Here is a 112,572-nt window from a genome sequence, read left to right as displayed (position 1 = left end):
CGCATGCTGCCCGGCGGCGTCGATGGCGTCAGGCTGGTGGAAACGCTCCGCACCCAGGGCAACCACACGCCGGTGCTGTTCCTGTCGGCGCTGGCCGGGGTGGATGAGCGGGTGAAAGGGCTGAAGGCCGGCGGCGACGACTACCTGGTGAAGCCCTTCGCCTTCGCCGAGCTGCTGGCGCGGGTCGAGGCGCTGGGGCGCCGCCCGGCGGTGGATGCGCCCGCCACGCGGCTGCGGGTGGCCGATCTGGAGCTGGACCTGCTGTCCCGCACGGTGACGCGCGGCGGCAAGAAGATCGACATCCAGCCGCGCGAGTTCCGCCTGCTGGAGCACCTGATGCGCCATGCCGGCCAGGTCGTCACCCGCACCATGCTGCTGGAGAAGGTCTGGGACTACCATTTCGACCCCCAGACCAACGTCATCGACGTGCATGTCTCGCGCCTGCGCCAGAAGCTGGACAAGGGCTTCGACAAGCCGCTGATCCACACCGTGCGCAACGCGGGCTACATGATCCGGGGCGAGGGCTGACCGCATCGCCATGCTGGAAGCCCGGCCACGCCGGCAGCATCCGGGGCCGGTCTGGCGGTTGTTCTCCTCCGCCGGCTTCCGCTTCGCGGCCTTGTTCGCCGCCGTGTTCCTGCTGGCCGCGCTGGCCTTCGGGGGGGTGCTGTGGTGGGGCACCGCCGGTGCGCTGGAGCGGCAGACCGATGCCGCCATCCGGGCCGATGCGCACGCCCTGACCGAACGCTGGCGTGACGACGGATCCGGCTCCGTGGCGGAGGCCATCGAGGAACGCCTGGCCGTCGATGCGGAAGGCCAGACCCTGTACCTGCTACAGGACGCCAGCGGCGCGCGCTTGGCCGGAAATTTGGCCGAGCTGCCGCAGCGCGACGGCAATTCCGCCTGGCAGAGCGTCACGCTGAATCATGAGGATGGCCCGCCGGGTGATGGCCGGCTGCTGCTGGTGGAACTGCCGGATGGCGGCCGCCTCGCCGTCGGCCGCGAGGTGGGCGAGAAGCAGCAGCTGCGCGACCTGCTGACCGAGGGCCTGGCTTGGGCCACCGGCGCCGCACTGGTTTGCGCCGTGATCGGGGCGTGGCTGATGCGCCGGGCGCTGGAGCGCCGGCTGGCCGCGGCCTCCGGCACCGCGGTGCTGATCGCCGGCGGCGACCTGTCGCCGCGCGTGCCGCTGTCGCCACATGATGATGAATTCGACCGGCTGGGCGCCAGCATGAACACTATGCTGGACCGCATCGCGCAGCTGATGGATGGCGTGCGCGGGGTTTCGGACGCCATCGCCCACGACCTGCGGCACCCCATCGCCCGCGCCCGCAACGGCCTGGAGGAAGCGCTGCTCGACGAGCATGACGATCCGGCGGCGCTGCGTGGCGCGATCGAGCGGGGCATTGCCGACCTCGACAACGTCACCCGCGTCTTCCAGGCGGTGCTGCGCATTGCCGAGGTGGAGCATGGCGCGCGCCGCGCCGCCTTCGCGCCGCTCGACCTCGCCCTGCTGCTGGCGGATGCGGCGGAGTTATACGGCGCCTCCGCCGAGGCGCATGGCCAGGTGCTCGAAACCGAGTGGCCGGACACGCTGCCCCTGCTGGGCGATCGCGACCTGCTGCTGCAGGTGCTGGCCAACCTGCTGGACAACGCCGTGAAGTTCAGCCCGCCGGGTGCCACCATCCGCATCGCCGCAGTGCTGAACGGCGGTTCGGTGCTGGTGCGGGTTGCCGATCAGGGACCCGGCCTGTCGGTGCCGGACCGGGCCCGGGTCGGCGAGCGCTTCTTCCGCGCCGATGCTGCGCGCACCACGCCGGGTTCCGGCCTCGGTCTCTCGCTGGTGCGGGCCGTGGTGCAGATGCATGGGGGCACCTTGTGGTTCGCCGATGCCGGCGGCCCTCCGGAGCGGCCCGGCTTGGCGGTGCTGTTCCGCCTGCCTGCCGCGGCGGAGCCTGCCGCGGCCGAGGCATGACCGAGGCTTCATCCCCCAACCATCGCCGGGCAATTCGGGAAGCGCCAGATTGCGCGGCATGTCGATGCTGCCGCCCGGCATGCTTCTGCTGTTGCTTCTGGCCGGCTCCGCGGCGGCGCAGGAGGTTCGGGTTCTTTCGCCCACCAGGATGGATTGCATCTCGCTCGCCGACCGGCTGGCGCGTCACCCGCGCGGGCGGGTCGAACCCGCGCTCAGCCTGGGCCTGGAAGGGCAGGCGCTCTGCCAGGCCGAGCATTTCCGGGCCGGCGCCACGCGGCTGCGCCGCGCCCTGCGGGCCGCGCGGGAAGAGCCGGTCCCCGGCCTCGCCCGGCCCTGATCCATGCCGCCCGGAGAAGCGGGCGTGACGGAACCAGCCGTGGCGGCGCGTCCGCCGGTGGCCGCATGGCGCACGCCGCTGGCCGGGGCTGGCAGCCTGTCGGTGGGGGTGGGGCTGGCCCGCTTCGCCTATGTGCCGCTGTTTCCGGCGCTGGTCAGCGCCGGCTGGTTGGATGGGGCCGGGGCGGGGCTGCTCGGCGCCTGCAATTTCTTCGGCTATCTCCTGGGCGCCCTCGGCGGCCGGGCAGTTGGGCGCAGGCTGGGCGTGCCGGCGGCGCTGGACCTCGGCATGGCGCTGGTGGTGCTGTCCTTTCTGGCCTGTGCGCTGCCCTGGGGACTCGGTTGGATGGTTCCGTGGCGCGGTCTCGCCGGCCTGGCAGGTGGCCTGATGATGGCGCTCGCTGGGCCCGCCGTGCAGGCGGTGACGCCGCCGGAGCGGCGTGGCGCCGCCGGCGGGCTGGTGATGTCCGGGGTGGGCTGCGGCATCATGCTGGGGGCCCTGGCGGTGCCGGCGCTGCTGGCCGCCGGCGTGGTGGCGGCCTGGCTGGGCCTGGCGGGGCTCGCGGCGCTGATCTGGCTGGCCCTGCGCCCTGCCTGGCCCACGCCGCCGCCGGGCCTGACCCGGCTGCCATCCGGGCTGCGGGCGCCGCCGGCAGTGGCGCTGCTGGCAGCCTATGGCCTGTCCGGGGCCGGCATGGCGGCACCCATGGTGTACCTGGCGGATTTCGCGGTGCGGGGCCACGGCCTGAGCGGCGCGCTGGTGGCCCTGCTCTGGGTGTTGTTCGGATGCGGCGGCGTCGCTGGAACGCTGATCGGGGGAAGCCTGGCGGGCCGGCTCGGCGGGCGCCCGGCGATGCTGGCCTGGATGGTGGTGCAGATGCTGGCGCTAGGGGTGAGCCTGGTGCCGGGCAGCATCGCGGTGCTGCTGGCGGCGCCGCTATGCGGCTTCGCCGGCGTCGGCATCTCCGCCGTGGCCCTGACCGCCTCGCGCGAGCAGGCGGGGCCGGCGGCGGGGCTGCTCTGGGCCCGCGCCACAGCGGTATACGCGGCGGCGCAGGCGATCAGTGGCTTCGCGCTGGCGGCGCTGTTCCGCGCCACCGCGGAAAGCCACGCCGCGGTGTTCGGCGCGGCGCTGCTGGTCTCGGCCGCCGGCTTCGCCATGGCGGCGCTGATCCGCCGGAAGGGTGCGGCTGCCGGCTGACAGGCTGCTTGGTCAGGTCTTCGGCTTGGCGGGCAGCGGATCGCCGGTCCATTCGTCGGTGATCAGTTCCTGCGCCTCGCTCACCTTGTTCTGCTCGTCCTCGCTGGGCGGGCGCGGGATGTAGGCCTCACTGGCTTCCTCGGCAGAAAACCGCGCTTTCGGCCCTTCCTTCGGCTTCTCGGACATGAAGGCCCCTTTCCTGGCTGGCTCCGGTTCCAACGCCCGGCGTGGCCCTGGCGTTCCAATCGCCTCAGGCGAAGAACGCCGCCACCCGCTCGGGCGCGGGCCGCCAGCGCGGCGCATTGTCCTTATCCACCAGCACCGCGCGCACGCCTTCGGCGAAATCGGCGTGGCGAGTGACGCGACGTGTAAGCGCCAGTTCCATCTCCAGGCAGTCCGGCAGGTCCAGAGTGGCGCCGCGCCTCAGCAGCTCCAGCGTCACCGCGACCGAGGTGGGCGACACCCGGTCCAAAATCGCCAGCTGCTCGGCGGCCCATTCCGTGCCCTCGGCCCGCAGCGCCGCCTCGATCGCCGGGCGGCGGTCATGCCGGAAGCAACGGTCGATGGCCGGGCGCAGCGCGGCGATGCGGCCCGGCGGCACCGGAGCGGCGAAGCGCCTGATGGCCGCCGGGTCACCCTCCGACAGCAGTGCCGCGCGAAGCTCCGGCAGGTGCTCCGACGCAACGAAATGGGTTGCCAGCCCGGCCTCCACCGCCTCGGTGCCCCGCAGCCGCGCGCCGGTCAGCGCCAGCCACCGGCCGACCCCGCCGGGCAGGCGTGGCAGCACATGGCTGGTGCCCACGTCCGGAAACAGGCCGATGGCGGTTTCCGGCATGGCCAGCAGCGCCCGCTCGGACACCACGCGGTGGCTGCCATGCACCGAGACGCCGATGCCACCCCCCATGCAGACCCCGTCGATCAGGCTGACCCAGGGCTGGGCAAAGGCGGCGATGGCACCGTTCACCGCGTATTCGGCGGCGAAGAACGCCTCGATGCCGGCCGTGTCGCCCGCCAGCGCCAATTCGCGGACGCGCCGCACGTCGCCGCCGGCGCAGAAGGCGCGGCCGCCGGCGCCTTCCAGCAGCACCATGCGCAGCGACGGGTCGGCGCCCCATGTCCGGATTGCCGCCGCGAAGCCGTCGATCATCGCCATGTCGAGGGCGTTCATGGCGCGCGGCCGGTTCATCAGCAGGCAGCCCACGGCCCCCTCGCGTCGCGCGGTCAGGCTGGGTTCTGTCATGCGGATCCTCCTTTGCTTCGGAATGCAGCGTCGCGGCGGGGCAGCCGGTTGACAAGCCGCCCCGCCTGCCGCGATGCAACCCGGCACGGGCTCAACAGGAGATGCGGGGATGGCCGAGGCGCTGGTGCGGTTCGAAGGCGTGCGCAAGGCCTATGGCCCGGCGGCATCCGGCTATGCGGTGAAGCAGCTCGACCTGTCGGTGGAGAAGGGCGAGCTGCTGACCTTGCTCGGCCCTTCCGGCTCGGGCAAGACCACCACGCTGATGATGTTGGCGGGGTTTGAGCTGCCCAGCGAAGGCCGCATCCTGCTGGAAGGGCGCGACATCGCCCGGCTGCCGCCGCACAAGCGCGGCATCGGCGTGGTGTTCCAGTCCTACGCCCTGTTTCCGCACATGTCGGTGGCCGAGAACGTCGCCTTTCCGCTGGAGGTCCGGGGCGTGCCGAAGGCCGACCGCGCCGCCCGCGTCGCCCGCGCGCTGTCGATGGTGCGGCTGGACGGCTTCGGCGAGCGCCGTCCGTCGCAGCTGTCGGGCGGCCAGCAGCAGCGCATCGCCCTGGCGCGCGCGATGGTGTTCGAGCCGCCCATCGTGCTGCTCGACGAGCCGCTCGGCGCGCTCGACAAGGCGCTGCGCGAGGAGATGCAGTACGAGATCCGCGCCCTGCATCAGCGGCTTGGCTTGACCATGATGTATGTCACGCACGACCAGGCCGAGGCGCTGACGCTGTCCGACCGCATTGCCGTGTTCGAGGGTGGGCTGGTGCGGCAGCTGGCGGCGCCGCGGCGGATCTACGAGGCGCCGGCCAATGCCTTCGTCGCCGGCTTCGTGGGCGAGAACAACCGGCTGCCGGGCCGCGTCATCGGCTCGGACGGCAACATGACGCGCGTGGCCCTGGATTGCGGGCCGGTGGTGGAGGCGCGCATCGTCGACACCGGCGGCGCCGGGGACCGCTGCATGGTGGCGATCCGGCCCGAGCGCATCGCCGTGGCGCCGGTGAACGCCGAGGATCTCGGGGAAGGGGCGCTGCCCGCCACGCTGCAGGAAGCGATCTTCCAGGGCGACCACATCCGGCTTCGCCTGTCGATCGGGGATGGCGGCGAGATCCTGGCCAAGCGGGCGGTGGGCGGCGGCGCCCTGCCGGAGCCGGGTGGCGCGGCGGCGGTGGCATGGGATTCCCGCCATGCCCATGCCTTCGCCACCTGAGACGGCCTGCCGGTTCGTCAACGGAGCTCTCGCCCCCTGACTTCCCCGGATCCTGCGCCGCCGTTAGGGTGATCCGCATGCGGACGCGGCCGGACACCTGGCGGGCGTTGGGACGGGAGATGCTGTGCGTCCTCTTGTCCCTGTCGCTGTTCCTGCAGCTCATGGCGGGTGCCGAGGCGGCGATCCCGCGCGGCGCCCCGGTCAATCCTTCGGTGCTGTGCAGCCTGCATCCGCCGAAAAGCGAGGCGCCGCAGGAGCACCCCGGGCGCGACCAGCACGCCCTGTGCTGTATCCTGGCCTGCGGGATCGCCCAGGCCGGCCTGCCGGCGCTGCCGCCGGTGGCGCCGCTGCTTCCCGCACCGGCCGGCCGCCTGCTGTTCCACGGCTGGCCGTCGGCGCAGCCGCTGCCGGCGGGCGCCCTCCGCACCGCCTATGGCGCGCGCGCCCCACCCTTCGACGCCTGACGTCTCATCCCCCCGACCTCCGGGCCCTGCCACTCCGGCGCGGCCGCCTTCTTCCGGGATGTTCTCAGGCATGTTGTTCTCATCCAAGGCTGCGTCCGGGCGCCCGGGCGGCGTTCCCGACCTGTATCGCGCTGTCTGGCGCTGGCACTTTTATGCTGGCCTGCTGGTGCTGCCCTTCCTGATCCTGCTCGCGGTCACCGGGGCGCTCTACGCCTTTCACGGCGAGCTGGACGCGCTGATCCACCACGACAAGCTGCGGGTGGCGGTGCAGGACGCGCCGCGGCAGTTGCCGCAGCAACTGGTCGCCGCCGCGTTGCGCGCCGAGCCGGGCACCGCTTTCCGCTACACCCCGCCATCCCGGCCCGACGCCTCGGCCGAGATCGCCATCCGCAATGCGACCGGCGAGCGCAGGGTGGTGTATGCCGATCCCTATTCCGGCCGGGTGCTCGGCGCCATCGCCGAGAAGGGCACGGCGATGGGCATCGTCCGCCGCATCCACTCCCTGGCTTTCTTCGGCCCCGTCGCCAATGGCCTGATCGAGATCGCCGCCGGCTGGAGCATTCTGCTGGTCGGAACCGGCCTGTATCTCTGGTGGCCGCGGCCCGCGCGGGAGAAGGGCGGGGTGGTGACGCTGCGCGGCACGCCGCGCCGGCGGATCTTCTGGCGCGATCTGCACGCGGTGACCGGTGCCTTCGTCGGCCTGGCCCTGGTGTTCCTGGCCGCCACCGGCATGCCATGGTCGGGCGTCTGGGGCAGCGCGGTGAACCAATGGGCCAACGGTCACGATTTCGGCTACCCGGCCGGGCTGCGCGTGGCCCTGCCGATGTCGGACGAGCATCTCGGCCACAGCGCCCCCACCAGCTGGTCGCTGGAGCAGGCGCGCCTGCCACGATCCACGCATCCTGCGGCGGAGCCGATCGGGCTGGATGCCGCGGTGGCGGAGTTCGACCGGCTGGGCTTGGCGCCGGGCTACGCCGTGTCCCTGCCGGCCGGGGGCAGCGGCGTCTATTCCGGCTCCGTCTACCCGAGCGACCTGGCGCAGCAGCGCGTGGTGCACCTGGACCAGTATTCCGGCCAGCCGCTGCTGGACATGGGCTATGCCGATTACGGACCGGCCGGCCGGGCGCTGGAATGGGGCATCAACGTGCATCTGGGGCAGGAATGGGGTTTGGCGAACCAGCTCGGGCTGGTGATCGTCTGCCTCGGCATCGTGGTGCTCTGCGTCAGTGGCGCGGTGATGTGGTGGAAGCGCCGGCCGCGCGGGGCGCTGGGCGTGCCGCCCTTGCCGCGCGAGCGGCGGGTGCTGCGCGGCGTGGTGGCGATCCTGGTGCTGGGCGGGATCGTGTTTCCGCTGGTCGGGCTGTCGCTGATCGTGATGCTGGCGGCAGACCGGATGCTGGTGCGGCTCGGCGACCGCGCGCGAATGCGCGAGCCGGCGTGAGCAGCCCGGGCAGGGCGGCCTGGGCCGCCTTTGCCCGGGTTCAGCCGGTGCGTTGGGCGACGAGGCGCCGGATACGGTCCAGCCCCTCGTCCTGCAGCCCCATGCCGTCCAGGTGCTCCACGGTCTGCATCAGGTATTCGGCACAACTGCCGAGCGGTCCGGTCGCCTCGGCGATGCGGGCGGCGCTCTCGGCGTCGTCCAGGCCGTCGGCATAGGTGTCCTGCGCCCGGTCGGCGACAAAGGTGATGGCGGCCACCGGGCCTTCCGCCGTGTGCAGCGTCACCCATTGCGCGAGGTAGCCGACCGCCGCCATCTCGCGCATCCAGACCAGCCGGAGTTCCTGTTCCTCGGTGCCGGCGGCCAGCCGGAAGGCGACGCCGTCGGTGTGGCCGCCCCGGTCCAGCGCCAGCATCAGCCCGGGATGCTCGGCCGACGCGCGGCCGGCGCGCAGCCACATGCAGAAACGGCGTTGCCATCCCTGAAGCGTGGCGCGCCGCTGCTCGGCGAAGTGGAAGCTGGGGTTCCACATCAGCGAGCCATAGCCGAACACCCAGACCGGCGCCCCGGACGGGCGTGCCGCCAGGCTTTCGGCCAGGGTCGCGGCCATTTCCGCGTCGCTGCGCAGGGTCAGGCCGGGCGTGGCCCGCACCGCCGCCAGCAAGGAGCCGTCGAGCAGCGTTTCGCGCGTGATGCTGCGCATCGGCGGTGGGCTGGCGACGTCCTGGTCCATGCGCGACTCCCGATCATTCCGCCGGCTGCATCGCCGCCGGCTGCCGCTGCCGCCGCGCCATGGCGCGGGCGAGCACGTAGAACACGGGTGTAAACACCAGGCCGAAGATCGTCACCCCCAGCATGCCGGCGAACACCGCCGTGCCGAGGCTCTGCCGCATCTCCGCCCCGGCCCCCGTGGCGATGGCCAGCGGCAGCACGCCGAGGATGAAGGCCAACGAGGTCATCAGGATCGGCCTGAGCCGCGTCCGTGCCGCCGCTTCGGCGGCCTCCCACCGCGTCATGCCCTCGCTTTCCGCCTGCCGCGCGAACTCCACGATCAGGATGGCGTTCTTGGCGGCGAGGCCGATCAGCACCACCAGGCCGATCTGCACCAGCACATTGTTGTCAAGGCCACGCCACACCACGCCGGACAGCGCTGCCAGCGCCGACATGGGCGCGATCAGCACCACCGCCAGCGGCAGCAGCCAGCTTTCATACAACGCCGCCAGCAGCAGGAAGACGAACACCACGGCGAGGCCGAAGGCGATCGGCGCGGTGTTGCCCTGGGTGGTTTCCTGCAACGCGATCTCGGTCCATTCGTAGCTGTAGCCAGGGGGCAGTTCCTTGGCGAGAAGCTCCTGCATGGCGGCGATCGCCTGGCCGGTGGAAACGCCCGGCGCCGCCGCGCCCTGCACCTCGGCCGCCGGGTAGAGGTTGTAGCGCGGCACGCGGTAGGGTCCGGTGTCCGGCTCCAGCGTGGCGACGGAGCCGACCGGCACCATGTCGCCGGCATCATTGCGGGTGCGCAGCAGCGACACGTCGCGCGCGTCGCGGCGCTGCGCTTCCTCCGCCTGCGCCGTGACGCGGTAGGTGCGGCCGAGGATGTTGAAGTCGTTCACATAGGCCGAGCCGAGATACACCGACAGCGCTTCCGACACGCGGTCAAGCGGCACGCCCAGCATCTCCGCCTTGGCGCGGTCCACCTCGGCCCGAAGCGTCGGCGTCGCGGTGTTGAACAGGGTGAAGGCCATGGCGATCTCGGGCCGCCCGAAGGCCGCGGCCACGACGCGGTTGGTCACCGCCTCCAGTTCCCGGGGGCCGCGGTCGCCGCGGTCCTGGATGTACAGCTTGAAGCCGCCGCCGGTGCCGATGCCGGACACGGAGGGCGGCGGGATCACCAGCCCCATCGCCTCGCGCTGCGTCGCGACGGCGGCCTGCACCGCGCCGATCAGCCCCGGAAAGGTGATGCCGGCGGCCCGGCGCTCCTCGAAGCTGTCCAGCGTCACGAAGATCACGCCGGTGTTGGGGGCGTTGGTGAAGGTGGCGCCGTCGAAGCCGGTGAACATCACCGTGTTGCCGACGCCCGGAACCTTCATCATCTGCTCCGACGCCGCGCGCATCACCGCGTCGGTGCGGCCAAGGGTTGCGCCCGGCGGCAGTTGGAAGGCGGCGATCAGGTAGCCGCGGTCGAGCGGCGGGATCAGCCCGGTCGGCGTCGCGCGGATGGTCTGCCCGGTCAGCAGCAGCAAGCCGCCGAACAGCAGCATGACGATGGCCGACATGCGCACCAGCCGCCGCGTCATCGCGCCATAGCCGAGCGACAGCGCGTCGAACACCTTGTTGAAGCCGCGGAAGAACAGGCCGAAGGGTGCGCCCACGACCGCCCGCCAGCCAGTGGCCCGGTGATGCGAATGCGGCCGCAGCAGCAGCGCCGCCAGGGCAGGGGAAAGGGTCAGCGACACCAGCGCCGAGAGCAGCGTGGCGACGGCGATGGTAACGGCGAATTGCTGGTAGAAGGCGCCGGCCAGCCCCTCGATGAAGGCGGTGGGCACGAACACGGCGCACAGCACCAGCGCGATCGCGATCAGCGCGAAGCCGACCTCGTCCATGGTGCGGCGCGTGGCGGTCACGGGGTCGAGGCCGTTCGCCAGGTGCCGCTCGACGTTCTCCACCACCACAATGGCGTCGTCGACGACGATGCCGATCGCCAGGATCAGGCCGAACATCGATAGCGAGTTCAGCGAGATGCCGAGCGCCCCCATGAAGGCGAGCGTGCCGATGATCGAGATCGGGATCGCCACCAGCGGAATGATCGAGGCGCGCCAGGATTGCAGAAACAGGATCACCACCAGCACAACCAGGATGATGGCTTCCACGAAGGTATGGATCACCGCCTCCATCGACTGCTCGATGAACTGGGTGGTGTCGTAGACGATGCGGTAGTCGACGCCGGGCGGGAAGTCGCGCTTCGCCGTCTCCAGCGTCCGGTGCAGGGCGCCGGCGGTGGCCAGCGCGTTGGAGCCCGGGCGCTGGAACACGGGCATGGCGACGGCGCTTTCGCCGGTAAGGTAGGCGCGCAGGGTGTAGTCCTGGCTGCCCAGTTCGACCCGCGCAACATCCTTCAGGCGCAGCGCGGCGCCGCCCTCGCCGGTGGCGACCACGATCTCGCCGAATTCCTCCACCGAGCGCAGCCGGCCGAGGGCCGAGATGTTGAGCTGGAACGCCTCGCCCGAGCTGTTGCTGGTCGGCGCCTGGTTGAGGCCGCCCGCCGCCACCTGCACGTTGGCCCGGCGCAGCGCCGCCACCACCTCGCCCGGCGTCAGGCCGCGCGCCGCGATGCGGGCGGGGTCGAGCCAGACGCGCATGGCGTAGTCGCCGCCGCCGCCGAACAGCTGCACGTCACCGACGCCGTCGAGCCGCGCGAGGCGATCCTTGATGTTCAGCGTGGCATAATTGGCGAGATACTGGTCGCTGCGGGATTTGTCGGGCGACACCAGATGGATCACCATCATGATGTCGGGCGAGGCCTTCCTGACGATCAGCCCGAGGGTGCGGACGTCGGCGGGCAGGCGCGGCTCGGCGATGGCGACGCGGTTCTGCACCAGCACCTGGGCCTGGTCGATGTCGGTGCCCTGCTCGAACACCACGTTGACCGTCAGCCTGCCATCGCCGGTTGACTGGGAGGAGACGTAGAGCATCCGCTCGACGCCGTTGATCTCCTGCTCGATGGGGGAGGCGACCGTTTCCGCGATCACGGAGGCGGAGGCACCCGGATATTGCGCCGTGATGGTCACGGTGGGCGGCGCGATCTCGGGGTACTCGCTGATCGGCAGCCGGGTCCCGGCGATGACGCCGATGATCAGGATGGCGATCGAGATCACCGCGGCGAACACCGGCCGGGCGATGAAGAACTGGGCGAAGCGCATGGCGCCGTTCCTTTCTCAGCGCGCCGCGGCGAGGCGGCCGTCGGGTCCGCGCGCCTCCGCCGTGACGCGGCCGCCGGGACGTGCCAGGTGCAGCCCGGCGGTGATCACCCGGTCGAGCGGGGAAAGGCCCTCCCGGACCACGCGCAGCCCGTCGACGAGCGGGCCCAGCGTCACCGGCTTGGCCACCACCGTGCCATCCTCGGCAACGGTCATCACCACGCGGCTGGCCTGGTCGGCGGCGATGGCGGCATCGGGCACCAGCAGCCGCTCGCCCTGGCCGGCCGGCAGGCGCAGCCGGGCGAACACGCCGGGCGTCAGGAACAGGTCGGGGTTCGGCAGCAGCGCGCGGGCGCGCAGGGTGCCGGAGCGGGCGCTCAGCTCCGTGTCGAGGAAATCGAGTTGTCCGCGCCGGTCCCAGTCGGTTTCATCCGACAGCTTCAGCCGCACCTCCGGGGCCGCGGCGTCCTGCCGCGCGCCGCCGCCGCGCGCCAGGCGCAGGTAATCGGCCTCGCTGAGATCGAAGCTGGCATAGATCGGGTCCAGCGTCAGGATGGTGGTCAACGGCGTTTGTCCCGCCTGCACCAGATTGCCGGCATCGACGCGACGGTCGGAGGCGCGGCCGGGCTGCGGCGCGCGCACCTCGGTCCAGGTCAGCTCCAGCTGCGCCTCATGGAGCCGCGCCTCGGCATCGGCCAGCTCGGCCTCAGCCTGCCGCTCCGCGGCGCGGCGGGCATCGAGCTGGGCCTGCGGGGCGATGCGCCCCTCGATCAGCGGCAGGGTGCGGCGGATATCCTGCCGTGCCAGCTCCAACCTGGCACGGGCGCCGTCCCGCGCCGCCTCGGCACTTTGCACGGCGATGGCGAAGGGGCGCTTGTCCAGGGTGAACAACAGGTCTCCGGCGCGCACGATCTGGCCATCGCGGAAATGCACCTGTTCCACCAATCCGGAGACGCGGGGCCGCAATTCCACCCGCGCCGAGGGTTCCAGCCGGGCGATGTGCTCCTCCCACTCCGTCAGCTGGCGGCGCTGCGGCTGCTCGACGGTCACGGTGGGCGGCGCGGGCTGGGCGAAGGCGGGGGTGGCGAGGGCCAGCGAAAACAAAGGAAAAGCCAGAAAGGTCTTGCGAATGAGGGTCGGCATTGCCTATCTCCATGGCCGGATGATACCGACCGGTTCGTACCATTGATACGAACCGGTCGGTCACATTGCAAGATGCCGCGAAACACCAGCCGCGGCACATATCCAGCGGGAGTGGGAAAACAGCCGTGTCCGAAACCCCGAAAGCCGGGAAACGCGACCCCCGTTCGGCCGCGGAGCGCCTCAAGGACGTGGCCAAGGAATTGTTCTACAAGCAGGGCATCCGCGCCACCGGCGTGGAGGAGCTGTGCCGCGTCGCCGGCACCACCAAGATCAGCCTGTACCGCGCCTATCCGTCCAAGGACGAGCTGATCGCCTCCGTGCTGCGCGATGACTGCAGCGCCGATGCCTGCTGGTTCGATAAGACGCGTGACGAGGCGATCCCGCCGCGCGAGCGACCGCGGGCCTATCTGCTGGCGGCGGCCGAGGCGATGCGGGTGAACGGGTATCGCGGCTGCCCCGTGGGCATGGCGATCGTCGAATTTCCGGATCCGGAGCACCCAGCGCGGCGGGTGGCCGATGCCTACAAGCTGAAGGTGCGCCAGGCCATCCATGGGATCTGTGCCGAGGCGGGCGCGGCGGAGCCGGAAGTGCTCGGCGACGCGCTGTTGATGATGATCGAGGGCGCCTACGCCTCAGCACCTTACCTTGGCCATCTCACCGCTGCGGATTCCCTGCAGCGCACCGGGCTGAAGCTGCTCGACGCCGCGCTGCCGCCCGAGTGAGGTGGCGGCGCCCCTTCGCAAGTGTCGCGTTCCGGCTCTAGGATCGTTCCGCACCAGGCGCCGGCCGGCGCCCATTCGGGGGGGAGTGCGGAACGATGCTGCGACGGGGTATGGGCGCCATGCTGGCGCTGGGTGCGGTGTTGCTGGCCACCGGAGGCGCCCACGCTCAGGGCGGCTCGGGACGGGACTTGACGGTGGTGTCCTGGGGCGGCGCTTATCAGGACGCGCAGCGCGACATCTTCTTCCGCCCCTTCCAGCAGGACACCGGGAGCCGCCTCCTGGAGGAAACCTGGGATGGCGGCGTCGGCGTGTTGCGCGCCAAGATCCAGTCCGGTGCCAACAACTGGGACGTGGTGCAGGTCGAGAGCGAGGAATTGCTGATCGGCTGCGAGGAAGGCCTGTTCGAGAAGATGGACTGGTCCGCCATCGGCGGGAAGGAGCGCTTCATTTCCTCTGCCGTCAGCGAGTGCGGCGTCGGCAACATCCTGTATTCCTTCATTCTGGCCTATGACAAGGCGCGCACGCCGACCGGCCCGGCCAATTGGGCCGAGTTCTTCGACACGCAGAAATTCCCCGGCAAGCGCGGCCTGCGGCGTGGCCCCAAGGCGACGCTGGAGATCGCGCTGCTGGCCGATGGCGTGGCGCCCGGCGAGGTCTACAAGGTGCTGGGCACCAATGCCGGCGTGGACCGCGCCTTCCGCAAGCTCGACAGCATCAAGGGCGACCTGATCTGGTGGGAGCGCGGCAGTCAGCCGGCGCAGCTGCTGGCCTCGGGGGAGGTGGTGGCCACGGTGGGCTATAACGGCCGCATCACCGCCGCCAACCAGGGCGATGGCCGCGATTTCGGCATCAGCTGGACTAACAACCTGTTCACCCTCGACAGCTGGGTGGTGATGAAGGGCACGCCGAACAAGAACAAGGCGCTCCAGTTCATCAACTTCGTCACCCAGCCGGCGCGGCAGGCCGAGTTGCCGCCGCGCATCCCCTACGGCCCCACCGCCAAGGGTGCCCAGGACGGGTTGTCGCCTGCCGTGCTGGCCAACCTGCCGACCGAGCCGAAGAACGCCGAGGGCTCGCTGCAGATCAGCGACCAGTTCTGGCTGGACAACCTCGACAAGCTGAACCAGCGCTTCAACACCTGGGTCGCGCGGTGACGCGGAGCCGGTCCATGGCGGTGCGATGAGCGCCCGCTGGAAGGCGGCGGCGCTGGTGGCGCCGCTGCTGCTGTTTCTGCTGGCCGTGTTCGTGGCGCCGATCGGCGCCTTCCTGCTGCGCGCGGTGCAGGAGCAGGACGTGGCGCCGGTGCTGCCGCGCACCGTTGCCGCCCTGTCGGACTGGGACGGCGCTGCACTTCCGGGTGATGCCGCCTTCGCCGCCCTGGCCGAGGATCTGCGCGAGGCGCGCGCCCGCGACCAGGAAACTAGCGCCGGCGCGGTGGCACGGGCTGCGGCGCGGCTCAACGCCGACTGGCCCGGCTTCCGCTCCCTGCTGCCGATGACCGCCCGTCGCATCGTGGCGGCTGAGGGGCCCCCGCGGGACGCGTTGCTGTCGATCTCCGAAGATTGGGGCACGCCCCTGCCCTGGGGGGCCATCCGCCGTGCCGGCGGCCCGGTGTCCGATTTCAACCTCCTGGCCGTGCTGGACTTGAAGCGCGATGCCGCCGGCGACATCGCCGCCGCGCCGGCCGGGGAAGCGATCTTCCGCAGCGTGCTGTGGCGGACCTTGTGGATCGGCGGCTTGGCGACGCTGATCTGCCTCGCCATCGGCTATCCGCTGGCCTGGCTGATGGCCACCGCCCCGCCGCGCTGGGTGCCCTGGCTGGTGGCCGGGGTGATGCTGCCGTTCTGGACCAGCCTGATCGTCCGCACCGCGGCCTGGATGGTGCTGCTGCAACGCGAGGGGGTGGTGAACGCCGCCCTGCAGGCCCTGCGCATCACCGCGGAGCCGCTGCCCCTGCTGTTCAACCGGGGCGCCGTGCTGCTGGCCATGGTGCACATCCTGCTGCCCTTCATGGTGCTGCCGATCTACGGCAGCCTGCGGGCGCTGGACTGGCGGCTGCCGCGCGCCGCCATGTCGCTCGGCGCCTCGCCGCTGCGCAGCTTCCTGCGGGTGTCGCTGCCGCTGTCGATGCCGGGGGTCGGCGCGGGCTGCCTGCTGGTGTTCATCCAGGCACTCGGCTTCTACGTCACCCCGGCGCTGCTCGGCGGCGCCAATGACCAGATGGTGCCCTATTTCGTTGCCTTCTATGCCTCGCGCACGGTGAACTGGGGCATGGCGGCGGCGTTGTCGGTGCTGCTGCTGGTGGCGGTGGCGCTGGTGGTGGCGCTGTACGGAAGGCTGGTCGGCTTCGGCAAGGTGCGCACCGCATGACGCCGTCACGCATCCTGCTGTGGTGCTTCGGCACCCTGGCCATCCTGTTCCTGATGGCGCCGGTGCTGGCGGTGCTGCCGCTGTCCTTCTCCTCCGGCTCCTTTCTGTTCTACCCGCTGCCAGGGCTTTCGCTGCGCTGGTACGCCGATTTCTGGAATTCGGAGTTCTGGCTGCCGGCGCTGTGGAACAGCCTGAAGGTCGGCACCGGGGCGGCACTGGTGGCGGGCAGCCTCGGCACGCTGGCAGCCTTTGGCCTGTGGCGTGCCGAATTTCCGGGCAAGAGCCTGGTGATGGCGGTGCTGCTGGCGCCGATGGTGGTGCCGGCCATCATCGTCGCCGTGGCGCTGCTGCTGGCGTTCGGCCCGCTCGGCCTGACCAACAGCTTCACTGGGCTGATCCTGGCGCATGCGGCGCTGGGCGCGCCTTTCGTGGTGGTCACGGTGCTGGCGGCGCTGCAGCAATTCGACGCCGTGCAGCTGCGCGCCGCATCCTCTTGCGGGGCCTCGCCGCTGCGCGCCTTCCTGCGCGTCTGCCTGCCGCAGATCCTGCCGGGCGTCGCGGCGGGGGCGGTGTTCGCCTTCGCCACCTCCCTGGACGAGGTGGCGGTGGCGCTGTTCATCAGCGGCCCGGCGCAACGCACCCTGCCGCGGCAGATGTTTTCCGGGCTCAACGATTCGATCAGCCTGACCATCATGGCCGCGGCCATGGTGCTGGTGCTGCTGTCCGCGCTGCTGCTGCTGGCGGTGACGCTGTTGCGTCGCCGCAGCCCGTGACAGCGGCCCCGCTCTGTGGCAAAAGCTCCGCGCCTCACTGCGGGTGTGGCGGAATGGTAGACGCGACGGACTCAAAATCCGTTTCTGGCAACAGAGTGTCGGTTCGAGTCCGACCACCCGCACCAAGACTTGGCCATTTTCCGCAAACGGCATCGGCACCACGCCGCCATCCGACACTGCGGCCCCATCATGGCCCTGAGGGACGGCGCAGCAACGGCCAACGGTGGGCAACAGCTCGCCCCTGACTTGCGGTCACCTCGCGGAGGCTAGCCCGCGATCACCTTGCCACCGGCCGCGGGGCCGGAGCGGGCCGAAGGATCAGCGATCGGTGAGGCGAAGCTCGATGCGACGGTTGCGGGCCAGTGCCTCGGGCGAATCGCCCGGATCCAGGGGCTGGTTGTCGCCGAAGGCGGCGGCGGCCACGTGGTTGGCCGGCAAGCCCTCGCCGATCAGGAACTGCGCCACGGCGATGGCCCGCGCCGCCGACAATTCCCAGTTCGAGGCATAGCGGCCGCCGCCCCGCACTGGGTTGCGGTCGGCGTGGCCGTCGACCCGCAGGATCCAGGGCAGGTCGGCCGGGAAGCGCTGGCTGACATCCTTCAGGACCCCGGCCAGGGAGCGCAGCTGGGTGCGCCCCGCATCTGACAGCTCGGCGCCGCCCACCGGGAACAACACCTCGCCCTGGAACACGAAGCGGTCGCCGACCACGCGGATTTCCGGCCGCTCGCCCAGCACGTCGCGCAGGCGCCCGAAGAAGTCGGAACGGTAGCGCTGCAACTCCTCCACCCGCGCCGCCAGGGCGGCGTTCAGCCGCTGGCCTAGCGAGGTGATCTGCGCCTCCTTGTCGCGGCCGGCGGCTTCCTCGGCATCCAGCAGCCCGGCGATGCGCGACAATTCGGAGCGCAATTCGGACAGCTGCCGGTTCAGCAGCGCCACCTGGGCGCGGGCGCTGTCGGCGAGGCGGGTTTGCTCGGCGGCACCGATCTCGGCCTGCTGGCGTGACCGGGTTTCGCCCTCGGCGCGGGCCAGCGCTTCGGCGGCGCGGCGCTCCAGCTCGTCGCGCAGCGCGGTGAGGGCGCGGATCTGGTCGGCCAGGCGGGACAGCTGCTGCGCCTGCTCGGCATTGCTGGCGCGTTCGCTCTGCAGCTGCTGGCGGGCCTCGGTCAGTTCGCGCACCGTCTGGGCCGTGCCGCCGCCCAGTGCCTCGGCGCGGGCCTGCGCCTCGGCGAGACGCTGCTCCAGGCCGGCGATGCGGGTGCTGGCACCGCTGCTGGAAAGCTCCAGGTCGGACAGCCGCGCCTGCAGCCTCGTGCGCTCCTCCAGCAGGCGGTCGCGCTCGGCTGCCTGGCGATCACGCTCCTCGCCCAGCGCGCCGGCCTGGGCCTGCGCCGCCTCGCGCGCCGCCGTGGCCAAGCGCAGTTCCTCGGTCAGCCGTCCGACACTGGCGCGCAATTCGCTGCCCTGGCCGCGCTCCAGCGCCAGCAGGTCGGTCAGCTCGGCGACCTGCCGGTCCAGCCGGTCCAGCGCCTGATCGCGCGACGACAGCGTGGCGGACAGGAAGCCCTGCGCCAGCACAAACACCAGCAGCACGAAGATGATGACCATCAGCAGGGTGGACAGCGCGTCCACATAGCCGGGCCAGGCATTCGGCTGCTCGCGGGCGCCGCGGCGACGACCGAGCGGCATGCTTCAGGCCCTCCCGCCCGAGGCCGCGCGGCTCACGGGTTTTCCTCGGCCAGCGCCGCGATGGTGCGCGCCAAAACCTTGATCTCGCTGCGGATCTCGGCGGTGGACTGGGCACGGCCATGCGCCAGATCCTCGCACAACCGGGCCATGTAGACTTCGAGGTTGCGCAAATGGGTGCGGGACGCCTCGTCCAGCGCGCCATGCGCCTGGATGTGGTTCTGCGCCTCGGCCAGCCGCTGCAGCGCGGGCACGAGGCCGGCCTGATGCTCGGCGAAGCGCTGCATCTGCGCCTGTTGCGCGCGCATCTGGTCCGCCATGGCAGCCAGCCGGTCATTGAGGCTGTTCAGCGCCTGGATGGTGGTGGCGCGGCCTTCCTCGCCCCGCGCCAGGATCGATTGCAGGTTTTCCAAGTTCTCGGCGGTCTGCTCGAGCAGCGCATGAACATAGGCGGGCACCGAGCCGCCCAGCTCGCCATCGCCGCCGATGGCGCCCGTGGACAGGCGGGTGACGCCGGCCAGCCATTCCTCCAGCTCGTTATAGAAGCGGCCCTGCGCCTGCCCGGCGGTGAGATCGAGGAAGCCCAGGACCAGCGCCCCGGCAAGACCCAGCATGGAGGAGGAGAAGGCGACCCCCATGCCGGTCAGCGGCTGCGCCAAGCCGGATTTCAGCTGGTTGAACAACTGGTTCAGGTCGCCGGAGCCGACCGACATGGTGTTGATCACCTCGGCCACCGAGCCGATGGTCAGGATCAGACCCCAGAAGGTGCCGAGCAGGCCGAGAAAGATCGACAGCCCGGTCATGTAGCGCGACAGCTCGCGCCCCTCGTCGAGCCGTGCGCCGATGCCGTCCAGCACCGAGCGCATGGAGGAGGCCGACAGCGCCAGACGGTCGCCGCGCCGCGTCGCGAACATCGAGGCCATGGGCGCCAGCAGGCGGGGAGGCGGGCGCGTTCCGGCGCCCGGGCGCGGCGCGCGGAAGCCTTCCAGCCACTCCACCTCCCGCTTCAAGGCCATCACCTGCCGAATGTTCCAGGCGATGCCCAGCAGCAGCACCGCCAGGATCACGCCATTCAGGATCGGGTTGGCCGCGAAGGCGCTCAGCAGCGTGCCCGACAGCACCGCCACCAGCACCAGCACGGCGGCCAGGAACAGCACCATGCGCATCAGGAAGTGGGTCGGGCGTGTCATGCGCTGGCTCACGGTTGGCGGGCGCCGCTCTGGCGCTCCGGCGGTTGGTTCCGGTCCTGGTTCCGCTGGCCGGGGGGCAGCAGCTCGATGCTGTCGCGCGCCTCGGCGGTGCGGCCGAGCGGGCGAACATCGATGCGGGTGCCATCCAGCCCGGCTTCTTCCAGCGTTTGCCGGATCGCGAGGCCGTGGGCCAGCGATTCGCGCCGCGCCACGGAGAGATCGTCCTCCGGCCCTGCCACCTGCGCCGACACGGTGACGCGGCCGGTGGTGGACTGGTCCAGCCAGCGGGCGATCTCGGCCATGCTGGCGCGGGCGGCGGCGTCGAGGCGGCCCTGCGCCAGCGCACCGTTCAGCCGCCAGCCGCCGCCAGGCAATGCTTCCATCCCGCGCGCGAGGCTGATGCCCGGCTGCGGTAGGGAGGTGGCGGGCCGCGGCGGCCGCGTCAGGTCGGGGGGCGTGGGGGCGGAGGCTGCGGGGTCGGCCGGCAGAGGCTGCGCCGGAAGCGGCGCGGCAGCCAGCAGCAGAACCGGGACGAGGCGACGGACCAGGACAAGGCGAGGCAGCATGATGGCGCCACCCTAGAGCAGATCGCGCCCAGGCGGAAACGGCAGCGGAGACGGCGGCGGAAACGGCCGCAGGCAGGGTGGCGGCTGCGGCGCTGCCGAAGGCTCCGCAGCCGCTGCCGGGATCAGCCCTCGCTGCGGGCGCGGCTGACCGCGGCGATGCCTTCCTGCACCACTTCGCGCAGCTTCGGCTGCAGGAAGGGGTTGCCGGCCACCACATTGCCGGTGGGGTAGGGGTCGTTGCCTTCCGGGTCGGTGCAATAGCCGCCGGCTTCCTTCAGGATCACCATGCCGGCCGCCATGTCATATTTCTGCAGCCCGAGTTCCCAATAGCCCTCGTAGCGGCCGGCGGCGGTCCAGGCGAGGTCGAGCGCCGCGGCGCCCATGCGCCGCACCCCGGCGACCTGCGGCATCAGCTTGGCCAGCGTGGCCGAGAACTCCGCCTTGCGCTGCACCTTGGCGAAGGGGATGCCGGTGGCGAACACCGCCGACAGCATGTCCCGCCGGCCGGACACGCGCAGCCGGCGGTCGTTCAGGAACGCGCCCACGCCCTTCTCGGCCCAGAACAGCTCGTCGGCGGCGGGGTTGTAGATGACGCCCGCCATGATCTCGCTCGTGGATTCGCCGGTGCGCTTCTCGATGCCGATCGAGACGCACCAGTGCGGGATGCCGTGCAGGAAGTTGGTGGTGCCGTCCAGCGGGTCGATCACCCAGCGCCATTCCCAGTCGGCGGCACCGGTCTCGCCCTGCTCCTCGCCGAAGAAGGCGAAGTTGGGCCGGGCGCGGCCGAGCTCGGCGCGCAGCGTTTCCTCGGCCCGCAGGTCGGCCTGCGACACGAAGTCGCCGGGGCCCTTCATGCTGACCTGCAGCTGCTCCACCTCGCCGAAATCGCGCAACAGGCGGCGGCCGGCCTTTTGGGCGGCGGCGACCACGACGTTCAGGGCGGGGGAAAGGCGTGCGGAAGGAGCCATCTCGGGGGGAACTCCGGTGCGGAATGGGGCAGGCGCCCCGCCGGGACACAGACAGGCCCGGCCAGGAGGCCACCAGGGCGGGGCCGCATGGCCCCCGCGATCGAACAGGTGCCGGGGCCTGCGGCCCGGCAGGGTCCGGCGGGCGTCGCGCCCGCCGCGGCGGATCAGCCCTTGGCGCGCTCGACGTAAGAACCGTCCTCGGTCTTCACCACGATCTTCTCGCCGGCGGTGACGAAGGGGGGCACCAGGGTCTTCACGCCGTTCGACAGCAGGGCCGGCTTGTAGGAGGAGGAGGCGGTCTGCCCCTTCACCACCGGATCGGCCTCGGCCACTTCCAGCACCACGCTGGCCGGCAGCTCCATGCCCACCGGGTCGCCCTCGATCAGCTTCACCGACACCGTCATGTTCTCGACCAGGAAGGGCAGGCGGTCGCCCAGGATGGCGGCCGGCACCACGGTCTGCTCAAAGGTCTCCGGGTCCATCAGCACGAGGTTCTCGCCATCGGCGTAGGAGTAGGTGAACTCCTTGTCCTCGGTCATCAGCCGCTCAACCGTGTCGGCGGTGCGCCAGCGGTCGTCCTTCTTGGTGCCCGTCTTGATGTCGCGCATCTCGACCTGGATGAAGGCGCCGCCCTTGCCCGGGGTGATGATCTGGATCTTCAGCACCGTCCAGCGCCGGCCCTCATACTCGATGACCTGACCGGGGCGCATCTGGTTGGCCTGCTGCTTCATGGGCGGGGCACCTGCTTCTCGATGGACTGAATGAACGAACCGTTCCGCACGTTGCGGGCGGTGGCCCGGGCGGGTAGGAGCGCGGGCGCCTTTACTCCCGCCGGCAGGGGCTTGCAACCCGCCGCCCTCGGCGAGCAGGGGGCGTACCTTAACCAAGTTGGAAGAAGTGGCGGCCTAAGCTGCGGCCAGATGCGCTCTGCTCCGGTGCCGCATCTTGAACGGGAGAGGCGCCATGGTTCCGACGGGAATGCGACAATATGTCGTGCAGCGATCCACGAGCCGGATGCCCGCGGTGAGCCAGCGCATGGCCGACGCGCTGCTGTCCTTCATCCTCTCGCTGATCACCTATGCGGCGGCTGTCTGGTATGACGGCTTCGAGGCGCTGACGGAGCTGATCGCCGCGCACGAGGAATGGCAGATCGACGAGATCCTTCCGGCCCTGTTGATCTCGCCCCTTGGCCTCTTGTTCTTCGCCTGGCGGCGTGCCCGCGAGGTGCGGCGGGAGGTGGCGCTGCGCACCGGCGCCGAGGAGGAGGCGCGGCGGCTGGCGGCGCATGATGCGCTCACCGGCCTGCCCAACCGCCGCCGCCTCGGGCAGGCGCTGGAACAGGCCCTGGCCGGAGATGCGCCCGCTCTCGGGCAGCGGGTGGCGCTGTTCGTGATCGACCTCGACCGCTTCAAGCCGGTCAACGACCTCCATGGCCATCCTGCCGGGGATCGCCTGCTGCAACTGGTGGCGGAGCGGCTGCTCGGGCTGGCGCGGGAACAGGACACCGTGGCGCGGCTGGGCGGGGACGAGTTCGCCATGGTGGTCTGGCTGCCGATCGACGGCGCCGGCCCGGTCAGCCTAGCCGCGCGGATCGTCACCGCGCTTCAGACCGAATTCGACCTGGGCGGCGGCACAACCGTGGTGGTCGGCGCCAGCGTCGGTGCCGTCCTCGCACCGGAAGATGGGCAGGACGCGGCGCAGTTGCTGCGCCAAGCGGACATCGCGCTGTTCCGCGCCAAGCAGGAAGGCCGTGGCTGCTTCCGCTTCTTCGAAAGCGGCATGGACGCCCAGTCGCGCGAGCGCCATGCGCTGCAGCATGATCTGCGTCAGGCGATCCGCAGCGGCGTCATAAGGCCTTATTTCCAACCCTTGTTCGAACTCGCCACCGGCCGCCTCTCCGGCTTCGAGGTGCTGGCCCGCTGGACTCATCCGGACCGCGGCGAGGTCCCGCCCAGCACCTTCATTGCCATCGCGGAGGATGTGGGACTGATTGTTCCACTCACGGAAGACATCCTGCGGCAGGCCTGCCGGGAGAGCCTGAACTGGGCGGCCGGCCCGACCATCGCGGTCAACCTCTCGCCCATCCACCTCAGCGACCGGGCGCTTCCCGCCATGGTACAGGGCGTGCTGGACGATACCGGCTTCCCGGCCGGGCGGCTGGAACTCGAGCTCACCGAGAACGCGCTGATCGCCAACGCGACCCAGGCCTTGATCAACATCCGCGCCTTGAAGCAGATGGGGGTGCAGCTGGCGCTGGACGATTTCGGCACCGGCTATTCCAGCCTCAGCCATCTGCGGACGCTGCCCTTCGACAAGATCAAGATCGATGCCAGCTTCATCCGCTCCATGGCGTGCCACCCGGAGAGCCGCAAGATCGTTGCCGCGGTGGTGGGGCTCGGCCAGAGCCTGGGGCTGCCCACCGTCGCGGAAGGCATCGAGGACGCGCCGCAGGCGGAGGCGCTGCAGGCCATGGGCTGCAATGTGGGGCAGGGCTGGCTGTTCGGCCGCGCCATGCCGGCGGCCGAGGCGGCCACGATCGCCGCGCAGGGCTGCCCCGGCGTCCAGGGCGCGGCGCCGGCGCTGGCTGCGCCGGCCTGACTCAAAACGCGGCGCGGCCGAACACGGCGTGCAGCAGCATGAACAGCGTGCCGCCGGCCAGGAACCCGACCAGCGTGCCGTTCACCCGCACATATTGCAGGTCCCGCCCGACCCGCAGCTCGATCTTGTCTACCACGGTGGCGGTGTCCCAGCGCGCCACCACCCCGGCGATGAAATCGGCGATCTTCGCCTGGGCCGAGGGCAGCGCGCCACGCAGCATCCGTTCGACGCCGCCATTCAACTGGTCCCGCATGCGCGCATCCTCGGCCAGCATGGCGCCGAGATTGCTGAACAGCCCGGCGATCAGGGAAACGCCGCGCCCATCCGGCCGGGCGGCATCCGCGGCCAGCGCCGCCTTCATGCGGTCCCACACGTCGAGGAGCCAGACCGAGACGGTGGGATGCGCCAGCGCCTGTCGCAGGGCCCGGCCGACGGCCCTGGCCCGTTCCGGGTCGTTTTCCAGCCGGTCGATCTCGCTGTTCAGCCAGGCCTCGAAGGCGGCGCGCAGCTCGCTGTCGCCGGGTTCCACCTTGTTCAATTCGGCATTGATGCTGGCCAGGATGCGCCGCGCCACGGTGCCTCCCGCCAGCCAACCGACCAGCGCGCCACCCTCGGCGCGGACACGGGTCTGGATGGCGTCGCGCAGGTCGGTTTCCTTGGCCGCCAGCAGCACCTTGATCTGCGCCAGGGCCAGCCCGAACACCGCCTGGTGCTGGCCTCCTGCCATCATGGTGCGGAGCGTGCGGGCCAGCAGCCGGGCGGCGGCCGGGCCCGACACCATGCGTGGCAGCAGGCGCAGCAGCAGGCGGCGGGCCCGGCCATCCTCCAGCGACACCAGCAGGCGCGGCAATTGCGCCGCCAGCGCCTCAGCGGCCGGGCGGGTGGTGGCCGGGTCGCTCAGCACGCGGCGCAGGATGCCGGCGACGTCGATGCGCTGGAGCAGCCGGCCCAGCTCGGCTTCCGTCAGCACATGGTTGCCGACAAAGCGCCCGAGGCCGCGGCCCAGCCGCTCTTTCTGCAGCGGAATGATGGCGGTGTGCGGGATGGGCAGGCCGAGCGGCCGGCGGAACAGCGCGGTCACCGCGAACCAATCGGCCAGGCCGCCCACCAGCCCCGCCTTGGCGGAGGCCTGCAGCACGTCGGTCCAGTAGCCGGGCGGCAGCGCGTAGGTGCCTAGCATCAGCCCGCCCATCAGCACCAGCAATCCGGTGGCGAAGCGGCGATGAATGCGCAGCCGGCGGCGCAGATCGGCCTCGGAATCGGCCAGGGGTGACAAAGGGGCGGGAGGGGTCATGCCGTGCATCCCGGCCAACGTAGTGCGCCGGCGCCCGGGCGGGGAGGCGCGTTGGCGAAACAATGCGGATCCAACAAACCCTTGAGCCCTGCGACGTCTATGTTATGTCATAACATACTATGCCCCAACGCTTGTTTCCTCCCCTCTCCGACCCGCTCGCCCTGTCCGCGGGATCGGGGGCCCGCCTTCTGCTGGCGGCGGCGGTGTTGGCCGTGCTGTGGGCCGGCGTGGCCTGGGCGTTGCTGGCGTGAGCGCGCCGGTGATCCTGCGCGATGTGACGCTGCTGCATGGCCGGCGCCCGGCGGTGCATCATCTGTCGGGCGACTTCGCGGCCGGTAGCCTGACCGCGGTGATCGGTCCGAATGGGGCCGGCAAATCCACCCTGCTGCGCGCCATCGCCGGGCTGCACCCGGCGCAGGAGGGCCGGCTCAGCGTGGCGCGGGAGCGGATCGCCTTGTTGCCGCAGGCGGCCGCCACCGACCGGCAGTTTCCCATCTCCTGTCTGGAGGTGGTGCAGCTGGGCCATTGGGGACGGGCCGGCGCCTTCCGTGCCTTGGGCCCGGCGGAGCGGCGGGCGGCGCACGACGCCCTGGCCGCCGTGGGGCTGGAGGGCTTCGAGCGGCGGCCGGTGGGCAGCCTCTCGGTGGGCCAGTTCCAGCGGGTGCTGTTCGCGCGGCTGCTGGTGCAGGATGCGCCGGTGATCCTGCTGGATGAGCCGTTCAACGCCGTCGATGCCCGCACCGCCGCCGACCTGCTGGCTTTGGTGCGCCGCTGGCATGGCGAAGGCCGCACCGTGATCGCCGTGCTGCACGACCTCGACCTGGTGCGGGCGCAGTTTCCGCGCACCCTGATCCTGGCGCGCGAGCCGATCGCCTGGGGACCCACCGCGGAGGTGTTGACCGCCGAGAACCGGCTGAAGGCGCGGATGATGTCGGAAGCCTGGGACGCCGACGCCGAAGCCTGCGGCCTCGCAGCCTGAGCGCCGCGTGTTCGACCTGATCTTCTCGCCCTTCGTCGAGTTCGGCTTTCTCCGGCGCGCGCTGGTGGGCTGCCTGGCCCTGTCCGTGGCGGCACCGCCGCTCGGCGTGTTCCTGATGCTGCGGCGGATGAGCCTGACGGCCGAGGTGCTGGCACACGGCATTCTGCCCGGCATCGCCGCGGGCTTCCTGGTGGCCGGGTTGTCGGTCACCGCCATGTCGCTGGGCGGGCTGCTGGCCGGGCTGGTGGGGGCGGTGGGGGCGGGGGCGGTGTCGCGCGCCACGGGCGGGCGCGAGGACGCGGCGCTGGCGGCGCTTTACCTGGTGGCGCTGGCACTCGGCGTGACCCTGATCTCGACCCGGGCCGGCTCGATGGAGCTGTCCCACCTGTTGTTCGGCAGCGTTCTCGGCGTCGACGATCCGGCCCTGTTCCTGATGGCCGGCGTGGCCAGCATCACCTTGCTGGCCCTCGCCTTCGCTTGGCGGCCGCTGGTTCTGGAATGTTTCGATCCGGGCTTCGCCGCCGCCGCCAGGGCGCATGGCGGGGCGTGGCACATGGTCTTCCTGGGGCTGGTGGTGCTGAATGTGATGTCCGCCTTCCAGGCCCTGGGGACGCTGATGGCAGTCGGATTGATGATGCTGCCTGCCGTGGCGGCGCGCCACTGGGGCCACAGCGTCGGCGGCATGACCTATGCCGCCGTGCTGATCGCGCTGCTGTCGAGTGTCTCGGGCCTGCTCGCGTCGTACCATCTTGACCTGCCCACCGGGCCCGCCATCGTCCTGGTGGCCGGCGCGCTCTGGGTGGTGTCCGTGCTGCTCGGCCCGGCGGACGGGCTGCTGGCGCGGCTGTGGCGGCGGCCGCACCTCGCCGGCTAAGGGGGTCGCCCGGCGCGGCGCGGCATGGCAGCCTCGGCGTCCTCAATTCAACAGGAAAGGCCGCCGCATGCCCGATACCATCCGCCGTCTCGCTGAGGAGCAGCGCCTGTGCGGCGCCACCGTCGCCAATGGCTTCGTGTTCCTGGCGGGGCAGGTGGCCGATGACGCCTCGCTCGATGCCGAGGGGCAGACCGCCGACATCCTGGCGCAGATCGACGTCCTGCTGGCCGAGGCCGGCACCGACAAGCGCGCTCTGCTGCAGGTGAATATCGTGCTGACCGACATCGATGATGCCCCGGCGATGAACCGCGCCTGGGACCGCTGGCTCGACCCCGCGCACAAGCCGGCCCGCATGACCATCCAGGGCAAGCTGGTGGATCCGCAATGGAAGGTGGAGATCACCGGCATCGCGCTGGCGCCGCGCTGATCCGCCCGCCAGGCCGCGGCCGGCATCCTGGCCAGGCAACATGTCCTTGATTTCAGCTTTCGGACATGTGCCCGGAAGCCGTTCATAACAAACGGCTTTCGGGGGGCGGTGCGGGATCGCGCGCGGGGCCGTGAAGGCCGCCCGGGCCCGTGGCCATATTGCCCGGAAAGCGAAGGCGCTAGGCCCCACCGCACGGGCAGCGCCCGCCATGCGGAACCGGGCATCCTGGCGGCGTGGCGGCGCTGCGCGCCAGGAACTGACCGCCGCCGCCGCCGCCCGCGCTCCCCCGGCACCGCAGCCGTGCCGTCCGGACGTTCCCGGCGGTCTGCGCGGTGGCGCGTGGATCGAGGAACCGGATCGATGGTGAGGCGCTGGCTGGGCCTGCTCTATGTACAGGTGTTGATCGCGATCGTGCTGGGCGTGCTAGTGGGCGCCATCTGGCCCGCAACGGGGGCGGCGCTGAAGCCGCTCGGCGATGGCTTCGTGAAGCTGATCAAGCTGGTGATCGCGCCGGTGGTGTTCTGCACCGTGGTGCACGGCATCGCCAGCGTCCGGGAGGCCAGCAAGGTCGGCCGCGTCGGGCTGAAGGCCATCCTGTATTTCGAGGTGGTGTCCACCTTCGCCCTGGCCATCGGCCTGATCGTCGCCAAGGTGTTCCGCACCGGGCAGGGCTTCAACATCGACCCGTCCCAGCTCGACGCCCGTGCGGTGCAGGGCTTCACCCAGAAGGCCCAGGGCGACAGCCTGGTGGCCCACCTGATGGGCATCATTCCCGACACCTTCTTCGAGGCCTTCGTCAATGGCGACCTGCTGCAGGTGCTGTTCATCGCCGTGCTGACCGGCTTCGCCATCAACGCCCTGCCGGAGCGGGCGCGGGTGCCGGTGGCGCATGCCGTGGACCAGATGGCGGCGATCTTCTTCGGCATCGTCGGTATCGTGGTGAAGGCGGCTCCGGTGGGCGCCTTCGGCGCGATGGCGTTCACCATCGGCCAGTATGGCATCGGCTCGCTGCTGCGCCTCGGCGAGCTGGTGGCCACCTTCTACATCACCGCGGCACTGTTCGTGCTGCTGGTGCTGGGCAGCATCGCGCGGTTCTGCGGCTTCTCCATCCTGCGCTTCATCAACTACATCCGGGAGGAGCTGCTGATCGTGCTCGGCACCTCCTCCTCCGAGAGCGTGCTGCCGCAGATCATGCGCAAGATGGAGAGGCTCGGCTGTTCGCCCAACGTGGTCGGGCTGACGGTGCCGCTGGGCTATTCTTTCAACCTGGATGGCACCAACATCTACATGACGCTGGCGACGATGTTTCTGGCCTACGCCACCAACACGCCGCTGACGCTGGGGCAGGAGCTGACCATCCTGCTGGTCGCCATGTTGACCTCGAAAGGCGCTTCGGGCGTGACCGGGGCGGGCTTCATCACCCTGGCGGCGACGCTGTCGGTGATCCCCGACATCCCGATCGCGGCGCTGGCGGTGCTGATCGGCATCGACAAGTTCATGAGCGAGTGCCGGGCGCTGACCAACCTGATCGGCAATGGCGTGGCCTGCGTCGCCATCAGCCGTTGGGAAGGCGAGCTGCACCCCGAGCAACTGAGGTCGGAACTGGCGCGCGGGCCGCACAGCCACATCGTCGATGATGCCGTTCCGGCGCCGGCGCGCGGCGCGGCCGAATAATCCCGGAACGGGGCGCCACATCCGGAAGATCATGCTCTCGCGTATGTGATAATGACTTCATTTCGCGGGCGGGGCAGGGCATGCTCCGCGCGCGGCGGGCGCCTTGCCCAGGCTCTTCGATGGCCCTGCTTCCGCCGCAAAGCCTGATCAAGGTCCGGTGCAATGCCGGTCAACCGCCTGGAGCAGCGTGACGATGCTGGTGCCGCACCCCGAACCCTGCCACGCGGGAGCCCGCGCGTGAGCGGCTTCTCCTGGTCGGGCCGTCATGTTCTGGTCACCGGCGGCGCCGGCTTCCTGGGCAGCGGGCTGTGCCATGCGCTGGACGCCGCGGGCGCCCGGGTCACCGCGCTGGACGCCATGCTGCCGGACAGCGGGGCCAACCCCGCCAACCTCCACGGTTGCGGTGCCCGGCTGGTGGTAGCGGATCTGCGCGATGCTCCTTTGGAGCCGCTGACCGATGGGCTGGACGCGGTGTTCAACCTGGCGGGGCAGACCAGCCACGCGGGCAGCATGGCCGATCCCTTCACCGACCTGGCGGTGAACGCCACGGCGCAGCTGCGGCTGATCGCGGCGCTGCGCGTCGGCTCCCCCGGGGCGGTGGTGGTGCACGCCTCGACACGGCAATTCTACGGCCGGCCGCGCTACCTGCCCGTGGATGAGAACCATCCGCTCAGCCCGCCTGACGCCAATGGCGTGTCGAAGCTTGCCGGCGAGCAGTACTGGCTGATGGAGAGCCGCGTGCAGGGCCGCCCGGTGGTGTCGCTGCGGCTGACCAATTGCTACGGCCCGCGGCTGCGGGTGAAGGATGCGCGGCAGACCTTTCTGGGCATCTGGTTCCGCCGGCTGCTGGAAAGCGAGCCCTTCGAGGTCTGGGGGGGCGACCAGCTGCGCGACCTGGCCTATCTGGACGACGTGGTGGCCGCCTTTCTGGCCGCGGCCGCGACGCCGGGTTGCGCCGGGCGGTTCTTCAACATCGGCGGCGCACCGCCGGTCTCCCTGTTGCAGCTTGCCGAGGCCGCGGTGCAGGCGCATGGCGGGCAGGGCGGCTTCACCGTGCGCGATTTCCCCGCCGAGCGGGCGCCAATCGACATCGGCAGCTTTCATGCCGATGATTCGGCCTTTCGCGCCGTCACCGGCTGGGCACCCCGCGTTCCGCTGGCGGAGGGGCTGCGCCGCAGCCTCGACTGGTTCCGCCCGCGCCTTTCGCAATACCTATGAACGCCGCAGGAGTTGCGCCGATGGACGTGCCCTCGATCACTGTTCCGCAGGCCGATCCCGGTGCCGCTTACCGGGCGCAGCAGGACGCCATCGACGCCGCAGTGGGCCGCGTGCTGGCCTCGGGCTGGTACATCCTGGGCGGTGAAGGCGCCGCATTCGAGCGGGAATACGCCGCCTGGATGGAACAGAAGCGCGCCATCGGCTGCGCCAACGGCACCGACGCGCTGATGCTGATCCTGCGCGGCCTCGGCATCGGGCCGGGCATGACGGTGGCCACAGTGTCGCACACCGCCGTCGCCACGGTGGCGGCGATCGAGATGGTGGGCGCCACGCCGCTGTTGCTCGACATCGACCCCGACACCTACACCATGGACCCGGACGAGCTGGTGGCCGTGCTGGAGGACCCGCCGCCGGGCCTGCCGCCGATCCGTGCCGTGATCCCGGTGCACCTGTATGGCCATCCCTGCGACCTGCGGCCGATGGTGGTCGCCTGCCGCGCTGCCGGGGTGGCCGTGATCGAGGATTGCGCCCAGGCGCATGGCGCGCTGCTGGAGGGCGGCCGGGTCGGGCGGTTCGGCGATGCCGCCGCCTTCAGCCTGTACCCCACCAAGAATCTCGGCGCGCTGGGCGATGCCGGCGTGCTGACCACCGATGACGAGGCGCTGGCCGAGCGCATCGCCGCGATCCGCCAATATGGCTGGAAGCAGCGCTACCTGTCGGACACCGTGGGGGTGAACAGCCGGCTGGACGAGATGCAGGCCGCCATCCTGCGGGTCCGGCTGCCGCTGCTGGAGGCCGCCAATGCTCGCCGCCGGGCCATCGCCGCCGCCTATGACGCGGCCCTGGCAGGCGGCCCGATCGCCGCGCCGTCCTGCCGACCGGGCGTGGAGCACGTGTACCACCAGTATGTTGTGCGCAGCCCGGACCGCGAGGCCCTGGCGGCGCGGCTGCGGGCCCGGGGCATCGCCACCGCCGTCCATTACCCGGCGGCGGTCCACCAGCAGCTGGCTTATTTCGGCCGGATCGCACTCGGCCCCGCCGCCTGCGCCGAGACCGAGCTGGCGGCGCGCGAGGTGCTGAGCCTGCCGATCTATCCCGAACTGACCGACGAGCAGGTGGAGACGGTCTGCGCGGCGCTGCGGGCAGAGGCGCGATAGCGGCCGATGGAATCGTGCGAAGGGCGGGGCTATATGGCGCGGCACTGCCCGACCCTCGCTCTTCCAGGTGGATAACAACCCCCCGATGCTGCGACTGACCGAACTGAAGCTGCCCCTCGACCATCCGGCGGAGGCGCTGCGCTCCACCGTGCTGGAACGCCTCGGCCTGGCCGATGACGCGCTGCTGGAGATGCGGGTGTTCCGCCGCGGCTACGATGCGCGCCGCAGATCCGCGATCCACCTGATCTACACCCTCGACCTCGTGCTGCGGGACGAGGCATCGGTGCTGCGTCGCTTCAGCGCCGACCCGCATGTGAACCCGTCGCCGGACATGCGCTACCGCTTCCTCGGCCGCGCGCCGGAGCACCTGCCGCGCCGCCCGCTGGTGGTGGGCGCCGGGCCCTGCGGCCTGCTGGCGGCGCTGATCCTGGCACAGATGGGCTTCCGGCCGATTATCCTGGAACGGGGCAAGGTGGTGCGGGAGCGCACCAAGGACACTTGGGGCCTATGGCGCCGCTCCGAGCTGAACCCGGAATCCAACGTGCAGTTCGGGGAAGGCGGCGCCGGCACCTTCTCCGACGGCAAGCTGTACAGCCAGATCAAGGACCCGCAGCATCACGGCCGCAAGGTGCTGGAGGAGTTCGTCAAGGCCGGCGCGCCGGAGGAGATCCTCACTGTCTCCAAGCCGCATATCGGCACCTTCCGCCTGGTGACCATGGTGGAGAGCATGCGCGCCACCATCGAATCCCTGGGCGGCGAATACCGGTTCGGCAGCAAGGTCGCCGAGCTGCTGATCGAGACCGGCGCGGATGGCGCGCGGCAGATGCGCGGCGTCGCGCTGGACAATGGCGAGGTGCTGGAAGCCGACCACGTGGTGCTGGCGGTGGGACACAGCGCCCGCGACACCTTCGCCATGCTGGAGCGCTGCGGTGTTTACCTGGAAGCCAAGCCCTTCTCGGTCGGCGTGCGGATCGAGCATCCGCAGGGCATGATCGACCGCTGCCGCTTCGGCGACTTCGCCGGCAACAAGACGCTGGGCGCGGCCGACTACAAGCTGGTGCACCACGCCTCCAACGGCCGCGCGGTGTACAGCTTCTGCATGTGCCCAGGCGGTACGGTGGTGGCGGCCGCGTCGGAGCCGGGCCGCGTCGTCACCAACGGCATGAGCCAGTATTCGCGCGCCGAGCGCAACGCCAACGCCGCGCTGGTGGTCAGTGTCGGGCCGGAGGATTATCCCGGCGGCCCGCTCGCCGGCATCGAGTTCCAGCGCCGCCTGGAGGAAGCCGCCTTCCGCGCCGGCGGCAGCGATTATCGCGCCCCGGCGCAGACGGTGGGCGATTTCCTCGCCGGGCGCCCCTCCACCTCGCTGGGGGAGGTGGTGCCGTCCTATAAGCCGGGCGTGACACCGACCGACTTGGCCGCGCTGCTCCCGGATTTCGCAGTGTCCGCGCTCCGCGAAGCGATCGGGGCCTTCGACCGTCAGTTGAGAGGCTATGCCCGGCCCGATGCCGTGATGACTGGGCTGGAAACCCGCACATCTTCCCCCGTCCGGGTGCGGCGCGGCGCCGACGGGCACAGCCTGAACACCCGCGGCCTGTTTCCGGCCGGGGAAGGAGCAGGCTATGCGGGCGGCATCCTGTCGGCCGGCGTGGATGGCATCCGCACGGCGGAGGCGGTGGCGCGCAGCCTGCTCGGCCGGTCCGTAGCGGCGCAGGCGGCCTGAGCCAATTCTGTGCGGAATTCAGCTTTTTGAAACGAAACCTCTCGCTTTTGGCGAAGATTTCGCGCAGGTTTGCTGAGCCATGACGATGGCGCGCCTGCCGGATCGCCGGACCGGGCGGAGAGGGGGGTAACCGCGTGACCTACAGCGTTCCCGGGGGGCCGCAAGGCGTGTTCCCCGGACAGCGCCGGCTGCGTGCCGGCCAGCTGACAAACTTGGCATGCCTCGGCATCGTGGCGCTGACGGCGGGGGTGGTGCTGTTCACCCTGCTGCGCACGCCGATGAAGGATGATCTCGCCTGGCTGATCTGGGTGGCACGGCAGTGGCTGCGCGGCGACGAGCTGTATGTGGACATTGTCGAGGTCAATCCGCCGCTGATCGTCTGGATCAGCGCGCTGCCGGTGCTGCTGGCGGATGTGCTCGGCGTAACCGCGAAGCAGATCGCCATTCCGTTGTTCGGTGCCGCCGCCATGCTGTCGGCCTGGGTCAGCGCCCGGCTGCTGCAGGGTGTCGGTCCGGTTTTCGCGCGCCCGGTGCCGGTGTTCACCGCCATCGCCTGCGTGCTGCTGTTGATGCCGGGCGTCGAGTTCGGCCAGCGGGAGCACCTGCTGGTGATCGGCATGCTGCCCCACCTCGCCATCCTGATCCGCGGGCTGGAAGGCCTTCCGGTGCACCCGGCGGCCTCGGCCGGGGGCGGGCTGCTGGCCGGCCTCGCCTGCGGGCTGAAGCCACGCTACCTGCTCTGCGTCGCGGCGGTGGAGTTGGCAGGATGGCTGCATCGCGGCTTCCGGCTGCGGCTGGCCCCGCTGATGGCGCTGCTCGCCGCCGGGCTCTACGCCCTGTCCATCCTGATCTGGTACCCCGCTTTCATCGAGCGCGCGGTGCCGCTGGCCCTGACGCTGTATGGCGGCACGGATTCCACGCCGCTGCAGCTGCTGGCGGAAAGCTGGATGCTGCTGCTGGGCCTCGGCGCCTGTGTCGTACTGGGCTGGCGCACGCCGCGCGGCACCGCCGCCTCCGGCGTCATGCTGGTGCTGACCGCCTTCGCCGCCGCGGCCACGGTGGCGATGTTCCTGGACGGCAAGAACTGGTTCTACCATCGCATCCCGGCGTTGATGGCGGTGGTGTTCGCGCTGCTGTTCTGGTGCGCCGACGTGGCGTTGCACCGGGCCCACAGCGTGAAGCTGCGGCCGGCGTTGCTGGCCCTCGCGGCGCTGCCCCTGCTGCTGTTCGCGCAGGACAGCTCCGCCCGGTTCTACGGCCGGCTGGTGCTGGCGGTGGAGCCGGACCAGACGGTGGAGGTGCGGCTGGAGCGGCTGATCCGGCGCGAGAAGGTGCGTTCCTACGTCGCCTTCTCGGAATGGATCGGCCTGGGCTTCCCGGTGGTCAACAACACCGACGTCACCTGGGCCTCGCGCTTCGACAGCATGTGGGCCTTGCGCGGCGAGTTGTGGAAGGCGCGGCGCGACGGTGTGGCGCCGGAAGAATGGCCGATCCGCCACTGGGTGGTGCAGGACTTCATGGAAGGCTGCCCTGACCTCGTGGTGGTGGACCGGCGCGGCGAGGCGATCAACTACCCCGCCATCCTGTCGCAGGCCAATCCCGGCTTCGCCGCCGTCTGGGCCCGGTACCGGCAGATCGCCACCGTGGACGGGCTGCAGGTCTACCGGCGGCAAGGCGAGGGCTGCGGCGCCGCGGCCGGCCTGGGCTGAGCCCGCCGCCGGCCGCGCGGCGCCTCAGGCCGGCTTGAAATCCATCGCCACGCCGTTGATGCAGTAGCGCAGGCCGGTGGGCGGCGGCCCGTCCGGAAACACGTGGCCGAGATGGCTGCCGCACCGGCTGCAATGCACCTCGGTGCGGATCATGCCGTAGGATCGGTCGGTGGTGGTTTCCACCGAGCCCTCCATCGGCTCGCCGAAGCTCGGCCAGCCGGTGCCGCTCTCGAACTTGCCGTCCGAGGCGAACAGCGCCTGGCCGCAGCCGGCGCAGGTGAAGCGGCCCTGGCGCTTCTCGTGCAGCAGGGCGCAGCTGCCCGGGCGCTCGGTGCCATGGCGCCGCATCACCTGGTACTGCTCTGGCGTCAGCCGCTCGCGCCATTCGGCATCGCTGAGGGTGAAGGGATAAGTCTTTTCGGCGATGGACATGCCGTTTTGCCTCCAAGCGGGGGTATGGCTGCCCATATGGGGTGGCGGGGCGGCACTGCCACATCCCCGCCGTCCGCCTAGTGGGCCGGCCGGCTCAGATCCCGGCCGCGTCCAGCTTCAGGATGGCCCGCGCCAGCGCCTGGGCGCGCGGCACCAGGGTCGCGACCTCCAGATATTCCTCCGGGCTGTGGGCCTTGCCGCCGACCGGCCCCACGGCGCACAGCGTCGGCGCACCCTGGGCGGCGGTGAAGCCGCTGTCGGCGCAGCCGCCGGCGAATTCGGGCTGCGTGTTGAGGCCGCTGGCCGCCGCCGCTTCCTTGTAGAGGGCGAACACCGCCTCGGTGCCCGGATTCTGCGCCAGCGGCAGGAACTCGCCGCGAATGGCCAGCTTGGCGCGGGTGCCGGGAACAAAGCTCTGCTCGACGATGCCGTGGATGCGGCCCATCACCTCGTCGCGGTCCTCGGGGTGGATGTAGCGCAGGTCGATCTGTCCCTGCGCCCAGGGTGCAACCGTATTGACGCTCTGTCCGCCGGAGATGAGGCCCACATTCAGGGTGATGCCGCGCGGAATGTCGGTCAGGGCGTGGATCGCCTGCACCTTGCGCGCCAGCTCTTCGATGGCGCTGATGCCGTTCTCGAAATTGCCGCCGGAATGCGCTGCCTTGCCTTCGATGTCCATCACCATGAACACGCCGCCCTTGCGGCCGGTGACCACGCCGCCGGAGGGGCGGCCTGGCTCGGAATTGAACACCACGCGGGCGGAACGGGCTTCCCGCTCGATCACCGGACGGCCCTCCGGCGAGCCGATTTCCTCGTCGCCGGTGAACAGCCCGACCAGCGGTCCTGGCGCGCCGCCGAACCGCGCGAAGGCGGCGAGCACGAACATGTTCTGCACCAGCCCGGCCTTCATGTCGCAGACGCCGGGGCCGGTGGCGATGCCGTCCTTCACCGCGAAGGGGCGGCGCTGCGGCTCGCCCTTGGGGAAAACGGTGTCGCGATGGCCCATCAGCACGATGTTCTGCCGGGCATTGCCGGATGCGAGCCCGTCCCCACCTGCCACGGTGGCGCGCAGGCAGTCCCCATGCCTGTCGCCGGGGATGGTTTCCACCGCGATGTCGTGGCGGGCGCAGAAGTTCCTGACCCGCTCGCCGACCGCATCGACGCCGGCCTTGTCGTAGCTGCCGCCATCGATGTTCACCATGGCTTCCAGCTCCGCCAGCATGGCGTCCTGCTGGGTGGCCAGCCACTCGGCGATGGGGGTTTCGGTGCTCGGCATGCGGAGTCTCCTGCTCGTCACGGGCAGGAAGGGTGGCGGATTGGCTCCGCGCCGTGAAGACGCCTTACGGTGGAATATGCCAATGATGGACAGCGTCGCGGAATCTGGCTACCGCCGTGGCATCATGGAGCAGCCGGTCTTGAGTTCAGGCAACATACCGACAGCGGCGCCGGGCGGCGCTTCCGATCCGGAAACGCAGGCGGGCCGCACCGGCTGGCCGCTGGGCACCCGCATCCTGGTGGTCGAGGACGACCCGCTGATCAGCATGAATCTGGTGCAGATGCTGGAGATGCTGGATTTCGAGGCCCATTCCGTGCCGCGGGCCGAGGCGGCGCTGGACTGGATCAACAAGAACGGCCCGCCGGCCCTGTTGCTGACCGACCTGCGGCTGCCCGGCATGAACGGCGTGGCGCTGGCGCTGGAGGTGCGGCGCGGCCATCCGGACCTGCCGGTGCTGATCACCACCGGCCAGTCGGCGGATTCGCTGAACCTGCCCCCGGAGCTCACGCAGGGTGTCGGCTTCCTGGGCAAGCCCTATGCCATGCGGCAGCTGGAGGCGGCGGTGGCGCAGCTGCGCCGGTGAGCCGCCGCGGCGCGGCGATCAGGTCGTGACCGGCGCTCCGATCAGGCGGCACCGGATGCAGCGGCGGGATCGAGGCTCGCCATGAAGCGCGCGATATCCTGCTGCACCGGCGCGGCCGCCAGACCGACACGCCGCAGCGGCGCGGCCAGGGCGGCGATGATGCCGACATGCCCGACGCCGGCATAGTCGACGCGATCCACCCGGCCGCCGACCCGGAGCAGCCGTGCCGCCAGCTCCCGCGAGCGTTCCGGGCTGACGGTCTGGTCGTCCAGGCCGTGCAGCAGCAGCACGGGAGGCGCGCGGGCCAGGTCGGCATCGGCGTCCGGCGCCGCCATGGCCCGGCCGCCGGGGGCGGCGGCGAAGGTGGCCACGTATTCCGGCTCCTCCGGCTGAAACGCATAGGGGCCGGCAAGGCCGATGGCACCGCTCAGCGCATCGCGCCGCGCCCGGCCTAGCCAGCGCGGATCCGTCGCCAGCGCCAGGGCGATGAAGGCCCCGGCTGAATGACCCATCGTCACCAGGGGCCGCCCAGCGCCCGGGCCGTCGGCCACCCACTGCAGCGCGGCCGCCCCGTCCTGCAGGAAGCGGGGCCAGGCGCCCCCCGGCATCAGCGTGTAGTCGGAAATCGCGACCGCGTAGCCCAGGCTGGTCAGCGCTTCGGCCGCGAACCGGTAGTCGCCGCGCTCCCCGCTCTGCCAGCCGCCGCCATAGAAAAACACCACCAGGGGCGCGGTGGCCCGCGCATCCTTGGGCTCGTAAAGGTCCAGCAGGCCGCGCGGCCCGGGTGCGTAGCGCAGACCGTCCCGCAATGCGTAGCCGCTGGACGGGGTCAGCGCATTGGCCAGCCTGGCCGGTGAGCAGCCGCCGAGCAGCGGCGCCAGCAGGGCCAAGGCCCGTCGCGAAAAGGTCATGCGGTGCCCAACGCCCGGCCTGCCAGGAGGCTGCCGGTCAATGGTGATGATGGCCGCAGCCCTGCGCATCCGCCGTTGACCCGGGGAAGGCGACCGGAATCGCCACCGCCTGCTCGATCACCCGGGCGGCGCGGAAGCAAAGGTCGTCGCGCAGCTGCGCCGCGGCCAGCTGCACGCCGCGCGGCATGCCGTGCTCATCCAGCCCGAAGGGCACGGTGATGGCGGGCTGGCGGGTCAGGTTGAACGCGAAAGTCCAGGGCGCCCAGTCCCGCCACAGCGCCTCAGTCGGCTTCAGCGTCGGCGCATCCGCGGCGAACGCGGCGGTGGGGGTGGTCGGGCACAGCACCAGATCGTATTTCAGGTGGAAGCGGGCCATGGCGTGCGCCGCCTCGGTGCGCAGCGCCTCGGCTCCCAGGAAGTCCACCGCCGACATGCCGCCCTCGCGCTCCGCCACCTCGTGCAATCCCTGGTCCAGCAGCGCCCGCTGTTCCGGCGCCATGGTCTTCACCAGCCGCGCCAGCGCCACGCCCCAGACGCGGCCGAACACCTGCCGCGTATCCGGCAGCTCGGGATCGGCATCCTCCACGATGGCGCCCTGTTCCGACAGGATGCGGGCGGCGGCCAGCACGGCGGCCTCGCCCTCGGCGTCGACCGGCGGGGCATAGCCGAGGCGGCGCACCACGGCGACCCGCAGCCCGGCCACGCCGTCCTCGATGCCGGCGCGCCAGTCGCGCGGCTCCTCATGCACGCAGAACGGGTCGCGGATGTCGGGCTGCGCCATGGCCGACATCATCAGCGCCGCGTCGCGCACCGAGCGCGTCATCGGCCCGGCACAGGATACTTGGCCAAAGGCGCTGTGCGGCCATTGCGGAATGCGGCCATAGCTGGGCTTCAGGCCGACCAGCCCGCAATAGGCCGCGGGAATGCGGATCGAGCCGCCGGCATCGGTGCCGACATGCAGCGGCCCGAAACCGGCCGCCCCCGCCGCGCCGGCGCCGGAGGAGGAGCCGCCCACGGTGCGCTCCGGATTCCAGGCATTGCGGCTGATGCCGTGCAGTGGGCAGTCACCCGGGGTTTTCCAGCCGAACTCGGTGGTGGTGGTCTTGCCGAAGATCACCGCGCCGGCCGCCTTCAGGCCCAGCACCGCCGGGGCATCCTCGGTGGCGGGGGTGCTGGCGGTGGTCTTGCTGCCGCGCCGCGTCGGCATGCCCTGGACGTTGAGCAGATCCTTCACCGTGACCGGTACGCCGTCGAGCAGCCCGGCGGGGCGGCCCGCAGCCCAGCGCGCTTCCGACTCGCCGGCCTGCACCAGCGCCTTGGGGTTCAGCATCGCGAAGGCATTGACCCAGGGATTGTAGCGCGCCACCCGCTCCAGCACCGCCTGCAGCGCCTCCACCGGGGACAGGCGGCGGCTGGCATACCAGGAAACGAGCTGCTCGGCAGACATCAGTGCCGGATCGGTGTCGGACATGGGAAAAGGCCTTCCACAATACGTCCTGCCCATTAGCGCCGGCCCGGCCCCCGCGGAAAGTCTTGCCGCGGAAGGATGCGGAACTGGTTGCAAATCCGAAACAGGGACGCCTTCATGGTGGCGGCTCTGCGTGCAGGGAATCGCAGAGCACAACCAGGAGAGGCAGAATGTCTGATCATCCGGCACAAGGCCCATCGCCGTCGGGCGCCGCGCAACGCACCGAGGCCCTGCGCCGCATCGGCCAGTTGCTGCAGGTGGAGAAGCCGCGGGACGGGCTGGAACTGGAGGTCAGCGGCATGATCGGCCATGCCCTGGGTGCCGCGCGGGCCGGCTACGCCCAACTCGATGGCGGTGCCTCCACGCTGCGCATCCGCGACGACTGGGCCGCGCCGCCGGTGGCCTGCATCGCCGGCAATTATTCCACCGAGCTGTTCATCGAGACCATCAACCGCTTGGCCGCGGGGCAGGTGATCGCCGTGTCCGACATCGCCGCTTCGCCATGGCTCGGGGGCGATGCCGGCGCCTATGCCTCGATCGGCGCGCGCGCCTTTATCAAGGTGCCGGTGCGGCGCTACGGGAGGTTGTGCGGCATGCTGTTCGTGCATGCCGACCAGCCACGGGATTGGAGCTTCAGCGAGGTCGATTTCATGCGGGAGGCGGCGGAGCGGCTCAGCGCCGCGCCGGTTCCCCCGGCCGCGCCGGAGGCCTGACCCGTCAGGCCGCCTGCAGCAGGTGCGCGCGGCTGCGCATCAGCGGCTGGATCTGTCGCCCGAACTTGTCGAGACCCTCCACGAAGTCGTCAAAGGTCAGCATCAGCCCCTTCACGCCCGGGATGCCCGCCGCCTCGTCCATCAGCCGGGCCACCGTGGCGTAGGAGCCGACAAAGGTGCCGATGTTGAGGTTCACCGGGGAGGAGCCGCGCACCATGGCATCCGCCGTGGAACCGGCTTCCGCCTTCTTGTCTTCGCCGGTTTTCAGCCCCAGCCATTCCAGCGCGGCCTGGTCGGTGCCGGCGACGTAGTGGTCCCACTTGGCCCAGGCCGCCTCATCGGTGGGCTCGGCGATGATCATGAACAGCATGTAGGAGCCGACATCCCGGCCCGTCCTGGCCGCCGCCGCCTGCATCCGCGCCGCGATCGGGGCTGCCTTTGCCGGCTCGTTCATGCCGAGGCCCAGGCAGAAATTATAATCGGCATGCTGTGCCGAGAACTCCATGCCGCGCCCGCTCTGCCCGGCCGAGACCACCTTGATCGGTGCCGCGGGACGGGGGCTCAGCTTGCAGCGGTCCATCTGGAAGAAGCGCCCCTTGAAGTCGGATTCACCCTCTGCCCAGAGCTCGCGCATGATCTGCACGTATTCGGTGCTGTAGTCGTAGCGGTGGCCGAAATAGTCCTCGCCCGGCCACAGGCCCATCTGGCTGTACTCGCTGCTGTGCCATCCCGAGACGATGTTCACCCCGAAGCGGCCGCCCGAAATGCTGTCGATGGTGACTGCCATGCGCGCCACGATGGCGGGGGGCAGGGTCAGCACGGCGGTGGAGGCATAGAGCCTGATCTTGCTGGTCACCGAGGCCAGGCCGGCCATCAGGGTGAAGCTTTCCAGCCCGTGGTCCCAGAACCCGGTCTTGCCGCCGAAGCCGTGCAGCTTGATCATCGACAACGCGAAATCCAGGCCGTAGGCCTCCGCCTTCTGCACGATCTGCCGGTTCAGCTCGAAGCTCGGCATGTATTGCGGGGAATGTTCCGAGATCAGCCAGCCATTGTTGTTGATCGGAATGAACACGCCGACATCCATCAACCCACCCTCCGGTTTCCTGCGCAACGGGTCCAGCAACGGGCGTGCCACAGGCCGGGGGGTTTCCCCGGGGCGCAGGGCGGCGCAGAATCTCGGCTTCTCCTGGATCAAAGGATTTCACGCCATGGCCGACAGCAATGCTCCCAAACCCTGGGAATGGCCGGAAGAACAATGGCGCCGCATCGTGGGCCGCGCTTATGGCGGGCGCAGCCTGTCGCCCAATGGCTGGCCGAACGGTGCCCGCTGCTGCGTGGCCCTGTCCTTCGATGCCGACCACGAGACCATTCCGCTGCGCGACGCGGATGAAAGCCCGATGCGGATCAGCCAGGGGCAGTATGGCGCCCGCCGGGGCGTGCCGCGCATCCGCGCGCTGCTGCGGCAGCACGGCATCCGTGCCAGCTTCTTCTACCCCGCCGTGTCGGCCTTGCTGCACCCGGAGGAGGTGCGCGAGGTCGCCGGGGAGGGTCACGAGATCGGCATCCATTCCTGGATCCACGAGGCCAACACCAGCCTGCCGCCCGGCGTCGAGCGCGAGCTGACCCTGCGCGCCGCCGACACGCTGGAAAAGGTGTCCGGCATCCGCCCGGTGGGAATCCGCACCGCGAGCTGGGATTTCTCCGCCGACACGCTCGACATCATCCGCGAGATGGGACTGCTCTACGACAGCTCGCTCATGGCCGATGACGAGCCCTATGAGCTGCTGGCGCATGGCGAGCCCACCGGCATCATCGAGCTGCCGCCGGAATGGATCCGCGACGACGCGCCCTATCTGAACATGCTGCGCTTCTCGGCCATCCGGCCCTACACGCCGCCCTCCGCCGTGGAGGAGATCTTCCGTGTCGAGTTCGACGGCGCCTATGCCGAGGGCGGCACCTTTCTGCTGACCATGCACCCGCACATCATCGGCCACCGCAGCCGCATCGCCTTGCTGCGGCGGCTGATCGAGCACATCAAGGGCCATGAAGGCGTGTGGTTCGCCACCCATGCCGAGCTGGCGCAGCATTGCAAGGACCAGGCGGGCTGACGGTCGGCGCCCTGGCGGGCGCGTTTTCCCTGACGGGGGCGGCTGTCGCCGCCCTGGCCGCGGGAGCCTCAACATCAGTTCCGGGCCACGCTGATCCTTGCCGTCGGCGCGGGGCAGGGGCAGGCTGCGGCGCATGACCGAGCGCCACGCCTTTCGCCTGTTCCCCAACCCGCGCCACGGCACGCCCGGCGTGGTGGTGCTACCCGAAGGCGGCTTCCGCCGCGCGGCCGCCGAAATCACCTCCTGGCCCGGCTACGCGCCCACGCCGCTGCGGCCGCTGCCGGACCTGGCCGCCGCGGCCGGCGTCGCGGCCCTCCACTACAAGGACGAGGCGGGGCGGTTCGGCCTCGGCAGCTTCAAGGCCCTGGGCGGTGCCTACGCGGTGGGACGGCTGCTGGCGGCGGAGCTGGCGCGGCGCGGCGTGGCCGATGCCGCCCGCCTCGCGGCACTGGAGGCCGGGCAGCATGCCACCGCAACCCGCGGCATCACCGTCACCTGCGCCACCGATGGCAATCACGGGCGCTCCGTCGCCTGGGGTGCGCGGCGCTTTGGGGCGCGTTGCGTGATCTTCGTGCATGAGCATGTCAGCCAGGGCCGGCGCGACGCCATCGCCGCGTATGGCGCCGAGATCCGCGTGGTGCCCGGCCATTACGACGATGCGGTGCGCGAGGCCGCCGCGGTGGCGGAGCGCGAGGGCTGGTTCGTCATCTCCGACACTTCCTGGCCCGGCTACACCGAGGTGCCACGGGACGTGATGCAGGGTTACCGGCTGATGGCGGCGGAGGCCCTCGATGCCCTGGACCTGCCGCCGACCCACGTGTTCGTCCAGGGCGGCGTCGGCGGCGTGGCGGCGGCGGTGTCGGTGCAGTTGCGCGCGCGCCACGGCATCGATGCACCGCGCCTGGTGGTGGTGGAGCCGGATCAGGCGGCCTGCCTGCTGGCCAGTTCCGAGGCCGGCGGCCTGACCAGCGTGCCCGGCGAGCTGGACACGCTGATGGCCGGCCTGGCCTGCGGCGAGCCCAGCCTGCTGGCCTGGCAGGAACTGGAGCGGGCCGCCTTCGCCTTCATGTGCATCCCGGACGATGCGGCGGTGGACGGCATGCGGCGGCTGGCATCCTGCGGGATCACGGCGGGTGAAAGCGCCACGGCGGGCTTGGCGGGCCTGCTGCTGGCGGCAGGCGATGCGACGGCGCGCGGCGATCTCGAGTTGCGGCATGACAGCCGCGTTCTCGTCTTCGGCACGGAAGGGGCCACGGACCCTGCGCTCTATGATCATCTGGTGCCGATGCATCTTCGTAGCGTCACAGGGCTGTAAAGCCACTGTCACGAAGCGGCTTTAAGTCCCCGCACCATCGGCCCGGCACCCATCGGGCCATATTGGTAAATGCGGGAGTCTGTCATGAAGTTTCCGGTGACGGCGCTGGCCATCGGCGCGGTCCTGAGCCTGGGCGCCGCGCGCGCCGAAGCGCAGGAAAAGCAGAAATTCACCTGGTGGTACGGGCTGACGGGCCAGCTCGGCGAGGTGATGCAGAGCTATTGCCGCAACTTCAATGCCTCGCAGAACCAGTTCGAGATCACCTGCACCGGCCAGGGCGAATATGCCGACGCGCTGCAGAACACCATCGCGGCCTTCCGGGCCGGCGCGCACCCGACCATCGTGCAGGTCTACGACGTTGGCACCACCGACCTGATGCTGTCCGGCCAGTACATGCCAGCGCGGCAGCTGATGTCGGAGAACGGCTACCAGGTGAAGTGGGACAACTACATCTCCTCGATCGGCAACTACTACGCCACCAGCAAGGGGGAGATGCTGAGCTTCCCCTTCAACTCGTCCACCGCCGTGATGTACTGGAACAAGGGCACCTACCGCGCCGTCGATCAGGAGGCGCCGCCGGCAACCTGGCAGGGCGTGGAGAAGGCGGCGCGCGCGCTCAAGGCGCAGGGCCATGCCTGCCCCATCGCGATCGACTTCGATTCTTGGCAGCACTGGGAACAGTTCAACGCCATCCATAACCTGCCGATGGCCACCAAGGGCAACGGCTTCGGTGGCCTGGATGCCGAGATCCAGATCGCGCCGCTGTTCCGTCAGCACGCCAACACCCTGTTCCGGTGGTACAAGGACGGTCTGGTCCAGGTGCGGACCAAGGCCGGCGGCCGCACCCTGCCGGAAAGCTTCGCCTCCGGCGAGTGCGCCATGATGATGGCGTCCATCGCCAACCACGCGGCGATCACCCGCACCGCCCGGGAAGGGCTGGACTGGACGCCGGCGATGCTGCCGCTCTACGAGGGCCACAGCCGCACCAACAGCATGGTGGGCGGCGCCTCGCTGTGGGTGCTGAAGGGTCGCCCGGCCGGTGAGTACAAGGGCGCCGCGGCATTCCTGAACTTCATCGCCCAGCCGCAGCAGGAGCTCTTCATGGCGCAGAACACCGGCTACATCCCGGTGACGCGCGCGGGCTACGAAGGCATCAAGCAGAGCGGCTTCTACAACAAGCCCGAGAACCACGGCCGCGACATCGCCGTGGAATCGCTGCTTGCGACGGAGCCGACCGAGAACACGCGCGGTCTGCGCCTCGGCAACTTCACCCAGGTCCGCGCCCTGTACGCCAACGAGATGCAGGCGGCCTTCTCCGGCCAGAAGACGGTGGACCAGGCGCTCGATGCTATCGCGACGGAAGGCAACAAGCTGCTGCGCCGTTTCGAGCAGACCTATCGCGGCAAGACGCTGCCCTGATCCATGCTGCGCCGCGCGGGGGCCTGCCCGCGCGGCGTTTCCGTTTCCATCCGGTAAGGTCCTGATCCCGTGGAACGCCGCGCCACCTTTCGTGCTCCCTTGCTGCCTTGGCTGCTGGTGCTGCCGCAGCTGCTGATCGTGTTCGTGTTCTTCTACTGGCCGAGCGGGGAGGCTTTCCGCTGGGCCTTCACGCTGGAACAGCCCTGGGGCGGCGGGCGCGAATGGGTCGGCTGGCAGAACTTCCTCGAGATCTTCGTCAGCACCCATTACTGGGCTTCGGTGCGGGTCAGCATGATCTACGCCTTCGGCACCTCGGCGCTGGCCATCGTCATCGCCCTGCTGCTGGCGTTGTTCATCGACCGCGAGGTGCGCGGCAGCCGCGGCTGGCGGGTGGCGCTGATCTGGCCCTATGCCGTCGCGGCCCCGGCCATCGGCATGATCTTCCGCTTCGTGTTCGATGCCCGTGCGGGCGTGTTCAGCCTGCTCAACGCCGTTTCGCCCGGCTTCTGGGACCCGTCGATGAACGGCACCCATGCCATGGTGATGCTGATCTTCGCCGGCTCCTGGCAGTTGATCGCCTACAATTTCGTGTTCTTTCTCGCCGGCCTGCAAAGCATCCCGCGCCCGCTGACCGAGGCTGCGGCGATGGATGGCGCCGGGCCGCTGCGCCGCATGCGTGACATCCAAGTGCCGCTGCTGGCGCCGACCTTTTTCTTTCTGGTGGTGATCAACCTGACCGACAGCTTCACCAACAGCTTCGGGCTGGTGGACATCATGACCGGCGGCGGCCCGGCGCGCGCCACGGACATCATGGTCTACAAGATCTATTCCGACGGCTTCAAAGGCCTCGATTATTCCGGCGCGGCCGCGCAGAGCGTGATCCTGATGCTCCTGGTTGTTGCGCTGACCTTTATCCAGTTCCGCTTCGTCGAGCGGAAGATGCGTTACCGCTGAGGGGAGGGGGATCATGGTTGAGCGCCGTCCCTGGCTGGATGTTTTCACCCATGTGCTGCTGTTGTTTTCGGCGCTGGCGCTGCTGCTGCCGGTGTGGCTGGCCTTTGTCGCGGCCACGCACGACCTGGCTGGCGTCAACCGGGTGCCGATCAACTGGCTGCCCGGCCCGTACCTGCTGGACAACCTCGCCGCCGCCTGGCAGCGGGGCAGCTTCGCCACACGCTTCGGCACCAGCCTGATCGTCGCGGTCGGCGTGACCGCCGGCAAGATCCTGCTGGCCATGCTCGCGGCCTTCGCCCTGGTGTTCTTTCAATGGCGTGCCAAGATCGTGGTGTTCTGGCTGATCTTCCTGACGCTGATGCTGCCGCTGGAGGTGCGAATCGTGCCGACCTATGCGGTGGCGGCCAACGCCCTGGCGCCGTTCCAGGCGATCCTCGACGCAACCGGGATCACCACGCTGGTCGCGGCGGTCAGCGGCATCGAGATCAGCCTGCAATGGCAGATGCTGAATTCCTATGCCGGGCTGATCCTGCCGCTGATCGCGACCGCCACCGGCACCTTCCTGTACCGCCAGTTCTTCCTCACCATCCCGGAGGAGCTGGTGGAGGCGGCCAAGATGGACGGTGCCGGGCCGCTGCGCTTCCTGCGCGACGTGCTGGTGCCGCTATCGCGCACCACCATCGCGGCGCTCGCCACCATCCTGTTCGTGTATTCCTGGAACCAGTACCTTTGGCCATTGCTGGTCACCACCGAGCCGGACCGCGCCACGGTGATGGTGGAGTTGTCGCGCATGGTGCCGCGCGGTGACAGCATCCCCGACTGGAACGTCGTCATGGCCGGCGCGCTTCTGGTCATGCTGCCGCCGCTGGCGGTGGTCATCTTCATGCAGCGCTGGTTCGTGCGCGGCCTCGTGCAGACGGAGAAGTGAAAGCCATGTCCGCCATCGACCTGATCGGCGTCCGCAAGGATTACGGCAGCCAGACTGCCATCCATGGCATCGACCTGGCCCTGCCGGAAGGCGCCTTCATCGTCATCCTGGGCCCCTCCGGCTGCGGCAAGTCCACGCTGTTGCGCATGGTGGCGGGTTTAGAGACCATCACTGCCGGGGAGCTTCGCATCGGCGGCCACCGCATGAACGAGCGCGAGCCCAAGGATCGCGGCTGCGCCATGGTGTTCCAGAACTACGCGCTGTACCCGCACATGACGGTGGCGGAGAACATCGGCTATCCGCTGAAGGTGGCCGGGATGCGGCGTGCCGAGCGCCAGGCCCGGGTCGCGGAGGTCGCGGCATCGCTGGAACTCGGCGCGCTGCTCGGCCGCCGGCCAGGCGAGTTGTCCGGTGGCCAGCGCCAGCGTGTCGCCATGGGCCGTGCCATGGTCCGGCAGCCGCGCGTCTTCCTGTATGACGAGCCGCTCTCCAACCTCGATGCGCGGCTGCGCGTGCAGATGCGCCTGGAACTGCGCCGGCTGCACGAGAAGCTGGGCGCCACCTCGGTGCTGGTGACGCATGACCAGCAGGAAGGCATGACGCTGGCCGACCATCTGGTGGTGATGAAGGACGGCCGCGTGGAGCAGGCCGGAACCCCGCGCGAGGTGTATTCCCGTCCTGCCAGCCTGTTCGTTGCCGGCTTCCTGGGCTCCCCCTCCATGAACCTGCTGCCGGCCGAGGTGCTGGAAGGCGGCGATACCCTGCGCCTCGCCGGCGGCCACCTGGTGCGGCTGGCGGAGCCGCTGGCGGAACGCGGCCGCGTCACCCTCGGCATCCGCCCGGAACACGTCACCACCGGCGGGTTGCCGGCGCGGGTGGAGATGGTGGAAGATCTGGGCGCCTCGGTGCTGGTGCACGCGCAGCTCGAGGGGGGCGCCGCGATCGCCTTCCACAGCCCCGCGGAAGCGGCGCCGGCACGCGGGGAGGAGCTCGGACTCGGCCTGCCGCCGGCCCGGCTGCACCTGTTCGATCCCACCACGGGGCGCCGCCTGGCGGCGGTTGCCCGGGCGGAATCGGCGCATCGAGGGCTGGACTTTCCCGTGGCCTGAAGATGATAAAGCGTCCACCTATCCACCGGGAAGTGAGTTCATGATGCTGCACCGCCGCAACCTTCTGGCGCTGGGCACCGCCCTCGCGGCGCCGGCCCTGATCCCCGCCGCGGCGCGGGCGCAGGCAACGTTTCCGCGGGAGCCGATCCGTCTCGTAGTGCCGTTCTCGCCCGGCGGCCCGACCGACATCCCGGCGCGTCTGATCGCCGACGAGCTTTCGAAGATGCTGCCGCAGCGGGTGATCGTCGAGAACCGCACCGGCGCCGGCACGGTGATCGGTGCCGACGCGGTGGCCAAGGCCGCGAAGGATGGCCACACGCTGCTCTACACCACCATCGCCCAGGCGGCGATCCGCGCCATCTACCCGAGCCTGCCCTTCGACCCGGTGAAGGACTTCCAGCCGGTGGCGCTGACCGGCACCATCCCGATGCTGCTGATGGTGAACAAGGATGTCCCGGCCAACAGCCTGCAGGAGCTGATCGCGCTCTTCAAGAAGGAGCCGGGCGAGTATGATTATGCCAGCACCGGCAGCGGCGCGGCGCTGCACCTGGCGAGCGAGCTGTTCCTGAAGCAGGCCGGCGGGTTGAAGGTGAACCATATCCCCTACCGTGGCTCGGCCGCCGCCATGCCGGACGTGCTGAACGGCACGGTGGCGATGATGCTGGACGTGGCGAACAGCGGCCTGCCCTTCGTGCGCGAAGGCTCGGTGAAGGCGCTGGCGATCTCCTCCAAGCAGCGCCTGCCGCAGCTGCCGGACGTGCCGACCTTCGACGAGGCCGGTGTGCCGGGCTACGAGGCCTATACCTGGCACATGGTGCTGGCGCCCGCCGGGACGCCGCAGCCGGTGGTCGCGCAGCTGAACGAGGCCATCAACAAGGTGATGGCAATGGACAGCGTGAAGGCGAGGCTGTCGGACCTGACCATGACGACCCGCAGCGACAGCACGCCGGACAGCACCAGGAAATGGCTGACCGACGAGATCGCCAAATGGGAGCCGGTCATCAAGGAAGCCGGCATCAAGGCCGACTGAGTTCGACGCGGGCGGGGAGCGATCCCCGCCCGCTTCATTTCGCCAGCATGGCCTTGACGGCGCCGCCACGCCGCAGGACCCTGGCTCGCCGGCTCCAGGAGGACACCCGCAGCATGACTGACCTGCCCCGGCAGATGCGCTTCATCGATCATGGTCAGGGCGGCGAGCCCTCCGTGCTGGTGCCGGCCACCGGCCCGGTGCCCCTGCCAAAGCCGGACGAGGTGCTGATCCGCGTCCAGGCGGCCGGGGTGAACCGGCCGGACGTGCAGCAGCGCAAGGGCCTGTATCCGCCTCCGCCCGGCGCCAGCCCGGTGCTCGGCCTGGAAGTGGCGGGCGAAGTGGTGGCGGCCGGTGCCGAGGTGCGCCGCTTCAGCGTCGGTGACCGCGTCTGCGCGCTGACCAATGGCGGCGGCTACGCCGAATACTGCACGGCGCCCGAGGCGCAGACCCTGCCCTGGCCCAATGGCTTCGATGCGCTGCGCGCCGCCGCGCTGCCCGAAAACCATTTCACCGTTTGGGCCAATCTGTTCGGCCATGGCCGGCTGTCAGCCGGGGAGCGGGTGCTGGTGCATGGCGGCACCTCCGGCATCGGCGTCACCGCCACCATGCTGGCCCGCGCCTTCGGGGCGCACGCCATCGCCACGGCCGGAAGCGCCGACAAGTGCCGCGCCTGCGAGGGCTTCGGGGCCGAGCTGGCGATCAACTACCGCGAACAGGATTTCGCCGAGGCCGTGCGCGCCCATACCGATGGCCGCGGCGTCGACGTGGTGCTCGACATGGTCGGCGCCGACTATTTCCCGCGCAACCTGAAGGTGCTGGCCCGGGATGGCCGCCTCGTCATCATCGCCTTCCTGCAGGGGCACGAGGTCGAGAAGGCCGACCTTCGCCCGATCATGCTCAAGCGGCTGGTGGTCACCGGCAGCACGATGCGGCCCCGCACCACCGCCGAGAAGGGCGCCATCGCCGCGGCGCTGGAAGACAAGGTCTGGCCGCTGCTGGCGCGGGGCGAGTGCCTGCCCACCATCCATGCCAGCTTCCCGATGCAGGACGCGGCGGCGGCACACGCGCTGATGGAAAGCAGCACGCATATCGGCAAGATCATCCTGACGGTGGGTGACAGCACCGCCTGATGCTGCGGCTTGCCGATCTGCGCCTTCTGCTGGTGGCGGTGACGCTGTTCGGCGGTGCCTGGCCGATCACCAAGGCGGCGCTGGCCGATGCCACCCCGCTCTGGTTCGCCGTGTCCCGCACAATGCTGGGCGCCTTGGTGTCGGGGCTGGTGCTGGTGGTGCTGCGCCGGCTCAACTGGCCCTCGCCGCGCGACTGGCCGGCCATGCTGGGGGTCGGCCTGCTGCAGCTCGGCGGCTTCTTCGCCCTGACGCACCTGGCCGTGGCTCTGGTGCCGGCCGGGCGCACCGCGGTGCTGGCCAACGTCACCATCTACTGGTTGGTGCCGATGTCGGTGCTGCTGCTGGGCGAGCGGGTCTCGGCGGGACGCTGGCTGGCGGCGGCGCTGGGGCTGGCCGGGGTTGCCGTGCTGGCGGGGCCCTGGTCGGTGGATTGGCGGCAACCCGGCATGCTGGCCGGGCATATGATGCTGCTGCTGGCGGCGTTTTTCTGGTCCTGTGCCATCATCGTCACCCGGCGCTACCCGCCGCGCCACACCATGCTGGAAACCCTGCCCTTCAGCTTCCTGCTGGGCGGGTCGGTGCTGGTGCCGATGGCGGCCCTGCTGGAGCCGGATGGCGGCATCGGGCCGGGCGCGTTCTGGCATGCGGCCGTGATCGGCGGCGTGGTGGCCCCGCTGGGCACCTGGGCGGTGATCGAGGCGGGCCGGCGCCTGCCGGGTTCGGTGGCGTCGGTCGGCTTTCTGCTGGCGCCGGTGATCGGGGTGGTGGTGTCCACCCTGTGGCTGGGCGAGCCGGTCGGCCCCGACGTGATCCTGGCCGGGTTGCTGATCGGTGCCAGCGTCGTGGTGGCGACGCGCGGCTGAGCCTCGCAGCCCTGCGGGGCCGGAGGCGGGGGATGGCGTGCACGGACAAGGAAGGGCAAATGCGGCTCAAGGCAGTGGAGATGGGCACGGGAGAAGCGGACACCCTGGTGCTGCTGCACGGGTTGTTTGGCCAGGCGCAGAATTTTACCTCGGTGCAGAAGGTGCTGGCCGGTTCCCGCAAGGTGGTGGCGCTGGACCTGCGCAACCATGGCAACTCCCCGCATGCGACAGGGATGAGCTATCCCGCCATGGCGGAGGACGTCGCCGAAACACTGCAGGCCTTGGGCACCGGCCCGGTGGCGCTGCTCGGCCATTCCATGGGCGGCAAGGTGGCGATGACGCTGGCGCTGGCACGGCCCGCGCTAGTGTCGCGCCTCGTGGTGGCCGATATCGCGCCGGTCGACTATCCGCCGGCCTTCCGGCCCTATGCCGAGGCGATGCTGGCACTGGAGCTCCGGTCCGGCCTCGACCGGCGGCAGGCGGATGCGGCGCTGGCCGGCGCCATTCCCAATGCCGGCGTGCGGGGTTTCCTGCTGCAGAACCTGCGCTTCGGCGAGCCGGCGCCATCCTGGCGCAACGGCCTCGCCGAGATCGCCGCCGCGATGCCGGAGATCGAGGCGGCACCCGGCTTTCCGCCCGATGCGCGCTACGAGGGACCCACGTTGGTGCTGTCCGGGGAGCACTCCGACTACGTCCGGCCGGAACACCGGCCGGTGTTCCGCGCGCATTTCCCCGCCGCCCGGTTCGGCACGGTGAAGGGGGCCGGCCATTGGTTGCACGCGGAAAAGCCGGACGGCTTCGTCGCGGCGCTCACCGCCTTCCTGGGCTAGATCGCCACGGGGGCCTTGAAGCGGCCTTCCTTGTTCAGGTCCGCGGCCCGCCACAGGTACCACGCCGCGGCCGAGCGATAGGGCGACCAGCGGAGCCCGATCTCCGCCAGCGCCCTGGGCTTCGGCTGCGCATCCAGCCCGGCGGCGAGGCGGTAGCCTTCGCGCACCCCGAAATCATCCACCGGCAGGATGTCGGGGCGGCCAAGGGTGAAGATCAGCAGCATCTCCACCGTCCAGCGGCCGACGCCGCGCAGCGCCACCAGCCGCTGGATCAGCTCCTCGTCCGGCAGCCGCGCCGCGGCACGGCGGTTCGGCACCAATCCACCCACGGTCTTCAACGCGATGTCGCGGATGGCGGCCTGCTTGGCGCCGGAAAAGCCGCAACCGCGGATCGCGCCCTCGGGCAAGGCCAGTACGCCCTCCGGATGAGGGAAATCCTGGCCGGGAAACAACGCGATCAGCCGGCCCAGCATCGCCTCGGCGGCGCGGCCATGCACCTGCTGGTGGGCGATGGCGCGCACCAGCGCCTCGTAGGGCTCGCGCTGCAGCGGCTTCAGCCGCAACGGGCCGACCTGGCGCACCACCGGGCCGAGCACCGGATCGGCGGCCAGGGCAGCGCGCGCCTGGCGCGGCGCCAGCTTGCGGGCAGGAGCGGCGGGAGCCAGCATCAGCCAGGCGTTCATGCGCAGGGCCAGGGGTGTCGGGGGCGAATCGTCCGGTGGGTCACGGAGGCAGGCTAGCCGCCGCCACCTCCAAGCCGCAACGCTGCCGCCACCGTGACGTTGACCGGCGCAGGGACGAAACCCAGGCCGCCGGGGAAAGGAAGCCGATGTCGCGAAACAGCGCCCAGCAGGGCGAGGTATTCGAAACCAGCGTGCCCGCCCGGCTGGATCGCCTGCCATGGGACCGCTTCCACTGGCTGGTGATCGCCGCGCTGGGCATCACCTGGACGCTGGACGGGCTGGAGGTGACGCTGGTCGGCTCCCTGGCCGCCGCCATCCACGAGAGTCCCTCTCTCAGGCTCAGCGAAACCCAGGTGGGGCTGACGGCCTCCGCCTATCTGATCGGCGCGGTGGCCGGGGCGCTGTTCTTCGGCTGGCTGACCGACAAGCTCGGGCGACGGAAGATCTTTTTCGCCACCGTCATCGTCTACATCCTGTCGAGCATCGCCACCGGCTTCTCCTGGGATTTCTGGTCCTTCGCGTTTTTCCGCATGCTGACCGGGGCGGGCATCGGCGGGGAATATGCCGCGGTGAATTCGGCCATCCAGGAGATGATCCCGGCCCGCAAGCGCGGCACGGTGGATCTGGCGGTGAACGGCACGTTCTGGGCCGGCGCCGCCCTGGGCGCGGCCTCGGCCCTGGTGGTGCTCGACCCCGACGTGGTGGACCCCGAGATCGGCTGGCGCGCCGCCTTCATCGTGGGCGGTATGCTGGCGATCGTGATCATGTTCCTGCGGCGCTGGGTGCCGGAGAGCCCGCGCTGGCTGATGACCCATGGCAAGCCGGGCGAGGCCGACCGGGTGGTGGACGAAATCGAGGCCGGCGTTGCCGCACGCTACGGCAAGCCCCTGCCGCCGCTGGAATACGGGCCGGTGCGACTGAAGCGGCGGGGGCAGGCGACCATGCGGGAGGTGCTGCACATCATGCTGCACCACCACCGGGAGCGCACGGTGCTCGGCATCACGCTGATGGCCTGCCAAGCCTTCTGCTATAATGCCATCTTCTTCACTTACGCCCTGGTGCTAACCAAGTTCTACGGCATCGCCTCCAGTCAGATCGGCTGGTACATCCTGCCCTTCGCGCTCGGCAACCTGCTCGGGCCGTTGGTGCTGGGACCGCTCTTCGACAGCATCGGGCGCCGGGTGATGATTACCCTGACCTATGCCATCTCCGGCATCCTGATGCTGATCTCCGGCTATGCCTTCCAGCAGGGGTGGCTGACCGCCTGGGAACAGACACTGGCCTGGACGGTGATCTTCTTCTTCGCCTCGCCCGCCGCCTCGGCCGCCTATCTGACGGTGGGGGAAAGCTTTCCGCTGGAGATGCGCGCCCTGGCTATCGCCATGTTCTACGCCTTCGGCACGGCGGTGGGCGGCATCGCCGGACCGGCGCTGTTCGGCTGGCTGATCGAGGGGGGCGAGCGGATCTACATCGCCGGCGGCTTCGCCTTCGCCGCCTGTCTGATGCTGGTGGCCGCGGTCACCGAATGGAAGCTGGGATTCTCGGCCGAACGCCGATCGCTGGAATCCATATCGGCGCCGCTCGCCGCCCGGCATTAGCCCGAGGCTCGGGCCGCCCGCCGTCCATGCGCCGCGACCTGCCACATGGTGCAGATCAAGATCCGCACCGCCGAACCCGCCTCGTTGCTGCGGAACGCGATAGCCCGGACGGCGCGGCGGTGGCGGGTTGCTGGATGGAGCCTTCGGCTTCGGCTCGAACCGGAAGAAAGCCGCGTCCGATCTTTTTGGGCCGAACCTGGGGTGCCGCGCGATGACAAGCCATCGCCGCGCGTTCATGCTGCAACGCAAGAACATCCCGCCCGGACCTCATGGCCGACAGACGCCACGCTTCATCCCGCGACATCCCGTTCATCCGGCGCGGCACGGCCGAGTTCCGCCGCACCAACTTGGCCTTTCTGTGCGCCGGCTTCGCCACCTTCGCGCTGCTGTACTGCGTGCAGCCGCTGCTGCCCGCCTTCGCGGCCGCGTTCGGCGTCAGCCCGGCGACCAGCAGCCTGTCGCTTTCCCTGCCCACCGCGGTGATGGCCTGCTGCCTGCTGGTGGCCGGCGCGTTATCGGAGACGCTGGGCCGCAAGCCGATGATGGTGGCGTCGGTTCTGTTCTCGGCGGTGCTGACCCTGGGCTGCTCCCTGGCGCCGGGCTGGGAAGCGCTGCTCACCCTGCGCGTGCTGCTCGGCATCGCCCTGAGCGGGCTGCCCGCCATCGCCATGGCCTACATCACGGAGGAGATGGAGCCCTCCGCCAGCGGCTTCGCCATGGGGCTCTACATCAGTGGCACCGCTGCCGGAGGCATGGCGGGGCGGGTGATCACCGGCCTGCTGCTGGACTGGGGAAGCTGGCACTGGGCCATGGGTGCCATCGGCCTGCTCGGCCTCGCCGCGGCCGTGACCTTCTGGTGGGCGCTGCCGCCGTCCCGGCACTTTGAGCCGCGGCCGCTGGCGCTCGGGGGGCTGCTGGCCAATTACACGTTGCACCTGCGCGATGCCGGTTTGCGCTGGCTGTTCCTGGAAGGCTTCCTGTTCATGGGCAGCTTCGTCACGCTCTACAACTACATCGGCTTCCGGCTGATCGCGCCGCCCTTTGACCTCGGCCAGAGCGCGGTGGCGCTGGTGTTCACCCTCTACATCGTCGGCATCGGCGCGTCCACGCTGGTCGGGTGGCTGGCCGACCGCTACGGCCGGCGCACCATGCTGTGGTCGATGGCGCTGCTGATGCTGGCGGGGCTCGGGCTCACCCTCCCGCCCTCGCTGCCGCTGACGGTAGGGGGGATCGCGGCGATGACCTTTGGCTTCTTCGGCGCGCATTCCCTGGCCTCGTCCTGGGTCGGCCGGCGGGCCCAGTCGGCGCGGGCCCAGGCTTCGTCACTCTACCTGTTTGCCTACTACATGGGCGCCAGCATCATGGGCGTCGCCGGCGGATGGGTCTGGGCCCGGGCGGGATGGACCGGGATCGGCTGGATGCTCGGCGGCACGCTGACCCTGGCCCTGCTGGTGGCGGTGCTGCGGCTGGCGCGTCTGAGGCCGGCTGGTCGCGGCTGAGGCCGCGCCGCCCTGCTGCTACTTGCCGGGTCGCACCGGTGGCGGCATCTCCCGGGTGCGCTCCGTTTCGCCGTCCAGCTTCTGCCCGGCCGAAACCGGACGCGGCTTGCGTTCCAGCCAGGGGTTGCGCGGCGGCGTGCCCATCTCCCGATGCGTGCTCTCGCTGCCGGTGGTGTCGGTGCCTGGCGTGCGTTCCTCGGCCATGCGGGGTTCTCCTGTTCGATGTTCCTCCCCTTGCAACGATCCGCCCGGGCCTGGGTTCCCAGCCAAGGCCTGACGGAGGTGCCGCGATGCTGACCGGAGGCTGCCACTGCGGGCGGGTGCGCTACGAGGCCGCGGGTGAGCCGTTTCATGCGGCCTGGTGCCATTGTACCGATTGCCGGCGCAGCAGCGGCGCGCCGGCCATGGCGTGGTTCAGCGTGCCGGTGTCCGGCTTTCGCCTGGTTTCCGGCCGCCTGCGGTGCCACGCATCCAGTGATCGGGCGCGGCGCGGCTTCTGCGCCGATTGCGGCACCAGCCTGACCTATCACGGCACCGGGCTGCCCGAACTGGACATCGCGACCGCGACGCTGGACGATCCGTCCCTGCAGCCACCGGGCGACCATATCTTCTTCGGCAGCCGCATCGCCTGGGTCATCCCCGGCGATGACCTGCCGAAGCACGATCGCGAGCGCGGCGCCTGAGCGCTCAGCCCGGGCGCGGCGCCAGCAGGATCACCGCCGCGCCCGCGAGGCAGATCAGCGCGCCGGTGAGGTCCCAGCGATCCGGCCGCATTCCCTCGGCCAGCCAGAGCCAGGCGAGGGAAGCCAGGATGTACACGCCGCCATAGGCGGCATAGGCGCGACCGGCCGCCGCGCTGTCCACCAGCGTTAGCAGAAACGCGAACAGGGCGAGGCTGGCCATCCCTGGCAACAGCCAGAACGTGCCCTGGCCGAGCCGCAGCCAGGCCCAGAACGCGAAGCAGCCGCCAATCTCGGCAAGGGCCGCGGCGAGGTAGATCAAGAGGTTCCGGCTCATGCGGCGCAGTGTGGCGCCGGCATCAGAAGGCGGGAAGCCAGAGCCGCACCCAGCCAACCAGCAGCAAGGCCAGCATCGAGGGCCAGAGGTGCCGCCAAAGGTCCAGGGGGCGGGTGTTCCCGCCCAGTAACCCGGCGATCATGGCGGTGACGCCGATGCTCATGCCGGCCGCCGCCGCGCCGATGGCGTTGTGCAGTCCCGCCGCCAGCAGCGCCGGCAACCCCGCCGCGGAGCCCAGCGCCACCTGCACCGGCATCAGCGCGGCGTTGGACGCGACATTGCTGCCGGTCACGAGTCCCGACACCAGCGCCATGGGCGGCAGGGCGTAGACGGCCAGGGGCCCCAACATCGTGGCGGCGCTGTTGGCCAGCGCCGAGGCCATGCCGCTGCCGGCGAGCCAGCGGCCGAGCAGCACGTATAACAGCATGGCCAGGGCCGGCCGGGCGGCGCGGCGCAGCGACTGCCGGGCCGCACGGGCCGCGCCGGCCGGCCGCAGTGCCAGCAGCATGGCCGCCACCAGCCACAGCACCACCGCCACATGGCTCACCGGCAGCGGCGGCAGGTCGGGCCAGGGCTGGAAGGCGGGCGCGCTGCGCCAGCTTCGGGCCAGCAGCAGCATGACGGTCAGAAAGGTCCAGGGTGCGAGGGCCGCGCCGGCCCGCCACCATTCCTGCCGGCTTCGCGGCGGATCGAGCCGCCACAACACCCCGAGCAATGGCAGGCCGCTGGCCACGATGCCCGCCACCTCGAAGGGCAGCCAGCGATTAGCCAGCAGCAGCAGCATCGCCATGCCGGCCACGATGCTCCATTGCGCCCGCTTCTCCGCCGCCGACACGGGCAGGCCCGCCAGGGCGCACAAATGCCAGAGCAGAAAGGGCAGGCAGAGCAGCCAGGCCGCATGGGGCAGGGCGGTGGCCTGCGCCAGGACCTGCGGCGGTAGATGCACCAGCGCAGCCCCCAGCGCGGTGCCGGGCCCCAGCCCGCCCCACGGCACCATCGCCAGCGCCAGCAGGGCCAGGGCGCCGGCCGGTGCGCCGCCGATCCCCATCCGGCGCAGCGCCGCCAGCGCGAACACGGCGCCGACGGCGAAGCCGGTGACACTTTCCACGAAGCTGCCGCCCAGCAGCGTCGCCGCCAGCACGCGGCGTGGCGTGGCCGCCGGCGGGACCCCGTCCTGCCGCTGCAGCCGTGACACCGCCAGGTGGAACACCAAGCCGCCGGTCAGCACGGCGACCGGCTGCAGCCCCAGGAACACCGCGCGCGCGGCTTCTTCCAGCAGAAAAGCCGGCGTGGCTGCCGGACCTCCTGGCAGCGTCAGCGCCAGGCCAGGCAAGGCGGCGACCAAGGCTGCCAGGCAGGCCCCAACCGGCCCGGCCCGGCCCGAGGCCAGCAACAGGAGAAGCAGAGTAAGCGGAGCGGATTGCAGCAGGGCCATGGCGGGGTCATCCTGACCCGCCCGGCCGGCACAGCCCAGGGCCGGAAACGCTGAATGGGCGGCTTGGTCAGCCGGCCGCGATGCGCCGGGGCGACACGCCGCCCATGGGCGAACGGCTGCGCCAGGCCCAGGCCCAGCCCGGCAGGGCGGCAGCGGCCAGGGGGCGGCTGACGGCATAGCCCTGCACATGATCGGCGCCAGCCGCCGCGACGGCGCGCCACAGCCGGGCATCGGAGACGCCTTCCGCCGTCACGGTCATGCGCCGGAGATGCGCGCGGCCGACCAGACGGGACACTTCGGCGCGGGCCCGGCGGCTGGTGGGCATCGCCGCGACCAGGTGCCGGTCCAGCTTAATGCCCGCGAAGGGCAGTTCCATCAGGGCGGCACGGTCATCCTCCAGCCCCATGTCGTCGATCAGCACCGGCACACCGGCGCTGGCAAGACGGCGCAGCGCCCGCCGAAGGGCGGAGCGGTCCCGCACCGGCGTGGTTTCCGTCAGTTCCAGAACCAGGGCCGAGGCGGGAAAGCCGTGCCTGGCCATCAGGCGCCGTAGCCAGCACAGCACGTCCCGCTCCAGCAACAGCGCCAGCGGCAGGTTCAGCGTGACCGAGGCGCCGAGACGGGCAGGGGCGGCCGCCATCTCGCGGAAGGCGGCGTCGGCGACGGCCTCGGTCAGCGCGCGGCTCTGGCCGCTGCTCTCGGCCAGCGGCACGAAGCAATCCGGCCCCACCGGCATGGTGCTGGTGCGGTGCCAGCGGGCCAGTCCCTCCAGCAGCACCGGACGATGGTCGGCGATGCGCAGGATGGGCTGGTATCGCACCGTGATCTCCCCCCGCAGCAAGCCGGACGCCAGGTCGGCGGCGTCCGTCAGGGGCGGGGCAGCTGGATGAGCGTGGCCCTGGCCGCGCAGCGCCGCCGCCAGATCGGCGGCATGCGGGCGTACCGAATCGATGCCGGTGATCGGCATGCCATCTTCCAGCACCACGACGATCCCGGACTGCCCGAACGGATCCCGCGCCGCCGCCAGCAGGGCCGGCCAGCTGGAGCCGGCCGCGGAAGGCTGGCAGACCAGCTGCCGCCGCGTTCCGCCGCCCGCGAACAGGTGACGCAGAGCCTCACGCCCTGAAGCGATGCGCTGCGGCGCAACGCCGGCCATTCCCATCACCGCGGCCTGGGCGGCAGTGACGATGGCAGGATCGTCCGCCAGCAGCAGCGGCGGTTCGAGGTCAAGGGAGTTCGGCGGGATCTGAAGGGTCATCATCCTCCCCTTCGCGGAGAAGGGCAGGGGAGATGTTAGGGACGCATCACCTAAAGTAAAGATCTGGTTAATAATTAGACAAAGCGCCCGACTGTGTCAGGAGCTGAAACAGGGCATCCCACAGCCCGGTGCGCGTCAGGTTCCGGATGCGGCACGTGCGGCGGGGCTCGGCGCCTCCGTGACGCGGCGCAGCCGGTTCTCGCCCAGGAACAGCAGCATCGGCGCGGCGATGAAGATGGAGGACGATGTTGAGGCGACGATGCCGAACACCATGGTCCAGGCAAATCCGGCCAGCGTATCGCCGCCGAACAGCGCCAGCGGCAAGGCGGATAACAGCAGCGTGACCGAGGTGCCGAGGGTGCGATTCAAGGTTTCGTTGATCGATTTGTCGATCAGCTGCCGCAACGGCATGGTTTTATACTTGCGGAGATTTTCGCGCATCCGGTCATAGACCACGACCTTGTCGTTGACCGAGAAGCCGATGATCGTCAGCACCGCCGCCACCGTGGTCAGGCTGAACTCGATGCGGGTCACCGCCAGGAAGCCGACCACCTTTGTGGTTTCCAGCAGCAGCGTGACGATGGCGCCCACGGCGAACTGCCATTCGAAGCGGAACCAGATATAGGCCATCATCGCCAGCATCGAGAGGCCGAGCGCGATCAGGCTGCCGGTGAACAGTTCGTCGCTGATCCGGTTGCCGACCGCCTCGGTGCGCAGCAGCCGGGCGCCGGGGGAGACCTGCTCCAGCGTGGCGCGCACCTGGTTCACCGCCGTCTGGGTGGCGCCCTCGTCACCCTGCACGGGCAGGCGCAGCAGCACGGTGGAGGCATCGCCGAATTCCTGCACCCCGGCTTCGCCGAGGCCGAGACTGCCGATGCCGGAGCGCAGCGCGCCGAGGTCGGCCGGGCCGCTGGTGCGCACCTCCATCAGGATGCCGCCGCGGAAGTCGATGCCTTTCTCCAGGCCTGGGTAGAAGGCGAGTACAACCGACAGCACCGACAGGATGATCGAGAAGGCGATGCCGAGCTTGCGCCCCTTCATGAAGGGGATCGCGGTGTCGTCGCGCACCAGCCGGAACAGGGGACGGGCCAGGAACATGATCGGATTTTCCCTCAGACCGGCAGCAGCTTGGGCCGGCGGCGGCGATACCAGATCGAGACGAACAGCCGCACCAGCGTGGTGGCGGTCCACATCTGGACGATGGTGCCGATGGCCACTGTGACCGCGAAGCCGCGCACCGGGCCGGAACCGAGCGCGTAGAGGCAGGCCATGGCGATCAGGTTGGTCAGGTTGCTGTCCATGATGGTGCCGGACGCCTTGGTGAAGCCCGCCTCCAGCGCACTGGCCGGTGGGCGGCCGAGGCGGGTTTCCTCGCGGATGCGCTCGTTGATCAGGATGTTGGCGTCGAGCGCGGTGCCCAGCGTCAGCACGATGCCGGCGATGCCGGGCAGGGTGATGGTGGCCTGCAGCACCGACAGCGCCGCCAGCATCAGCAGCAGGTTGACGAGCAGCGCGATGTTGGCGAACCAGCCGAGCAGGCCATAGGCCAGGCCCATGTAGAGAAACACGAAGCTGGCCCCGACGGCGAGGCTGATCAGCCCGGCGCGGATCGCATCGGCCCCGAGTTCTGGCCCGATGGTGCGCTCCTCCACCACGGTGAGCGGTGCGGGCAGGGCGCCGGCGCGCAACAGCACGGCGAGATCGTTGGCCGATGCGGCGTCGAAGCTGCCGCTGATCTGCCCCTGGCCACCGGTGATCGGCTCACGGATCACGGGCGCGGTGATCACCTTGTTGTCCAGCACCACGGCGAAGGGCCGGCCGACATTCTGCCGCGTGATGTCGGCGAAGCGGCGCGTGCCGACGGAATCGAAGGAGAAGTTCACCACCCACTCTCCGGTCTGGCCGTTCTGCCCGGCACGGGCATCGGACAGGTTGGCGCCGTCCACCTCGATGCGGCGGCGCACCGGGTAACGCTGGCCGGGAGTCTCGCCTTCCAGGAACTCGACGCCGGGGGGCGGCACGGCAGCCTGGAGATTGGCGTTCTCGTCCAGCAGGCGGAAGGTCATGCGGGCGGTTCGGCCGAGCAGCTCCTTGATCCGGTTCGGATCCTCGACGCCGGGCAACTGCACCAGGATGCGGCTCTGCCCCTGGCGCGCGATCAGCGCCTCGGAGGTACCGGTCTCGTCGATGCGGCGGCGGACGATCTCCAGCGATTGCTCCACCGCACCGCTGGCCCGTGCCCGCAGCGCCGTCTCGCTCAGCGTCAGGGTCACGGTGCCATCCTCGGCGGAGGTCACGTTGACATCAGCCGGCACGCCGGGCGCCGCGGCCGTGCCGGCCGGATTGGCCATCTCGCGCAGGGCGGCAACGGCGGCCGGCACCTGGGCCGCGTCCCGCACCCGCAGCGTCAGGCGCTCATTGGCCGGGTCGGCGGCGAGGTTCAGGTAGCCGATATTGGCCTGCCGCAACCGCGTGCGCGCGCCATCCGCCAGGCCCTCCAGCCGTTCCCGCACCACCGCGGCGAGGTCGACCTCCAGCAGCAGGTAGGAGCCGCCGCGCAGGTCGAGCCCCAGCGAGATCTGGCGGGCCGGCAGCCAGGATGGGATGCTGGCGCGCGGAAACAGGTTGGGCAGAGACAACAGCACACCCAGCAGGATGACGCCGGCAATGGCGGCGACCTTCCACCGCGCGAAGTACAGCATGGCCGCAAAGGCCCCCCAAGCTCAGAGGGTGCGGAAAATGCTGGCTGGACGGTCAGGATGCAACCCACCATGCGCACCCGGCCACACTCTGCTACACGCCGCGCCAGATCGATCGAGGCAAGAGGCGGAACCATGCGGTTGAAGCTGGGCATCCTGGGCGCGGGACATTTCGGACGCTTCCACGCGCTGAAGGCGGGCCGCGGGCCCCGCGTCGACTTCGTGGGTCTGGCCGATGCCGACCCCGCGCGCGCTGCCGCCGTGGCCTCCGAGGCGGGGTGCCGCGCCTGGGATGGCGACGAGCTGATGCGGGAAGCCGATGCCGTGATCATCGCCGCGCCCACCGCCTTCCACCATGGCCTGGCCTCCGCCGCCCTCGCGGCTGGCTGCCACGTCTTCGTGGAAAAGCCGATCGCGGCCACCCTGGCCGAGGCAGATGCGCTGGTGGCCGAGGCCGCCGCCGCCGGCCGGGTGCTGCAGATCGGGCATATCGAGCGCTTCTCCGCCGGGATGGCGACGCTGCGCGGCAGCGCCGGCGTGGGGCGGCCACTCTACATGGAGGCGGTGCGCATCGCGCCGTTCCGGCCGCGCAGCCTCGACGTCACGGTGATCCTGGACCTGATGATCCATGATCTGGACTTGGTGATCGGGCTGGCCGGATCGGAACTGGTGGCGGTGGAGGCGGCGGGAACCGCCGTGGTGTCGGACAAAATCGACATCGCCAATGCCCGGCTGCGCTTCGCCAACGGCGTCCAGGCCACCGTCACCGCCAGCCGCGCCAGCCTGAAGATGGAGCGCCGGCTGCGCGTCTTCGGCACCGAGGGCTATGCCAGCCTGGACTTCCTGGGCCGCGAGATGAAGCTGGTGCGCAAGGGACAGGGCCAGCCGCTGGAGCAGATCCCCGGACATGGCATCGACAGCCTGTCCTGGACCGAGCACGACAATCTGGAGGCCGAGCAGGCCGCCTTCGTCGATGCGTGCCTGGATGGCAGGCCGCCCCACCGCCTCACGCTGGCAGCCGATGGTGTGGCCGGCCGCGCGGCACTGGATGCCGCCCTGCGGATCGAGACCGCGGTGGCCGAGGCGCTGCGCCCGACCTCGGCCTGATCGCGGGCCTGAGCGGGACGGCCGGGCTTCGGGAGAATCGCTTCCCCCGAAGAAGGCGTCACCAGCGGCCACGACCGCGCGGCGGCGGACCGTAGGAGCGCTGCTGCGACTGGTCGTACAGGTAGCCGGCACCGGCGCCGGCTCCTGCGCCCAGCAGCGCGCCCAGGCCGGCATTGCCGCTGAACGAGCCGACGATACCGCCCAGCGCGGCGCCGCCGGCGGTGCCGCCGACAACGTTGCGGGCCTGCGGATTCATGCTGCCTGGTGCGCAGGCGCCGAGCGACAGCACGGCGAGCAACGGCAGGGCGAAGCGGGCGTGGCGGATCATGCGCGGGCTCCTCATCTCAGCGGCGGCCACGCGAGGCGGGGGCCTCGGGGCAGGGATAGGTGGCCTGCGCCCAGCGGAACAGCCCGTCGATCGGCGTGTCGTTGGCGTATTGTGTATTCTGGCGCACCCAGGCGGCGAAGCCGAGGCCGGATTCGGCAATGGTCGGCGGCGGGCTCGGCAGGCAGAACAGCGGCCGGCGGGTTGAGTTGGGCGGGTTCAGCGCGGCGTGGAACTGCCCGGCGGACGTCATGTATCCCTGGCAATAGGCGATCGACTCCAGGCGGCGGGGATTGTCGGGCGCCGGGTCGCAGAGCGCGGCGAGGTCGCCCGCCGTGCTGGCATGAGTGATGATGCCGCCGGGTGCGGGGGCGGAGCCCGTCTGCGCCAAGGCCGGAGCCGCGACGAGCGCGGCCAATGCCGCCGCCAAGGTGAATGTCCGCATGTGGTTTCGTTCCTCGCGGTTGTCGGTGCCACCCCGGGGCGGCCTGGAGCGGCCGGGCCCGGGGTGACACGGAACGGCATGCCTGGACGGCGTCGCCCAGGCAATGCCGTAGGTTGAAACCGCCAAGCCTTCGATGGTTGCGGCAGCCTAGCGGCTGCGCAGCACCGTGACGGGCAGACGGCCGCCCAGTGACAGCCGGGCCGAGGCGGGCAGATCGGTGCCGCTGAGCACGCAGCGCCAGCCACGGCCGGCCCATTCGCCCGGCAGTTCCAGATCCACCGCCGCCGTTCCTGCCAAATCCGCTTCGCCCAGCCCGGCCGGATGGCGCAGCGCCACCCGCACCAGCAGCGCGTCGTTCCCGTGTTGCCGGAGAAAGGCCAGCTGACCCTCCGGCGCCGGTAGGGGCTGGTAACCACCCTGGGCAAACAATGCCGGGGCGGCATTGCGCTCCGCCAGCAGGCGATGGATCACCGCCTGCTTCACCGCGCCGCCCTGCCATTCGCCCAGCAGCGCTTCCGGCGCCAGATTCGCCTCCAGCGCGGCGCGGCGCGCGGCGTAGTCCACGGGGCGACGGTTATCGGGGTCGACCAGCGATTCGTCCCAGAACTCGGTGCCCTGGTAGAGGTCGGGCACGCCGGGCAGGGTGTAGCGCAGCACCACCTGGGACAGGCTCTTGGCCGCGCCGCCGCGCGCCATGCGGCCGGCGAAATCCTGCAGGCCGCGGGCCAGCTCCGGAAAGCGGGACGGATCGACCACGCCGCGCAGGAACTCCAGGCTGGCTTTCTCATAGGCCTCGTCGGGCATGGCCCAGCCGGAACGGCGCTTGGCTTCCCGCATCGCTTTCTGCTGCCAGCCGCTCAGCCGTTCCATCCAGCGGTCGACGCCGGCACGGTCGTCCACCGACAGGCCAAGCGGCCAGGATGCGAGCACCATCTGCAGAAACATCACGGCATCGCCGGGCTCCGGCGCCGGGCCGGCGGCCTGGTCCTGCACCAGCGGCTTCGCCTGGTTGAGGAAGCCGCGCAGCGCGGCCGGCCACTCATCCGGCATCTCGGACAACAGGGCCAGTCGCAGGCGCAGATCTTCGCCGCGCTTGTGGTCATGCGTGGCGGTGGCCAGCATGGCGCCGGGCGTTGCCTCGCCGCGCGCCGTGGCGGCTTGGTGGAACCCCTCCGGCGACAGGCTGAACTGGCCGGGACTGGAGCCGACCTCGTTGCGCGACAGCAGCCGGCCGTAGCGGTAGAAGGCGGTGTCCTCCACCGACTTGGCGGCCGTTGGCGAGGAAAGCTGCTGGAACCGTTGCCGGGCCGTCAGCAGGGCGTGGCGCGCATCGCCGCGCGGCAGGTCGCGCGGCGAGATCTCGGCCAGCCACAGCAGCACCTGGGACAACAGCATGTGGTCGGTTGGCGCCAGCATCGCCCGCGCCGCGTCCGCCGCCTGGCGCAGCACCGCGACGTCCTGCTCCGTCGGCGCGCCAACGCGGACATAGACGCGGTAGACCGGAAAGTTCAGCAGCAGCGCGTGGAGCACGCGGCGGATGGCGTTGAACGAGAAGTCGCGGGACCGGATATGGCCGCGCGCCAGGTGATGCAGCGCCCGGGTGCAATTGTCGAGTTCCGCCGCCAGGCTGTCGCGCAGGATCTGCGCGCGCGCCGCGATCTCCTCGGCATGGAAATCGAGGGCACTGCCGCTGGTCTCGCGCCACAGGGCAGAGAAGGGAGCCTCGCCAGCGGGATCGTGCAACACGGCGCCGACCTGATCCATGAAGTCATAGCCGGTGGTGCCGTCGGTCTGCCAGCGCGCCGGCAACGGCTCCCCTGGGGCCAGGATCTTCTCCACCAGGATGTAGGGCTCGCCAGCCGGCGCGCCGGCCGGGCGGCGGGCGCCGGCGATGGCCATGCGGCGGCGCAGCTTGCGGCAATACGCACCCGGATCGGCCAGGCCATCCACATGATCGATGCGCACGCCGTCGATCAGCCCCTCGGCATAAAGGCGCAGGATCAGCTCATGCGTCGCGTCGAACACTTCCGGTTCCTCGGCCCGCAGCCCGGCAAGCCCGGTGACGTCGAAGAAGCGGCGCCAGTTGATCTCGTCCGTCGCGGTGCGCCACCAGGCGAGGCGGTAATGCTGCCGTTCCAGCAATGCATGCAGCCGCGCCAGGCCGTTCAACGAGGCCGGGTCATAGGCCGTCAGGCCGTCGCGATCATCGAGGATGGTGTTGGCGTCGCGCGGCGCGATCGGGAAACGGTTGTCGTAATACGCGACCGACAATCCGGTCGGGCCATCGGCCACCAGGGACAGCTCCCCATCCGCCAGCGCCTCGCCATAAGGCTTGCCGAGGAAGGGGGCCAGCATCTTGCCGGCCAGCGTCGGGTCCTTGTTGTCCCAATCGATGTCGAAGAAGCGGGCGAACCGGCTGTCGCGGCCATTCGCCAGCACGTCCTGCCACCAGGCATTGTGCGGCCCGTCCACGCCCATGTGGTTGGGCACGATGTCGATCAGCAGCCCCATTCCCTCGGCCCGCAACGCCGCCACCAGCCGCCGCAGCGCCGCCTTGCCGCCAAGGGCCGGGTTGATCGCGTCATGCGCGGTGATGTCGTAGCCATGCATCGACCCGGGCGCCGCCGGCAGCAGAGGCGAGGCGTAGAGGTGGCTGATCCCAAGCCGCGCCAGGTAGGGCACGACGCCGACCGCGTCATCCAGCGTGAACTCCGCATGGAACTGGATGCGGTAGGTGGAGCGCGGGGTGGTGCCGGCGGGGGGAGGAACGGGCGGCGTCATGGGGCTCTCCGCGCCCGCGCCAAGCCGCGCAGGCGCTGTTCGATGGCGGGGTCCGCAAAGAGGCGCTCGACGGGTGGATCGAGCCGCCGGCGCCAGTTCGGATGCTCGTCAACGGTGCCGGGGAGGTTGGGTTGCTCCACCGCCGCGACGGCGTCCTCCAGCGGCAGCAGGGCGAGGTCGCATTGCGCGCGGCCGATGAAGGCAGCGGCAGCATCGGCAACCTGGGCGGCATCGGCCAGCGGCGGCGGTGCGCCCTTCGCCACGCCTGCCTGGCGGAAGGCGGCCCATAGCTTACCGCGCTCCGCCACACGCGTCTGCGCCTGATCCTTGGGGCCGCCGCCCAGCTTGTTCCGCCAAACCAGATCGGCGCCGGACCACCAGCCGGCTACGGTGGGCAGGTCATGCGTCGAGGTCATCGACACCGCTTCCCGCGACCAGCGCTGCGGCGCCTTGAAGCCGCGCGAGGTCTGCTCGAACCACATCACCCGCATGCCGGCGACGCCGGTTTCCTGCAGCCGCGGCCGGAAGCCCTCCGGCACGGTGCCGAGGTCCTCGCCGATGGCGATCGCCTGGTGCAGATGCGATTCCAGGGCCACCAGCCGCAGCAGGTCATCCATCGGATAGCGCAGGTAGCACCCATCGGCGGGCGATGCGCCGGAAGGCACCAGCCACAGGCGCCGCAGCCCGAGAACATGGTCGAGGCGGACGCCGCCCGCATTGCGGAACGCCGCGCCGAGCATTTCCCGGAAGGCGGCGAAGCCGTTGGCCACCAGCCCGTGCGGCGAATAGGTGGTGATGCCCCAGCCCTGGCCGCGCGTGTTGAAGATGTCCGGCGGCGCGCCGATCTCGACGCCCGAGAGGAACTCGGTCTGGCGGGCCCAGGCATCGCTGCCGCCGCCATCGACGCCGATGGCGAGGTCGGCGATCAGCCCGATGCGGGCGCCCTTGTCCCGCATCGTCGCCTGCGCGGAGGCGAGGCCGCGATCGGCCAGGAACTGCAGGAATATGTGGAAGCCGACTTCCTCGGCCTGGGCTTCGGCGAAGCGGGCCACCTCGGCACTGTCCGGGTCGCGCAGTGCGGCGGGCCAGTCCCGCCAGTTCCAGCGGGACGGATCCTCGGCCAGCTGCGCGGCGTGCAGCGCCTCGAACCGCGCATGGTTCTCCAGCGAGGTGCCGCCCAGGGCACGGAATGCCTCCAGCGCGTCGCGCAACGCTTCCTGCGGCGCCTGCAGCTGCGCGGCATAAAGCTGGCGGGCGCGAAGGATGCGGGCCCGTGCCACATCCGGCCATTCCACCAGGTCCAGCGCCTCCAGCCGGGACCATTCCTCCGCCAGCCCCGGCGCAAAGGCGGGCGCGTGCGGCACCAGTGTCTCGCCCTCGGCGTAGCGCACGTCGAGCCAGAGCCGGCTGGAGGGCGCGTAAGGGCTGAAGCGCGACGGATCGGCGGTGAATTGCGCATGCACCGGGCTGATCGCCACGGCATCGGCACCCTGCGCGGCGGCGCCCTGGGCGAAATCCTGCAGCGCGCGATAATCGCCGACGCCGCCATCCCCGATGCGCTTCAGGGAATAAAGCTGCACCGCGAGGCCCCACGCCTTGTCGCCGCCGCAGGCATCGCTGATCCGGTGGCCATGCGGGGGTGCCACCGCCAGGGTCAGCGTCCGCTCACCGTTCTCCAGCGTGTAGTAGCCGGGAAGGGTAGGAGCGGTGATGCGGGCCCCGCCGGCGGCGGCGGCCATCTCGCCTTCTACCGTCTCGCCCCCCATGGCGGTCAGGCGATAGCGGCCGGCGCGCGCCCCCTGCAGCCGCACCGCTTCGCCGGGGATGGCCGTCAGCAGCGGCGGGGGCGCGGAACGCTGCGCCTCGCGCAACCGGGTGAGGCTGTCGCGCGCCGCCTTCTCGCTGTCCGCAGGATAGCCGAGAGCCCCCAGCACGGTGCGCAACACCTCGGGCGAGACCTGTTGCGGCTTGCCATGCGCGTTTTCCCATTCCGCCATCAGCCCGACGGAGCGGGCGAGACGGCGCAATTCGCTCCCGCCGCTCATGCGGCGGCCGCCTTCAGCCAGGCCACCGCGCTATGCGGCAGCAACTGGCCATCCCGCGCGACCGTATCGGCCACATCCTCACGCGATTCGGCCAGCACGTGACCATCCGCGGCGGCGCAGGGCAGCGCTTCCCCGCCGAACTGCGCCGCGATAGTGAGCACCGCGCCGTCTGCCAGCGTCCATTGCGCGCGCAGCCCGGTTTCGCCCAGCTTCTCGGAGCCCGCGGATTTGGCGCCCGCCAGATGCGGGCCGAGCCGCATGTTGCGCGCGCGGAGCAAGGTGGAAACAAAGCTTTCCATGTGCAGGCCGGCTTCGGATTGCCGCTCCTCCGGCTCCGGCTTGCTGGCCTCGAAGGTCGCCGGGTCATTGGGATCGGGGATCTTCTCGCGCTTCTCAGGGTCGTTGAAGGCGGGAAACCGCGCGAACTCCTTGCGCCGCCCCTCGCGAACGGCCTTGGCCAGGTTCTGGTCGGGGAAGCCGGTGAAGAACAGGAACGGCTTCTGCGAGGCGTACTCGTCACCCATGAACAGCATCGGCACCGGCGGCGACAGCAGCAGCAGCAGCATCGCCGCCCGCACGCCATCGGCCGGCGCGAGCGCGAAGATTCGCTCGCCCAGGGCGCGGTTGCCGACTTGATCATGCGTTTGCAGCGAGTTGACGAAGGCGGAGGGCGGCAGATGATCGCTGGGCTTGCCGCGCGCATGCCCGAGGTTCTTCGAAACCTCGCCCTGATAAACGAAGCCGCTCTGCATGGCGCGGGCCAGATGCCCGGCCGGATCATCGGCGTAATCGGCGTAATAGGCGTCGTGCTCGCCGGTCAGCAACACGTGGAGGCAGTGGTGGACGTCGTCGTTCCACTGCGCATCAAAATCCTTCTCCAGCCGCGCGGCGTCGTTGGTCTCGTTCTCCAGCACCAGATAAACATTGCGGCCCTGCGTGGCCTCACGGATCCGCGTGGAAAGTTCCTGCAGGAAGGTATCGTCGGTGATGGCGTGCACAGCGTCGAAGCGGAGCCCGTCCATCCGGTATTCGGTGAGCCAGAAGATGGCGTTCTCGATAAAGAAATCGCGCACCGGCTTCTCGCGGAAGTCGATGGCATCGCCCCAGGGAGTATGAATATCCTTGCGAAAGAAGTCGGGCGCGATGCTGTGCCAGTAATTGCCGGCCGGGCCGAAGTGGTTGTACACCACGTCCATCATCACGGCGATGCCGAGCCCGTGCGCCGCATCGACCAGTGCCTTGAGATCATCCGGCGTGCCATAGGTCTCGTCGGGTGCGTAAGGCAGCACGCCGTCATAACCCCAATTGGCGGTGCCGGCGAAATCGGCCACCGGCATGATCTCGATGGTGTTCACCCCGAGCGTCGCCAATCGCTGCAGCTCACCCATGATGCCGCGAAAGCCACCCATCGCGCCCGCGTGCAGCTCGTACACCACGGCGCGCGGCCAGGGCAGCGCGGCATAGTCGGTGTGCCGCCAGGCGAAGCCGTGATCCACCACCACGCTCCAGCCATCCACATCGCCATCCTGCGCGTGCGATGCGGGGTCCGGGACGGTGGGTCCGTTGCCCAGTGCGTAGCGGTAGCGGGTCCCCGGCGCGGCGTCCGCCGTCGCCGACCACCAGCCATCGGCCTCCTGCTGCATCGGCAGCGCGGGCGCATCGCGGCGCTCCAGCGTCACCTTCGGCTGACCGGGGGCCCATAGGCGGAAGCGTGTGCGGCCGTTTTCCCCCGGAAGGGCGCCGAAGCTGTACCGATCGCTCATGGCGATGAATCCTTTGCGGGAAGAAAGGCGATCAAGAGACGGGCTGACCGCGGCGCGACGGTGACGGACCCGGAGCGCAGCAGCGTTTCCGGCGCGTCCGGCTCGCTGCTGTCGAGAGCGGAAATCCAGTCCAGGGACGGGGCTGGCGGCCGAAAGATCTGGCGTTCGGCGGACGCGTTGAGCAGCAACAGGGTCACCTCGACCTGCGGCGGCTCCGCCGGTATCGGGCCCGGCGCCAGGCAGGCCCGGCGCAGCGCCAGTACGCGACCCTGCGGATCGTGCCATTCCTCGGTGGGGAGCGGCTCGCCATCGGCACCAAACCAGCCGATATCGGGAAGGCCGGGCAGTGGCTCGGTGCGGCCATGCAGGAAATCCGGCGAACGCAAGGTCGCCAGCCGGTGCCGCAGCGCGATGGCACGGGACACGAAACGCTGCAGTTGCGCTCCGGCCTCGCTCTCCTCCAGCCGCCAGTCCAGCCAGGACACCTCATTGTCCTGGCAATAGGCGTTATTGTTGCCGCGCTGGCTGCGGCCGAACTCGTCTCCCGCCAGCAGCATCGGCGTGCCATGCGAGGCGAACAGGCTCAACAGCATGGCGCGCTTCAGCGCGGCCCGCAGCGCCAGGATCCGGGGATCACCCGTCGGGCCCTCGACGCCCCAGTTGCTGGAACAATTGTCACCATGGCCGTCGCGGTTGTTCTCGCCATTCGCCAGGTTGTGGCGTTCGGAATAGGAGACGAGATCCTGCAAGGTGAAGCCATCATGCGCGGCCATGAAGTTGACCGAGCTCCAGGGCCGGCGGCGGCGGTGCTCGAACAGATCGCCCGAGCCGGACAAGCGCTTGGCAACGTTGGCCCGGAGACCTGAATCGCCGCGCCAGAAGCGCCGCATGTCATCGCGATAACGGTCGTTCCATTCGGCGAAGCCGGGTGGATGGCGGCCGAGCTGATATCCGCCTGGACCGATGTCCCAGGGCTCGGCGATCAACTTCAGACGGGACAGCACAGGATCCTGCCGAATGGCATCGAAGAAGCCCGACCCAGGGTCGAAGCCATTGCCCTCCCGCCCCAGGGTGGAGCAGAGATCGAAACGGAAACCATCGACGCGGAAGGCCGTGGCCCAGTACCGCAAACTGTCCATGACCATCTGCAACACGCGCGGATGCGACAAGTTGACGGTGTTTCCGCAGCCCGTCTCATCGATGAAGGCGCGCTCGCCGCCAGGAATCAGGCGGTAATAGCTGGCATTGTCCAGCCCGCGCCAGGAAAGGGTCGGCCCGGTTTCGCTGCCTTCGCAGGTGTGGTTGTACACCACATCCAGGATCACCTCGATGCCGGCGGCGTGCAGGCGGCGGATGGCGATGCGGATCTCATCGAGCTGGCCAGTCGACAGGTAGGCAGGCTCGGGCGCGAAGAAGGAGAGGGTGGAATAACCCCAATAGTTGCGCAGGCCCTTTTCCACGAGGAAGCGGTCCTGCAAGAAGGCATGGATCGGCAGCAACTCGACGGCGGTGACACCAAGGCGGTGCAGGTGCTCGATCATCGGCGGCGTGGCCAGCGCGGCGAAGCTGCCGCGTTCGCGGGGCCAGATGTCCTGGCGCTGCATGGTCAGGCCGCGCAGATGCGCCTCGTAGATGACGGTTCGGTCCCACGGAACATCTGGCGGCCGGTCGTCGCCCCAGTTGAAGGCATCATCCGTGACCACGGATTTGGGCATGGCGGCGGCGCTGTCGCGCCGGTCGAAGGACAGGTCAGCCCGCGGCGCGCCGACGCGGTGGCCGAATAGCGCATCCGACCAGCGCAGACTGCCCAGCATCTGCCGCCCATAGGGATCCAGCAGCAGCTTGTGCGGGTTGAAGCGGTGGCCCTGTTCCGGTTGGAACGGCCCGTGCGCCCGGTAGCCATAGACGAGGCCAGGCCGCGCTTCCGGAAGGTAGCCATGGAACACCTCGTCCGTGCATTCCGGAAGCTCCATCCGCATCAGTTCACGGCGACCCGCCGGATCGAAGATGCACAGGTCGATCTTCGATGCATGCGCGGAAAACACCGCGAAGTTGACGCCGAGGCCGTCCCAGTGCGCCCCCAATGCGTGGGGGCGCCCGGGCAGCAACCGATCAGGCAGACGCGGCAACGAAGCCCTCCGCCGGCACCAGCACGAGGGTCGCCAGTCCCGGCAATTCCAGGGCCGCTGAGGCGTCGAGACCGTGCGAGGGCTCGGCCGCAGCATGCACCGTGCCGCCATTGCCATTGTTGCTGCCGCCATAGATGGCGGCATCGGAGTTGAACACCTCACGCCAAGCCCCCGCCGATGGCAAGCCGAGGCGATAGCCGGAGCGCGTCACCGGTGTCATGTTGCACACCACCAGCGCCGGCGCGGTTCCATCCGGACCGAGACGCAGGAAGGCGAAGACGCTGTTGGCGCTGTCATCCAGGACCACCCAGCGGAAACCGGCCGGATCGCAATCCAGGGCGTGCAGGGCCGGCAGGTCCTGGTACAGACGATTCAGGTCGCGCAGCATGCGCTGCAGCCCGGCATGATGCGGCTGGTCGAGCAGGTGCCAATCCAGGGAACGGTCATGGTTCCATTCCCGCCACTGCGCGATCTCGCCGCCCATGAACAGCAGCTTCTTGCCAGGATGCGTCCACATGAAGGACAGGTAAGCCCGGAGATTGGCGAATTTCTGCCAGTCATCGCCAGGCATCTTGCCGATCAGCGAGCCTTTGCCGTGCACCACCTCGTCATGGCTCAGCGGCAACATGAACTTCTCGGTGAAGGCATACACCATCCCGAAGGTCATGCCGCCATGCTGGTATTGCCGGTAGATCGGGTCGCGCTCCATGTAGTGGAGCGTGTCGTGCATCCAGCCCATGTTCCACTTGAAGTCGAAGCCGAGGCCGCCTTCATCAGCCTTGCGGGTCACGCCGGGGAAAGCGGTGGATTCCTCAGCGATCAGCAGCTTGCCAGGGCAGCGCTCGGCGATGACGCGGGACAAATCCTGCAGGAACGAGATGGATTCCAGGTTCTCGCGGCCGCCATGGACGTTCGGGATCCACTGGTCGTGCGGCCGGCTGTAGTCGCGGTACAGCATGGAGGCCACGGCATCGACCCGCAGCGCGTCGGCGCCATAGGTTTCCAGCCAGTGGATGGCGCTGCCGATCAGGAAGTTACGCACTTCCCGGCGGCCAAGATTGTAGATCAGCGTGTTCCAGTCGTGATGGAACCCCTCGCGCGGATCAGCATGCTCGTAGAGGGCGGTGCCGTCGAAACGGGCGAGGCCATGCGTGTCGGTCGGGAAATGGGCCGGCACCCAATCCAGGATCACGCCGATCCCCGCCTCGTGGAAGCGGGCCACCAGCCGCTGGAAATGTTCCGGCGGACCGAAGGGGGCGTGCGGGGCGAACTGGCTGAGCGGCTGATAGCCCCAGGAACCGCCGAACGGATGGGCCATCACCGGCAGGAACTCGACGTGGGTGAAGCCCATGCCGGCGACATACGGGATCAACCGGTCGCCCAACTCCTCCCAGTTCAGCACGCTGTTGTTGTCGCCCCGCATCCAGGAGCCGGGATGCACCTCGTACACCGAGATGGGCTGGGTCTCTGGCCGCTCAGGCAGGCTGCGCGGCTTCGGCTTGGTGATGGCCGCGGTGTCCACCACGATCGAGCCGGTAGCGGGCGGCACCTCGGCCCGCCAGGCGCAGGGATCGGCCTTCAGCGGCAGCAGACTGCCATTGGGGTCCAGCAGTTCGAATTTGTAGATGGCGCCGACGCCGAGGCGCGGGATGAAGATCTCCCATATGCCGGCCTCGTGCCGCAGCCGCATCGGGTTGCGCCGGCCGTCCCAGCCATTGAAGTCGCCCACCACCGAGACCCGCCGCGCATTCGGTGCCCAAAGGGCGAAGCGTACGCCGCGTACGCCCTCCACGACGCAGGGATGGGCGCCGAGGCAGCGGCCGATATCCTGGTGCGTGCCTTCCCGCAGCAGGTGCAGGTCCAACTCGCCCAGAAGCGGCGGAAAGGCATACGCATCCTCCGCCTCCTGAACCGTCCCGCCCCAGTCGATGCGCAGGCGGTAAGGCATCTCCGCCAGCGGTCCCTCGAACAGGCCGGCCGGATGCACCTGCACCAGCGGCGCGGCGCCCTGACTCGTCACCACCTCGACGGTGCGGGCGTTGGGCAGCAGCACGCGGACCTGGCCGTCGCGCGGGCCCAGCACCGCGAAGGGATCGCCGTGGCGGCCCTCGACCAGCGCGACGACGGCTTCAGGATGCAGTGAGGCTTCAGCCATGCGGCGTCTCCTTGTTCAGCAGCCGGCTGGCCAGTTCATCGAGACCGCGCAATGGAATGTGCAGCCATGTCGGGCGGTTCGCCACTTCGTAACAGACCTCGTAGGCCGCCTTCTCCAGCAGGAACAGGTCGAGCAGCGTGGCCTCGGCCTCGTGCGGCGCCCACGGGCGCGGCGCGGCGGCGTGCACGGCGCGATAGGCGTCGAGGAACTCGCCGACGGCCCGCTCGCGGAAGCTTTCCAGCATTGCCAGATGCCGTTCGCCGACTTCAACCGCGCCGCCATCCTGCGTCTGCGCCGTGGCCACCGCGTAGTCGATCGAGCGCAGCAGCCCCGCCACGTCGCGCAGCGGCGAGGATTTCGCGCGGCGCTGCTCCAGCGTCTTGGCCGGCTCGCCCTCGAAATCGATGATGCAGGCATCGCCCTGCACCACCAGCACCTGGCCGAGGTGGAAGTCGCCGTGGATGCGCGTTTTCAGCACGCCTTCCACCGACGCGGCCATGCGGCCGATGGCGGCAATCAATGCGTCACGCTGCGCCAGCAGCCGCTCGGCCCGCTCGGCATCCTCCGCACGGCCACCGTCGCGCGGTGCGGCGATGGCGCGGAACGCCGCCTCCAGCTGCCGCTGCGCGCCTTCGGCCCAGCCCTGCGCATCCTGCGCCGAGGCGGGCTCGGGCTGGAACGCCGGATCGTCGGTCGGCTCGGCCAGCAGGGCGTGCATTTCCGCCAGGCGCTTGCCGAGGGCGGTGGCAAACACGGAATAGCCGGTGAAGGCGTCCTGCTGCTCTTCTTCAGGCGCCTCGGTGACGGCCATCTCGCCAACGGCGCGCGACAGGAACTCTGTGGTCCAGCCCCAGCCATCACCCTGGTTGCGGACAAAGCCCTGCACCACCACCAGGGTGCGCGGCACGCCATCCGGCGTTACCCGCACCACCTCGCCGAGCAGCGGGGCGGTCTGGCCGAAGCCGCGCTCGGTCAGGTGCCGGGTCATCTCCGTTTCCGGGCTGATGCCTTCAGTGACGCGGCGCACCAGCTTCAACACGGCCTGCTCGCCGATGATCAGGGAGGAGTTCGACTGCTCGGCCGAGAGCCGCCGGATCTCGGCATCGGCCGGGATCTCCACCTCGGGGAAGAGCGAGGTCGGCAGAAAGCGGATCTCGCCTTCCGACAGCTTCATCACCGCGCTTTCCGCCAGGCCGCGAAGCACGGAGGTCGGCAGCGCATCCAGCGCGAAAGCGTCGGTCAGCACGCCGACGCGGCGGCCACGGCGCACCCGCGCCAGGGCCAGCTGCTGCGGCAGGGCGGCGCTGGTTTCGTCCTCCCAGGCGATGCCGAGCGGCAGCAGATAGCGGGCGTGCCCGCTGCCTTCCGCCACCTCGACCTCGGCCAGCAGCACCTCCGTGGTGCGCCCGGCGAGCGCCTCGGCGAAGGCGAGGCGCGGCGCGGAGCCGGCATCGCCCTTGCCGGCAAACCAGCGGCGCTTCGGCAGGTAGCGGGGCAGGGCTTCCTGCTCGATGGTCTTGCGCATCGCCGGCTGCAGCGCCTCGGCCAGGCCGCTGCGCAACACCAGGGTGGACAATTCGGTCATCGGCTCAGGCGCCGGCATGTGCCAGCTCGGCATGGCAGCCTCCGTGGCGAGAACAAACCAGTAGAACCCATAAGGGGGCAGCGTCAGCAGGTAGGTCAGCTGACCGATCGGCGGGAAGGACTGACCGCCCAGCAGTTCCACCGGCACGCGGCCGGCGAAGCCGGACAGGTCGAGCTCCACCGCCTGCGCGGTGCGCGAGAGGTTGCAGACGCACAGGATCGTTTCCCCATCATGCTCGCGCAGATAGGCGAGGATCTTACGGTTGCCGGGATACAGGTAGCCGAAGGTCCCGCGGCCGAAGGCCTGGTGGCGCTTGCGCACCGTGAGCATGCGGCGTGTCCAGTTCAGCATCGAGTGCTGATCGGCGGACTGCGCCTCCACGTTCACCGCGTCGAAGCCGTAGATCGGGTCCATGATCGCGGGCAGCACCAGCTGCGCCGGGTTGGCGCGGGAGAAGCCGCCATTCCGGTCGGGCGACCACTGCATCGGCGTGCGCACGCCATCGCGGTCGCCGAGGTGAATGTTGTCGCCCATGCCGATCTCGTCGCCGTAATACAGCACCGGCGTGCCCGGCATGGACAGCAGCAGCGAATTCATCAGCTCGATGCGACGGCGGTCATGCTCCAGCAGCGGCGCCAGCCGGCGACGAATGCCGAGGTTGATGCGTGCCCGCTTCTCGGAGGCATAGGTTTCCCAAAGGTAGTCGCGCTCCTTGTCGGTCACCATCTCGAGCGTCAGCTCGTCATGGTTCCGCAGGAAAATGGCCCATTGGCAGGTTTCCGGAATGTCCGGTGTCTGCCGCAGGATGTCGGTGATCGGGAAGCGGTCCTCCTGCGCCATCGCCATGTACATGCGCGGCATCAGGGGGAAGTGGAAGGACATGTGGCATTCGTCGCCGTCGCCGAAATATTGCTGCGTGTCCTCCGGCCATTGGTTCGCCTCGGCCAGCAGCATCTTGCCCGGCGCGTGCGCATCCAGCGCGGCACGGATCTTCTTCAGCACCGCATGGGTTTCGGGCAGGTTCTCGTTGTTGGTGCCATCCCGTTCGATCAAGTAGGGGATGGCATCCAGGCGCAGCCCATCCACCCCGGCATCGAGCCAGAAGCGCATCACATCGAGCACTTCCTCGATCACCGCAGGGTTGTCGAAGTTCAGATCTGGCTGGTGCGAGTAGAAGCGGTGCCAGAAATACTGCCCCGCCACCGGATCCCAGGTCCAGTTCGACTTTTCGGTGTCGAGGAAGATGATGCGCGTGCCGTCATACTTCTGGTCGGTATCGGACCAGACGTAGAAATCACGCTCCGGCGATCCAGGCGGCGCCAGTCGCGCGCGCTGGAACCAGGGGTGCTGGTCCGAGGTGTGGTTGATCACCAGCTCGGTGATCACGCGGATACCACGGGCATGCGCCTCGTCGATGAAGCGGCGGATGTCGGCCATGCTGCCGTATTCGGGATGCACGTCCTTGTATTCGGCGATGTCGTAGCCGTCGTCCCGGCGCGGGGATGGATAGAAGGGCAGCAGCCAAATGGCGTCCACCCCCAGCGCCTGAACGTAATCCAGCTTGCTGATCAATCCCGGCAGGTCACCCACGCCGTCGTTGTTCGCGTCAAAGAACGACTTGATGTGCAGCTGGTAGATGACCGCGTCTTTGTACCAGAGCGGGTCGGCCGGCATCTCCGGCTTGTCGTTGGGCATGGGTCAGGCCTCAGGCGGCGGCGCGGATGCGCCAGATGAGATAGGGGTTCTGGTGCGGGTCGAGGCGGATGTAGCGATGCGTGCCGCCCCATTGCTCTTCGCCGCCGCCCAGCAGGTTCTCGACGGTCAGGCCGGAACCGGGCGGCAATCCCATGGCATGCTGCGGCAGTTCGAAATGCGTCTCCAGCACCTGGTGGGGATCCATCGAGATGGCCACCAGCACCGCGTTGGAGCCATCCGGCGTTTGCTTCACGAAGGTGAGGATGCCCTCGTGGTTGGAGGGCACGAAGGTGACGCCGAGATGCGTCTGCAGCGCCGGGTTCTCCCGCCGCAGCCGGTTCAGATGCGTGATCTCGGCCGTGATGTTGCCGGGGCGGTCATAGTCCCACACCTTTATCTCGTATTTCTCGCTGTCGATGTATTCCTCTTTGCCGGGGGCAAGGGGGCGGGCTTCGCACAGCTCGAAGCCGTTGTAGACGCCCCAGAGGCCGGAGAGCGTCGCCGCCAGCGCGGCGCGGATCAGGTGCCCGGGGCGGCCAGAATTCTGCAGGAACACCGGGTTGATGTCCGGCGTGTTGACGAAGAAATGGGGGCGGAAGAAGTCGCGCACCGGAGCACGGTTCAGCTCCTCCAGGTATTCGCGCATCTCCCAGGCGGTGTTGCGCCAGGTGAAGTAGGTGTAGCTCTGCGAGTAGCCGACCTTGGCCAGGCGGTACATCACCTTGGGGCGGGTGAAGGCTTCCGACAGGAACACCACTTCGGGATCGCGCGCCCGTACCTCCGCGATCATCCACTCCCAGAACGGCAGCGGCTTGGTGTGCGGGTTGTCGACGCGGAACAGCTTGACGCCTTCCTTGACCCAGAACAGCACCACGTCGCGCAACGCCACCCACAAGGCGGGCCGGGCACCTTCGGCGTAGAAGTCGACATTGACGATGTCCTGGTACTTCTTCGGCGGGTTCTCGGCGTATTTGATGCTGCCGTCGGGCCGCCAGTCGAACCAGTCCTTGTGCTGCTTCAGCCAGGGATGGTCGGGCGAGCACTGGATGGCAAAGTCGAGCGCCAGTTCCAGCCCGTGTTCCGCCGCGGCACGCACCAGCCGCCGGAAATCCTCCAGCGTGCCGAGCTCCGGGTGCAGCGCGTCATGGCCGCCTTCCTCGGAGCCGATGGCGTAGGGGCTGCCCACATCCTCCGGACCCGGCGTCAGGGTGTTGTTGGGCCCCTTGCGGTTCTTCCGGCCGATCGGGTGGATCGGCGGGAAATACAGCACGTCGAACCCCATGTCGCGCACGCGCGGCAGGGCACGGATCACGTCGTCGAAATTGCCGTGCCGGTTCCGGTCGCCGCTCTGCGAGCGCGGGAAGATCTCGTACCAGGAAGCAAAGCCGGCGGCCCGCCGCTCCACATCCAGCTTGAACGGGTCGCTGCGGATCTTGAACGGGCGTGGATCGGCGTCGGTCATCAAGGCGCGTGTCTCGGCCGCGGTGAACAGCGCCACCGCCTGCGCATCCTCGGCCGCCTTGATCTCGCCGATAATCGCCTTGAGCCGCTCCGCCGCCTCGCCTGACAGATTGCCGGCCGAGGCCTCCATCAGGTTCACGCCTTCGATGCGCTCCAGCTTGATGTCCACCGCGGCGTCGAACTTCTTCTGGATCTCATCGCGGAACGCCTCGAAATGATCGACCCAGGCCTCGATGCAGAACAGGTGCCGGCCGATCCGCTCGGGCACGAAGCTTGCGGCGTAGATGTCGTTGACGACGAAGCGCATCGGCATCTCGCGCCAGGCGGGCTCGTCGGCCGGGCGCCACAGCAGCCTGACGGCGATCTTGCCATGCCCTTCCGTGAACACATCCGCGGTGACGTCCACCGGCTGGCCCACTGCGCGCTTCACCGGGAAGCGGCCGGCATCCACCGCCGGGCTCACCTCCTCGATGGCGATGCGCGGCCATTCGGTCGCGGCAAGCGCGGCACGCTGGCCGCCCCGCAGCGGCAGGCGCACGGGCGTGACATCCTGGATCGGCATGCTTCGCACTTCTCCTGCGGCCAGCGTCAAGGCCCCCTTGTTGTCGAGCGTGGCGGCCGGAAGGCTGCCGGGCCGGGGCAGGGCGCCCAGCAGGCTGGCCGCCGACAGGCTTGCCGGCCGGTCCAGTGCGGGATTGGCCAGCACCAGGCTGCGCCGCGATCCCGGCCCGGCCGCATCCCGCAGCAGCGCCACGGCGGCCCCCGGGGCGGAGATCAGCCGCGGCACCCCGGCCGCCGCCATCTGGCGCCGTTCCGCATTGATGTCCCGGATAATGGCGGTGAGATCCGTCCGCGGCGCATCGCGCAACGCGGCGAAGGCCTCGGCCTCTCCGGTGCCGTCGCCCATGCGATGCAGGGCACCATATTCGAAGCCCATCGGCAGCATCCAGGCCGGACCCGCCAGAGCGGCGAACCGCAGCGCCCGCCGCGCCGCGGCCGCCCCATGCCCGCGGTAAAGGTCCCGTGCCGCGAGCCGCGTCGCGAAGGGCGCCTCGGGAGCCAGCAGCGGAGGCGCCACGCTGTTCATGCGCTGCAGTTCCTCGCCGAACCAGCTGGCGCGGAAATCCCACCAGGGCAGGGAGGCAGCGCTGAGATCGAAGCCGCAGCCTGCCAGCATCACGGCGTCCGCCTGCGGCGTGCCGGGCGTCCATGCGATCATTTGCAAGCCCGGATGCCGCCTCCGCGCCGCCGCGATCACGGCCTGCCAGAAGGCGGGGCCCACCCGATGCGGCGCGATGCAACGAAGGCCCGCCACGCCGGCATCCGCCCATTCGCCCATCCGCTGCTGCCAGAAATCCTGCAGGGCCGGGGGCATCGGACGCGAAAGCTCTGCCGCCTCGCTGCCGCCAGGCGGCAGGCGCGGGTCGGGCGGCGCGTCGGTGGCGGTCGCCGCCTGAGCCCAGTCACGCGCCTGCCGCAGCATCGGCGCAGCCCGCGCCACCCGGTCGGTGGCGAGATCCAGCAGCACGGACAGCCCCTGTGCCGCAGCCGCCTCCGCCACGCGGCGCAGGCCCGTCAAGGCGTCTCCGCCGCCCAGCGCCGGGTGCAGGCGGGCGTGGTCGCGCACCAGGAAGGGCTGACCTCTTACCGTCTCGAAGGGCGGTGCCAGCACCACCCCGTCGAAGCCCAGCGTGGCGATGCGCTCGAACTCGGCGGGCCACTGCTCCAGCGGCCCGAGAGCCAGGGGGTTGATGTAATAGAGGGCGGAGGCGGGGTTGGCGACAGCAGCAGGCAACGGGTTTCTGTCCTTCTTTGCCAGGCTGACCCTTCCGGCTGTTGCTGCGGAAGGGAGGTGATGGCGGGGAGCGCGGGCCGTGCGAGATCGGTGGGTTCTCGGACCGGCCAACGTTCCGGCGCAGCCCAAAGTTGCGCGGCTCAAGGCGGCTTCGCCAGAGCTTCTTCAAGGCCGGGGCAAAGAGGGGAAATGGGGCGCCAAGCTGCCCCGCGCGCCGGGGCGCGCCGGCATTGATCGGGCCGAGATGCCCGCTTGGCGCGGTTCGGCGGAAGGCGGAGAAGGAGCGGGCGCCCGGCGCCCGCCGCGCTCAATAGCGACGGCCGCGCAGCAACCTTGCGGTCAGGACCGAGACCGCGGTGACCACGATGGCGGACAGAATGGGATTGCTGGTCACGGGCTGGGTGATGCGGTTGAAGCTGGCCAGCCAGCCATGGTCCTGCAGGGACGATGGCGGCAGCTCGGCTTCCTCGTCCAGCATCGCAGCGTACCGGTCCCGCGTGGCGCGCACCTGCCGATGCTGGCGCTGCAGCAATGCCCGGGATGCGGCGGGAAGGTCGGCTTCCAGCACCTCGTCGAAGGCATCCTCCAGCGAGGCTTCGTTCCGCACCACCTCGCGCAACACCCGCGCCCGTCCCTGACGGAACAGATTGCCCCGGAGGTCCAGGAACACCCGGTGCACGGTGCTGAGTGGCGCTGCCGGCTTCTGGTCCGCCCCGGCAGGCAGCAGGGCGTCGAGATCCTGCGCCATCTTGGCACGCCGGTCAGCCAGTTCGGCGAACTCGATGCGCAGGAAGCGGTCGGCGGTCAGGTGCCGCGCCTGCTCGTAGCCGCGATGACTGGCCTGCAACGTCGCGCTCAGCGCACGGATGGCGGATTCGCCAGTGCGGCTTGGCTCGGAAGGGCGGCCAGCATCGTTCATGGGAAAGCTCCTTGCTCCGCCATCCGTGACGAATCGGTCATTCGCGCTTGGCGGGCGGCGGATCCTGCGGTGCCGCGGTTCCATAGCGGTTCTGCGGAAAGTCCTTGTTGGCCTCAGGCGGCACCTGTTCCGGTTCCGGATCCTCGCGTTCCGGCGTGGCGGGCTGCGGCGGATCGGCGTCGCGGCGGCCGGCGACCGGCGACTCCGCAGGCGTCTGCGGCCCGGGCGTGTTGGGCCCACCCTGGATGTGGGGACCGGCGCCACTGGTGCCCTGGTCGCTCGTCTCAGTCATGCCGTTTCCTCCGATGCGGGATGCCGCCGCTCAGGCGGCGACATCCGGCGTGGCACCCTCCGGCCGGAGCGGTATTGCGATCGGCCGTCCAAGGGTCGTGCTCATGGGCTCGGGTGACCGGTCGCCGTCCCGGGTCGCACGGCGATGCCTCGCCAGCCGGTCCGCAAGATCTGCCCGCAAGGCGTAGGAAGGCGAGTCGGTCGGGGAGCGATCGCGCAAAACGGCATCAGGCTGAGGCGCCATGGAGGTCTCCGAAGGCCATCAAGACGCGCGGGCACGGTGCCCGCGCGAAGGCTCAGGTCGCGACATCAGGGCTACCATTGGCGCCCCGGCCCTTGCTGTGGGTCGCCTGACCACCCTTGCGGCCGGCGCTGGCGGCGAGGCTACGGTCGCGGGAGAAGGAGCGGTCGCTGGCCTGCACGGCCTGACCGCCTTTGCGCCCTGCTTCAGCAGCGAGCGCCGGATCCTGCGCGAAGCTGCGCTTCGCCGCCGGAACACTCTGCCCGCCCTTGGAGGCGATGTTGCGCTGCTTGGCCTCGTCCATAGAGGCAAAACCCTGCTTTCCGCTGCCTGAACGGGATGGAGCCATCTCCCAGATCCTTCCTTTGCGTTTTGCACATTCCGGCGGCCCGGCCAGGAACCAGGACTTCGGTTATGCCGACCCGCCGCAACACTGCGCCAGGTTCAGAAACAACCGCGTTATCCCGGCCAAGTTCCCGCCAAACCGCGCCGCCCGGCGCAGGATGCGCCCAAGCTTGTGTGATCAACGCTGCAGGTGGCGCCACGTTTCAGACAATCCTGAAATTCATACCGAGAAAACAAAGGCTAGTACGAAAGCGATCACAACCAGGACGACCCCGGCGCCGAGAACCCAGCGCACCCGTCCGGAGGTTTCGCCCTGCCGCGCCTGATCCGTACCGACCGGGTTCTCCGGCATGGGTGCCTCGTGCTTGCCGGGCGGCGGCTGGATCACCTGCTCACGAGGTGTGTCATTCTGGCTGTGCGACATGGAAGTCTCCCTGCGGGTCGCGGCTATGCCTAGGCACAGCCGCCTCATGAGGAATGAAAAGCGCCGGTGGCGGTGGGGTTGCCGCGCGGCCACAGGGAACCGCGCCGGCTACGCCGCGTTGATTCCCCGAAGCTTGCAGATGAGGGAGACGGCGGATGTCCGAACCAATGCACGGCGCGGCCGCTGGTGCGGCCGCTTCCTCCAGCTCCGACCCGGCGGCGCGCGGTGCCAAGCCGCTGATCGCGTCCGACCGGGTCGAAGGCACGGCGGTGTACGATCCGACCGGTAACCGGCTCGGCTCCGTGCGCACCCTGATGATCGACAAGGTCGCCGGCACGGTTGAGTATGCCGTGCTGTCGTTCGGTGGCTTCCTGGGGCTGGGGGCTTCGAGCTACCCGCTGCCCTGGAAGAAGCTGCGCTACGACATCGGCCTCGGCGGCTACGTGGTCGATGTCACGGAGGCGCAACTGGCCAACGCGCCATCCTTCTCCGCCGACAAGCCGGTGGACTGGTCCGACGCGGATTGGGGCGAGCGGGTCCGCGACCATTACGGACCATCTCCCTACGGATCACGCGACGGGCTGTAGCGGCTCAGGGCGGACGCAGCCGGCTGCTGGCGCGGATCGCCGCGCCCAGCCGCCGGGTGCGGGGCCGTGCCGGTGCCTGTTCCGCCAGGATCAGCCGCACCAGGGCGCCACGCGCCCGGTGAACCCGGCTCTTGACGGTGCCGACGGCGCAGCTCAGCACCCTCGCCACTTCCTCGTAGGGCATCCCGGACCCGGCAACCAGCGACAGGATCGAGCGGTGTTCTTCCGGCAATTCGTGGAAGATGCGGCGCAGGTCGACCATCTCCAGCCCTTCCTCCTGCCGGGCCGCCACAGCGAGCCGGACCAGGGCCTCCTCCCCCGCATGCCACTGCTGCCGCCGGCGGGCTGCGAATTCGTTCAGGAAGCGGTTGCGCAGGATGGTAAAGGCCCAGGCCTTGAAACGTGTGCCATGCTGGTAACGCTCCGCGGAATTCAGCATGCGCAGCACCGCGTCCTGCACCAGGTCATCGGCGGCGTCCCGGTCGCGCGTCAGCGAACGGGCATAAGCCCGAAGATCCGGCAGGCAGGACAGGATCTCTTGGTCGATCAGCGACATCGGACCGGGCTGAACAGGTTGCCAAGGTGAAACGTCGGCCTGCTCGGGCCGGTTGCCCGCCAGGAAAGCCTGTTCAGCCCCCATCCCTGGTCTGGGATCAGGGCGCCAGACCTGTCGATTTCACGAAGACCTATCCCCCAATCTTCAATCTGTGCGCTTTAGGATGGCCCTGCGAAATCCGCCCAGAACCTGCCGGCGGTCGGCAGGAAGGCGGCTCGCGACACGGCGGCAATGCCGCCCCGCAGGAGAATCCGTATGTTCTTTTCCCGCTCCATCATCCCCGCCGCCCTGTCCGCCGGACACCGCACCCCGGCCGTTGTCCCGATGGGCCTACCGCTGCAGCTCGACAATCTGGAATTGCGGCTGGAGGCGCCGAGCCGTACCTTGTGGTGCACCATGCGCCCCCAGGGCCGCCCCTCCTACACCCTGGAGCTGATGCAGGACGTGCACCGCATGCAGCAGGCGACGGTGGACTTCTTCGCCGCCCGGCACGCGGCCGGCGAGGAGCGCCCGGCCGACTGGTTCGTGACGAACTCGGCGGTGCCGGGGATCTACAATCTGGGCGGCGACCTGGCGCATTTCGCCGAGCGGATCCGCTCCCGCGACCACGCTTCCCTGGTGCGCTACGGCCACATTGCCGTGGAAGCCATTCACCGCAACAGCGTCGCCTTCGACCTGCCGCTGATCACCATGGCGCTGGTGCAGGGCGACGCTCTCGGCGGCGGCTTCGAGCATGCGCTGTCCTTCGACATGATCGTGGCCGAGCGCTCGGCCAAGATCGGCCTGCCGGAGATCCTGTTCAACATGTTCCCCGGCATGGGCGCCTACAGCTTCCTGTCGCGCCGCATCGGGCGCCGCCAGGCGGAGGAGCTGATCACCTCCGGCCGGATCCACACCGCCGAGGAACTGCATGCCATGGGCGTGGTGGACGTGCTGGCGGAGGACGGGCAGGGCGAGGCCGTCGCACGGGACTACATTGCCCGCCACAGTCGCAAGCACAACGCGCACTTCACCCTGCATCGTGCCCGCCGTCGCGTCGATCCCGTGACGCTGGAGGAACTGCGCGACGTGGTGGAGATGTGGGCCGAAGCGGCGATGAATCTGGGCGAAGCCGACCTGAAGAAGATGGGCCGGCTGGTGGCCGCGCAGGAGCGCCGTCTGGCCGGCTTGGCGTCGCCGGGCTACGCGAACGCGGCGGAATAAGCGGCCATGCCGCGCCTGCCGCACGACAGGGGGGAAAATCCCCCCGCGCCGCCCCGCTCGTCGGCTTGGCCGTCACCGCCGGCGCTCAGCCGGGTGGTGCTTCCTCGTGAAGCGCCGTCCGGGTCCGATCCAGCGCATCCCGGCCGCTCTCCGCCAGCGCACGGCCCTGCCGCATCATGGCCTCCCGCTCCAGGCCGCGCCATTCGCCGCAGAGCCGCGTCACCGCGACGGCGCCGAAATTGGCGGCGCTGGAGCGCAGTGCATGCACCTCCGCCTGGAACCGCGCCGAATCGCCAGCCTCGGCCGCCTCGGCGATGGCCTCCACCAGATGTCCGGCATCTTGCAGGAAATCCTCGCCCAGCTCGCGCAGGAAGTCGTTGCCGCCGAGCTGGCGCAGCGTTTCCACGGTTTCCGGGTCCAGCACGGCATTGGCGGGGCGAAACCGGGGATGCGCGGCCATCTCGGCCACCACCGCGCCACCCCGCGGCGCGGGAAAGACGGCCGGTCCAGGCCGGCGAGGCGCCCGCGCCTGGTTCGCCACGACGCTGAGCAGCTCGTCCGGCCGTACCGGCTTGGTCAGATGGCCATCCATCCCGGCCGCCTTGCAGCGCTGGGTGGTATCGGCGGTGGCGTCGGCGGTCAGCGCCAGGATCGGCAGGTGCGCCTGACCCAGGGCCATGACGCGGAACATCTTGGTCGCTTCCAACCCGTCCATGCGCGGCATGTTCACGTCCATCAGCACCAGGTCGAAGCTGTCCGCCGAGGTTTCCAGCACGTCGAGCGCCGCCTCGCCATCTTCCACCAGCACCGCGCTGTGGCCGCCATGCTGGAGGATGCGGTCCAGCACGCGGCGATTCACCGGGCTGTCATCGGCCACCAGCACGTGCAGGGGCCGCTGCGGCGGCGCCCCGGCCGCTTCCGTGCCTGGCTCCTCCGCCACGCGCGGGGGAAGCTGGCCGCGGGCCGTGGCCAGCAGCAGGCCCAGGCGCAGCGCATCGCGCAGCAGCGCCGCCGGCGGATCCGCCGGCAGGAGCGACAGGCAATCGCGCCGCCGCATCTCGGGCGGCAGACCGTCCGGGACATCCCTAGCCAGCCGCAGGCAGCGGCACGGATCGAAGCCCGCCGGCGGAGGCGTGTCCGGCCCGGTCAGCAACAGGGGAGGCGGCGCGCCGACATCCTGCGGCCCGTTGAGCAGGCGCAGCGCCACGGCGGTGTCGTCGGCGGCGCGCAGCAGGCCCGGCTCCAGGCTGCCCAGCCGCTGCAGCAGGACCTGGCGCCGCGCCACGTCAGGCTCCAGCACCACGATGCTGAGCCGGTCCAGGGCCGCGGGGCGCGCCATATTGTCAGCGTCCGCGGGGGCGATAGGGAGGTGGAAGTGAAAGGTGCTTCCGGTGCCGAGGGCCGACACCACGCCGATCTCGCCACCCAGGAGCTGAACAATGCGGCGGCAGATGGCCAGCCCCAGCCCGGTGCCGCCGAAGCGATTGATGATGCTGGCATCCGCCTGGGTGAAATCCTCGAAGATCCGCCCCTGAGCGTCCGGCGCGATGCCGATGCCGGTGTCCGAGACCTCCACCGACAGGCGCGCGCGACCCTTCGCGGCAGGATCGGGCGCCACGTCGAGGGCCACGGTGACGCCGCCCTCGGTGGTGAACTTCACAGCGTTACCGGCGAGGTTCATCAGCACCTCGAGCAACTGGCGGCGATCGCCCACCAGCCGCGGTGGCGTGCGCGGCGTGACATGCAGGCTCAGCCGCAGGCCCTTGGCGTTGCACTGGGCGGTGAGCAGGCTGCGCAGCTCGGCCAGCAACTCCATCAGCTCGAACGGCTCGTGGCTGACCGGCATGCGGCCCGCCTCGATGCGGGACAGGTTCAGCACGTCCTCGATCAGCGACAACAGGGTGCGCGCGGCGCTGTCCACCGTCCGCGCCATTTCGGCCTGGTCGGTGTCGAGGCGGGTTTCGCGCAACAGCCCGCCCATACCGATGATGGCGTTCAGCGGTGTGCGCAGCTCGTGGCTGACCGCGGCCAGGAACAGCGACTTCGCCTTGCTCGCCGCTTCCGCCTGCTGCCGGGCCTGCGACAATCGCTGGATCAGCCGCCCGGCATAAGCCGGCAAGACCAACAGGCTAGCCAACAGCCCGAGCGACAGGTGGATCTGCTGCCACCAGAAGGGCGACGCTAGGATCACCACACTGAAGCCCACCATGGCACAGGCCATCGAGGCGTGGAGCGCCTTCAGGCCGAAGCGGAAGCCGTTGCCGAAAATCACCCAGAGATAGATCGCGAAGAACATCGAGGCGGACTCGCCGCCGAGATACAGCTCCAGGGACAGGAAGCCGCAATCCAGCACCAGCGCGGCCATCCGGCGCCGCGGATTGGCCGCCGGGCGCAGCACGATGTGCAGCAGGATGCCGCAGGCCAGGGGGATGTACAGGGTCAACAGCACCAGCAGGGCGGTGCTGGTGCCGGGCGAGGTGCTGAACAGCATCACCAGCGCGATGATCCCGGCAAAGGCCAGCCGGTTGAAGCTCATCTCGTGCTCACTGTCGGAGCGCCCGCGCAGCCGCGCCGTGATCCGCCCCAGGCTGCGTCGCAGCAGCCCCGGACGGCGCGGCGCCGGGCCCTCCGCTGTGGTCATCCCGCGCCCCTCGAAGCGATCACCGCCATGATGGCCTCACCGCCCGCTGTCCGGGCTCCGCAGGGCGGCGCCGGCCGCTAGATAAGGGCCAGTAGGATCGCCGCGCAGCAGGGCGTCGATGCTGTCCGGCGGCACCGCCTCGCTGAACAGGAAGCCCTGCACCTCGTCGCAACCCTCGGCGCGGAGCGCTTCCAGCTGCGCCTCGGTTTCCACGCCTTCGGCCACCACCTGCAGGCGCAGCACATGCGCCAACTCGATGATGGTGCGCACGATGGCTGCGTCATTGGCGTCGGTGGTCATGCCCCGCACGAAGGACTGGTCGATCTTCAGGCGGTCGACTGGGAAGTTCTTGACGTAGCTGAGCGAGGAATAGCCGGTGCCAAAATCGTCCACCGAGATGCAGATGCCGCGCGACCGCAGGCTTTGCAGCCGGGCCGCCATCTCGGCGCCCTGATCCATCAGGATGCCCTCGGTCAGCTCCAGGTCGAGCAGTGCCGGGTCGAGACCGGTTTCACCGAGCACGCGCAGCACCAGGGCGGGCACATCCTGGCGGCGGAACTGCACGGGGGAAAGATTGACGCCGACGCGCAGCGGCTCCACCCCGGCGGCCTTCCATTCGGTGGCCCAGGCGGCGGCCTGGCGGCAGGCCTCGGCCAGCACCCATTCGTTGATCGGCCCGATCAGGCCGGTTTCCTCGGCCACCGCCAGGAACGGGCCGGGCCCGCTCAGGCGACCATTGCGGCGCCAGCGCAGCAGGGCCTCCACACCGACCACTCGGCCGCTGCGCAGCTCGATCTGCGGCTGGTAGTGCAGCACCAGTTCGCGGCGCGCCAACGCCTGGCGTAGATCGGCCTCGATCTGCATCACCTCGCGCGCCCGTGCCTCCATGGTCACGGCGAAGAACTGCCAGCCATTCCGCCCCTCCGCCTTGGCGCGGTACATGGCGAGGTCGGCATTGCGCAGCAACTCGTCGGGATCGGTACCGTCGCGCGGATGCAGGGTGATGCCGATGCTGGCGGTGACCGACAGCGAGACGCCCTCGAACTGGAACGGGGCGGATAGCGTCGCCATCACCTCGGCGGCCAGTTCCTCCGCCTGCTCCTGCCCGGCGATGTCGGTCAGCAGGATGGCGAATTCATCGCCGCCGAGCCGCGCCACCATGTCGCCCGGCCGCATCGCCTCGATCAGGCGCTGCGCCGCGTCGTGCAGCAACGCGTCGCCCAGGTGGTGGCCGTAGGCATCGTTCACCGCCTTGAAGCGGTCAAGGTCGAGGAACATCAGGGCGAATACATGGTCGCCACGCCGGCCGCGCGCCAGTTCCCGCCGCAGCCGGTCGCGCAGATGCGCCCGGTTGGGCAGCCCGGTCAGCGCGTCATGGTGCACCATGTGGCTGAGCCGGCGCTCGGCCTGCTTGCGCTCGGTGATCTCGATGGAGGTGGTCAGCACCGCCGTGACCTTGCCGTCGCGATCGTGCAGCGGAGCCTTGGTGGTCAGAAAGGAGCGCAGCGTGCCGTCCGGGCCGATCGCCTCCTCTTCTCGCGCCGGCAGCGGCTCGCCCGTCTCGAACACCAGCTGGTCGAGGGTGCGGGAGCGGGCGGCCCGCGCCTGCCCCAGCATCAGGGAGATATCATGGCCAACCAGCGAATCCGGATCGGAGCCGCTGAAGCGCGCCTGGGACGCGTTGATGAACACGCAGCGGCCATCTTTGTCGGTGGCGCTGATCAGCGCCGGAACCGTGTCGATCACCTGCGCCAGGGCATTGCGGCTGTCGCGCAGCAGCTCCTCCCGCGAGCGGGTGCTGTGCTCCAGCTCGCGTTCCAGGTTCACCGCGCGATCCAGAATCAATTGCTGCTGCCAACGCATGCGCAGCAAATTTCGCGCTCTTGTTAGAAATTCATAATGATCGACCGGGCTGAGCAGAAAATCGGTGGCGCCGGCTTCCAGGGCCCGCATTCGATAGGCACGATCATTGTAGGCGGTGATCACGATCACCGGGATATCGGCCTCGGCCGGGCCGCGGGAAACCGCACGCAACTGACGCGTGAATTCTGCACCATCCATGCCGGGCATGCGAAAGTCGGTGACGATCAGGTCGGCTTCATTCTCGCGGAGCCACACCAGGGCGGCCTCGGGCTCGCCAAACGCCTCGACGCGGATATTCTGGCCCAACGACATCGCCAACCGGGCAAAGATGTTGCGGTTCGTTGTTCTGTCATCGAGGATCAGGATCGTGGCCATGGCGCTCCGGGATCCGCGGTTAGTGAGTTTCGCATCTCCCGCGCCTTCACGGGAAGACCGAAAAGGCGGATCAGGATACACGGCCAACGTGTAGCGGAGCCGGGACTGCCACGCCAGATGCGCTAGTGCCGGCCGGGGGGCGCTCCGGGCGTCGCTTGCCGCGACCCCATCCCCTGGCTAGCGTCGTCGCTAACCACCGGGATGCGCCGCGACGGCGCCGCCGGGACCATTTTGGAGTCGGCGCCATGATCGACCTGCACTACTGGACCACCCCGAACGGCCACAAAATCACGATGTTCCTCGAGGAGGCAGGCCTGCCTTTCCGGCTGCACCCGGTCAACATCGGCAAGGGCGAGCAGTTCCGGCCGGAATTCCTGGCCATTGCGCCCAACAACCGTATCCCGGCCATCCTGGACCATGATCCCGCCGGCGGCGGCGCCCCGGTGCCGGTGTTCGAGAGCGGCGCCATCCTGCTCTACCTCGCCGAGAAGATCGGCCGCTTCATTCCGCCCACCGGCGACGTGCGCGGCCGGGTTGAGGTGCTGCAATGGCTGTTCTGGCAGATGGGCGGCCTCGGGCCGATGGCCGGGCAGAACCACCACTTCTCGCTCTATGCGCCGGAGAAGATCCCCTACGCCATCGACCGCTACGTCAAGGAAACCAACCGGCTCTACGGCGTGCTGGACCGCCGCCTGGCCGACCGCGAATTCGTCGCCGGCGCTGAATACTCCGTCGCCGATATGGCGATCTATCCCTGGATCGCGCGGCATGAGCGGCAGGGCCAGAAGCTGGAGGATTTCCCCCATCTGGGCCGCTGGTTCGCCGTGGTGAAGGCGCGGCCGGCCACCGAGCGCGCCTACGCCCTGGCCGCCCAGGTCAGCCAGGCAGCCACGGTGAACGAGGATTCGCGCTCCGTGCTGTTCGGCCAGACGGCGCAGTCCACCGCCCCGTCCAGCGCGCCGAAGGCCGGCTGAGCCGCATGGTGCGCCGCCTGTACGAACTGGCCGGCACCGATCCGGCCCGCCGCTTCTCCCCCTATTGCTGGCGCGCCCGCATGGCGCTGGCGCATAAGGGGCTGGAGGCGGATTGCGCCGTCTGGCGCTTTACCGAAGGCGAGGCCATCGCCTTCTCCGGCCAGGACAAGGTTCCGGTGCTGGTGGATGGCGACAGCGCCGTGGCCGATTCCTGGGCCATCGCCCGCTATCTGGAGGAGCGCTACCCCGACCGGCCGGCCTTGTTTCCGGCCGGCGTGGCGGCGGCGCGCTTCGTGACGGCCTGGGCCGACGGGGTGCTGAACGCCGCGCTGGTGCGCCTGATCGTCAGCGACATCCCCCCGCTGCTGGACGAGCCGGCGCAGGCCTACTTCATCCGCAGCCGCGAGGCACGCTTCGGTCAACCCCTGGCGGAGGTCACCGCCGGGCGGGAGGCGCGCCTTCCCGAATTCCGGCAGAAGCTCGGGCCGATGCGCGCGGTGGTATCGGAACAGCCTTTCCTGGGGGGCGACGCGCCGGATTACCGAGACCATGCGGTGTTCGGCGGCTTCCAGTGGGCGAGGGTGGTCTCGCCCCTGGACCTGCTCGCGGCGGACGACCCGGTCTTCCTGTGGCGCGAGCGGATGCTGGACCTTTATGGCGGCCTGGCGCGCGCAACCCCGGCGCTGGGCGACTGAGGGTTCCAGGGGCCGGGGCTCAGGCCGCGGCGATGGCCGCGTTCATCGCCCGCACCCCGGCTTCCGGGCCCTCCGGATGGTTCCACACCGCGCCGACCACGGCCAGGAAGTCGGCGCCGGCGCGCACCAGCGGCGCGCAGTTCTCCGCGTTGATGCCGCCGATCGCCACCGCAGGCAGCTCGAACATCTCGGTCCACCATTCCAGCACGTCCGGCGTGGCGCTGTGCTCGGCCTGCTTGGTGGCGGTGGGAAAGAAGGCGCCGAAGGCCACGTAATCCGCGCCGGCCTCGCCGGCCTCCATCGCCAGGTGGCGGCTGCCATGGCAGGTGATGCCGAGGGTGCGGTCCGGTCCCAGCAGCTTGCGGGCGGCGGCGTGGTCGCCATCCTCCTGGCCCAGATGCGCGCCGTCGCATCCGTGCCGCACTGCGAGGTCGGCCCGGTCGTTCAACAGAAACGCGACGCCGCGCGACTGCGCCACCGGCAGCAGCAGGTCGATGGCGCGCCGCAGCGCATCCTCCTCCACCGCCTTCAGCCGCAACTGCAGCGCCGCGACGTCGCCCGCATCCAGCGCCCGCGCCAGCGTGTCGGCGAAGGCGCGCGGCTCCAGCGCCGGCGGGGTGATCAGGTACAGACGGCAGCCTTCATCCCCGCCAGCCATGGCGTCAGGCCTGCGCCCGATAGACGGCGATGATGTCGGACAGCAGCTTCAGCGCCTCGGCCTTCGGGCGCTGAAAGGCGTTGCGGCCGATGATGGAGCCGTTGCCGCCCCCGGCATGGATGCCGCGCGCCATCTCCACGATCGACTCCGCCGTGCCCGCCTCGCCGCCGGAGAACACCACGATGCGCCGCCCGCCGAAGCAGGCATCGGTGACGTGCTTGATGCGCCCGGCCAGGGTGGAACCGTCCACCGGGTTCTTTTCGTAGGTCTTTTTGGCGGCGTCGAGGGAGATCGCCTCGGTGGGCGGCTTCACCTTGATGATGTGCGCGCCCATCAGCGCCGCCATGTGCGCGGCGTAGGCGCAGATGTCGAGCGCCGTTTCGCCGACCTTGTCCAGCATCGGGCCGCGCGGATAGCTCCAGACCACCACGGCGAGGCCGGCCGACTTCGCCTCCTCGGCCAGATCGCGCAGCTCCTCCATCATCTCGAACTGGTATTCCGAGCCCGGATAGATGGTGAAGCCGATGGCCGAGCAACCGAGCCGCAGCGCGTCCGCCACGCTGCCGGTCACCGCCTGGTCCTTGGTGGTGGAAAGCGAGTTGGAGGAGTTGACCTTCAGGATGGTCGGGATGGCGCCGGCATAGGTGGCGGCGCCTGCCTCGATCATGCCGAGCGGCGCGGCATAGGCGTTAAGGCCCGCCTCGATCGCCAGCTCGAAATGGTAGCGCGGGTCATAGGCGGCGGGGTTCGGGGCGAAGGACCGGGCCGGGCCGTGCTCGAAGCCCTGATCCACCGGCAGGATCACCAGCCGGCCGGTGCCGCCCAGCTTTCCTTCCATCAGGATGCGGGCCAGATTGGCCTTGGTGCCGGGATTGTCGCTCTCGTACCAGGAGAGGATCTCCTTTACGCGGCGCGTCAGCTTCATGGTGCGTCCTTATCCTTGCCCGGGAACCGTGTCCTGGCCCGCCGATGGAGGGGGAGTCCAGCGGAGAATGCCGGGCCCGGGTTGTGCTGCCCCGGAAGCGTTCCCTGTGTGCCGTGGCGCCGTCCGGTGACAGGAACCGGCGCGGAGCCGGCTTTACCTGACGTCCCTGTTGCTGTCACCTCGGCCTTCCAGCCAGGCCGCCAGTTGCGCAGGCGTTTCCCGGTGATCCGCGGCGAACGGTCCCGCTGCCGGCGGTGCCCGGGGGAGCAGCGTTCCGCCCAGCCCGGCGGCAACGGCGGCCACCGCGGCGTAGCCGGGCGCGTCCGGGTCCAGCACCACCGCTGCGACGCCGCCGCGCAGCGCCGCCAGGGCGTGCCCAGGTGCGTCGGCGCAATCAAGCACCGGCCATGGTGACACAAGTGGCTGCGCCGCGGCGGCCCGTTGCACCAGGGTCAGGAACAGGCCGGGTCCCAGCCACAGCCCGGCGCCGGGCAGAGACAGCAGGGGCAGGGACAGCAGGGGCAGCGAACCGTTCAGGCCGAGCTCGGTGGCCACGCGAAGGGCTGAAGCCGCCTCCGCGGCGCTGCGAATCACCACGCCACGCGGCCATGGGCGCGGCGCTGGGCTGCTTCGCCGGATTTCCGCCTCGGATTCCATCGATTCCCCGTCACGCTTTCGCTGCTGCGATGGCGGCTGCCGTTGACCCTGGATGTGGCCGCCGCGTAAAGCCTCATGCCAGGAAGATTATGACGCAGGCAAAGGCGGCAGCATGAGTGATGCGGTGAGCGAGGCCGCGAGCCGGCTGGAACGGGCAGTGGAACGGCTGGCGGCCGCCTTGGCCGCCAATCCGGCCGGGGCTTCCGGCGTGTCGGCCGAATCGGTGGCGGCGCTGTCGACCCGGCTGGATGACACGCTGGAGCGGCTGCGCGGCGCGTTGGCGGAACTCGAAGGCGCCGAACCAGGCGATGAGCCGGCGGAACAGGCCACCGCCCTGCCGCCCGACAACCAGAAGGGGAGCTGAGCTTGGGTCAAGTCACGGTCCGTGTTGGCGGATACACCCACCCCGTTTCCTGCGAGGACGGGCAGGAAGGCCACCTGATCGCGCTTGCGGCGGATGTGGACCGCCGTGTGTCCTCGATCCGCGCCATGGGCGGGCAGTTCGGCGAAAGCCGGCTGCTGCTGCTGGCGGCGCTGTTGCTGGCGGACGAGATCCACGACCTGCGCGTCGAGCTGTCCCGCGCCCGCTCCGGCATGGGCGGCGCTGCGCCGGCCGATCCCGCCCTGGCGGAACGGCTGGGCCGCGTGGCCGAACGGATCGAGGGCATTGCGGCGTCGCTCGAGCGTCCCTAAATGTTGTGTCGCGGGGCTGCCCGGTGCGTTGGGCAACTTATCCCTGGGGCCAATAAGCATCCTCCGGGAGCTGGCTCTGGCCGGATCGTGGTTCGGCTATCTGGCGCCCACCTGCTAACGCAGGCCTTAGGAGGATAATACGCCGACGGCCATGGCGGCTCCGCACTCCATTTCCAATGATGTGACATCCGATCCGCCGGAACTGGCCGCCCAGAAGGCGGCGCAGCGCCGTGTGGCGCTGGCGCGTCGCGCCGCCCTTGTTGTTCCGGGTGCGGGGGAGGCGCTGGCGCGAAACCTTCTGGCCGCCAGCATCCCGCCCGGCGCACTCGTGGGCGGCTTCTGGCCCATGGGCGAGGAGATCGACCTCCGGCCCGTGCTGCAGATGCTGCACTGTGCCGGCTGCCGGCTGGCCCTGCCGGTCACGCCGCGGCGTGGATTTCCCCTGATCTTCCAGCGCTGGGCACCGGGCGAGGCGCTGGTGGCCGGCCGCTTCGGCACTTCCGTGCCGGCGGCGCCGGGCGATCCGGTGCGGCCCGACTGGCTGCTGGTGCCACTGCTGGCCTTTGACCGGCGCGGCTTCCGGCTCGGCTATGGCGGCGGCTATTACGACCGGACCATTGCCGCCTGGCCCGGGGCCGTGGCGATCGGCATCGGCTATGCGGGGCAGGAGGTGCCGGCGGTGCCGGTCGGGCCGCATGACGCCCCGCTGTCGGCTATCGCCACCGAGGCCGGGTTCATTTCGCTGAAAAGGTAGTTTCGAGCTTTGCGCATCCTGTTTCTGGGCGACGTGGTGGGCCGCAGCGGCCGTGACGCGCTGACCACCGAATTGCCGGGCCTGCGCGCCCGGCTGAAGGCCGATCTCGTGGTGGTGAACGCCGAGAATGCCAGCCACGGCTTCGGCGTATCGCCCGACATGGTGCGTACTTTCCTGGGCTCCGGCGCCGACGTGCTGACGCTCGGCAACCATTCCTGGGACCGCAAGGAGCTGATCGGCTTCATCGACGGCGAGCCGCGGCTGATCCGGCCGCTGAACTATCCGCCGGGAACGCCCGGCCGCGGCGCCACGGTGGTGGAGGTTCCCGGCGGCCGCAAGGCGCTGGTGATCAACGCCATGGGCCGGCTGTTCATGGAGCCGCTGGACGATCCGTTCCGCGCCGTGCAGGCGGTTCTGGCGCAGCACAGCATGGGCGCCGGCGGCACGGTGCAGGCCGTCGTGATCGACATCCATGCCGAGGCCACTTCCGAGAAGATGGCGCTGGCGCACAGCTTCGATGGCAAGGTGAGCCTGGTGGTCGGCACCCACACCCACGTGCCGAGCGCTGACCAGCGCATCCTGGAGAACGGCACCGCCTACATGACCGATGCCGGCATGTGCGGCGACTATGACAGCGTCATTGGCATGCAGAAGGGTGGCGCCGCGCTGCGCTTCTGGAAAAAGGTGCCGGGCGAGAAGCTCGCCCCCGCCGAGGGTCCCGCCACCTTGTCCGGGGCGTTCGTGGAAACCGACGACGCCACCGGCCTGGCGCAGCGGGTCGAGCCGGTGCGGCTGGGTGGTCTGCTGGCGCCGGCCCTGCCGGCGGTCTGAGGCTTCAGCCGGCGTCGAGGCCGAAGAATTCGCGCAGCGCCCGGTCGCCCGCCGGGGTGATCGCCAGGGCGCGCGATCCCTCCTGGCGCCGGACCCAGTTGTGGCGAACGCAGCATTCGCACAAGGCCGCGCCCAGCGCCCCGGCGATGTGCGGCCGCCGCTCACTCCAATCCACGCAGGGCCGGCAGAAGATGCGGCCCCTCGGGCCTTCCGGTGCGCCCGGCCGCAGCGTCACGCCAAGGGTGTCCAGGAAGGCCGCCCCGCTCTCCGTCAGGCGCCCGCCATCGGCCGTTATCTCCAGCTCGCGGCGCTCCACCATGCGGTCGGCCATCGCCACGGCAATGCGCCCGGCGAGGTGGTCGTAGCAGGTGCGCAGGCGGCGAAGGGCCTGATCCCTGGGGCCGACCCGCACCGGACGCGGCGGGCGCGTCGCGCCGGCGGCCACCGACATCAGGCTTTCCAGCATCTGCGCCACGGCGGGCGAGGCGAGGCGATGATCGCGGTGGCGGCCTGCCGTTCCTGCGCCAGAAGCCTGGCGGCGACCAGCCGCGCCAGTTGGCCGCTGGCGGTGGGCGGCGCCACGCCGGCGACGGCGGCCAGTTCGCCGGCCGTGAGGGCGCGGCCGTCCATCAGCGCTCCCAGCATGTTGGCACGGGCCGGATCGCCGATCAGGGCGGCGGTCTTGGCCAAGGCCGCGGTGCTCAGGACGGATGAACTCGGCATGAACGGGAGCCTAGCGCAACTTGGCGGCCGACGCTTCGGGCATGACTGAAGCATCGGCGGGGCCGGCCCTCGCCGATCCCGCTCCCGTGGAGCCGGGACGGTCACCAGCATCCTGTGTCTTCAAGGTAGGTGCAGCGCGAGGCGCGCCCCGCCAGCCAACTCCTGGCGGTCGCGTGCTCAGCTTCGGGTGGCTTCGCGCTCCGCCTGGACCAGCAGCGCCGGCAGACCATCCGCGGCGTCGGTGGTGAAGCACCGGATGTCATGGCCGCGCTGCCCGCGCTGCGCGTAGAGCCGCACCAGCCAACCCGCGCTCGATTGCTCGCAGATCTGGATGCGGTAGCTGTCATAGCTCCGGGTCTCGATGACGCGGATGCCCATACTGTTCGACTCCCGATGAAGCCAGCGCTTTCTGGCTCAGGGCGGGCAAGGGAGCCACTGACCAGGGGTTGCGGCCGATCGAGACATGCGCGCCACGATTGACCGGTGCGGGAGAGGGGAGCGGGCGGGCCGCCGCCAGCTAGGCCCAGTGGTGCCCGCCGGACGTGGCGGGGCTTCCCGAACCCGCCATGCGGTGGATCACGTCGCCCCGCCACAGCCATCGATGCGCCAGCGCCATCATCACGTGTCCGCCGATCAGGGCCAGGAGCAGCCATGCCAGCTCGCCGTGCAAGGCGTTGCCGGCGGCCACCATCCAGGGCGTTTCGCCCTGGATGCCGCTGAACAGGGGATGCCGAACGGGCTGAAGGCCCGGTTAACTCCATAGGCGCGGGCCAGCGCCAGCAGCGGAACCAGCAGCATCAGGGCATAGAGCACCAGGTGACCGAGCGTCGCCAGCCGCCCCGGCCCATGCGTCGGGGCAGGCGGGCGGTTGCGCAGGTTGAGCAGCCCCCAGGCGCCGCGCAGCAGCACCAGCGCCAGCAGCAGCGTGCCCAGCGAGGTGTGGCTGCCCCGGATGACATGGGCCAGCGGCGGCAGCATGCCGAGCTGGCGCAGGGCCATGCCGGCGAACTGCCAGGCAAACAATGCGGCCATGCTCCAGTGCAGGGCACGGCTGATCAGGCCGTAGGCCTCGGGGGTGTCGCGCCAGCGAAGGGCCACCGGATGCTCCATCGGGAATGTGGAAGCTTCATGTGCGGTGCTTTGCTGCTGTTGCGAAGAGGCCTGGGCGTGGCTGTTGCACTCCGTCACCTCGCCTCCCGCGCGGCTCCGGCACGGCGTGCGGCGATGCAGGCGCGCGGCCAGCCACCCTCTCGCTTCGCGACGCGCGCGGCGGTATAGGGGCCGGATCAGCCCGGAACATCACGAGAATCCCGGAGAGCACCGCGTGGCCGGCCATTCCCAGTTCAAGAACATCATGCACCGCAAGGGTGCGCAGGACGCCAAGCGGGCGCGCATCTTCGCCAAGCTGATCCGCGAGATCACGGTCAGCGCGAGGCAGGGCCTGCCCGACCCGTCTGCCAATCCGCGGCTGCGCTCGGCGGTGCAGGCGGCGCGCGTCGCCAACATGACCAAGGACACCATCGACCGCGCCATCAAGAAGGCCACCGGCGCGGCCGGCGGCGAGGATTACGTGGAGGTCCGCTACGAGGGCTACGGCCCGGCCGGCGTCGCGGTGATCGTCGAGACGCTGACCGACAACCGCAACCGCACCGCCTCCGACATCCGCTCCGCCTTCTCCAAGTACGGCGGCGCGCTGGGCGAGACCAATTCGGTGGCCTTTCAGTTCGAGCGGGTCGGCGCCATCCGCTACCCGGCCGATGTCGCCGACGCCGATGCCATGCTGGAAGCCGCCATCGAGGCCGGTGCCGCGGACGTGGCCAGCGGCGAGGACGGCCACGACGTCACCACCGCGGTGGAGGATCTGTTCGCCGTGCGCGACGCGCTGGAGGAGAAGTTCGGCCCCGCCGAGAGCGCCAAGCTGGAATGGCGCCCCAGCGTCACCGTGGAGCTGGACGAGGAAAAGGCACGCTCCGTGCTCAAGCTGATCGACGTGCTGGACGAGCATGACGACGTGCAGGCCGTGACCGCCAATTTCGAGGTCTCCGACGCGGTGGCCGCGGCGCTGGCGGAGTGATCCGGCCGCATGATGCAGACCGTCCGGCTGCTCGGACTTGATCCCGGCCTCCAGCACACCGGCTGGGGAGTTGTGGAAAGCAGCGGCAACCGGCTGCGCCACATCGCCGACGGCGTGATCTCCACCACCACCGAATTGTCACTGGCCGAGCGGCTCTGCCAGATCCACCGGGCGCTGAACGCGCTGATGGACATCTGGAAGCCGGAGGAGGCGGCGGTGGAGCACACCTATGTTAACAAGAACCCTGGCGCGGCGCTGAAGCTCGGCCAGGCGCGCGGCGTGGTGCTGCTGGCGCCGGCGCTGGCGGGGCTGGCTGTCGCCGAATACCAGGCCATGGAGGTGAAGCGCGCCGTGGTCGGCACCGGCCACGCCGACAAGGTGCAGGTGGCCGACATGGTGCGCCGCCTGCTGCCCGGCGCCACGCTGAAGCGAGCGGATGCTTCCGACGCGCTGGCCGTTGCCATCTGCCACGCCCACCATCGCGGCAGCCGCCTTGCCCTGGCCCGGGGCTATGTTCCGGCATGATCGGCAAGCTGCGCGGCACGCTGGACACGCCCTTCGACGGCGGCTGCATCTTCGACGTGAACGGCGTCGGCTATCTGGTGGCCTGCTCGGCCCGGACGCTGGCGGCGTTGCCGCAGGCGCCGGCCATCGGCGCGCTGCTGGTGGAAACGGTGGTGCGCGAAGACGCCATCATCCTGTACGGCTTCGCCGATGCTTCCGAGCGGGACTGGTTCCGCCTGCTGACGGCGATCCAGGGCGTCGGGCCCAAGGTGGCGCTGGCGCTGCTGTCGACCCTCGCCCCCGCCGATCTGGCGCGGGCGCTGATGGCCGGCGACAAGGGCTCGCTGAGCCGCGCCCCGGGCGTCGGCGCCAAGCTGGCGATCCGGCTGATCTCCGAGTTGCGCGACCGCGTCGGCGCCATGCCGACCGGCCCCGGCTTCTCGCCGAACACCATGACGGTGGCGGCGCAGCTTCCCCCCGCCGACCGCGCGGTGGCGGAGGCGATCTCGGCGCTCACCAATCTCGGCTGGAAACGGCCGGAAGCGGTGGCGGCCGTGGCCCGCGTCGCCGAGCGGCTGGGCGAGGATGCGGCGCTGGAGCCGCTGATCCGCGAGGCGCTGAAGGAACTGGCACCCCGGTGACCGGCCGCGCAACCCCGAGCCGCGCAGTCCCGACCTGACAGAACGAGAAGGGGGTGCGGAGGAACAGCTTTCCCCGCACTGTACCGCCGATGAGTGACCGCATCTCCGATCCGCACCGCTCCGAGGAGGACGCCGCCGAGGCCACCCTCCGCCCGCAGACGCTGGATGATTTCACCGGCCAGAAATCGCTGCGCGAGAACCTCGCCATCTTCATCCAGGCCGCCCGCGTGCGCGGCGATGCGCTGGACCACGTGCTGCTGCACGGGCCGCCCGGCCTCGGGAAGACCACCCTGGCGCAGATCGTGGCGCGGGAGATGGGGGTGGGGTTCCGCGCCACATCCGGCCCGGTGCTGCAGCGCGCTGGCGACCTCGCCGCCATCCTCACCAACCTGCAGCCGCGCGATGTGCTGTTCGTGGACGAGATCCACCGACTGCAGCCGGCGCTGGAGGAGACCCTCTACCCGGCGATGGAGGATTTCCAGCTCGACCTGATCATCGGCGAGGGGCCGGCGGCGCGCACCGTGCGCATCGACCTGCCGCCCTTCACCCTGGTCGGCGCCACCACCCGCGCCGGGCTGCTGGCCACGCCCCTGCGGGACCGCTTCGGCATTCCGCTGCGGCTGCAATTCTACACCCCGGAGGAATTGCTGCTGATCGTCCGCCGCGGGGCCCAGAAGCTGGGCTTCGCGCTGAGCGAGGAAGGCGCGCAGGAGATCGCCAACCGCTCCCGCGGCACGCCGCGGATCGCCGGCCGGCTGCTGCGCCGGGTGCGCGACTTCGCCCTGGTGTCGGGCCACGTGGCCGATCGTGCCATGGCCGACGGTGCGCTGAACCGGCTGGAAGTCGACCGGCGCGGCCTGGACATGATGGACCGCCGCTACCTGCGCCGTATCGCCGAGCACCACCATGGCGGCCCGGTGGGTGTTGAGACGCTGGCCGCCGCGCTGGCCGAGGGCCGCGACACGCTGGAGGAGGTGGTGGAACCCTACCTGATCCAGGAAGGCTTCGTGCTGCGCACCCCGCGCGGGCGGGTGCTGGGCGACCTCGGCTGGCGGCATCTCGGGCTGGCGCCACCGGCCGGCGGGCAGTCGGACCTGCTGGGGGATCTGTGATGCCGGGCGGCGCCGCATGGCCGCACCGGTGGCCGGTGCGGGTGTATTTCGAGGACACCGATGCGGGGGGCATCGCCTACCATGCCACCTATCTCCGCTGGGCCGAGCGGGGGCGGACAGAATCCTTGCGGGCCATGGATTTGCCGCATCAACTTATGATTCAACGTCACGCTTCGTTGCTCGTGGTAAGGCGCGTAGAAGTAGAGTATGTCGCGCCCGCACGCCTCGATGACGCTCTGGTGGTGGAGACTCGCGTGCGCCGCCTGGGCGGCGCCTCGGTTGATCTCGGCCAGGACATTGTCGCGGAGGGCGGTGGGGTGCGAGCCCGGCTCAAGGTGGGGCTGGTCTGCGTCCGCGCGGAAGGGATGCGCCCCCTGGCGATCCCCGAGCCGTGGCGCGGCGCCCTGCAGGCGGCGCTGGAGCCGGGCTCCGGTTGACCAAGTGAATGCTTCGCCCCGCCCGGCATGGCGCGGGGCCTTTGAAGGAGATTGCCGTGGGTGAGAGCGTGAGTGCGTCCAACCTCGGCCAGGTGGCGCACGATCTTTCCCTCTGGGGCCTGTTTCTGCAGGCGGACTGGGTGGTGAAGCTGGTGATGCTGGGGCTGCTCGCCGCCAGCGTTTGGGTCTGGGCGGTGGTGTTCGAGAAGGTGACCACCATCCGCCGGGTCAACCGTGCGGCCGATGCCTTCGAGGACAAGTTCTGGTCCGGTGGCAGCCTCGATGCGCTGCACCAGCAGGAAGGCGAGCGCCCGACCCATCCGATCGCCGCCGTGTTCGGCGCCGCCATGCGCGAATGGGAACGCAGCGGCAGCCGCCCCGAGGGCAGCGAGGTCCAGCTCGCCGGCATGCAGCAACGCGCCGAGCGGGCCATGAACGTCGCCATCCAGCGGGAGATGGACCGTATGGAGCGGTGGATGGTGTTTCTGGCCTCGGTCGGCTCGGTGGGTCCCTTTGTCGGCCTGTTCGGCACCGTGTGGGGCATCATGAACAGCTTCTCGGCCATTGCCGGCATGAACAACACCAACCTCGCCGTGGTGGCGCCGGGCATCGCCGAGGCGTTGTTCGCCACCGCCATCGGCCTGGTCGCCGCCATTCCGGCGGTGCTGGCCTACAACAAGATCACCACCGACCTTTCGCGCTTCGCCTCCCGCCTGGAGGGCTTCGCCGCCGAGTTCGGCGCCATCCTGAGCCGACAGGCCGAGGAACGGGCCTGACGCCATGGGCATGTCCACAGGGGGCAATGGCCCGGGCGGCCATGGCCGGCGCGGCCGCTATCGCGCCATGGCCGAGATCAACGTGACGCCGCTGGTCGACGTCATGCTGGTGCTGTTGATCATCTTCATGGTCGCGGCGCCGCTGATGACGGTGGGTGTGCCGATCGACCTGCCGAAAACCAATGCGAGCGCGCTGAACCAGGAGACCGAGCCACTGACCATCTCGGTTAACGCTCAGGGCAACATCTTTCTTCAGGAAACCGAGGTGCCGCTGGAGAACCTGGTGCCGCAGCTGCGCGCCATCATCGACGCCCAGCCCGCCGGCCAGCCGGAGCGCCGCATCTTCGTGCGGGGCGACCGCGGCATCAACTACGGCCGGGTGATGGAGGTGATGGGCACGGTGAACAGCGCCGGCTTCACCAAGGTCGCGCTGCTGGCCGAGCAGCCTTCCGGCCGGCCGGCTGCCGCAGTGCCGCAGGGTGCCCGCCCTGCCGAGCCGCAGCAGCCGCGCCGCTAAGGCCGAACGGACAGCATCACCATGGCCCGTCATGGCCTTCGCTTCTGGGGCGGTGTTTCCGCAGCGCTGCACGTGCTGCTGGGCCTGCTGCTGCTGCTGAAACTGCCGGGGCGGGACATTCCGCCGCCGCAGGAAGCGGTGCCGGTGGAGTTCGTCACCCCCGACACGGCGCCGCAGATCGCCCAGGCCGAGCAGCCCCTGCCGCTGCCGGCGCCGCCAGCGCCGCAACCCGAGCCCGATCCGACCACCAATGCTCCGGCCGAGCCGGAAGCGCGCCCGACGCCGCCATCGCCGCCGCCTCCGCCGCCTCCGCCACCGCCCGCCCCGGCACCCACACCCGCGCCGCCCACACCCGCGCCGCCCATCCCGGCGCCGCCGACACCTGCTCCGCCGACACCTGCTCCGCCGACGCCTGCGCCCAGCCCGCCGACCCCGGCGCCCTCGGCCCCACCACCGCCCGCGCCTGTGCCGCCGCTGCCGAGTCCGCCACCGCCCGCGCCGGCGCCACCGGCTGCCGTGCCGGATGCGATGCCGACGCCGCCGGAGCGCCAGCAGCCGGTGCAGCAGCCGCAGCCTTCGCCGCCCTTGCCCATGCCGCCGCCGCCGGCCCCTGCGCCACCCGCCCCGCCGCAACCAGCCCGGCCCGAACGCCCCTCGCAGCAGGCGCAGCAGCAGCCCGCGCCGGCAAACCCGCCGCGCTCGACCCCGACACAGCCTTCCACCACGCCGCCGCCGCCGAGGCCGAGCGAGCAAGCGGGCACCGGCCGCACCGAGCCGCCGCCGCGCACCGCCGAGCGCTCCACCTCCGTGTTGTCGACGCTGGAACGGCTGCGGGCGGCACAGCAGCAGCAGGCGCCCGCCGCCCGGCCGGCGCCGCAGGCCGGCCGCACCGCGACCGGCGGCGGCACCCCCACCGGCAACGCGCTGCTGACCCAGGGCGAGGTGCGGGGCGTCGCCGACCGCATCAGCGAATGCTGGTCAGTGGATGCGGGCATGCTCGGGCTCGACCAGATCACGGTGGAGCTGCGGGTGGACATCGACGGCGGCGGCACCATCCGCAACGTGCGGTCCGCCGGCGGTGTTCCGTCGGAGCCCCGTGCTCGGGCAGTGTATGAAAGTGCGCGCCGCGCGCTGCTGGACCCCAAATGCAGCCCGTTGCCGATCCCTCGCGAGAAGATTCCCTCCCTCGCCAGTGCCACCTTCCGCTTCAATCCGAAGGGTCTCGTCCGATGAACCAGCCGAACCTTCTCCTGTCCCGCCGCGTCGCCCTGCTGGGCGGTGCCGGGCTGCTCGGGGCGTCCTCGCTGGCCCGCGCCCAGGCGCCGGCCGCCACGGCGGGCCAGGTCATCGACATCAACCGGGCCCGCACCGATCCGATCCCGATCGCACTGCCAAACTTCGCCGGCTCCTCGCCGGATGCGCAGCGGCTGGGACAGAACATCACCCAGGTGATCACCAACAACCTGCGCAATTCGGGCCTGTTCCGCCCGGTGGCGCGGGAAGCCTACATCCAGACGCCGGAAGCCGCCGCGGGCGCGCCGCGCTTCCAGGACTGGCGGGTGATCGGCGCCCAGGCCCTGGTCACCGGCCGTGCCGAACCGCAGGGCGACCGCGCCCGCATCGAGTTCCGGCTGTGGGAAGTGAACTCGGAGCAGCAGCTCCAGGGCACCGCCTACACCGCTGCGGCCAATAACTGGCGGCAGATCGCGCACGTCATCTCCGACGTGATCTACGAGCGCATGCTGGGCGAGAAGGGCTATTTCGACACCCGCATCGTCTACGTCGCGGAGTCCGGCCCGCGCGACCGCCGCACCCGGCGCCTCGCCATCATGGACCAGGACGGCGAGAACAACCGCTTCCTGACCGACGGCACCTTCCAGGCCCTGACGCCGCGATTTCACCCGAATGCGCGTCAGATCGCCTTCATGTCCTACAACAACAACCAGCCGCGGGTTTACCTGTTCGACCTGAACAGCGGCCGGCAGGAAGTGCTGGGCAACTTCCAGGGCATGACCCTGTCGCCGCGCTTCTCGCCGGACGGACGCTCGGTGGTGCTGTCCTCGGCGCGCGGCGGCGACGCCAACATCTTCGTGGTGGATCTGGCGTCGCGCCGGGAACGGCAGCTGACCTCCGGCGGCGGCCTCGACGTGTCGCCTTCTTATTCGCCGGACGGCTCGCAGATCGTGTTCAACTCCGATCGCGGCGGCGACCAGCAGATCTACGTGATGGATGCGAATGGCGGCGGGGTGCGCCGCATCTCCTTCGGCAATGGCCGCTACGCCACGCCCGTCTGGTCTCCGCGCGGCGACCTGATCGCCTTCACCCGCATGGGCGGCGGCCGCTTCGGCATCGGCGTGATGCGCCCCGACGGCTCGGGCGAGCGCATCCTGTCGGAAGGCTGGTCCATGGAAGGCCCGAGCTTCGCGCCGAACGGCCGGGTGCTGACCTTCTACCGCGAAACCCGGGCCCGCGACTCGCGCGGTGGCGGTTATTCGGCGCGTCTGGCCATGATCGACATCGCCGGCTTCAATGAGCGGCAGGTGATCACGCCCACCGATGCCACCGACCCGAGTTGGTCGCCCTTGCTGTCCTCGTGAGGCCGGTAGCCGCAACTCAACCGGAGGTTTGCAGTTTCGGCAGAGTAACCATTCCGTGCGCGCTGGTTTAAATGCCTTGAACCTGCCTCAATCCAAGCGTAACCGCAGCGGTAATTCGCCCTGCTAACAGGAGTCGCGCGATGAATACCAAGCTTCTCGGCGCACTTGCCGCCGCTGCCCTGCTGTCCGCCTGTGCCAGCGAGGACACCTCGGGCGCCGCCACCGGCGCCGGTGCGACCGGCGGCACCGGCATGATGGGTGCCGGCGCCGTGCGCCCCGGCAGCCAGGAGGATCTGGTCGCCAATGTCGGCGATCGCGTCTTCTTCGCGCTGGACAGCTCCTCGGTGGGCGCCGACCAGCGTCCGACGCTGGAGCGTCAGGCGTCCTGGCTGGCCCAGTACCCGCAGGTGCAGGTTGCCGTGGAAGGCCATGCTGATGAGCGCGGCACACGCGAATACAACTTGGCGCTCGGCCAGCGCCGCGCCAACGCGGCGCGCGACGTGCTGGTGGCCTCCGGCGTATCCTCGGCCCGCCTGAGCACCATCTCCTACGGCAAGGACCGTCCGGCGGCGCTGGGCTCCTCCGAGGATGCCTGGGCGCAAAACCGCCGCGCCGTCACGGTGGTGCGCTAAGCATCATCGCGCCGTCCCGCATTGACGCGGCGTCGGCCGATTGAGAGAAGCGGCGGCACCCGGAACCGGGCGCCGCCGTTTCGCCGTTTCATGTGTTCCGATCCCGCGGAGAGGGAAACCGCCGATGCTTCGCAAGATCCTTCTGATGGCGCCCTTGCTGCCGCTGCTCGGCGCGGCGCCCGCCTGGGCGCAGATGGACAGCCGCGAGGGCATCGCGCTGCAGAACCAGATCCTTCAGCTGCGGCAAGAGCTTGACATGCTTCGCCGCTCCGGTGGCGGCGGCTATGCGGCGCCGGTTCCGGTGGCGCCGCAAGGTCGCCCGGGTGCGGGCGGCGGCGAGTTGACCGGGCAGCTACTGGAACGCGTCGGCACCCTGGAGGAGGAGGTCCGCCGGCTGCGCGGCCAGCTGCAGGAATCCGACTACCGCGTGCGCACCACCCAGCAGGCGTTGGAGAAGCTGCAGGGCGATGTCGATTACCGCCTGCAACAGATGGAGCAGGGCGGCGGCGGCGCTTCCTCCCGCCCGGCCGAAACGCCCCGGCCGCCGCAGCGCAGCGAAGCGCCGGCGACCGCGTCGGCACCAGCCGGCAACGCGCCGCGCACCGCCGAGCGCGCCATCGCCGAAGGCCAGGCGGCGCTCGGCCGACGCGACTATTCCGCTGCCGAGGCTGCCGCGCGGGAGGTGATCGCCGCCCGCAACACCGCCCGCGCCCAGGATGCCCAGTTGCTGCTGGGCGATGCGCTGCTCGGAAAGCGTGATTTCCAGAACGCGGCGCTGGCCTATGATGACGCTTATCGCCGCAACCGCGGCGCCGCCCGGGCGCCGGAAGCGCTGCTCGGCCTGGCCAATTCCTTCCTGGGCTTCGGCGCCACGCGCGAGGCCTGCGCCACCTTGGCCGACCTGCGTTCCGAATTCCCGCGCCTGTCCGGCTCCCTCGCCAGCCGCGCCGCCGAGGCGCGGCAGCGAGGCAATTGCCGCTGACGGCGGAGCCGCTCGGCCCCGCCGAGTTCGCGGCGCTGATGGCGCCGCTGGGTCCGTTCGGGCCGGCACCGCGTCTGGCGGCAGGGGTGTCAGGGGGGCCGCACTCCTTGGCCCTGGCCTTGCTGGCCCAGGATTTCGCCCAGGCCCGCGGCGGAAGCGTGGTGGGGATGGTGGCCGACCACGGCCTGCGTTCCGGCAGCGCCGCCGAAGCGGAATGGACGATCCGCACCCTACGTGATGCGGGCGTCGAGGCGCAGCTGATTGCTCTTGATCTGGCCGGGGGCGCAGCCCTGCAGGAGCGTGCCCGCGACGCCCGCTTGGCCGCCTTGCTGGATTGTTGTGCGAAACAGGGGCGGCCATGGCTGCTGCTGGGCCACCACCGCATGGATCAGGCGGAAACCGTGCTGTTCCGCGCGTTGCGGGGCAGCGGCGGGGCCGGAATGGCGGGCATGGCGGCGCTGCGGCCGACTGCTTCCGCGTTGCTTCTTCGCCCGCTGCTGGGGGTGCCGCCCGCGCGGTTGGAAGCAACCCTGGCCGCCCGCGGGATCGTTCCGCTGCGTGATCCTTCAAACACGGATCCGCGGTTCACCCGGGTCCGGCTGCGCCAGGCGCTGGGTGATCCGGGGGGGCAGGGCCCGGCCGTGGCCGCGCTGGCCGAGGCAGGCGCGGCCTTTGCCCTGCGCCGCGCTGCGCGCCGCCGCGCGCTCGCCGAGTGCCTGACAAGCGCGGCGACCCTGATGCCGGAAGGCTGGGTGCGGCTCGATGCGGCGGCGCTGGGCGAGGGCGCGCTGGCCGACGAGGCGCTGGCCGCGCTGCTGCGGCTGGTCGCGGGGGCCGAGCACGCTCCGGCCGCCGGAGCGGTGCGGGCGCTGCGGCGGCGCGGCGGCGGCACGCTGGGCGGCGTCCTGTGGCGGGAGGGCCTGTTGTGCCGCGAGCCGTCGGGCTGCGCCGCGCCGGTCCCCGCCGTCCCTGACCGGCGTTGGGACCGGCGCTGGCGGCTGCGTGGTGCGCCCCGGCCGGGCCTCAGCATCGGGGCGCTGGGCGTGGCGGCATCGGACCTGCCCCGTGGGCGGCGGCGCGGCCTGCCGGCCCTGGTGCTGAGCGGGCTGCCGGCGCTCTGGCGGGACGGCAGGCTGGAGGCCGTGCCGCCGCTGACGGAGCCCGGCTGCTTGGATTTTGATCCCGCAGGCGGGCCGCTTCTCGGCTAAAGTGACAAGGTTGCAAGATGGGATGCAGGCCGGTGTTTCAGAACGGCGCGAGGCACCCTATCTTGCATTCAGCGCAGGCCGGCACCTCTCCGCCGGCTGGCACACGAATGGGAACCCTCAGGTGAACAATTTCGGCCGCAATCTGGCGCTTTGGGTGATTGTGGCGCTGCTGCTCGTGGCGCTCTTCAATCTGTTCCAGCCTTCCTCCTCCACCCGCCAGAACGGCCAGCAGGTTGCCTACAGCGACTTTCTGAACGAGGTGAATAGCGGCCGCGTCCGCGATGTCACCATCCAGGGCCGCACCCTGACCGGTCAGCTGTCGGATGGCCGCTCCTTCTCGACCTACACCCCCGAGGACCCGACCCTGGTCAGCAAGCTGACCGACAAGGGCGTCCGCGTGGTGGCGCGGCCGGAGGAGAGCGATGTCAACCCGCTCTTCCACTACCTGTTGTCCTGGTTCCCGATGCTGCTGCTGATCGGCGTCTGGATCTTCTTCATGCGGCAGATGCAGGGCGGTGGCGGCCGGGCCATGGGCTTCGGCAAGTCCCGCGCCCGCCTGCTGACCGAGAAGCAGGGCCGCGTCACCTTCGAGGACGTGGCCGGCATCGAGGAAGCCAAGGGCGAGCTGGAGGAGATCGTGGACTTCCTGCGCGACCCGCAGAAGTTCCAGCGCCTCGGCGGCAAGATCCCCAAGGGCTGCTTGTTGGTGGGCCCGCCGGGCACCGGCAAGACGCTGCTGGCGCGCGCCATCGCCGGCGAGGCCAACGTGCCGTTCTTCACCATCTCGGGTTCCGACTTCGTTGAGATGTTCGTGGGCGTCGGCGCCTCCCGCGTGCGCGACATGTTCGAGCAGGGCAAGAAGAATGCCCCCTGCATCATCTTCATCGACGAGATCGACGCGGTGGGCCGGCACCGCGGTGCCGGCCTCGGCGGCGGCAATGATGAGCGCGAGCAGACCCTCAACCAGATGCTGGTGGAGATGGACGGCTTCGAGGCGAATGAGGGCGTGATCCTGATCGCCGCCACCAACCGTCCGGACGTGCTGGACCCGGCGCTGCTGCGCCCCGGCCGCTTCGACCGGCAGGTGGTGGTGCCGAACCCTGACGTGATGGGCCGCGAGAAGATCCTGCGCGTGCACATGCGCAAGGTTCCGCTGGCCTCCGACGTCGATCCGAAGACCATCGCGCGCGGCACTCCGGGCTTCTCGGGCGCCGATCTCGCCAACCTGGTGAACGAGGCCGCGCTTCTGGCCGCCCGCGGTGGCCGCCGCACGGTGGGCATGCACGAGTTCGAGATGGCCAAGGACAAGGTCATGATGGGCGCCGAGCGGCGCTCGCTGGTCATGTCGGATGATGAGAAGAAAATGACGGCCTATCATGAGGCCGGCCACGCCCTGGTCGCCATGCATGAGCCGGAATGCGATCCCGTGCACAAGGCCACCATCATCCCGCGCGGCCGTGCGCTGGGCTTGGTGATGTCCCTGCCGGCCGGCGACCGCTATTCCAAGCACAAGTCCAAGCTGAAGGCGGAACTCGCCATGGCGATGGGCGGCCGCGTCGCCGAGGAACTGATCTTCGGCGCCGATAAGGTGTCCAACGGCGCCTCGGGCGACATCAAGATGGCGACCGACCAGGCCCGCCGCATGGTGTCCGAATGGGGCATGAGCGAGAAGCTCGGCATGATCGCCTACGGCTCCAACGATCAGGAAGTATTTCTCGGTCATTCGGTGACGCAGTCGAAGAACATCTCGGAGGCAACGGCGCGCGAGATCGACAGCGAGATCCGCTCGATCATCGACGATGCCTATGCCCGCGCCAAGCACACGCTGCAGACCAACATCGACGAGTTGCATGCGCTGGCGAAGGGCCTGCTGGAGCACGAGACGCTGTCCGGCGATGAGATCCGCAACGTCATCAAGGGCGAGCCCGTAGTGCGCAACCGGCCGGACGAGCCGGTGCCGTCGGGACGGGGCAGCGTGCCGACCTCTGGCCGGCCGACCCGGCCGGGCGGCGGGTTCGGCAACCCGGCGCCGCAGCCGGGGACCTGATCCCGGGGCGGCCGCCCCTTCTGGCGGTGCGGCCGTGCGATGCGATAGAAGGGCCCCGGCGACGGGGCCTTTTTCGCATCTGGGGATCGGCGGAATGACGGAACGATGGATCGAGCCGGTATCACTGCTGCACGGTCCTGTTGCCTTCCAGGCGGTGCGGGACGGGCATGCCCTGCCGCTCGCCGGCGGGCCGACCGCCTTCACCCTGGTGCGGCTGATCGAGGACGGCGGTGACCTCGGCCTGCATCCGGCGCGGGATCTGCCGGAGCATTGGAGCCCGCTGCTCGGCCTGCTGACCCGGCGGCCGCTGCCCTTCGCCGGCCTTCCCGCCGACCGGCCGCTGGTGATGGGGATCGTCAACGTCACGCCCGATAGCTTCTCGGATGGCGGGCAGTGGGCGGATGCCGGCGCCGCCATCGCGGCCGGCCACGCCATGCTGGAACAAGGTGCCGACATGCTGGATGTGGGCGGCGAGAGCACCCGGCCCGGCGCCGCGCCGGTGACGCCGGAGGAGGAGATCGCCCGCATCCTCCCCGTGGTGCGTGAATTGTCCAAGGCCGCCGTGGTCAGCGTCGACACCCGCCATCCCGCCACCATGCAGGCCGTGCTGGATGCGGGCGCCGAGATCATTAACGACATCACCGCCCTGCGGCAGGATCCGCGTGCCGCCCGCGCGGTGGCCGAGGCCCGTGCCCCCGTGGTGCTGATGCACATGCCCGCGCTGGAGCTGAAGGCGATGCATTCGGCGACCGATTATGATGACCCGGTGCTGGACGTGGCCCGGTTCCTGCGGCAGCGCGTCGAGACCGCCGAGGCGTTGGGCATTCCGCGCGGCCGCATCGCCATCGATCCCGGCCTCGGCTTCGGCAAGACCGCCGAGCAGAACCTGCTCATCCTGCAACGGCTGCCGCTGCTGGCCGGCATCGGCTGCCGCGTGCTGGTGGGCGCGTCGCGCAAGCGCTTCATCGGCACCGTCACCGATGTGGAAATGGCATCGCAGCGGCTGGTCGGCAGCCTGGCGGTGGCACAGGCTGCCGCCGGTGGTGGCGCTGCCATCCTGCGGGTGCATGATGTGGCCGAGACGGTGCAGGCGTTGCGCATGTGGCGGGCCTGCGTCGAGGGCCGGTTGGGCGAGGTCTGAGCGGAACCTCGGAGCCGTTCCGGATAAGCTGCTAGATCACTTTTTCTGCGACGTCGTTTCAAAGGGAATGCCAGCAATGTCTCACGCGGAGCGCCGGCTGTTTGGCACGGATGGGATCCGGGGTGTTGCCAATCGTGCGCCGATGGATGCGTCGACGGCGCTGCG

103 protein-coding genes, 1 tRNA gene, 1 other RNA gene and 1 pseudogene (1 of these 106 only partly in view) are annotated in these 112,572 nt (G+C 70.1%); 60 read left to right on the top strand and 46 right to left on the bottom strand.

Annotated features, from left to right (window positions below):
• The 4 genes in view from D2K64_RS00520 to D2K64_RS00505 are tightly spaced (at most 49 nt apart) and all read left to right on the top strand, a layout consistent with a single transcriptional unit that may run on beyond the window.
• Positions 1-528, top strand: partial view of a winged helix-turn-helix domain-containing protein gene (locus D2K64_RS00520; protein WP_120005610.1) — the 3' portion only. Its footprint begins 153 nt before the window's first position; the window shows 528 of its 681 coding nt (coding positions 154-681); its start codon lies off the left edge, out of view; its stop codon occupies positions 526-528.
• 10 nt (positions 529-538) lie between these two features.
• Complete coding sequence (locus D2K64_RS00515) at positions 539-1,975, top strand: HAMP domain-containing sensor histidine kinase (protein ID WP_120005608.1); 1,437 nt, start codon at positions 539-541, stop codon at positions 1,973-1,975.
• Positions 1,976-2,024: 49 nt separating this feature from the next.
• Positions 2,025-2,312: a hypothetical protein gene (locus D2K64_RS00510; protein ID WP_120005606.1), complete on the top strand. Its 288-nt coding sequence runs from the start codon at positions 2,025-2,027 to the stop codon at positions 2,310-2,312.
• A gap of 24 nt (positions 2,313-2,336) precedes the next feature.
• Positions 2,337-3,512 carry a YbfB/YjiJ family MFS transporter gene (locus tag D2K64_RS00505; protein WP_157985671.1) on the top strand — a complete coding sequence of 392 codons (1,176 nt, stop codon included), beginning with the start codon at positions 2,337-2,339 and terminating at the stop codon, positions 3,510-3,512.
• Positions 3,513-3,524: 12 nt separating this feature from the next.
• Here D2K64_RS00505 and D2K64_RS24155 read toward each other — a convergent pair whose 3' ends face one another.
• On the bottom strand, positions 3,525-3,698 hold the full coding sequence (locus D2K64_RS24155; protein ID WP_157985670.1) for a hypothetical protein: 174 nt from the start codon (positions 3,696-3,698) through the stop codon (positions 3,525-3,527).
• A gap of 64 nt (positions 3,699-3,762) precedes the next feature.
• On the bottom strand, positions 3,763-4,752 hold the full coding sequence (locus tag D2K64_RS00500; RefSeq protein ID WP_120005602.1) for an enoyl-CoA hydratase/isomerase family protein: 990 nt from the start codon (positions 4,750-4,752) through the stop codon (positions 3,763-3,765).
• Positions 4,753-4,861: 109 nt separating this feature from the next.
• Here D2K64_RS00500 and D2K64_RS00495 point away from each other — a divergent pair, with 109 nt between their 5' ends.
• The 3 genes from D2K64_RS00495 to D2K64_RS00485 all read left to right on the top strand — a co-directional run bounded on the left by D2K64_RS00495 (position 4,862) and on the right by D2K64_RS00485 (position 7,858).
• Positions 4,862-5,953: an ABC transporter ATP-binding protein gene (locus D2K64_RS00495; RefSeq protein WP_120005600.1), complete on the top strand. Its 1,092-nt coding sequence runs from the start codon at positions 4,862-4,864 to the stop codon at positions 5,951-5,953.
• 77 nt (positions 5,954-6,030) lie between these two features.
• A complete protein-coding gene (locus D2K64_RS00490; protein WP_157985669.1) occupies positions 6,031-6,417 on the top strand; it encodes a hypothetical protein in 387 nt (128 codons plus the stop codon).
• A gap of 70 nt (positions 6,418-6,487) precedes the next feature.
• Positions 6,488-7,858: a PepSY-associated TM helix domain-containing protein gene (locus D2K64_RS00485; RefSeq protein WP_120005596.1), complete on the top strand. Its 1,371-nt coding sequence runs from the start codon at positions 6,488-6,490 to the stop codon at positions 7,856-7,858.
• Between the two features lie 40 nt (positions 7,859-7,898).
• Here the strand turns inward: D2K64_RS00485 and D2K64_RS00480 are convergent, their stop codons facing one another.
• From D2K64_RS00480 to D2K64_RS00470, 3 genes are read right to left on the bottom strand one after another with little or no spacing between them, the layout of a single operon-like run.
• Positions 7,899-8,588, bottom strand: coding sequence for a gamma-glutamylcyclotransferase (locus D2K64_RS00480; RefSeq protein WP_120005594.1), 690 nt, complete (start codon positions 8,586-8,588; stop codon positions 7,899-7,901).
• A gap of 13 nt (positions 8,589-8,601) precedes the next feature.
• A complete protein-coding gene (locus tag D2K64_RS00475) occupies positions 8,602-11,775 on the bottom strand; it encodes an efflux RND transporter permease subunit (RefSeq protein WP_120005592.1) in 3,174 nt (1,057 codons plus the stop codon).
• Positions 11,776-11,790: 15 nt separating this feature from the next.
• Complete coding sequence (locus D2K64_RS00470) at positions 11,791-12,915, bottom strand: efflux RND transporter periplasmic adaptor subunit (protein WP_120005589.1); 1,125 nt, start codon at positions 12,913-12,915, stop codon at positions 11,791-11,793.
• A gap of 125 nt (positions 12,916-13,040) precedes the next feature.
• Between D2K64_RS00470 and D2K64_RS00465 the strand changes: the two genes are divergently transcribed.
• The 5 genes from D2K64_RS00465 to D2K64_RS00445 all read left to right on the top strand — a co-directional run bounded on the left by D2K64_RS00465 (position 13,041) and on the right by D2K64_RS00445 (position 16,905).
• Complete coding sequence (locus D2K64_RS00465; RefSeq protein ID WP_238383925.1) at positions 13,041-13,637, top strand: TetR/AcrR family transcriptional regulator; 597 nt, start codon at positions 13,041-13,043, stop codon at positions 13,635-13,637.
• Between the two features lie 95 nt (positions 13,638-13,732).
• A complete protein-coding gene (locus tag D2K64_RS00460; RefSeq protein WP_120005587.1) occupies positions 13,733-14,791 on the top strand; it encodes an ABC transporter substrate-binding protein in 1,059 nt (352 codons plus the stop codon).
• Between the two features lie 25 nt (positions 14,792-14,816).
• Positions 14,817-16,007: an ABC transporter permease gene (locus D2K64_RS00455; protein ID WP_202910396.1), complete on the top strand. Its 1,191-nt coding sequence runs from the start codon at positions 14,817-14,819 to the stop codon at positions 16,005-16,007.
• Positions 16,004-16,780, top strand: coding sequence for an ABC transporter permease (locus D2K64_RS00450; protein WP_120005585.1), 777 nt, complete (start codon positions 16,004-16,006; stop codon positions 16,778-16,780). Before D2K64_RS00455 ends, D2K64_RS00450 begins: the two co-directional genes overlap by 4 nt.
• A gap of 39 nt (positions 16,781-16,819) precedes the next feature.
• Positions 16,820-16,905, top strand: a tRNA-Leu gene (locus tag D2K64_RS00445).
• A 193-nt stretch (positions 16,906-17,098) separates the two neighbouring features.
• On the opposite strand, the gene D2K64_RS00440 is transcribed toward D2K64_RS00445, so the two are convergent.
• From D2K64_RS00440 to efp, 5 genes are all read right to left on the bottom strand, one after another.
• The gene (locus D2K64_RS00440; protein ID WP_120005583.1) at positions 17,099-18,466 is read right to left on the bottom strand and encodes a peptidoglycan -binding protein; all 1,368 of its coding nucleotides are present in this window, start codon (positions 18,464-18,466) and stop codon (positions 17,099-17,101) included.
• A gap of 32 nt (positions 18,467-18,498) precedes the next feature.
• Positions 18,499-19,653 (bottom strand): MotA/TolQ/ExbB proton channel family protein, encoded by a 1,155-nt coding sequence (locus D2K64_RS00435; protein ID WP_120005581.1) that lies wholly within the window; start codon positions 19,651-19,653, stop codon positions 18,499-18,501.
• 8 nt (positions 19,654-19,661) lie between these two features.
• Positions 19,662-20,219 (bottom strand): hypothetical protein, encoded by a 558-nt coding sequence (locus D2K64_RS00430; RefSeq protein ID WP_120005579.1) that lies wholly within the window; start codon positions 20,217-20,219, stop codon positions 19,662-19,664.
• Between the two features lie 122 nt (positions 20,220-20,341).
• Entirely contained in the window at positions 20,342-21,187 is an 846-nt protein-coding gene (locus tag D2K64_RS00425) for an inositol monophosphatase family protein (protein WP_120005577.1), read from the bottom strand.
• A 164-nt stretch (positions 21,188-21,351) separates the two neighbouring features.
• Complete coding sequence (gene efp, locus D2K64_RS00420; protein ID WP_120005575.1) at positions 21,352-21,918, bottom strand: elongation factor P; 567 nt, start codon at positions 21,916-21,918, stop codon at positions 21,352-21,354.
• Between the two features lie 292 nt (positions 21,919-22,210).
• Between efp and D2K64_RS00415 the strand changes: the two genes are divergently transcribed.
• Positions 22,211-23,785 (top strand): putative bifunctional diguanylate cyclase/phosphodiesterase, encoded by a 1,575-nt coding sequence (locus D2K64_RS00415; protein WP_162306133.1) that lies wholly within the window; start codon positions 22,211-22,213, stop codon positions 23,783-23,785.
• Between the two features lies 1 nt (position 23,786).
• On the opposite strand, the gene D2K64_RS00410 is transcribed toward D2K64_RS00415, so the two are convergent.
• A complete protein-coding gene (locus tag D2K64_RS00410) occupies positions 23,787-25,079 on the bottom strand; it encodes a DUF445 domain-containing protein (RefSeq protein ID WP_120005572.1) in 1,293 nt (430 codons plus the stop codon).
• 247 nt (positions 25,080-25,326) lie between these two features.
• On the opposite strand from D2K64_RS00410, the gene D2K64_RS00405 reads away from it, so the two are divergent.
• The 8 genes from D2K64_RS00405 (at position 25,327) to D2K64_RS00370 (ending at position 34,840) form a co-directional block, all read left to right on the top strand.
• Positions 25,327-26,058: a metal ABC transporter ATP-binding protein gene (locus D2K64_RS00405; RefSeq protein WP_120005570.1), complete on the top strand. Its 732-nt coding sequence runs from the start codon at positions 25,327-25,329 to the stop codon at positions 26,056-26,058.
• A gap of 7 nt (positions 26,059-26,065) precedes the next feature.
• Positions 26,066-26,932 carry a metal ABC transporter permease gene (locus tag D2K64_RS00400; RefSeq protein ID WP_120005568.1) on the top strand — a complete coding sequence of 289 codons (867 nt, stop codon included), beginning with the start codon at positions 26,066-26,068 and terminating at the stop codon, positions 26,930-26,932.
• Between the two features lie 67 nt (positions 26,933-26,999).
• The gene (locus D2K64_RS00395; RefSeq protein WP_120005566.1) at positions 27,000-27,359 is read left to right on the top strand and encodes a RidA family protein; all 360 of its coding nucleotides are present in this window, start codon (positions 27,000-27,002) and stop codon (positions 27,357-27,359) included.
• Positions 27,360-27,719: 360 nt separating this feature from the next.
• Entirely contained in the window at positions 27,720-29,033 is a 1,314-nt protein-coding gene (locus tag D2K64_RS00390) for a dicarboxylate/amino acid:cation symporter (protein ID WP_120005563.1), read from the top strand.
• 237 nt (positions 29,034-29,270) lie between these two features.
• On the top strand, positions 29,271-30,251 hold the full coding sequence (locus D2K64_RS00385) for an NAD-dependent epimerase/dehydratase family protein (protein WP_238383924.1): 981 nt from the start codon (positions 29,271-29,273) through the stop codon (positions 30,249-30,251).
• A gap of 20 nt (positions 30,252-30,271) precedes the next feature.
• Entirely contained in the window at positions 30,272-31,408 is a 1,137-nt protein-coding gene (locus D2K64_RS00380; protein WP_120005559.1) for a DegT/DnrJ/EryC1/StrS family aminotransferase, read from the top strand.
• A gap of 85 nt (positions 31,409-31,493) precedes the next feature.
• Positions 31,494-33,131, top strand: a complete 1,638-nt coding sequence (locus tag D2K64_RS00375) for an NAD(P)/FAD-dependent oxidoreductase (RefSeq protein WP_120005556.1) — start codon at positions 31,494-31,496, stop codon at positions 33,129-33,131.
• 134 nt (positions 33,132-33,265) lie between these two features.
• Positions 33,266-34,840 carry a hypothetical protein gene (locus D2K64_RS00370; protein WP_120005554.1) on the top strand — a complete coding sequence of 525 codons (1,575 nt, stop codon included), beginning with the start codon at positions 33,266-33,268 and terminating at the stop codon, positions 34,838-34,840.
• Positions 34,841-34,864: 24 nt separating this feature from the next.
• On the opposite strand, the gene msrB is transcribed toward D2K64_RS00370, so the two are convergent.
• Complete coding sequence (msrB, locus tag D2K64_RS00365; protein WP_202910394.1) at positions 34,865-35,272, bottom strand: peptide-methionine (R)-S-oxide reductase MsrB; 408 nt, start codon at positions 35,270-35,272, stop codon at positions 34,865-34,867.
• Between the two features lie 94 nt (positions 35,273-35,366).
• Positions 35,367-36,548: a M20 family metallopeptidase gene (locus D2K64_RS00360; RefSeq protein ID WP_120005552.1), complete on the bottom strand. Its 1,182-nt coding sequence runs from the start codon at positions 36,546-36,548 to the stop codon at positions 35,367-35,369.
• Between the two features lie 82 nt (positions 36,549-36,630).
• Here D2K64_RS00360 and D2K64_RS00355 point away from each other — a divergent pair, with 82 nt between their 5' ends.
• Complete coding sequence (locus D2K64_RS00355; RefSeq protein WP_157985668.1) at positions 36,631-37,131, top strand: response regulator; 501 nt, start codon at positions 36,631-36,633, stop codon at positions 37,129-37,131.
• Between the two features lie 41 nt (positions 37,132-37,172).
• On the opposite strand, the gene D2K64_RS00350 is transcribed toward D2K64_RS00355, so the two are convergent.
• Both D2K64_RS00350 and D2K64_RS00345 read right to left on the bottom strand, forming a co-directional pair.
• On the bottom strand, positions 37,173-38,042 hold the full coding sequence (locus D2K64_RS00350; protein ID WP_157985667.1) for an alpha/beta hydrolase: 870 nt from the start codon (positions 38,040-38,042) through the stop codon (positions 37,173-37,175).
• A 37-nt stretch (positions 38,043-38,079) separates the two neighbouring features.
• On the bottom strand, positions 38,080-39,513 hold the full coding sequence (locus D2K64_RS00345) for an amidase (RefSeq protein WP_120005546.1): 1,434 nt from the start codon (positions 39,511-39,513) through the stop codon (positions 38,080-38,082).
• A gap of 167 nt (positions 39,514-39,680) precedes the next feature.
• On the opposite strand from D2K64_RS00345, the gene D2K64_RS00340 reads away from it, so the two are divergent.
• Entirely contained in the window at positions 39,681-40,223 is a 543-nt protein-coding gene (locus D2K64_RS00340) for a GAF domain-containing protein (protein WP_120005544.1), read from the top strand.
• Between the two features lie 4 nt (positions 40,224-40,227).
• On the opposite strand, the gene rutA is transcribed toward D2K64_RS00340, so the two are convergent.
• Positions 40,228-41,307, bottom strand: a complete 1,080-nt coding sequence (gene rutA / locus D2K64_RS00335; protein WP_120005542.1) for a pyrimidine utilization protein A — start codon at positions 41,305-41,307, stop codon at positions 40,228-40,230.
• Positions 41,308-41,431: 124 nt separating this feature from the next.
• Between rutA and D2K64_RS00330 the strand changes: the two genes are divergently transcribed.
• The 10 genes from D2K64_RS00330 to D2K64_RS00285 all read left to right on the top strand — a co-directional run bounded on the left by D2K64_RS00330 (position 41,432) and on the right by D2K64_RS00285 (position 51,909).
• The gene (locus tag D2K64_RS00330; protein ID WP_120005540.1) at positions 41,432-42,331 is read left to right on the top strand and encodes a polysaccharide deacetylase family protein; all 900 of its coding nucleotides are present in this window, start codon (positions 41,432-41,434) and stop codon (positions 42,329-42,331) included.
• 133 nt (positions 42,332-42,464) lie between these two features.
• Positions 42,465-43,646 (top strand): diaminopropionate ammonia-lyase, encoded by a 1,182-nt coding sequence (locus D2K64_RS00325; protein WP_120005538.1) that lies wholly within the window; start codon positions 42,465-42,467, stop codon positions 43,644-43,646.
• An 84-nt stretch (positions 43,647-43,730) separates the two neighbouring features.
• The gene (locus D2K64_RS00320) at positions 43,731-45,065 is read left to right on the top strand and encodes an extracellular solute-binding protein (protein ID WP_202910392.1); all 1,335 of its coding nucleotides are present in this window, start codon (positions 43,731-43,733) and stop codon (positions 45,063-45,065) included.
• Between the two features lie 69 nt (positions 45,066-45,134).
• Positions 45,135-46,019: an ABC transporter permease subunit gene (locus tag D2K64_RS00315; protein WP_120005533.1), complete on the top strand. Its 885-nt coding sequence runs from the start codon at positions 45,135-45,137 to the stop codon at positions 46,017-46,019.
• Positions 46,020-46,032: 13 nt separating this feature from the next.
• Positions 46,033-46,947 carry an ABC transporter permease subunit gene (locus tag D2K64_RS00310; RefSeq protein WP_120005531.1) on the top strand — a complete coding sequence of 305 codons (915 nt, stop codon included), beginning with the start codon at positions 46,033-46,035 and terminating at the stop codon, positions 46,945-46,947.
• A gap of 5 nt (positions 46,948-46,952) precedes the next feature.
• Positions 46,953-48,056: an ABC transporter ATP-binding protein gene (locus D2K64_RS00305; protein ID WP_120005529.1), complete on the top strand. Its 1,104-nt coding sequence runs from the start codon at positions 46,953-46,955 to the stop codon at positions 48,054-48,056.
• Between the two features lie 40 nt (positions 48,057-48,096).
• On the top strand, positions 48,097-49,086 hold the full coding sequence (locus D2K64_RS00300; protein ID WP_306418925.1) for a Bug family tripartite tricarboxylate transporter substrate binding protein: 990 nt from the start codon (positions 48,097-48,099) through the stop codon (positions 49,084-49,086).
• A gap of 113 nt (positions 49,087-49,199) precedes the next feature.
• Positions 49,200-50,216 carry an NAD(P)H-quinone oxidoreductase gene (locus tag D2K64_RS00295; protein WP_120005527.1) on the top strand — a complete coding sequence of 339 codons (1,017 nt, stop codon included), beginning with the start codon at positions 49,200-49,202 and terminating at the stop codon, positions 50,214-50,216.
• The gene (locus D2K64_RS00290; protein WP_120005525.1) at positions 50,216-51,079 is read left to right on the top strand and encodes a DMT family transporter; all 864 of its coding nucleotides are present in this window, start codon (positions 50,216-50,218) and stop codon (positions 51,077-51,079) included. Before D2K64_RS00295 ends, D2K64_RS00290 begins: the two co-directional genes overlap by 1 nt.
• Positions 51,080-51,138: 59 nt before the next feature.
• Positions 51,139-51,909, top strand: a complete 771-nt coding sequence (locus D2K64_RS00285; protein ID WP_120005523.1) for an alpha/beta fold hydrolase — start codon at positions 51,139-51,141, stop codon at positions 51,907-51,909.
• Here D2K64_RS00285 and D2K64_RS00280 read toward each other — a convergent pair.
• The gene (locus tag D2K64_RS00280; protein WP_120005521.1) at positions 51,906-52,592 is read right to left on the bottom strand and encodes a DNA-3-methyladenine glycosylase family protein; all 687 of its coding nucleotides are present in this window, start codon (positions 52,590-52,592) and stop codon (positions 51,906-51,908) included. The genes D2K64_RS00285 and D2K64_RS00280 overlap by 4 nt on opposite strands.
• A 146-nt stretch (positions 52,593-52,738) precedes the next feature.
• Between D2K64_RS00280 and D2K64_RS00275 the strand changes: the two genes are divergently transcribed.
• Positions 52,739-54,190: an MFS transporter gene (locus D2K64_RS00275; protein WP_120005519.1), complete on the top strand. Its 1,452-nt coding sequence runs from the start codon at positions 52,739-52,741 to the stop codon at positions 54,188-54,190.
• A 269-nt stretch (positions 54,191-54,459) separates the two neighbouring features.
• Positions 54,460-55,689: an MFS transporter gene (locus D2K64_RS00270; RefSeq protein WP_120005516.1), complete on the top strand. Its 1,230-nt coding sequence runs from the start codon at positions 54,460-54,462 to the stop codon at positions 55,687-55,689.
• 18 nt (positions 55,690-55,707) lie between these two features.
• Here D2K64_RS00270 and D2K64_RS00265 read toward each other — a convergent pair whose 3' ends face one another.
• Positions 55,708-55,893 carry a hypothetical protein gene (locus D2K64_RS00265; protein ID WP_120005514.1) on the bottom strand — a complete coding sequence of 62 codons (186 nt, stop codon included), beginning with the start codon at positions 55,891-55,893 and terminating at the stop codon, positions 55,708-55,710.
• Positions 55,894-55,979: 86 nt separating this feature from the next.
• Here D2K64_RS00265 and D2K64_RS00260 point away from each other — a divergent pair, with 86 nt between their 5' ends.
• Complete coding sequence (locus D2K64_RS00260; protein WP_120005511.1) at positions 55,980-56,372, top strand: GFA family protein; 393 nt, start codon at positions 55,980-55,982, stop codon at positions 56,370-56,372.
• Positions 56,373-56,376: 4 nt separating this feature from the next.
• Here D2K64_RS00260 and D2K64_RS00255 read toward each other — a convergent pair whose 3' ends face one another.
• The 5 genes from D2K64_RS00255 to secD form a co-directional block, all read right to left on the bottom strand.
• Entirely contained in the window at positions 56,377-56,706 is a 330-nt protein-coding gene (locus D2K64_RS00255; protein ID WP_120005509.1) for a YnfA family protein, read from the bottom strand.
• 22 nt (positions 56,707-56,728) lie between these two features.
• On the bottom strand, positions 56,729-58,141 hold the full coding sequence (locus tag D2K64_RS00250) for an L-lactate permease (protein WP_120005507.1): 1,413 nt from the start codon (positions 58,139-58,141) through the stop codon (positions 56,729-56,731).
• A gap of 67 nt (positions 58,142-58,208) precedes the next feature.
• Positions 58,209-59,399, bottom strand: a complete 1,191-nt coding sequence (locus D2K64_RS00245; RefSeq protein WP_157985666.1) for an EAL domain-containing protein — start codon at positions 59,397-59,399, stop codon at positions 58,209-58,211.
• Between the two features lie 135 nt (positions 59,400-59,534).
• On the bottom strand, positions 59,535-60,497 hold the full coding sequence (secF, locus tag D2K64_RS00240; protein WP_120005504.1) for a protein translocase subunit SecF: 963 nt from the start codon (positions 60,495-60,497) through the stop codon (positions 59,535-59,537).
• Positions 60,498-60,511: 14 nt separating this feature from the next.
• Positions 60,512-62,101: a protein translocase subunit SecD gene (secD, locus tag D2K64_RS00235; RefSeq protein WP_120005502.1), complete on the bottom strand. Its 1,590-nt coding sequence runs from the start codon at positions 62,099-62,101 to the stop codon at positions 60,512-60,514.
• A 132-nt stretch (positions 62,102-62,233) separates the two neighbouring features.
• Here secD and D2K64_RS00230 point away from each other — a divergent pair, with 132 nt between their 5' ends.
• The gene (locus D2K64_RS00230; protein WP_120005501.1) at positions 62,234-63,205 is read left to right on the top strand and encodes a Gfo/Idh/MocA family protein; all 972 of its coding nucleotides are present in this window, start codon (positions 62,234-62,236) and stop codon (positions 63,203-63,205) included.
• Between the two features lie 58 nt (positions 63,206-63,263).
• Here the strand turns inward: D2K64_RS00230 and D2K64_RS00225 are convergent, their stop codons facing one another.
• From D2K64_RS00225 to D2K64_RS00165, 13 genes are all read right to left on the bottom strand, one after another.
• The gene (locus tag D2K64_RS00225; protein ID WP_120005498.1) at positions 63,264-63,533 is read right to left on the bottom strand and encodes a glycine zipper domain-containing protein; all 270 of its coding nucleotides are present in this window, start codon (positions 63,531-63,533) and stop codon (positions 63,264-63,266) included.
• 16 nt (positions 63,534-63,549) lie between these two features.
• Positions 63,550-63,975, bottom strand: coding sequence for a Rap1a/Tai family immunity protein (locus tag D2K64_RS00220; RefSeq protein ID WP_120005496.1), 426 nt, complete (start codon positions 63,973-63,975; stop codon positions 63,550-63,552).
• 147 nt (positions 63,976-64,122) lie between these two features.
• Positions 64,123-66,756, bottom strand: a complete 2,634-nt coding sequence (gene treY / locus D2K64_RS00215; RefSeq protein ID WP_120005494.1) for a malto-oligosyltrehalose synthase — start codon at positions 66,754-66,756, stop codon at positions 64,123-64,125.
• Entirely contained in the window at positions 66,753-68,801 is a 2,049-nt protein-coding gene (gene malQ / locus D2K64_RS00210; RefSeq protein ID WP_120005492.1) for a 4-alpha-glucanotransferase, read from the bottom strand. Before malQ ends, treY begins: the two co-directional genes overlap by 4 nt.
• On the bottom strand, positions 68,798-70,564 hold the full coding sequence (treZ, locus tag D2K64_RS00205; RefSeq protein ID WP_120005489.1) for a malto-oligosyltrehalose trehalohydrolase: 1,767 nt from the start codon (positions 70,562-70,564) through the stop codon (positions 68,798-68,800). Before treZ ends, malQ begins: the two co-directional genes overlap by 4 nt.
• Positions 70,561-72,693 (bottom strand): glycogen debranching protein GlgX, encoded by a 2,133-nt coding sequence (glgX, locus tag D2K64_RS00200; RefSeq protein WP_238383923.1) that lies wholly within the window; start codon positions 72,691-72,693, stop codon positions 70,561-70,563. Before glgX ends, treZ begins: the two co-directional genes overlap by 4 nt.
• Positions 72,677-74,848, bottom strand: coding sequence for a 1,4-alpha-glucan branching protein GlgB (gene glgB / locus D2K64_RS00195; protein WP_120005485.1), 2,172 nt, complete (start codon positions 74,846-74,848; stop codon positions 72,677-72,679). Before glgB ends, glgX begins: the two co-directional genes overlap by 17 nt.
• The gene (gene treS / locus D2K64_RS00190) at positions 74,841-78,128 is read right to left on the bottom strand and encodes a maltose alpha-D-glucosyltransferase (protein ID WP_120005483.1); all 3,288 of its coding nucleotides are present in this window, start codon (positions 78,126-78,128) and stop codon (positions 74,841-74,843) included. The genes glgB and treS overlap by 8 nt, the downstream gene beginning before the upstream one ends.
• 10 nt (positions 78,129-78,138) lie before the next feature.
• The gene (locus tag D2K64_RS00185; RefSeq protein ID WP_120005481.1) at positions 78,139-81,384 is read right to left on the bottom strand and encodes a maltotransferase domain-containing protein; all 3,246 of its coding nucleotides are present in this window, start codon (positions 81,382-81,384) and stop codon (positions 78,139-78,141) included.
• 307 nt (positions 81,385-81,691) lie between these two features.
• Positions 81,692-82,303 (bottom strand): PA2169 family four-helix-bundle protein, encoded by a 612-nt coding sequence (locus tag D2K64_RS00180; protein ID WP_120005479.1) that lies wholly within the window; start codon positions 82,301-82,303, stop codon positions 81,692-81,694.
• Between the two features lie 37 nt (positions 82,304-82,340).
• Positions 82,341-82,595 carry a hypothetical protein gene (locus D2K64_RS00175; protein WP_120005477.1) on the bottom strand — a complete coding sequence of 85 codons (255 nt, stop codon included), beginning with the start codon at positions 82,593-82,595 and terminating at the stop codon, positions 82,341-82,343.
• Between the two features lie 295 nt (positions 82,596-82,890).
• Positions 82,891-83,184: a con-10 family general stress protein gene (locus D2K64_RS00170; protein WP_238383922.1), complete on the bottom strand. Its 294-nt coding sequence runs from the start codon at positions 83,182-83,184 to the stop codon at positions 82,891-82,893.
• Between the two features lie 216 nt (positions 83,185-83,400).
• Positions 83,401-83,604, bottom strand: a complete 204-nt coding sequence (locus tag D2K64_RS00165) for a hypothetical protein (protein ID WP_120005473.1) — start codon at positions 83,602-83,604, stop codon at positions 83,401-83,403.
• A gap of 155 nt (positions 83,605-83,759) precedes the next feature.
• On the opposite strand from D2K64_RS00165, the gene D2K64_RS00160 reads away from it, so the two are divergent.
• Entirely contained in the window at positions 83,760-84,191 is a 432-nt protein-coding gene (locus D2K64_RS00160) for a PRC-barrel domain-containing protein (protein ID WP_202910390.1), read from the top strand.
• A 4-nt stretch (positions 84,192-84,195) separates the two neighbouring features.
• Here D2K64_RS00160 and D2K64_RS00155 read toward each other — a convergent pair whose 3' ends face one another.
• Positions 84,196-84,747 carry a sigma-70 family RNA polymerase sigma factor gene (locus D2K64_RS00155; RefSeq protein ID WP_120005469.1) on the bottom strand — a complete coding sequence of 184 codons (552 nt, stop codon included), beginning with the start codon at positions 84,745-84,747 and terminating at the stop codon, positions 84,196-84,198.
• A 255-nt stretch (positions 84,748-85,002) separates the two neighbouring features.
• On the opposite strand from D2K64_RS00155, the gene D2K64_RS00150 reads away from it, so the two are divergent.
• Positions 85,003-85,950 (top strand): crotonase/enoyl-CoA hydratase family protein, encoded by a 948-nt coding sequence (locus D2K64_RS00150; protein WP_202910388.1) that lies wholly within the window; start codon positions 85,003-85,005, stop codon positions 85,948-85,950.
• An 85-nt stretch (positions 85,951-86,035) separates the two neighbouring features.
• Here the strand turns inward: D2K64_RS00150 and D2K64_RS00145 are convergent, their stop codons facing one another.
• Together D2K64_RS00145 and D2K64_RS00140 are read right to left on the bottom strand one after the other, a co-directional pair.
• A complete protein-coding gene (locus D2K64_RS00145) occupies positions 86,036-88,591 on the bottom strand; it encodes a hybrid sensor histidine kinase/response regulator (protein WP_120005467.1) in 2,556 nt (851 codons plus the stop codon).
• Between the two features lie 36 nt (positions 88,592-88,627).
• On the bottom strand, positions 88,628-90,829 hold the full coding sequence (locus D2K64_RS00140; protein WP_120005465.1) for an EAL domain-containing response regulator: 2,202 nt from the start codon (positions 90,827-90,829) through the stop codon (positions 88,628-88,630).
• 245 nt (positions 90,830-91,074) lie between these two features.
• Between D2K64_RS00140 and D2K64_RS00135 the strand changes: the two genes are divergently transcribed.
• Positions 91,075-91,803: a glutathione binding-like protein gene (locus D2K64_RS00135; protein ID WP_120005463.1), complete on the top strand. Its 729-nt coding sequence runs from the start codon at positions 91,075-91,077 to the stop codon at positions 91,801-91,803.
• Positions 91,804-91,808: 5 nt separating this feature from the next.
• Positions 91,809-92,498 (top strand): glutathione S-transferase family protein, encoded by a 690-nt coding sequence (locus D2K64_RS00130; protein WP_120005461.1) that lies wholly within the window; start codon positions 91,809-91,811, stop codon positions 92,496-92,498.
• A 19-nt stretch (positions 92,499-92,517) separates the two neighbouring features.
• On the opposite strand, the gene thiE is transcribed toward D2K64_RS00130, so the two are convergent.
• From thiE to D2K64_RS00115, 3 genes are all read right to left on the bottom strand, one after another.
• Positions 92,518-93,156 (bottom strand): thiamine phosphate synthase, encoded by a 639-nt coding sequence (gene thiE / locus D2K64_RS00125; protein WP_120005459.1) that lies wholly within the window; start codon positions 93,154-93,156, stop codon positions 92,518-92,520.
• Between the two features lie 4 nt (positions 93,157-93,160).
• Entirely contained in the window at positions 93,161-94,081 is a 921-nt protein-coding gene (locus tag D2K64_RS00120; protein WP_120005457.1) for a class I fructose-bisphosphate aldolase, read from the bottom strand.
• Between the two features lie 153 nt (positions 94,082-94,234).
• Positions 94,235-94,678: a hypothetical protein gene (locus D2K64_RS00115; protein ID WP_162306132.1), complete on the bottom strand. Its 444-nt coding sequence runs from the start codon at positions 94,676-94,678 to the stop codon at positions 94,235-94,237.
• Positions 94,679-94,850: 172 nt separating this feature from the next.
• Here D2K64_RS00115 and D2K64_RS00110 point away from each other — a divergent pair, with 172 nt between their 5' ends.
• The 5 genes from D2K64_RS00110 to D2K64_RS00090 all read left to right on the top strand — a co-directional run bounded on the left by D2K64_RS00110 (position 94,851) and on the right by D2K64_RS00090 (position 97,016).
• Positions 94,851-95,102: a hypothetical protein gene (locus D2K64_RS00110; protein ID WP_120005453.1), complete on the top strand. Its 252-nt coding sequence runs from the start codon at positions 94,851-94,853 to the stop codon at positions 95,100-95,102.
• Between the two features lie 2 nt (positions 95,103-95,104).
• A complete protein-coding gene (locus D2K64_RS00105) occupies positions 95,105-95,431 on the top strand; it encodes a cell division protein ZapA (protein ID WP_120005451.1) in 327 nt (108 codons plus the stop codon).
• Positions 95,432-95,441: 10 nt separating this feature from the next.
• A non-coding RNA gene (gene ssrS / locus D2K64_RS00100) (6S RNA) lies at positions 95,442-95,596 on the top strand.
• Complete coding sequence (locus D2K64_RS00095; RefSeq protein ID WP_120005449.1) at positions 95,583-96,185, top strand: 5-formyltetrahydrofolate cyclo-ligase; 603 nt, start codon at positions 95,583-95,585, stop codon at positions 96,183-96,185. Before ssrS ends, D2K64_RS00095 begins: the two co-directional genes overlap by 14 nt.
• Before the next feature lie 9 nt (positions 96,186-96,194).
• Entirely contained in the window at positions 96,195-97,016 is an 822-nt protein-coding gene (locus D2K64_RS00090) for a TIGR00282 family metallophosphoesterase (RefSeq protein ID WP_120005447.1), read from the top strand.
• Between the two features lie 4 nt (positions 97,017-97,020).
• Here D2K64_RS00090 and D2K64_RS25290 read toward each other — a convergent pair whose 3' ends face one another.
• The 4 genes and pseudogenes from D2K64_RS25290 to D2K64_RS00075 all read right to left on the bottom strand — a co-directional run bounded on the left by D2K64_RS25290 (position 97,021) and on the right by D2K64_RS00075 (position 98,771).
• Complete coding sequence (locus D2K64_RS25290) at positions 97,021-97,467, bottom strand: hypothetical protein (protein WP_238383921.1); 447 nt, start codon at positions 97,465-97,467, stop codon at positions 97,021-97,023.
• Positions 97,467-97,739, bottom strand: a complete 273-nt coding sequence (locus D2K64_RS25285) for an ArsR/SmtB family transcription factor (protein WP_238383920.1) — start codon at positions 97,737-97,739, stop codon at positions 97,467-97,469. Before D2K64_RS25285 ends, D2K64_RS25290 begins: the two co-directional genes overlap by 1 nt.
• 177 nt (positions 97,740-97,916) lie before the next feature.
• Positions 97,917-98,117 carry a hypothetical protein gene (locus tag D2K64_RS00080; RefSeq protein WP_120005445.1) on the bottom strand — a complete coding sequence of 67 codons (201 nt, stop codon included), beginning with the start codon at positions 98,115-98,117 and terminating at the stop codon, positions 97,917-97,919.
• Positions 98,118-98,256: 139 nt separating this feature from the next.
• Positions 98,257-98,771: pseudogene (locus D2K64_RS00075) on the bottom strand (cytochrome b).
• Between the two features lie 292 nt (positions 98,772-99,063).
• Between D2K64_RS00075 and D2K64_RS00070 the strand changes: the two are divergent.
• The 14 genes from D2K64_RS00070 to folP all read left to right on the top strand — a co-directional run bounded on the left by D2K64_RS00070 (position 99,064) and on the right by folP (position 112,407).
• Positions 99,064-99,813 (top strand): YebC/PmpR family DNA-binding transcriptional regulator, encoded by a 750-nt coding sequence (locus D2K64_RS00070; RefSeq protein WP_120005443.1) that lies wholly within the window; start codon positions 99,064-99,066, stop codon positions 99,811-99,813.
• 12 nt (positions 99,814-99,825) lie between these two features.
• Positions 99,826-100,338: a crossover junction endodeoxyribonuclease RuvC gene (gene ruvC, locus D2K64_RS00065; protein WP_120006678.1), complete on the top strand. Its 513-nt coding sequence runs from the start codon at positions 99,826-99,828 to the stop codon at positions 100,336-100,338.
• Positions 100,335-100,958, top strand: a complete 624-nt coding sequence (gene ruvA / locus D2K64_RS00060; RefSeq protein WP_120005441.1) for a Holliday junction branch migration protein RuvA — start codon at positions 100,335-100,337, stop codon at positions 100,956-100,958. The genes ruvC and ruvA overlap by 4 nt, the downstream gene beginning before the upstream one ends.
• Positions 100,959-101,047: 89 nt before the next feature.
• A complete protein-coding gene (gene ruvB / locus D2K64_RS00055) occupies positions 101,048-102,070 on the top strand; it encodes a Holliday junction branch migration DNA helicase RuvB (protein WP_120005439.1) in 1,023 nt (340 codons plus the stop codon).
• On the top strand, positions 102,070-102,507 hold the full coding sequence (locus tag D2K64_RS00050) for a YbgC/FadM family acyl-CoA thioesterase (RefSeq protein ID WP_120005437.1): 438 nt from the start codon (positions 102,070-102,072) through the stop codon (positions 102,505-102,507). Before ruvB ends, D2K64_RS00050 begins: the two co-directional genes overlap by 1 nt.
• A 56-nt stretch (positions 102,508-102,563) precedes the next feature.
• Positions 102,564-103,283, top strand: coding sequence for a protein TolQ (gene tolQ / locus D2K64_RS00045; protein WP_120005435.1), 720 nt, complete (start codon positions 102,564-102,566; stop codon positions 103,281-103,283).
• Positions 103,284-103,287: 4 nt separating this feature from the next.
• Positions 103,288-103,800, top strand: a complete 513-nt coding sequence (gene tolR / locus D2K64_RS00040) for a protein TolR (protein WP_120005433.1) — start codon at positions 103,288-103,290, stop codon at positions 103,798-103,800.
• Between the two features lie 21 nt (positions 103,801-103,821).
• On the top strand, positions 103,822-105,033 hold the full coding sequence (locus D2K64_RS24965) for a hypothetical protein (protein WP_120005431.1): 1,212 nt from the start codon (positions 103,822-103,824) through the stop codon (positions 105,031-105,033).
• A complete protein-coding gene (gene tolB, locus D2K64_RS00030) occupies positions 105,030-106,397 on the top strand; it encodes a Tol-Pal system beta propeller repeat protein TolB (protein WP_120005429.1) in 1,368 nt (455 codons plus the stop codon). Before D2K64_RS24965 ends, tolB begins: the two co-directional genes overlap by 4 nt.
• Before the next feature lie 140 nt (positions 106,398-106,537).
• Complete coding sequence (pal, locus tag D2K64_RS00025; protein WP_120005427.1) at positions 106,538-107,029, top strand: peptidoglycan-associated lipoprotein Pal; 492 nt, start codon at positions 106,538-106,540, stop codon at positions 107,027-107,029.
• 124 nt (positions 107,030-107,153) lie between these two features.
• Positions 107,154-108,011, top strand: a complete 858-nt coding sequence (locus tag D2K64_RS00020; protein ID WP_120005425.1) for a YbgF trimerization domain-containing protein — start codon at positions 107,154-107,156, stop codon at positions 108,009-108,011.
• Entirely contained in the window at positions 108,002-109,219 is a 1,218-nt protein-coding gene (gene tilS, locus D2K64_RS00015; RefSeq protein WP_120005423.1) for a tRNA lysidine(34) synthetase TilS, read from the top strand. The genes D2K64_RS00020 and tilS overlap by 10 nt, the downstream gene beginning before the upstream one ends.
• A gap of 121 nt (positions 109,220-109,340) precedes the next feature.
• On the top strand, positions 109,341-111,266 hold the full coding sequence (ftsH, locus tag D2K64_RS00010; RefSeq protein WP_120006676.1) for an ATP-dependent zinc metalloprotease FtsH: 1,926 nt from the start codon (positions 109,341-109,343) through the stop codon (positions 111,264-111,266).
• 94 nt (positions 111,267-111,360) lie between these two features.
• Positions 111,361-112,407 carry a dihydropteroate synthase gene (gene folP / locus D2K64_RS00005; RefSeq protein WP_120005421.1) on the top strand — a complete coding sequence of 349 codons (1,047 nt, stop codon included), beginning with the start codon at positions 111,361-111,363 and terminating at the stop codon, positions 112,405-112,407.
• Positions 112,408-112,572: the final 165 nt, after the last annotated feature.

The sequence above is a fragment of the Teichococcus vastitatis genome (assembly GCF_003604215.1).
GTDB lineage: Bacteria > Pseudomonadota > Alphaproteobacteria > Acetobacterales > Acetobacteraceae > Pseudoroseomonas > Pseudoroseomonas vastitatis.
This window is presented reverse-complemented; position numbering and strand designations above follow the sequence as displayed.

Bases quoted from the DNA above. Each gene is read 5' to 3' on its own strand.
- D2K64_RS00515 (WP_120005608.1), top strand. From the start codon at position 539: ATGCTGGAAGCCCGGCCACGCCGGCAGCATCCGGGGCCGGTCTGGCGG.
- D2K64_RS24155 (WP_157985670.1), bottom strand. From the start codon at position 3,698: ATGTCCGAGAAGCCGAAGGAAGGGCCGAAAGCGCGGTTTTCTGCCGAG.
- D2K64_RS00500 (WP_120005602.1), bottom strand. From the start codon at position 4,752: ATGACAGAACCCAGCCTGACCGCGCGACGCGAGGGGGCCGTGGGCTGC.
- D2K64_RS00495 (WP_120005600.1), top strand. From the start codon at position 4,862: ATGGCCGAGGCGCTGGTGCGGTTCGAAGGCGTGCGCAAGGCCTATGGC.
- D2K64_RS00490 (WP_157985669.1), top strand. From the start codon at position 6,031: ATGCGGACGCGGCCGGACACCTGGCGGGCGTTGGGACGGGAGATGCTG.
- D2K64_RS00485 (WP_120005596.1), top strand. From the start codon at position 6,488: ATGTTGTTCTCATCCAAGGCTGCGTCCGGGCGCCCGGGCGGCGTTCCC.
- D2K64_RS00480 (WP_120005594.1), bottom strand. From the start codon at position 8,588: ATGGACCAGGACGTCGCCAGCCCACCGCCGATGCGCAGCATCACGCGC.
- D2K64_RS00475 (WP_120005592.1), bottom strand. From the start codon at position 11,775: ATGCGCTTCGCCCAGTTCTTCATCGCCCGGCCGGTGTTCGCCGCGGTG.
- D2K64_RS00470 (WP_120005589.1), bottom strand. From the start codon at position 12,915: ATGCCGACCCTCATTCGCAAGACCTTTCTGGCTTTTCCTTTGTTTTCG.
- D2K64_RS00460 (WP_120005587.1), top strand. From the start codon at position 13,733: ATGCTGCGACGGGGTATGGGCGCCATGCTGGCGCTGGGTGCGGTGTTG.
- D2K64_RS00455 (WP_202910396.1), top strand. From the start codon at position 14,817: ATGAGCGCCCGCTGGAAGGCGGCGGCGCTGGTGGCGCCGCTGCTGCTG.
- D2K64_RS00450 (WP_120005585.1), top strand. From the start codon at position 16,004: ATGACGCCGTCACGCATCCTGCTGTGGTGCTTCGGCACCCTGGCCATC.
- D2K64_RS00440 (WP_120005583.1), bottom strand. From the start codon at position 18,466: ATGCCGCTCGGTCGTCGCCGCGGCGCCCGCGAGCAGCCGAATGCCTGG.
- D2K64_RS00435 (WP_120005581.1), bottom strand. From the start codon at position 19,653: ATGACACGCCCGACCCACTTCCTGATGCGCATGGTGCTGTTCCTGGCC.
- D2K64_RS00430 (WP_120005579.1), bottom strand. From the start codon at position 20,219: ATGCTGCCTCGCCTTGTCCTGGTCCGTCGCCTCGTCCCGGTTCTGCTG.
- D2K64_RS00425 (WP_120005577.1), bottom strand. From the start codon at position 21,187: ATGGCTCCTTCCGCACGCCTTTCCCCCGCCCTGAACGTCGTGGTCGCC.
- efp (WP_120005575.1), bottom strand. From the start codon at position 21,918: ATGAAGCAGCAGGCCAACCAGATGCGCCCCGGTCAGGTCATCGAGTAT.
- D2K64_RS00410 (WP_120005572.1), bottom strand. From the start codon at position 25,079: ATGACCCCTCCCGCCCCTTTGTCACCCCTGGCCGATTCCGAGGCCGAT.
- D2K64_RS00395 (WP_120005566.1), top strand. From the start codon at position 27,000: ATGCCCGATACCATCCGCCGTCTCGCTGAGGAGCAGCGCCTGTGCGGC.
- D2K64_RS00390 (WP_120005563.1), top strand. From the start codon at position 27,720: ATGGTGAGGCGCTGGCTGGGCCTGCTCTATGTACAGGTGTTGATCGCG.
- D2K64_RS00380 (WP_120005559.1), top strand. From the start codon at position 30,272: ATGGACGTGCCCTCGATCACTGTTCCGCAGGCCGATCCCGGTGCCGCT.
- D2K64_RS00375 (WP_120005556.1), top strand. From the start codon at position 31,494: ATGCTGCGACTGACCGAACTGAAGCTGCCCCTCGACCATCCGGCGGAG.
- msrB (WP_202910394.1), bottom strand. From the start codon at position 35,272: ATGTCCATCGCCGAAAAGACTTATCCCTTCACCCTCAGCGATGCCGAA.
- D2K64_RS00360 (WP_120005552.1), bottom strand. From the start codon at position 36,548: ATGCCGAGCACCGAAACCCCCATCGCCGAGTGGCTGGCCACCCAGCAG.
- D2K64_RS00355 (WP_157985668.1), top strand. From the start codon at position 36,631: ATGATGGACAGCGTCGCGGAATCTGGCTACCGCCGTGGCATCATGGAG.
- D2K64_RS00350 (WP_157985667.1), bottom strand. From the start codon at position 38,042: ATGACCTTTTCGCGACGGGCCTTGGCCCTGCTGGCGCCGCTGCTCGGC.
- D2K64_RS00345 (WP_120005546.1), bottom strand. From the start codon at position 39,513: ATGTCCGACACCGATCCGGCACTGATGTCTGCCGAGCAGCTCGTTTCC.
- D2K64_RS00340 (WP_120005544.1), top strand. From the start codon at position 39,681: ATGTCTGATCATCCGGCACAAGGCCCATCGCCGTCGGGCGCCGCGCAA.
- rutA (WP_120005542.1), bottom strand. From the start codon at position 41,307: ATGGATGTCGGCGTGTTCATTCCGATCAACAACAATGGCTGGCTGATC.
- D2K64_RS00330 (WP_120005540.1), top strand. From the start codon at position 41,432: ATGGCCGACAGCAATGCTCCCAAACCCTGGGAATGGCCGGAAGAACAA.
- D2K64_RS00325 (WP_120005538.1), top strand. From the start codon at position 42,465: ATGACCGAGCGCCACGCCTTTCGCCTGTTCCCCAACCCGCGCCACGGC.
- D2K64_RS00320 (WP_202910392.1), top strand. From the start codon at position 43,731: ATGAAGTTTCCGGTGACGGCGCTGGCCATCGGCGCGGTCCTGAGCCTG.
- D2K64_RS00310 (WP_120005531.1), top strand. From the start codon at position 46,033: ATGGTTGAGCGCCGTCCCTGGCTGGATGTTTTCACCCATGTGCTGCTG.
- D2K64_RS00305 (WP_120005529.1), top strand. From the start codon at position 46,953: ATGTCCGCCATCGACCTGATCGGCGTCCGCAAGGATTACGGCAGCCAG.
- D2K64_RS00300 (WP_306418925.1), top strand. From the start codon at position 48,097: ATGATGCTGCACCGCCGCAACCTTCTGGCGCTGGGCACCGCCCTCGCG.
- D2K64_RS00295 (WP_120005527.1), top strand. From the start codon at position 49,200: ATGACTGACCTGCCCCGGCAGATGCGCTTCATCGATCATGGTCAGGGC.
- D2K64_RS00290 (WP_120005525.1), top strand. From the start codon at position 50,216: ATGCTGCGGCTTGCCGATCTGCGCCTTCTGCTGGTGGCGGTGACGCTG.
- D2K64_RS00285 (WP_120005523.1), top strand. From the start codon at position 51,139: ATGCGGCTCAAGGCAGTGGAGATGGGCACGGGAGAAGCGGACACCCTG.
- D2K64_RS00280 (WP_120005521.1), bottom strand. From the start codon at position 52,592: ATGAACGCCTGGCTGATGCTGGCTCCCGCCGCTCCTGCCCGCAAGCTG.
- D2K64_RS00275 (WP_120005519.1), top strand. From the start codon at position 52,739: ATGTCGCGAAACAGCGCCCAGCAGGGCGAGGTATTCGAAACCAGCGTG.
- D2K64_RS00270 (WP_120005516.1), top strand. From the start codon at position 54,460: ATGGCCGACAGACGCCACGCTTCATCCCGCGACATCCCGTTCATCCGG.
- D2K64_RS00265 (WP_120005514.1), bottom strand. From the start codon at position 55,893: ATGGCCGAGGAACGCACGCCAGGCACCGACACCACCGGCAGCGAGAGC.
- D2K64_RS00260 (WP_120005511.1), top strand. From the start codon at position 55,980: ATGCTGACCGGAGGCTGCCACTGCGGGCGGGTGCGCTACGAGGCCGCG.
- D2K64_RS00255 (WP_120005509.1), bottom strand. From the start codon at position 56,706: ATGAGCCGGAACCTCTTGATCTACCTCGCCGCGGCCCTTGCCGAGATT.
- D2K64_RS00250 (WP_120005507.1), bottom strand. From the start codon at position 58,141: ATGGCCCTGCTGCAATCCGCTCCGCTTACTCTGCTTCTCCTGTTGCTG.
- D2K64_RS00245 (WP_157985666.1), bottom strand. From the start codon at position 59,399: ATGACCCTTCAGATCCCGCCGAACTCCCTTGACCTCGAACCGCCGCTG.
- secF (WP_120005504.1), bottom strand. From the start codon at position 60,497: ATGTTCCTGGCCCGTCCCCTGTTCCGGCTGGTGCGCGACGACACCGCG.
- secD (WP_120005502.1), bottom strand. From the start codon at position 62,101: ATGCTGTACTTCGCGCGGTGGAAGGTCGCCGCCATTGCCGGCGTCATC.
- D2K64_RS00230 (WP_120005501.1), top strand. From the start codon at position 62,234: ATGCGGTTGAAGCTGGGCATCCTGGGCGCGGGACATTTCGGACGCTTC.
- D2K64_RS00225 (WP_120005498.1), bottom strand. From the start codon at position 63,533: ATGATCCGCCACGCCCGCTTCGCCCTGCCGTTGCTCGCCGTGCTGTCG.
- D2K64_RS00220 (WP_120005496.1), bottom strand. From the start codon at position 63,975: ATGCGGACATTCACCTTGGCGGCGGCATTGGCCGCGCTCGTCGCGGCT.
- treY (WP_120005494.1), bottom strand. From the start codon at position 66,756: ATGACGCCGCCCGTTCCTCCCCCCGCCGGCACCACCCCGCGCTCCACC.
- malQ (WP_120005492.1), bottom strand. From the start codon at position 68,801: ATGAGCGGCGGGAGCGAATTGCGCCGTCTCGCCCGCTCCGTCGGGCTG.
- treZ (WP_120005489.1), bottom strand. From the start codon at position 70,564: ATGAGCGATCGGTACAGCTTCGGCGCCCTTCCGGGGGAAAACGGCCGC.
- glgB (WP_120005485.1), bottom strand. From the start codon at position 74,848: ATGGCTGAAGCCTCACTGCATCCTGAAGCCGTCGTCGCGCTGGTCGAG.
- treS (WP_120005483.1), bottom strand. From the start codon at position 78,128: ATGCCCAACGACAAGCCGGAGATGCCGGCCGACCCGCTCTGGTACAAA.
- D2K64_RS00180 (WP_120005479.1), bottom strand. From the start codon at position 82,303: ATGAACGATGCTGGCCGCCCTTCCGAGCCAAGCCGCACTGGCGAATCC.
- D2K64_RS00175 (WP_120005477.1), bottom strand. From the start codon at position 82,595: ATGACTGAGACGAGCGACCAGGGCACCAGTGGCGCCGGTCCCCACATC.
- D2K64_RS00170 (WP_238383922.1), bottom strand. From the start codon at position 83,184: ATGGCTCCATCCCGTTCAGGCAGCGGAAAGCAGGGTTTTGCCTCTATG.
- D2K64_RS00165 (WP_120005473.1), bottom strand. From the start codon at position 83,604: ATGTCGCACAGCCAGAATGACACACCTCGTGAGCAGGTGATCCAGCCG.
- D2K64_RS00160 (WP_202910390.1), top strand. From the start codon at position 83,760: ATGTCCGAACCAATGCACGGCGCGGCCGCTGGTGCGGCCGCTTCCTCC.
- D2K64_RS00155 (WP_120005469.1), bottom strand. From the start codon at position 84,747: ATGTCGCTGATCGACCAAGAGATCCTGTCCTGCCTGCCGGATCTTCGG.
- D2K64_RS00150 (WP_202910388.1), top strand. From the start codon at position 85,003: ATGTTCTTTTCCCGCTCCATCATCCCCGCCGCCCTGTCCGCCGGACAC.
- D2K64_RS00145 (WP_120005467.1), bottom strand. From the start codon at position 88,591: ATGACCACAGCGGAGGGCCCGGCGCCGCGCCGTCCGGGGCTGCTGCGA.
- D2K64_RS00140 (WP_120005465.1), bottom strand. From the start codon at position 90,829: ATGGCCACGATCCTGATCCTCGATGACAGAACAACGAACCGCAACATC.
- D2K64_RS00135 (WP_120005463.1), top strand. From the start codon at position 91,075: ATGATCGACCTGCACTACTGGACCACCCCGAACGGCCACAAAATCACG.
- D2K64_RS00130 (WP_120005461.1), top strand. From the start codon at position 91,809: ATGGTGCGCCGCCTGTACGAACTGGCCGGCACCGATCCGGCCCGCCGC.
- thiE (WP_120005459.1), bottom strand. From the start codon at position 93,156: ATGGCTGGCGGGGATGAAGGCTGCCGTCTGTACCTGATCACCCCGCCG.
- D2K64_RS00120 (WP_120005457.1), bottom strand. From the start codon at position 94,081: ATGAAGCTGACGCGCCGCGTAAAGGAGATCCTCTCCTGGTACGAGAGC.
- D2K64_RS00110 (WP_120005453.1), top strand. From the start codon at position 94,851: ATGAGTGATGCGGTGAGCGAGGCCGCGAGCCGGCTGGAACGGGCAGTG.
- D2K64_RS00095 (WP_120005449.1), top strand. From the start codon at position 95,583: ATGGCGGCTCCGCACTCCATTTCCAATGATGTGACATCCGATCCGCCG.
- D2K64_RS25290 (WP_238383921.1), bottom strand. From the start codon at position 97,467: ATGTCGGTGGCCGCCGGCGCGACGCGCCCGCCGCGTCCGGTGCGGGTC.
- D2K64_RS25285 (WP_238383920.1), bottom strand. From the start codon at position 97,739: ATGCCGAGTTCATCCGTCCTGAGCACCGCGGCCTTGGCCAAGACCGCC.
- D2K64_RS00080 (WP_120005445.1), bottom strand. From the start codon at position 98,117: ATGGGCATCCGCGTCATCGAGACCCGGAGCTATGACAGCTACCGCATC.
- ruvC (WP_120006678.1), top strand. From the start codon at position 99,826: ATGCAGACCGTCCGGCTGCTCGGACTTGATCCCGGCCTCCAGCACACC.
- ruvA (WP_120005441.1), top strand. From the start codon at position 100,335: ATGATCGGCAAGCTGCGCGGCACGCTGGACACGCCCTTCGACGGCGGC.
- ruvB (WP_120005439.1), top strand. From the start codon at position 101,048: ATGAGTGACCGCATCTCCGATCCGCACCGCTCCGAGGAGGACGCCGCC.
- D2K64_RS00050 (WP_120005437.1), top strand. From the start codon at position 102,070: ATGCCGGGCGGCGCCGCATGGCCGCACCGGTGGCCGGTGCGGGTGTAT.
- tolR (WP_120005433.1), top strand. From the start codon at position 103,288: ATGGGCATGTCCACAGGGGGCAATGGCCCGGGCGGCCATGGCCGGCGC.
- D2K64_RS24965 (WP_120005431.1), top strand. From the start codon at position 103,822: ATGGCCCGTCATGGCCTTCGCTTCTGGGGCGGTGTTTCCGCAGCGCTG.
- tolB (WP_120005429.1), top strand. From the start codon at position 105,030: ATGAACCAGCCGAACCTTCTCCTGTCCCGCCGCGTCGCCCTGCTGGGC.
- pal (WP_120005427.1), top strand. From the start codon at position 106,538: ATGAATACCAAGCTTCTCGGCGCACTTGCCGCCGCTGCCCTGCTGTCC.
- D2K64_RS00020 (WP_120005425.1), top strand. From the start codon at position 107,154: ATGCTTCGCAAGATCCTTCTGATGGCGCCCTTGCTGCCGCTGCTCGGC.
- folP (WP_120005421.1), top strand. From the start codon at position 111,361: ATGACGGAACGATGGATCGAGCCGGTATCACTGCTGCACGGTCCTGTT.